This window comes from Candidatus Formimonas warabiya (genome assembly GCF_002777255.1).
GTDB classification, from domain to species: domain Bacteria; phylum Bacillota; class Dehalobacteriia; order Dehalobacteriales; family Dehalobacteriaceae; genus Formimonas; species Formimonas warabiya.
On record NZ_CP017634.1, the window covers coordinates 5,420,695 to 5,536,037 of the forward strand.

Below are 115,343 nucleotides of genomic sequence, written 5' to 3' on the forward strand. Positions count from 1 at the left end.
TGCCGCACATGGTGCATTTCCAGATGAAGGGATCATGGACCACCTCTTCTTTGAGGCCTAAAATAATTTTGCGCAGAAATTTTCTCGGGTCCATGTCCTGATGCACGTCACTGTAAGAGCAGCCGGCCGTACACATCCCGCAGGCAAGACAATGGGAAAAATCAGATTTTTGCCCTAAGCCGGCCAAAACGTCTGCGATCTGGTATTTAAATTCGGGGTCCAAGTTTTTCGCCTGAATAACTGCCATGATTTACCTCCTAATCCTGCTCTGTGTGCCAGAAAGGAATACCCAGCACCTGACTGACAATGCTGTTAATGACAAATAAGGTATGGGGCCAATCGGAAAAAAGGGCAAAAAAATCACCGGACGTACTATTTGTTTGTGCGCAGATTTCCCGGACAGAAGGGGACCGTTGGCGTTCCAGGTAATATTGGCGCAGGAACGCCATGATCTCACGATGCCTGGGTGTTATAGGATCAATTCCTTCTTTTGTCAAAATGCATTCAGTCATTTCCTGCCATATTTTTTCATCTTCCACACATATAGCACCTAAATAAAGATAATGACGTCTGATCTGGGAACCTAAAATATTAAACCTGCTCATGATCCACCGCCTTTCCTAAATACAACCTTTTAATGGGGGCAAGCCGGCGATCACCCAGGCACTGCGGATACCGCCCTCGGGAAAAAGACGGTAAATTCTCAGGCTGTTAAAGCCGGTAAAAATGCAGATTTTGTGCATAGACGGAGGTTGTTGAAAATCTTTGTAATAATCGCGAAGGTAGGAAATAACAAGCCAGTGGTCAGCGTCCAAGTTCTTGATCCCATGCGTGCGGGCAATGGTTTTTGCACTTTCCTCATTCCAACGGGCTTCCCTGCGTTTTCGGGAACTTTCCGTCATGATCCAACCCTCCCTTCCATTGACTTATTTATAAAGCAAGTTCTGTGCCAATAAAAAAACCGGAGACAGATAGGTCTCCGGTTGAGAAAAAAGATCTCATTGAGTAATTTTTACCCCTAAGGGTATAATTTTTACCCAGTGTGCCGTTAGAGATAATATTTTTTAATTTTGTTATAAAGAGTTTTACGTGAGATACCCAGTAATTCAGCTGCTTTATCCCTGTTTCCCCCGCAGGATTTTAAGATCGTTTCGATATGTTGTTTTTCCATATCCACCAATTGGGTAGCTTTATCCGGCAATTTGCGCTCGCCGACCATATTGGGGGGCAGGTCTTTTAACAGAATATATTCGGATTTACTCTTGATAAAAGCATACTCCATGGCATTTTCCAGTTCCCGTATGTTTCCGGGATAATCGTACTGCAACAGAAAGTCTAAGGCTTCCTGGGAAACTCCTTTTTTTGCCTTTTGAAAAAAGGCGTTATACTTTTGAATAAAATAAACTAATAAAAGAGAAATATCATTCCTTTTTTGGCGCAGGGGAGGTATTTTGATGGGAAAGACATTTAAGCGGTAAAAAAGGTCCATACGGAAATTGCCTTTTCGGATTTCCTCTACCAGGTCCTTGTTGGTGGCGGCAATAATCCGGGCATCGGTTTTCATGGTTTTATTTCCCCCCACTCTTTCGAATTCCCCTTCCTGTAGAACTCTTAAGAGTTTAGCCTGGATATTTACGGATATTTCGCCAATTTCATCAAGAAAAATTGTCCCTTGATCCGCCAGCTCAAATTTACCCTGATGCGTGGCCGAAGCACCGGTGAAAGCTCCTTTTTCATGGCCGAACAGCTCAGACTCGACCAGTGTCGAGGTTAAGGTGGCAGAGTTTACTTTGATGAAGGGTTTATAGCGTCGATCGCTTAAAAAATGAATGGCCTTGGCCACTAACTCTTTGCCCGTACCGCTTTCGCCGCAGATCAGCACACTGGACCGGTAAGGAGCTACGGCTTCAATCATTTCATAGATTTCCTGCATTTTCGGGTCTTTGCCGATAATGTTTTGAAAATTGTAGCGGTCATAATTTTTTTCCACCTGGTGGAGTTTTCTTTGATCTGATAAAATTTCTAAGCCGCCGATAATATTGCCCTTGGTATCAAATAAAGGCATCACCGAGATTTCAACAGGAATCAAGCCGCCATTTTTATCCACAATGACCACATCTGTTGAGTACCCCTTCTCCCCATGCTGTACCGCTTTCTGCATTAAGCAATTTCCCCCGCAACAATGAGAGCTTTTAAATAAGGCAAAACATTTTTTCCCGAGAGCTTCTTGTTTCGTATAACCTGTAATATTGGCAGCCCCATTATTAAAGGTAGTGATATTTAAGGCACAGTCTACCGTAAAAACACCCTCTGAAATACTATTAACCACAAATTCAAAGTCAATACTTCCTTGGGTCATTTGTTTCACCCCTTTAATAAAATGAGTTAAATATTTGAACGATGGATCTGAATGAATTCTTGTATACGCATATTATAGAAATAAAGTTAGAACATCACAACTGAAAATGTTTTCAAGAAGAACTAAATTTGGAACCATTTAAATATGAGAGCAGCATAAAAAATGAATTGGGTTCATTTCTGCCCTACACTTAATCAAAAGGGTCAAAAATGAACCCGTTTTTTTTATTTATCATTTCTTTTTGTATGATTAAGACATTAAGCAGTGATGCCAATCCCTTGATATCAAAGGAAAAGATTATAAAAATCGTTTTTTTTAACTGCTTGGCACAACTATTGCATATGAAATAAAAATGAAAGCGATCAATTATCGAAAGGAATGATTCCCTTGCCCAAAATTTCTCAAGAAATTAAAAACACCATGGCGAAGACCAAAATTATACCTGTAGCTACAGCGAGTAAAGATGGCATGCCAAACGTAATTCCTTTTGCCTTTGTCAAATGCTATGATGACGAGACATTGGTGCTGGCGGATAATTTTATGCAAAAAAGTATGAAAAACTTAGAGGAAAATCCTTTTGTATCTATTTGTGTCTGGGATACAGAGGGTAATCAATCATTTCAGATCAAAGGAAAAGCTGCTGTGGAAACAGAAGGAAAGGTTTTTAATGAAACGGTAGCCTGGGTAAAAGAAGCGATGCCCCAGCTGTCCCCTAAATCCGCCATACTTGTAAAAATCAGCAATATTTATATTTGCCAGCCTGGACCTGATTTAGGCAAGGAATTATAACAAAATGGGTTCAGAATGAACCCATTTTTGCCTGTTGCTTTTTGTTGTAAGTATTTGAGTCAGGGAGTGATAAGTTTGAAAAACTTTAGCTACATCAATGCAGGAACAACAAGGGAAGCCTTGGAACTGCTGCAATCGGAGAGAGAAAGGGCATGCCTGATTGCAGGGGGTACCAACGTCCTGCCTTTAATCAGAAGTGAAAAAATCGATCATAAAACCCTGATTAATATCAGAAATTTAAAAGAGCTTTGTTATATTACAGAAACAAAGGGAAAGGTTTTGATTGGTTCATTAACTACGATTGCCGATATAGAGAGATCGGAAACCTTGCGGAAATATGCACCTGCCTTAACGGAAGCCGCCCGGCATTTTGCTGACCCCACCACCCGCAACAGCGCCACCATCGGAGGAAATCTTGCCAACGCTTCTCCTGCCGCGGATACGGCGCCTCCTTTACTGGCTTTGCATGCTGTTGTAGTTGTGGACAGCGCGGAAAAAGGAGAAAGGGAAATCCCTATTGGGGAATTTTTTCTGGGTGTGAATAAGACAGGACTGGAATCTAACGAATTAATGACAAGGATCGAAATTCCCCAAAATGGGGCCAACAGTTCCAGCTGGTTTATTAAGCTGGGCTTAAGAAATGCTATGGCTATTTCTGTGGTCAGTGCGGCTGCCTGCATAGAAATTGCATCCGGGAAGATAAAAGAGGCCGGCATTGCTCTGGGTTCAGTAGCTCCTACTCCTGTGCGGGCGAAAACTGTGGAAAGCAGATTGATGGGAAAAGAACTTTCCGCAGAAGTTATTGAGGAAGCCGCTCAAGCTGTAGTGCAGGATATTTCGCCCATTGACGACGTGCGCGCCGTCAAGGAATACCGTCAAATTGTGGCAGCTGTGATGGTAAAAAGGGTGCTGAAAAAAATCGTCAATATTTAACCTGACTAACTTGGCTTACTCTGTATTCGCAGTTCTAAGGTTTGGTAAAAAGCAACCAAACCAAGAACTTGCTTCAGTCTCCCGCCATCAGCGGTCAGGGGACACACTCATTGGGGACATTCCTCTGTAAGAGGTGTGTCCCCTGACCGCTAACGGAATGTCCCCAAATATGCGGGAGTCAAACGCCAACTAAGTCATGCATTAGCAGTTCTAAAACTTGCTAAGAAAACCACTTAGCAAGTTAAGAACTTGCGTCAATAAGCATGTTTTGTCATGTGAGGGGAGGGGTCCTGAAATGAATGAAGTGAGCATTACGGTTACTGTCAATGGCACCAAAATAAAAGCAAATGTAACACCGGAGATGAGCCTGCTCAAATTTTTGCGCTCCCAGGGGTTTTGGGATGTCAAGTGTGGCTGCGAAATGGGCGACTGCGGCACCTGCACCGTGATTTTTAACGGCCGGTCCGTAAAGTCCTGTATTACTTTGGCCGCTCAAACCGACGGGGGTACCGTATGGACGGATAAAGGACTGGGTGTCTGCGATGAACTAACCAGGAAATTGCAAAAGGCCTTTGTGGAGCACGGGTCTATTCAATGCGGTTTTTGTACGCCGGGCATGATCATCGCCGGAAAGGCCTATATTGAGCAGGGAGGAAAACCTGACCGCAAGGAGATTAAAAAAGCGATTTCCGGCAACTTATGCCGCTGTACCGGATACAAAAAGATTGTGGACGCCATCTATGACGTGGCAAGCCATGAACAAGAGGCCTGATGATACTGGGAGGTGATAGAATGAGTTGTTTCGAAACAGTGGGGACACCTGCTCCCCGGCATGATGCCTGGGCGAAGGCGGAAGGAGAGCAGTTATACTCGGATGATTTTGCCTTGCCGGGGATGTTATACGGGAAAGCTTTGCGCAGCAAATATCCTGCTGCCGTCATTAGGTCTGTCGATACCGGCAAAGCAAAGGCGGTGCCGGGTGTTCACGCAGTGCTGACAGCGCAGGATGTTCCCCGTAACATTGACGTAACCAAATTTGGCCAGATGAAAGATGTGGGGGGCGGTTTTGAAGGATTATATAAGGTGCTGGCCGACGGGAAAGTTCGTTTTAAAGGGGAGGCGGTTGCTTTAGTTGCCGCCGAAACGGAAGAACTGGCCGAGGAAGCTTGCCGTCTCATTGAAGTGGACTATGAAGTGCAGCCCGGGGTATTTGACCCGGAAGAAGCCTTAAAGCCCGGGGCCTATCTGGTGAGCAGCGAAGATAACAGCAATCAAATTATGAAATGCCATATTGAGAAAGGGGATGTGGATCAGGCCTTTGCGGAAGCGGACCTGATTATTGAAAATGAATACCGCACATCCGCCGTCGACCATACTTATCTGGAAACAGAGGGCGGGGTGGCCTGGATCGACGAAAACGGCGTGATTACCATGCGGGTGGGTACCCAGGTCTTGGAGCACTACCGGACGGTGGCTAAAATCATGGGTTTTCCCCATAACAAGGTGCGGAACATGAGCATCCCGATGGGAGGCGGCTTTGGAGGGAAAGAGGATATTACGGTGGAAGCCTTCCTGGCCCTGCTCACCTGGAAGACGAAGAGACCGGTCAAAATGGTTTGGAGCAGAGAAGAATCCATTGAGTCCCATTCCAAAAGACACCCGGAGATTTTGCGCTATAAGAGCGGTTTTACCAAAGCGGGCATCCTTCTCGCCCAGCAGGTGGATATCGTTCTGGACGGGGGCGGTTATACCTATTTGACTCCCTGGGTGCAAATGTATTCCAACATCAATGCGCCGGGCTGCTACCGTGTTCCCCACATCAAAATCGACAGTGTATCGGCGCTGACCAACAATACCTTTACCAGCGCCAACCGGGGCTTCGGGGCCAATCAGGTCAATTTTGCCACGGAGCTGCAAATGGATGAAGCGGCGGCCCGGCTGGGCATCTCTCCTTTAGAAATCAGGCGGAAAAACTGTTTGAAAAACGGGGATGAGCTTTGTACCGGTTTCATTCCCCAAGGGCATATTGCATTAGAGGAAATTGCCCAAAAAGCCTGGAAGGTTTTGGAAGATGCCGGACCTAAGCCGGATGATATGGACGGCAGGAAAATTGGCCGGGGCCTAGCCATCGGTATGATGAGCTATGGAAGATTGTGTTTCCTGCATGATTCTTCCCGGGTCGGCCTGCGCATAGAGCTGGACGGAAGTGTCACCCTGCGGGCGGGAGTGCCTGATTTGGGCGGCGGCCAGGCATCGGTCCTGTGCCAGATTGTGGCGGAAGAATTAGGATTGCCGATGGATAAAATTCATCCCTATATTATGGATACCCACTTAACGCCCCTTTGCGGCACCACCACAGCTACAAGGCAGCTCTATATGTCGGGAAATGCCGCACTGGTGACCGTCCACGTGCTGAAGGAGAGAATTCTCAAAAAAGCAGGCGAGCTGTTAAAGGTGCAGCCGGAAGAAGTGCAGCTGATTCATGAAAGGGCCTGCCTGATCAATGATCCCTCCCGGGGTCTTCCTTTTGGGGGAGTGGTTGCTGCCCTGTCCAATGAGGGTATCTCCCTGTTCCATGAGGGGCAGTTTAACGCTCCTTTTAGTGAAGTGCCCAATCTGATGGACATCAAAGGACGTATTCTTCCCGACATGACCTATACGGCGCACGGGGCAGAAGTGGCGGTAGATGAAGAAACCGGCCGGTTTGAGGTCCTGAGAATTGTCGCCTGTGCCGATGTGGGTAAAGCAATCAATCGGCACAGCTGTGAAGGACAGATGGAAGGGGGGGCTATTTATAACATGGGCTATGTGACTGAGAACATGATTCAGGAGAAGGGCTATACCAGGTCCCATTCCCTAAGCGAATATTTGATCCCCACTGCCGCCGATACGCCGGAAATTGAAACCATCATGGTGGAATCCGGCGGGGGATTGGGACCTTATGGCGCGAAAGGAATTGGAGAGCCAGCAGACAATTCCATTGCTCCGGCCATTGTCAATGCGATTTATGATGCTGTGGGCGTGAGAGTGAAAAGCCTGCCGGTTACTCCGGAGATACTATTGTTTGCGATCAAAAATAAGGCTTAGCTGGTCGCTTTTTAGTTCGTGCCTTTCCAGAGTGTGCCTATCACCTTGGGAAACCATTCTGATCAGGAGGTTAGCCTGATGACACTGGCTATTGCCGTTTTCGATGACAGAGTCTCCGTCACCCTTGATAATTGCACCCAATTACTTTTGGTTGCATTCAAGGACAATCTGGTCTGTCATACGCGCCCCATCCCTATCAATGGGGATTTCCCCCTGGAATTGGTGAGAAGGCTGAAAGAGGAGGCTGTTGAAACGCTGGTCTGCGGAGCGGTGAGCAATTCGCTGCGGCAATTGATTGAGACCAGCGGCATCAAAATTGTCCCCTGGATTAGTGGATCTGTTGAGCAGGTTTTGCAGGCTTTTCGCACGGATACGCTGGAAAATCTCTTAATGCCGGGATGCTGTCGGAGGTGGTAGTGATTACTAAGAAAGAGGTGTTTTCTGATGCCATTATTAAACAGTTCAGGTCCAGCCGGTAAAAATCGGCGCAGATTGGGGAGTCCCAATTCTGATCGCTGCGGGAACAATGCAGGAATGGGCAGGGGTGTGGGGGGAAATTGCATCTGCCCCAACTGTGGAACTACCGTCCCCCATCAAAGACAGATTCCCTGCACTTTGGTCAAATGTCCTACCTGCGGAAGTGCCATGATCCGACAATCATAGCGCCATTGATGAAATCTGAGAGGGAATGAAAAACGTGAAGAATATCAGGGCTACCGTACTCGTAAACAATAGTGTTTATCTTCCGAACCTGGGAGCAGAACATGGCTGGTCTATTCTTATTGAAACAGGAGATGGTTCTATCCTGTTTGACACAGGGCAAAGCGACTTGCTTTTTAGAAACGCCAAAATACTGAATTGTGACTTGGAAAAGGTGGAAAAAGCCGTTCTCAGCCATGGACATTACGATCATACCGGGGGTTTAAGCTCATTCCTGAGCTTAAACCCTGGTACTACTGTTTTTGCCCATCCGGATGTGTTTAAAAGACGGTTTTCTATCAAGCCGGGAAAGCTGCCCCGGGATATTAGCATGCCGGTTTTAGACCAAAAACAACAATCTAATTTTTATATCACATCCCAACCGGCACCTGTTCTTGATCATGTTTTTACGACCGGAGAAATACCGAGACAATTCGATATAGGAGGAATTAACAAGGGCCTATTTTGTGACCCGGAGGGAAAAAATACAGACTCTGTATGGGATGACCAAGCATTAGTTATGCATACGCCAAAAGGGATTGTCGTCCTGATGGGTTGTTGCCATGCCGGGGTGGAAAATACTTTAGAGACGGTGGCAGGCCTGACAGGGGAGAAGAAATTTTATATGGTTTTAGGCGGGATGCATTTGAGTGAAGCACCTGAAGACAGGTTGCAGGAAACAGTGCGATGTTTACACCGGTTTCAGGTTCAAAAAGTGGGTCCGGCCCATTGTACCGGGTGGAGGGGCAGGGAGGTTTTGGCACGTCTTTTTTCCGGAGAGGTTTTTTCATGCGACGTGGGTAATGTGATCCAATTAAATTAATTTTTTTACATTTGCCAGGAAAAGAGTTGGTTAAAGGTGGAAGAAACAATGTATTTTACGCAAAAAGTGATCGATCTCTTTATCAAGCCGGAGAATGCAGGGGAACTTGCGGATGCCGATGGCATTGGAGAAGCCGGCGACCCTCATTGCGGCGATTTTTTGCGCATCTATATCCAAGTAAGAGAGGGAGTGATCAAGGACTGTACCTTTCAAGTTTTTGGCTGCTGTGCCGCCATTGCTTCGAGCAGTATGACCACGATATTGGCAAAAGGACAGGCCTTGGATGATGCGGAAAAGATTACAGCGCAGGATATTGTGCATGCCTTGGGTGGCTTGCCTGAGGAAAAGGTGCACTGTTCTGTTCTGGGGGAGTCTGCCCTGAAGGCCGCCATAGAGAATTATCGCAAGAATGATCAATGAAGTGTTTTTGGCATTTGACAAAAACACTAAAAAGATATATTATTAGCATATGCCAATTACCATGAGGAGGACGACGCTATGGGATGTAATCAGGAAAAAGAAAACCCTTTTGAAAAAGTGGAAGTAAATTCCTTCAGCACTGTGGATAAGGTGTTTGCCATCATGAGCGGAAAAGGAGGAGTGGGTAAATCTTCTGTCACTTCTCTGGTGGCAACAACCCTGTGCAGAAAGGGAAAAAGGGTAGGGATTTTGGATGCGGATTTTACCGGCCCCAGTATACCAAAGGTGTTTGGTTTAAACGAGAATATGGCTCGCACAGGGCCCATGGGAATTGTTCCGGAAGTCACGGCCGGGGGAATTAAAATTATGTCCATCAATTTATTGTTGGAGAAAAAAGACCATCCTGTGATTTGGCGGGGGCCGATCCTGGCGAACACAGTGAAGCAGTTCTTTACCGAAGTAGTATGGGGAGATCTGGATTATCTGCTCATTGACCTGCCTCCGGGAACCGGTGATGTACCTTTGACCATCATGCAGTCCCTTCCCCTGGACGGGATTGTCATCGTTTCTTCTCCCCAGGATTTGGTAAAATTGATTGTGACCAAATCAATTAAAATGGCAGAGATGCTGAAGATACCTATTATAGGGATTGTGGAAAATATGAGTTACCTGGAATGCCCGGATTGTAAAAAGATCATTAAAGTTTTTGGCGAAAGCAAAATTGAACAAGTCGCCCGGGAGACAGGGATCCCGGTCTTAGCCCGCATTCCCATTGACCCGGTATTTACGGAACTTTGTGACCAGGGAAAGGTGGAGAATTATACGAAAGTAAAAATTTCTTTAAATGGGATCCAATAAAAAAGCAAGGGGGGGACCAGTGATGAAGATCTGTGTATCCGGAGAGGGACAGGAACAGAACTCCAAAGTGGATTTTCGTTTTGGCAGATGTGCTTATTTTGTGATTTATGATTCCCTGACAAACCAATATCGGGCAGTGGGAAACCAGGGGCTCAGTTCTCCGCACGGGGCAGGGGTAGCTGCCGCTCAGCAGGTCATTGATGAAAAGGTTGATGCGGTGGTTACGGGAAACATGGGTCCCAATGCGATGGAGCTGATGAAATCCGCCGGGATAAAAATATACGAAATTTCGGGAGGCACGGTAGCGGGGGCTGTTAAACTGTGTCTGGACGGAAAACTGGGGGAGATCACGAAAGCGGCCCCTGCCCACTCCGGCATGGCTTAACCAGGTAACCAGAGGAAGGACTGGTATAATATGCAGATTTCCGTTTTGAGCGGAAAAGGCGGTACCGGGAAAACCACCATTGCCGTTAATTTAGCTGCTACCATGGGCTGGCGCTATGTAGACTGCGACGTGGAAGAACCCAATGGTTTTATCTTTTTAAAACCGCAAATTAGTGCGGCCCAGGAAGTGACCATACCGGTTCCTAAAATTGATCGGGCAACATGCAGCTTATGCCGGAAATGCGTCGATGTCTGCCAATTTCATGCTTTAGGCATGGCCAAGGATCGGGTGCTGGTTTTTGAAAAATTATGCCATGGTTGCGGGGCGTGCGCTTTGGTCTGCCCGGCAGGAGCTGTTTCAGAACAGGCAAGAGGGATAGGAAAAATAGAAAGGGGAACGGGCCAGGGGATTGGATGTGTCCAGGGCGTGTTAAATGTGGGCGAGCCCATGGCCGGGCCTATTATCAGGGATATCAAAAAAGAGATCGGTCCGGGGAATTCCCTGATCGACTGTTCTCCCGGCAGTTCCTGTAATGTGGTGAAGGCCATCGAGGGTTCACAGTATGCCCTCCTGGTGACAGAGCCTACGGAATTCGGCCTCCATGACCTGAAGATTGCCGTGGGGCTGGCGAGAAAGATGGCCATACCCTTTGGCCTAATCATGAACCGGGCTGATAAGTACAATGATTTGATTACCGATTACTGCCGCACAGAAGGAATTTCTCTCCTCGGGGTAATCCCCTTTGAAAAAAAGGCCGCTAAAATGTACGCGGAAGGACGGCTGTTAATCGAGGATCAACGCTACTGGATCCTTTTTCAGGAGATAGCCGGGATTCTGAGGGAGGTGGTCAGGTGCAGTTAATTATTCTTAGCGGGAAAGGAGGAACGGGAAAGACTACGGTTGCCGCCTCTTTTGCCTATTTGCATGAGAAAAGTATCAAAGTTGACTGTGACGTGGAAGCCCCTAATCTTCATATGATTCTCCGGGGGACCCGGGTGGAAGAAAACCCTTTTTTCGGGGCCAAGACAGCCAAAATAGATCCGGAAAGCTGCATGAGGTGTGGCGCATGTGCCCGGGTGTGCAGGTTTGATGCGATTGCCGACTTTCAGGTAGACGGGCTGAAGTGTGAAGGATGTGCCGCCTGTACCGTTGTCTGTCCCTATCAGGCTGTTTCCTTACAGGAAGAAGCAACAGGAAAAACAATCATCACCCGGACGGAGCAAGGGATTCTCTCCCATGCGGAGATGGAAATTGGCGCCGAAGGGTCCGGAAAGCTGGTGACCGAAGTAAGAAAAAATGCCGGCAGATATGGAAACAATCAGGAAATGATTTTGCTGGACGGATCCCCGGGCGTGGGGTGCCCGGTGATGGCATCCATCACCGGATGTGACGCCGCTTTGATTGTCGTGGAACCCACCCAATCCGGACGGGCAGATTTTCTCCGGCTTTTGGAACTGATTCGGTTTTTTAGAGTGAAACCATTTGTCTGTGTGAACAAATATGATCTTAATGAGCCGGTAACAAGAGAAATTGAACGGGTGTGCAGAGCGGAAAAGGTACCGGTAATAGGAGAAATACCTTTTGATCCCCTGGTAAAACAGGCTGTTAACGAATTAAAACCGGTGGTGCTGTTTCCCGAGAGCGTTGCCGGAAAACAGATCATCATGATCTGGAATCGACTAAAAATGAAATTAAAGGAGGAAAATTTACAGTGAAAATCGGCGTAGCAAAAGAAGGTAAGATGGTATCTCAACATTTTGGGCATTGCGAAGGGTTTCAAGTATTTGACGTGGAAGGGGGAAAAGTGATCAAACAGGAATTTGTGCAAAGTCCGGGACACAGACCGGGATTCCTACCTCCCTATCTGGCGGAAAAGGGGGTCAATGTGGTTATTGCCGGGGGAATGGGGGCTACCGCTCAGGAGCTTTTCCAGGAACGGGGGATTTCCGTGATTGTAGGCGCTCAGGGACCGATGGAAGATGTCGTAGATCAATATCTCAAAGGCAATCTGGTTTCTACAGGAAGCATTTGTTCCGAACATGCTCATGAGGGCCACTGTCATGACTAAAAGGGAAGGATGAGCATTTTAAACCATTCTTAAAAACAGGGGGAGGGACAGGCGTGGATAAAAGTTTTGATGTGGTGATTATCGGAGGCTCAGCAGCCGGGTTAAGCACGGCTAATTCAGTCCTAAACTGGTATCCCGGAAAAAAGGTTGCTTTAATCAGAGATGTACCGTATACGGTTGTCCCATGCGGCATCCCATATATTTACGGAATTCTTGGTTCTGTGGCCCAAAACAAAATTCCTGACGAAGGTTTCATCAAGAAAGGGATGCAAATCATAGAAAAAAAAGTGATTCATGTGGACCGCAAAAACAAAACCGTCATTTTTCAGGATGAATCAAAAGTGTCCTATGACAAACTGGTCCTTGCCCTAGGATCCCGTCCTAATATCCCTTCGATGGAAGCGATTACTTTTGCCAATGTTTTTCCTATCAAGAAAGATCCCGTATTTCTTGAGGATTTAAATCAGGCATTGGAGAAGAGCCGGAATGTGGTGATCGTCGGCGGGGGCTTCATTGGCGTGGAGATGGCTGAACAGGTGCGGCTGAAGGAAGATCGCCATGTGACACTGGTGGAATCCTTACCCCACTGTTTGATGCTCTCTTGCGAAGAAGAGGCCGGGATCCTTGTCGAAAAGGAACTTGAAGCAATGGGGATCAACGTGAAAACCAATACAACTGTGGAAGCCCTGGTGGGAAAGGACAGGGTGGAAGAAGTTGTGTTGTCTACGGGAGAAAGATTGAAGGCTGATGTGGTTATCTTTGGCGTCGGATGCAGCCCCAATACGGAATTGGCGGAAAGGATCGGGCTGGATGCAGATCGAACCTGGGGCATCCACGTGGATGAATATATGCGCACCAGTGCGGAAGATATTTTTGCCTGTGGAGACTGCTGCACCAAAATTTCCGCCATTTACGGAGAACCCGTGGCTGTTCGTCTTGCCTCGGTAGCGGCATTAGAGGGAATGATTGCCGGAAGTAATCTTTACCGATTAACCAGGAAAAACAGAGGTGTGGTAGGCTCTTTTGCGACCAAAGTAGGAACCATTTCTGTCGGCTCGGCCGGTTACACGGAAAAAGCATGCCGTGATCAGAGGATCAATTATTATAAAGGAGAAATGACTGCTCCGGACAGGCATCCGGGATCTTTGCCGGGATGCACGCCCCAAACGAAAGTGAAACTTTTGTTTGACGCTTCCACAGATCAGATCATTGGCGGTCACATCATCGGAGGTATCCAGGTAGCGGATATGGTGAATATTCTTGCTTTGGCAATTCAACAGGGCATTACCGCTGATGCGCTGGCCACAGTCCAGTACGCAACCCATCCTTTGCTCACAGGGTCTCCCCTTGTTTACCAGGTGATGTGGGCAGCGGAAAATGCCTTAGTGAGCTAAAAAAACTGTTTAACCTGACTAACTTGGCGTAAGTCTCCCGCCTCTTTAGGCGGGAGTCAAACGCCAACTAAGTCATGCATTTGCAGTTCTAAAATTCAGATGGAGTAAAAGAATCTCCATCTGAATTAAGAGCTTGCTTCAACCTGTAAGCCCAGGTTAATTGATTCATATAAGCAGGAGAATTGCGTTGGGCAATTCTCCTGGCTTATTAAGTTTACTTTGCAACATAAAGAAGATGGGCTTATGATGATAAGTAAAGGGAAGCCTTGAAGAAGATACTAAATTTAAACGGGAAAGGACTGTTTCAATGAGTAAAGCCGAATATGTTTGTGGCACTTGTAAAGTTCATGCCTGTTCAAAGGGAAATAGGGAAAAAATGCCTCTCAGTTGTCCCTCACTTGATGAACTTAAGGATGATATTAAAAATAAGTATTCAAATGAAGATTTATTCTTGGCCCGAAATGCCGCCTTAGTAGAGTCTGAGGGTTACTGCGAAAAAACCAGGGTAGAAGAGATTATGGATTTTGCCCGAAAATGCGGATTTAAAAATTTGGGGCTGGCCTTTTGTCTCGGACTGAGTAAAGAGGCGGCCATATTAGAGAGGGTGCTGAGGGCCAACGGATTTATCGTTAACTCGGTGGTGTGTAAAAACGGCGCCGTGCCCAAAGAAGAAGTGCTGATGATCAGTGAACAAGAAAAAGTAAGGCCCGGTACTTTTGAAGCCATGTGCAACCCCATTGGACAGGCGGTCTATTTAAATAAAGCAGAAACAGAATTAAATGTGGTTCTAGGATTGTGTGTCGGCCATGATACCCTTTTCTTTAAGCATTCTCAGGCACCGGTAACGGTACTGGCTGCGAAAGACAGGGTGCTGGGCCATAATCCGCTCGCCGCTTTATACTTAGCGGACGGTTTTTACAGAAAAAAGCTGTTTCCTGATCTGGAGTAACTCCTTCACATTTCCATCTGCACCTTCTGATAAAAAATAACTGAATAATGGTATAATAGTTGACATACAGGGTGAGATGATGGAGGTGTGATCATGCCCAGACCGATTAAACCCAGGAGGATATCCTTTGTTCCGGAAGATACCTATTTTATCCCCTTGGGCAAACCCCAGTGCCTGCTGGAGGAAGTCCAGATCAAAGTGGAAGAACTGGAAGCCATGCGCTTAAAAGATATCGAAAACCTGTCCCAGGAAGAGTGTGCGGAAAAGATGCAGGTATCCCGGCAGACTTTTCAATTAATTATTGATGCGGCAAGAAGAAAGATGGCGGAAGCACTGACCGGGGGCAAGGCCATCCGGATTCAGGGGGGGAATTATACCTTGAATATCTGTCGGTTTAAATGCCGGGTCTGCGGACAGGAGTTTAATGAGATTTATGAAAAAGAGTTTAATTCCTGCCCCAAATGTCAGGACAGCCGGCTGGACTGTGTAGGCAAGGATGCCTTCTGCCCCAAAAGATGCCGGAAAAAAAACAGTCATGAGGACTGAAACGGAGACAAAGAAACATTTTGCCTGTATGGCTGTGCAAGCGTTTTTTTCAGTGTGGAAAGGAAAATAAGAAAATATGAAATTTTATACGGAACTCAAAGATAAAATGGCTCAATTGGTGGAGAAACATGATCTAAGCCAAAAAGAGATTACGATTAGAACCGCTGCCCTCACCCCGGAAGAAGCCATCGGAGTTACCGGACGAAAGGATTTTCCCTTATTAAAGGGCAAGGAAATCCTAATGAACGCTTATTTTAAAGATTCAGTGGGGCAGGCTTTTACGGACCAGCCCAGTATCTTTACAGGAAGCATTGAGCAACTGATGGAATTGGACCTTAGCTCCAATAATAACAGAGCACTGTTTATTGCTTCTGCCAACGCGATTTTAAAACATTTGGGACTAATTGACAAGACGGTGCACTGTAAAAATGAGGAGCCGGAAATGTGTGCCCGGCAGATCCGAGAATGGCTAAAAGAAAAATATGGAGGAAGGAAAATAGCTTTAGTCGGTTTCCAACCTGCTATTTTGGACCATGTGCGCCAGGATTTTCAACTCCGGATTTTGGATTTGAACAACCAAAATATTGGGCAGGTAAAGTACGGCGTTCTGATCGAAGACGGCGAAAAATCCTTGTCTGATGTGTTAAGCTGGGCGGATGTTGTTTTAGCAACCGGGAGCACGGTAACAAACGGTACCATCTTAAATTTTATGGACCAGGGCAAGGAGGTCTTTTTCTACGGCACTACCATTGCCGGCGCGGCTTATTTAAAGGGCCTGAACAGGCTGTGTTTTTGCGCCTCTTAAGAAACTATTATTGGCATATGTCAATAAAAACTGTTGACAGGAAGGACTTTTTTCGGATATCATGAATATAATAAGGTCATGAAGACCTTGATTGGCCGAGTAAATTTTATTATTCATAAACATATGAAAATATTTGGATGACGTAATAAATCAATCAAACCATGAAGGGATGCTGTATGAAACAGCTCTTGGATTGGTTTTTTATTTTTTAAATGAAGGAGTGAAAGAAAATGAACAAAGAACTGTGGGAAAAATGTGTGGAATTTCATGGACACCAATGCCCGGGACTGGCCATAGGATTCCGGGCGGTGGAAGCGGCCCGGGAAAAAATGGGGATTACTTTTTCTGCGGATGAAGAGGTGGTATGCGTCACGGAAAACGATGCCTGCGGGGTAGATGCGGTGCAGGTGCTGACCGGGTGCAGCATGGGAAAAGGAAATCTGATTTACCGGCAGACGGGCAAACAGGCCTTTAGTTTCTTTAGCCGGAAAACCGGAGACAGCCTGCGCTTGGTGCTGAAGGCTGTTAACGGAGACATGGACCGGGAACACCGCCAGGAATACCTTTTAAACGCCGAACTGGGGGAAATATTTGCCTTTAAAAAGCCTCATTTTTCCTTGCCGGAAACAGCCCGCATCTTTAATACCGTGATTTGTGAAAACTGCGGCGAAGGAGCGCCGGAGCATAAAATCCGCATTCAGGACGGCAAAAAGGTTTGCCTGGATTGCTTCCGTGACTATTCCCGGGGATGGTAAGCACCGGCGCGAGATCCGGACCGGAAGGAACATGAATTTGCAGGGTTTTTAAGCAAAGGAATATGGGGGCAAAGGAGTATCGAAAGGTGAAACAACGAATTATTAATCCCATTTGTTTAGTGGTTTTGGCATGTACTGTTCTATTGGGGTTAACGGGCTGCGGAGACCGTCAGGCGGTGGGTGACAGCACCGGGACGCCAGTCGTGTTGAAGCTGGAAGGGGGAGACTGGGGTTTTCCCGATCCCTGGAAGCACTATTCTCGCGGTCCGGGCGGCTATAAAATGGAATTAATTTTTGACTCCTTGCTGGAGAAAGACGAGAAGGGGCTGATTCCCTGGCTGGCGGAAAAATGGACGGTATCCCCGGACAGCCGGGAGTATACCTTTACCCTGCGGGATAAGGTGACCTGGCATGACGGCCAGAGCTTCAGCGCCGACGATGTAAAATTTTCTTTTGACTATTACCGGGACCATCCTCCTGTTTGGAATGAGTTAACGGTTGACGGCAAGTTCATTGTCGAAAAAGTGGAGGTAATGGACGGACGCACCGTAAAAATCCGGGTGGATTCCCCCAATGCCACTTATTTGGAGAGGCTTGGCAGCATGCGCATCATTCCTAAGCACATTTGGGAGAATGTGACTGATCCGCTCAAGTTTAATGCCCGGGAAGCGGCCGTAGGCTGCGGGCCCTATGTTCTGGAAGATTACAACAGCCAGCTGGGCACATACAGGCTAACGGCTTATCAGGGGTACTGGGGACCGAGACAGAAGGTAGCGGCCATAGAGTGGGTGCCGGTAAGCGATCCGGTGCTGGCTTTTGAACAGGGAGAGATTGACTTGCTTACTGACGACGCGACCCCGGATATCCTGTCCCGCTATGAAAATAAGGAAGAATTTAAGATTATGCCTAACCAGCCTTTTTGGGGCTACCGGCTGATTCTCAATATGGATAAAAGACCGGAATTAAAAGATGTGAATCTGAGGAAGGCGCTGGCTTACGGGATTGACCGGCAAGAAATGGTGGAAAAAATCGCCCGGGGTTCCGGGATCGTAGACAGTATGGGATTTGTACCGCCGGGACATATTTGGTATAACGATCAGGTGGCCCGGTATGCTTTTGATGCGGAAAAGGCCAAAGCCCTGCTGGACGGAAAAACCTATACCTTCGACCTGCTCATCGGCGTTTCTTCTCAAGAGGCGAAAACGGGCAACAATACTTCCCGGGATGTGAAAATAGGGGAATTGATGAAAATCAGCTTGGCGAAAATCGGTATTACGCTAAATGTGAAGACCGTTGATACCAAGACCCGGGACAATGCCGTGAAAAATGGCGATTATGAGCTGGCCGTGACCAATCACGGGGGCTGGGGCAATGACCCGGATTATTTGAGAGATTATTACGGCTCCTCCACCACTAATGACCGGAGCAGCCCTGCTTCCGGAGCCCTGCCCGGGTACTTTAATCAGGAAATCTATGATCTGTGCCAGAAGCAGATGAGGCAGCTGAATCCGGAGGAAAGAAAGAAGACCATTTTCCGGCTGCAGGAACTGATTGCCGCCGATGTCCCCCAAATTCCCTTGTTCAATACGGTGGACAATTTTGTTTTCCGGCCGGCCAAGTATGACGGATGGATGTTCAGATACGATCATAACTATATGGAACACTGCAAATTATCTTATTTGGAAAGAGCGCAGGACGAATGAGGGGTCAGGCAGTGCCGAAAATCTTGGAATATCTGGCGACTATGACGGTCATCTTCACCATTAATTTTTTTCTCCCCAGGCTGATGCCTGGGGACCCTTTCCTTTTTCTTTCCTCCGACCCCGGAAATGTCACTGCGACCTTTTCCCAGGAACAAATCGACAAATACCGGGCTTATTATGGTCTGGACCAGCCTCTGGGCACCCAGTTTATCGCCTATGGGGCCAAATTGGTCCAGGGTGATTTGGGTTACAGCATTTATTTTCATGACCAGGTCATCAATCTCATCCTGGCCCGGCTGCCCTGGACCCTATCTATTGTCATGGCCTCCCTGGTATTGAGCAGTGTTACGGGGGTGGCTCTGGGGTGTATTTCTGCTTATTCCAGAAACCGTTACCTGGATCAGGCCGTCTATTTTGTAATGATTTGTTTTGGCGAAATTCCTTCCTTTTTAGTCGGTATTTTTTTTCTTTTCTTTTTGGCGGCCCAAACCGGGCTCTTTCCCCTGGCGGGAGGGATCAGCCCCTTTGTTTCTTTTGATTCTGCCGGAGCCCAAATTGCCGATCTGGTCCGGCACGCTTTTCTGCCTGTATTGACTCTGTCTTTGGCCAGGATGGGAGAATTTTATCTTTTAGCCCGGAACAGCATGATCACGGTCTTGTCCAAAGAATACATGCGTACGGCCCGGGCTAAAGGCCTGAGCAAGTTGCGGGTGATTTTCCGCCATGCTTTGAAGAATGCCCTGCTGCCGGTGGTAACAAGAATCTTTTTAAGTCTGGGCACTGTTTTGGGAGGAGCCATACTGGTGGAAAATGTTTTCAACTATCCGGGTATCGGCCGTTTAATGCAGATGGCCGTGATGTTCCGGGACTATGTGCTGCTGCAAGGGATCTTTCTTTTTGTGGCTTTTACTGTTCTGATCATGAATCTGCTCGCAGACACTGTCTATAAAAAATTGGACCCGAGGGTGGAATAAATGGAAAATCCAGCCGGACTATGGAAACAGTCTTCTTGTTTGGGAAAAACCTCAGCGGCACTTCTGGTGATGATCGTCTTAATCGCTCTGCTTTCCCCTTATTTATCCCCCTATTCGTTCCAGGCTCCCTCCGGTCCTTCCCTGGAGCCTCCGGGAAGCAGACACTGGCTGGGGACCGACGATTTAGGCATTGATCTCTGGGCCCAGATCTGTTCCGGCGCCCGCATCAGCATCATCGTGGGTTTTGGCACCGCCCTGCTTGCCGGGGTGGGAGGAACCCTGGCAGGCATGCTTTCCGGCTATTACGGGGGATGGACGGACCGGATCCTGATGCGCATGACGGATATGATGCTGGTGCTGCCGGATTTGCCCATGATGATCGTTTTGGGGGCCTTTTTCGGTCCCAGCCTGAAGAATATTATTCTTGTGCTGGCCCTTTTTTCCTGGACCGGTCCCGCCCGTATCGTCCGGTCCAGGGTGCTCTCTTTGCGGCAGGCAGCCTTCATCCGGGCTGCCCGGTGCTACGGGGCGGGATTCTGCTACCTGAGCCTCAAACATTTTTTGCCGGCAATTTTGCCCCTGGTGCTGGTGAGTATGATCAGGCTGGTGAGCAAAGCTGTGGTGGCGGAAGCGGGATTGGCCTTTTTAGGCTTGGGGGACCCTACGTCCAAAAGCTGGGGGTTGATCTTGAATCATGCCATCAATTTTTCCGGGATTTATTTTACGGATTATTGGCAATGGTGGCTGGTGAGCCCCCTGGCCGCGATTACGCTTTTCGTCGTCGCCGTTGCTTTTTTGGCCCGGGAAGTAGAAAAATTGGTCGACACCAAATTATAAGGAGGTTTTTATGGAAGAACCGTTGCTGAAAATAGAAAACCTGTCTATCCGCTATCCGGGGGAGGAAAATCAAGTGCCGGCCCTTGATCAGGTTTCTTTTTCCCTGAACCGGGGCGAAAGCTTAGGCCTGATCGGCGAATCGGGCAGCGGTAAGACCTCGCTGGCCCTGGCCCTGATGGGAGTTTCAAATGCTCAGGCAAAGATCACCGGGGAGATCTTTTTTCAAGGCATCGATCAGCAGGGGCTGTCGGAAAAGGAAAAAAACCGCTGCCGCTGGTCCGGGATGGCCATGGTCTTTCAAAACAGCCTGGATGTATTAAATCCGGTATTGACCATTTATGAACAAATTTATGAGTGCCTGCGCAGTCATACGGTGCTGCCGCCTCAGGAGGCCCATAAAAAAGTGATTAGGCTTGTGGAAATGGTGGGCCTGGACTCCAGGGTGCAAAAGTGCTATCCCCATCAGCTTTCCGGCGGCATGCGGCAGCGCGTGCTGCTGGCCATGGCCCTGTCCTGTGATCCGGCCTTGCTGATTGTGGATGAACCCACGTCCGCCCTGGATGCGGTAGCCAAAAATGAAATTGGGGAACTTCTCGCCCGGCTGCACCGGGAAAAAAAGTTTTCCTTGCTGGTGATTTCCCATGAAATGAATATTGTTTCACTTCTCACCTCGAAGGTGATGGTTCTTTATGCCGGACAGGTCATGGAAGAAGGGATGACCCAGGATGTCATAAAAAATCCCCTGCATAACTATACCAGAGGATTGATTTATTCCTCCCCGGCCTTAAATCCTTTTCGCGACCTTTGGGGAATTCCCGGGGAAAAAGAAGAAGACAGGGGAAGCGGCTGCCCCTTTTTCCCCAGATGCAGTCAAAGGGTTTCAGAATGCCGTATGAGAAGGCCTCCCCTGGCCTATGTGTCCATTGAAAGAAGGGTCGCATGCAACCGGGGCGGTATCGTAACCCTGCTCGAAGGGAAAAATCTGAGCAAGGTTTACCGGCTTAAAGGAAGGGAGGTGGCAGCGTGTCAAAAGTGTGATCTGGACATTCGTGCCGGAGAAGTGGCGGTACTGATCGGGGAATCCGGATCGGGAAAGACCACCCTGGCCGGCATTCTGGCCGGAAGCCTTTGCCCCGATAGCGGAGAAGTGGTTTTTGAAGGCGGGAAGGTTCAGGGGAATCAGGTGACCCGGCAAAAAAGGGGGATCCAAATCATTTTTCAGGACCCTTTTTCTGCTGTTAACGAGCATTTCACCGTGGAACAGGCCGTACAGGAGCCCCTGGTTATTCGGAAGCAGGAGGGGAAACCAGGACGGCGGGAACTGACCCTGAAGGCTTTAACCGATGTGCAATTGCCCTGTGACGATGGGTTCTTAAAAAGAAGAATCCATACATTGAGCGGGGGACAGCGCCAGCGGGTAGCGATTGCCCGCAGTTTGGTGATGGAGCCTAAGCTCCTCATTGCCGATGAGATCAGTTCCATGCTGGATCCTTCCACCCAGGCCAATATTTTGCGGCTCTTGAAGGGCCTGCAAAACCGGCAGGGCTTTGCCATGCTTTACGTGACCCACGATCTGGCTTTGGCCCGAAAAATTGCCGACATGGTTTATGTGATGCACCAGGGAAGAATTATTGAGAAAGGAGCGCCGGCCCAAATTTTTCACCGGCCCTCGGAAGATTATACCCAAAAACTGATAAATGGTTCCCCCATATCTCATTTATTCTGATATAGTGAAAGAAATAGGTGAAAATATAAAGAAAAATTTTATTAAATTGGAGGTTGAAGATGATGCAATGTGAAAAATGCCGGGCGGAAATTCCTGAGGGAGAAGAAATGCGTCTTCATGGCAAAATCGTGTGTGAAGATTGCTATGTGATCGGGGTACAACCCCCTAAGACCTGTGATGTGGCAGCTGTACACAGCGCTAAGATGCACCGGCAAATGTCCGGCCAAACCGGAACGGAGGGCCTTTCCGATGTGCAGAAAAGTATCTATGAATTTGTAAAATTAAAAGAAAAGGTGACCAAGGATCAACTGGCGGAACATTTTAATTTACCCTTGGCGGAAATTGAACGCCAGTTTACCGTCTTGCGCCATTGCGAACTTCTCAAAGGAACAAAAGAAGGCAATGCCGTTTATATTGTGGTCATGAATCAGTAACTTAGCTGATTTAGAAAAATGAATCAAGAAAGGGGTAGGAAGGTGAAAAAGGCGGTCATTCTTTTTTGGTCTCAGACCGGCAACACGGAAAAGGTAGCGAAAAGCATTCAAACAGGTTTGGCGGAAGGCGGGTTTGATACCACCCTCCTGAGGGTACAGGAGGCGGAAGAGATGGATTTTTATGATTCCGACCTGGTATGTATCGGCGCCCCCTCTTACAGCTGGCATCCTCCCAAACCTGTGGATGATTATTTAAAAGCAAAATTTAACAAGTATAAAAAGGAAGGCCGGGTGAAGATCAACGCGCCGAAAATACCCGGGAAAAATGCGCTGGTATTTTGTACTTATTCCGGGCCTCATACCGGGATCAGGGAGGCGGTGCCGGTAGGAAAATATCTGGGCCAATTTTTTGAGCACCTGGGGTTCACGGTGGTGGACGAATGGTATGTGCTCAGCGAATTTCACGGCTCGGAAGAAAACAGCACCCTGGGTAGAATGGGCAATATTAAAGGTTTGCCCAGCGCAGAAGATTTGAAAAGAATCCGGGAGAGTGCCCGGAATCTGGCCTCCCGTCTCTAGAAAGTTGTGATAAAGGTTATTTCAAGACCCCATTTTTGGAAAGTGGGGTTTTTAATTTTATAAATGAAAATAAGATGCATTTGCGATAAAAAAGTACTATAATATGAAAATAGTGGTATAAATGGGTTATTGATCAAGATGAAAAATTCTTTTAAAGGGAGAATGGGAGATGGGCGTAAAAATTGATATTATTTCCGGATTCCTGGGCGCAGGAAAAACCACTTTGATCAAAAAACTGCTCGAAGAAGAACTCTGCCGGGAAAAGCCGGTGATCATTGAAAATGAGTTTGGAGAAATAGGAATTGACGGTACTTTATTGAAAAAGTCCGGCATAGAAATTAAAGAAATCAATTCAGGATGTATTTGTTGTTCTCTGGTGGGAGAATTTGAACGGTCCATCCAAGAGGTGCTTTCCCGGTTTAAACCGTCCCGGATCATTATTGAGCCTTCCGGCGTCGGTAAACTGTCTGAGGTGATCAAGGCTTGTACCTCTCCCCGGATCAAAGGGCTGCTTGTACTGAATATGGTCATCACCGTGGTGGATATCCAAAATTATCAGCTATACTTGGAGAATTTTGGGGAGTTTTTTTCCAACCAGATCCAGCATGCGAAAACTTTGATCTTAAGCCGGACCCAGGATGTTTCCCCGGAAGAGGTGGCAGCAGCAGTCAAGTCTCTGCACCAATGGAATGACAGGGCCCATATTGTCACTACGCCCTGGGCCCAGCTCCGGGCGGAACAGCTGATCGCCCTGGCAGAGGGGAAGGATAGTCTGGTGCCCGGCCCTGACCCGGAATATCACGGGGCCCATCATGCCCATGCTGCTCACGGGGACAAGGCCTTCGAGGTCTGGAGCAAAGAGACGCCAAAAATATTCCCGGAAAAAGAATTGAGAAGGATGTTGGAAAAAATGGATCAAGTTTCATTGGTGGGGCGGGTTTTAAGGGCCAAAGGAATTGTACAGGCGGGTCCGGAGCAGTGGGTCCAGTTTGATTTCGTACCCCGTGAGGTCAATATCCGTCCTGTGGAGCCGGATTATTCGGGACGACTGTGCATTATCGGACAAAATTTAAACAGAAAAGGACTGGCCAATTTATTCCAGGTCATGGATTAGATGTTGAAGCGGGGTTGGGAGGATGAAAGTAAAGATAGATATTTTTACCGGGTTTTTAGGCGCCGGGAAAACTTCACTGATCAATGAAATGCTGGGAAGCCCCTTCCTTCAGCATGAAAAAATACTGGTGATTCAGTGTGAAGCCGGGAGAGAAAGCATTTGTCCGGATCTTTTAAAGGGAGGCAAAGTCCGGGTGGAAAAGCTGGAACAAGGGACCGTGCTCACGGCTGAGATGATCCGGGAAAGATTACTGCAGTTTTTTCCGGACCGGGTGATCATTGAACAGAACGGTATGGCGGGGTTGGACAATTTGTTGTCTCAGTTCAATCAGCCCGGACTGCAAAAACGGTGCCGCATCAACAGTGTTCTCCATGTCGCCGATGCCCGTTCTTGGGAGATGCTGGTACAGAATATGGGGCCCAGGCTCTTGGAACAGATAGCGGGAAGCGAATTGGTCCTGTTGAATTATAGTGCCGGTTTGTCTCCGGAAAGAATCAAGACCCTCAAAAGAAGAATCCGGGGGATGAACCCTACCTGTGAAGTTTTAACCATTGCCACTCCTCGAGAATTTCGCCGGAAATTGGATGAGGGGACCCTTTATCTGGAAGAAAAACCGGTTCCGCCCCTCCGTTGGTCCAACTGGTTTTGGGGAGTTCTCCTTCTGGGCGGATTGGGATATTTTCTTTTCCACATCCTTCAAACAAGCGGAGGGAATTTTTCCGGGCTTGATATGGTGCGGATCCAGGCCTTTAATACGGTATTTATCAGTATTCTAATGCAGGCTTTTCCTTTTTTATTGATTGGCGCCTTCCTCTCATCCCTGATTCAGGTTTTTGTACCCGGTGACGCCATGGCCCGCTTCTTTTCCCGGAACAAAATAACTTCGTTCTTGATGGCCATTTTGGCCGGCGTATTCTTTCCGGTCTGTGACTGTGCCATTATTCCGGTAGTGGTACGGCTGATTAAGAAGGGTGTGCCTCTTCCGGCCGCGCTCACCTTTCTTTTGGCCGCTCCTACCGTAAACCCGATTGTGGTAGCGTCCACTTATTATGCTTTTCCCGATGAGCCTATGGTCGTGGCGGCCCGCCTGATCCTGGGCATTGCCATTGCTGTAACGGTAGGGTGGGCCTTTCTGTTTTATCCCCGGCGGCAGGACCTTGTTTTGGACCGGGCGGATCACTACCGATGCGACTGTATCTATTGCCGGGATGACAGCATAAAAGGAAAAGGTTTCTTTGCAAAGGTGCCGGTGATTTTCCGGCATGCCGGGGCAGAGTTTATTGATGTGGGCCGCTTTTTAATCATGGGGGCTTTTCTTACCGCTTTGGTGCAGACCCTTGTGTCCAGAGAAGCCTTATTTCAGCTGGCAGGGGACCGGGAAGTGTCTCTGGCGGTAATGATGGGGGCAGCTTTTGTGCTTTCTGTGTGTTCCACCTCGGATGCCTTTATCGGCAGGAGTTTTTCCGTGGCCTTTCCCGTTGATGCGGTGATGGGATTCCTGGTGCTGGGTCCCATGCTGGATTTAAAAAATTTACTGGTGCTTTTGGGCAGCTTCCGGAAAGGTTTCGTGCTGAGATTAGTCCTTTTCGTTATGGGGTTATCTTACATTCTGTTATATTTCCTCACGCCCCTTATTTTTTCCCGGTGAGGAAAATGAAAAAGACCTAAAGGAACTTCAGGGCGTATTGGTTCACGTTAACCGGCCATTGGCCGGGGAAAGGAAGAGAGAAAAATGAGGTTTTCATCCCGGAAAGCTATGAATTATGAAGCAGTTTTTAAAATCCTCATTTTTTTAGGGTTTGCCGGGTTTTTTTATACGGTGATCCAGTCCGGAGCAGTCCGGCTCTACGTACATGCCCGGATCTTCCCGTATTTAGAATTTGCCGTGGGGGCCTTTGTTTTAATGGCCTTTTTTACGCTGGGTGAGGTCTTTCAGAGGGCGCCCAGAAAAACTCCTGCCGGTCGCTATACCTTGTTTTTTGTTACCCTGATCTTAGCTGTTTCTTTACCGGCAGCAGTAGCGGTGCCAAATACCATGTATCTGGGGGACGGGGTACAGGGGCAGAATACGGAAAGCAGAGAGAAGGAAAACGGGGCGACAGATCCTTCCCGGGAAGCCGGTAATCAGCAGGAGACCTTAGCCCCAACCGGAGAGGAAGAGAATACCCCGGCCGGGGAACCCGGCAATGAGGAGTGGGGGCTGTCTTTGCAAGACGGCAAAATCATTATGGACGACAATACCTTTGCCGGCTGGTTGAACGAAATTTATGAGCGCTTGGACGTATACGTAGGAGTGGAGATTGAGACTTCCGGTTTCGTGTTCCACAGCGAGGAGTTTCTCCAAGATCAGTTTGTCCCAGCCCGGATGATGATGAATTGTTGTGCCGCAGATGCCGTGCCGGTAGGTTTTTTGTGCGGTTACCCGCAGGCTGCCCATTTGCCCGACGACAGCTGGGTAAAAGTAACAGGGATGATTACCCGTACCACCTATGAAGGGGAGACCATCCCCTTGATTCAGGCAAAAAAGATTGTGCCGGTGGAAAAGCCGGAAACGGAGTATATCTATCCTATGGAATAAAGAGAGATCGAAAGATATTTTTCAAAAGAATTTGTCTAAATAGCATTGACAAAAAAACATAAAAATGGTACTTTATTTATAGAAAAAGTTAGGAATAACTAACAATGATTGTCCTCAAAAAGAAAGAAGAAATATTTTTTTAGATAAATGTTAGGCATTCCTAACTCGTCCTGACAATTAATGGAGGAGGCAATGATGAACCATTTAGAAAAATTAATCGATTTATGGTCAAGGATGGATGATCAGAGCTATTTAACGGCTCTGATTGCCTACCGGATTGCGCCCACCCTGGCGTTGAAAAAACCGGCTTCTTTGCTCTCTTTTTCTCGGAATCGCAGGGATCATTACAGCTTATGGGAAAAGCACAAAGATGGTGTGGAGGGGAGACTGCATCTGAAGTTTACGGAAATCCGCAGGACCGGGGAGAGTGTTTTGGTTTTGTTTTACGATGCGGATGCTTTGAAAAAAACTATTTTTACGCGGCAAAACAGAGACTTCTTAAGGCTATACGGGTATGGGAATGAGATGGATTTAAACCGTCATTTGGAATTCTTGCAGAAACGTTTCCGCAGCGGTTTTCCCCATGAGATCGGCATTTTCCTAGGGATTCCTCTGGAGGATGTGCGGGGATTTATTGAAAACAGGGGTAAAAGGTTTCTGCTCAACAAGTACTGGAAGGTTTACCACAATCAAGAACGGGCCCGGGATATTTTTCACGCCTATGACAGGGCCCGGAGGGAGATGATGGCCTCCCTGAGTGAACCGGATTTGAAATTGTCTGTTTAGGAAGAATATACATAAATTTTATATTAGATGGAGGGATGAGAAAATGAAATATGCAGTGATTATTTACTGGAGCGGGTCCGGCAATACCCAGCAAATGGCTGTAGCAGTGGCTGAAGGAGCAAGGTCCGTGGATGTAGGAGTGAAGCTTTTGCCCGTAAGCAAAGCGACGGTGCAGGATGTCTTGACGGCGGATGCAGTGGCCTTGGGCTGCCCGGCCATGGGGGATGAGGCTTTGGAAGAGGAAGAAATGGAGCCTTTTGTCACCGATTTGGAAAAAGAACAGCTGGCAGGAAAGCCCTTTGTTTTATTTGGGTCCTACGACTGGGGTGACGGCCAGTGGATGCTGGATTGGCAGGAGCGTATGAAACGCAAAGGGGTCCGGCTGGTAGATGAAGGGCTGATCCTTCAAAATACTCCTGACGAAGACGGCTTGGCCGAGTGCCGGGAACTTGGGGTAAGGCTGGCATCTTTGGTGAACCGGCAGTAAAAGTTTGCTCAAGTGTTAGGGATGACTAACAATTCCATGAAAAGGAGGGAGAAATGGTGCCTTTAACAATGCTGCCCGTAGGGCAAGAAGGAGTCGTCAAAGGATGCAGAGCAAAAGAGGTGACGCGGAAATATCTGGAAGGTCTAGGACTGGTACCGGGTACCCCTGTCACGGTGATTCTGGAAAACACGGGAAATCTCATTGTTGCCGTAAAAAACTCCCGTTTGGCTCTAAGTAAAGGAATTGCCCAGCAGTTGCTGGTAGAAGTAGCGCTTTAAGGAGGAAAAGGATATGGAAAAGACGTTAAAAGATTTAAAACCCGGAGAGACATCCGTGATTACGGAGATCTCCGGAGGCGGTGCAGTGAAAAGAAAGCTGATGGATATGGGCCTGACAAAGGGAGCCGAGGTACGTGTACGGAAGGTTGCTCCTTTAGGTGATCCCATTGAAATTAACATCAGGGGATATGAATTAACTTTAAGAAAATCCGAAGCGGAAAATATTATGGTAAAATAAGGCTTCTATCAGAAAGAGAGGTTCAGGATAGGAGGCTTTCAGAGGGAGGGTTATCTATGTCGTATACTTTTGCGCTGGCGGGAAACCCCAACAGCGGAAAAACCACCATGTTCAATGCGATTACGGGAAGCACCCAATATGTGGGCAACTGGCCCGGGGTTACCGTAGAGAAAAAAGAAGGGAAAGCGCGAAGATTTAAGGAAGATATCCGGATTGTGGACTTACCCGGGATCTATTCCCTTTCCCCGTATTCCCTGGAGGAAATCGTTGCCCGGGATTATATTGTGGATGAAAGGCCCAATGTGGTCATTAACATTGTAGACGGGACCAACATTGAACGAAACCTTTATTTGACGACCCAATTGATGGAGCTTGGCGTGCCGGTGGTGGTGGCTCTGAACATGATGGACAGTGTGGAGTCTGCCGGTGATGTGATTGATGTCGAAGCCCTGGAAAAGCATTTGGGCATTCCTGTGGTACCTACATCCGCCAGCAAAGGAAAGGGTGTGCGGGAACTGGTGGAAAAAGCCCTGTCTGTTGCCCAGTCGGCTCCGTCCTGTTCGGAGGCGGTGTCCTGTCGCTTTTTTGAGCAAAAAATAGAGTTTTTCCTCGACGACATGGTCAATACCATGGCCGGGCATCTGCCCAACAAAAACATCAATCCCCGCTGGGCGGCCTTAAAGATTTTAGAGCAGGATGAAAAAGTCACGGCGAAACTGGGTTTATCTGCTGAATTCCTGGGGGAGCTCAATAAATACCGGATCAATATGGAAAAGGAGTTCGGCAGTGACCTGGAATCGATGCTGGCGGACAACCGGTATAAATATATTGGGGAACTTGTGCAAAAAACGGTGAAGAAGAAAGCCGGAAAAGGCGAACTTACTATTTCGGATAAAATTGATCGGCTGGTGACCAACCGGGTACTGGCGATCCCGATTTTTTTGGCTTTGATGTACGGGGTGTTCACGATTACTTTTGGCGCCATTGGCTCCTATACCATCGACTGGGTGGACGGGTTGATCAATGTGACTGTCGCAGAAGCCCTCTCCGGCTGGCTGCAAGGAGCTGGGGCGGCCGATTGGCTCCATGCCCTGATCATTAACGGTATTTTGGGCGGCATGGGCAGCATGCTGGTTTTTGTTCCCCAGATTATGATACTTTTCCTGTTTCTGGCGATTCTTGAGGATAGCGGTTACATGGCCCGGGCGGCTTTTGTGATGGATAAATTTTTAAGGAAACTGGGTCTGAGCGGAAAGTCCTTTATCCCCATGCTCATGGGTTTTGGGTGCAGCGTTCCGGCGGTGATGGCGGCCAGGACCCTGGAGAATGACAAGGACCGGAAATTGACCATTATTTTAACGCCCTTTATGTCCTGCGGAGCCAGGCTTCCCGTATACGCCTTGTTCACAGCCGCCTTCTTTGCTCAAAACCAAAGCGGGGTGATCTTCTCCATTTATTTGCTCGGCATTGTTGTGGCTATCCTCTCCGGTATCATTTTGAAAAAAACATTGTTTAAAGGAGAGATCGCTCCCTTTGTCATGGAGCTTCCTCCCTACCGGATTCCTACCGTTAAGGGCGTGGGGATCCATATGTGGGACCGGGGCAAGGCCTTCGTGAAAAAAGCGGGGACCATCATCTTTGCCGCTGCGGTGATTATCTGGTTCATGCAGACCTTCAACTTCTCCCTGCACATGGTGGAAGACCCGGCTCAAAGTATGTTTGGCATCATTGGTACAGCGATTGCTCCCCTATTTGCTCCTTTGGGCTTCGGGGAATGGCAGGCCTCGGTCGCCCTCTTAACCGGTCTGGTGGCCAAAGAGGTGGTCGTGGCAACGATGGGGATCCTCTATGGCATTGGAGATGTGGGTGATGATACCGTAAAGCTGGCAGCCGCTTTGCACACCTATTTTACTCCTTTGACGGCATATGCCTTTATGGCCTTTACCCTCCTTTATATGCCGTGCATTGCCGCCTTCGGCGCGATCAAACGGGAGCTTAATTCCTGGAAGTGGACCCTTTTTGCCCTTGCTTTTCAAACAGGGATCGCGTGGATCATGGCATTTGTCATCTATCAGGGCGGCCGGCTTCTCGGTTTTGAGTAAAATAAAGGAGCAGAGAAGAAATATTTTATTGCGGAAAGAGAAAGTCCCTAGGGGGCTTTCTCCTCCCCGCGAAAGTTAGGATTAACTAATAAAAATGAGAGAAATGACCAAGAAAGGGTGAGAACATGATTAACTGGATTATCGGCGGTTTAATTGCCGCAGTAACAATATGGATTGTCATTAGGACCATTATCCGCTTAAAAAAAGGTGAATGTTCCTGTAGCTGCGGAGATTGCGAAAGCAGTTGTTCCTGCCACAAAAAGCCATAAGAGGCCACCTGTGGATTCTCCGGCAGCAGTCGGCGGGCTGGAGTATGAAAGTATCATAAAGTATTATAAAAGAAAGGAGAACTTTTGATGAGTATCGTACTAATCGGAGGCCATGACAGAATGCATAACGAGTACAAGGAAATGTGCACCAGGTTTGGTCATGATATTAAAGTTTATACCCAGATGCCCAAGAGATTTGAAAAACTGATCGGCAATCCGGACGGCATTGTGCTCTTTACTTCCACCGTATCCCACCAGATGGTGAAAACCGCTGTGAAGGAAGCAAAAAGAAGAAATATCCCCGTCATCAGAAGCCACTCCAGCAGCGCCAGCTCCTTGCGGTTATCCATCGAGCAGTTGGAAAAAATAGCCGTTGTGTTTTAGCCTTCTTGTTTGTAATTACCATCCGAACCGATGGATGGAATTGGATGCGCAGGTTAACCTGAATTCCCCGCATTCAAGAACCGCTTTCATAACCGGATTGCGCATTTGAGGTTTTGTTCAAATATGAATAGTATTGTATTTATCTTAATTCTACAGGAAAATAGCAAATGATGTCGAATGAAGAAATAAATAGCAATTTAGATGGACGTAGGTTAGGTGGTTTAAATGAACAAAAAAACTCTTCTTCGACTTTATGTACTTTTATTTTTTTTAATCTGTTTGCTCTTTCCTTCCCAGGTCTTCGGTGCCGAAGGACTTTACATAACAGTAGACGGCAGACTGATTAATGCCGATGTTGCTCCTTATATTGACAGCCAGAATCGCACCATTGTGCCCATCCGTTTTATTGGAGAGGAACTGGGGTACAGTTTTAACTGGGATGTCACTTCAAAAGAGGTAACCGTTAACGGCAACGGAGCTATGATCCGGCTGTGGATAGGACAGAAGGCTGCCGAAGTAAACGGCATGATTGCTGAAATGGATACTACTGCCGTGATTTCCCAGGGCAGGGCCATGGTACCCTTGCGGTTTATTCTGGAAAGCATGGGCGTCCAAGTCAGCTATGATGAGAAAAATAGTGCCGTCAATATCCTCAGGGCCTCCACGGATGAGAATAATCAGGAAAGTAGCTTTGAGGATAAGATTCTGGTGATCAACTCCCCCAAGGTCAATGTGCGCAGCGGCCCGGGGACAAATTACAGTGTGCTCTTTCAGGCTGTATTGGGTGATAAGTTTATCATCAGCGGCATCAATCAGGATTGGTATCAGGTGGCCTTAGGAGACGGGAACAGCGGCTGGTTGTACGAAAGCACCGTAGATTTGGTAGATGCCGGTCAGCTCGTGAATGAAGGCGCTCAGGAAACCGCACGGGAAACGACGCTGGTGATTTCCGAGGATGTAGTGAATATCCGCACCGGTCCGGGAGTAAATTACGCCAAATTAGATACAACCAAGAAGGGGGATTCTTTTCAAATATTGTCGCAAAAGGATGATTGGTATGAAATAGCCTTGACCGGGAATCGTTCCGGCTGGGTTGCCGGGTGGCTGGTGTCTCTCCATAGCGATAGCAGTGTCGCCTCCCGCACAGAGGAACCCGGGGAACACAGAGAATCCCCAGAAACCAATGAGCCTATGTGGACAGAGCCGGTACAGATTAGCGAAATCAAAGTTGATACGGCAAACGGCGGTGTCTTATTAGACATTGCAGGCAGCCAAAAAATCATCTATGCCATATCAAATCTGGACCAGCCAAAAAGAATTGTCCTTGATCTCTATAACTGTATTCTGAATACCGGTGATCAAGGGGACGGCACGATTGTTGTTGATCATGATTTGGTTAAGAGCATGCGGTTTGCCCAATATGATGCCCGCCAGGTGAGAATAGTGCTGGATTTAAATGCTTCTGCCGGTTTGAATCTGGTCTCTTCCGCAGAAGGGGACAGCAAGCTTGCTTTTGCCGTGGCAGAACCCAGCCTGGCCGGTAAAACGATTGTCATTGATGCCGGACATGGCGGGCAAGATCCGGGGGCAATCGGACCCTCCGGCCTCTACGAGAAAGACGTGACGCTGAAAATAGCATTAAAATTGGCGGAAAAGCTGCAAAACAAAGGAGTCAACGCTGTTTTAACCAGGTCTGACGATACCTATGTTTCCCTTGAAGGAAGGGCTGCCGTAGCGAACAATATCAATGCCGATCTTTTTGTCAGCATCCATATGAATGCCAGTACATCCAGTACCCCAAACGGGACCGCCGTTTATTATTACGGGGTAAACGGACAAGGAGATGTGAGAAAAAAATTGGCTTCATCTGTACTGGAAGAGCTGGTGCAGAGGATTCAACGTAAAAGCAATGGGGTCCTGGAAGAAAATTTTGCCGTGCTGCGTTTGACCTTGGTCCCCTCCATCCTGGTGGAAACGGCATTCATCAGCAACAATGAGGAGGAAAAATTACTGGCCCAAGACTACTTTCAAGAGGAAGCGGCGGAAGGAATCTTAAAGGGTCTGGAAGGATATTTTTTGCATTAGTTATTTTAAAAAAAATAGATACTCTCTTGAGCCCTTTGTGAGGGCTTTTTCTGTGCTCACGAGAGGGTATGGCAACATTTAACAGTAGGATCCAAGCCCATATTCCACTATAATCAAAATGATAGCGGCTGAGACAGGGGCACAGCCCATACTAATTAGAATGGATGGTGGAATGGGTGAGAGAGGGCAAAAAATATGCGCAGAAGGTAAAACTGTTGCTTCTTAGTCTGGTTTTAGGTATCGCCGTACTGGGAATATTCTTTACATATCAAAGTCAAGGGATAAAGAACCCGGGCCCGGGGGACAAGCCTGTGCAAACGATCAAGCCTGGGGAAATTATCAAGACTGCCGTACAGCCTACCGTAAAAGCGGAAGCGAAAGAAAACCCGGAAAAAGCGACGGAGCAGAAAAATGCCGTTGATACAGGGACAGAGGAAAAGTCAGTTCCCAGAAAAACAACGGATCTAGCTTCCCGGGCCACACCTGTGAAACAGGAGCATACGGCGGGAACGGAAAGTAATGAGAAAACATCTGCCAGTCAGGAGAAAGTGGAGACGAAACCGGAGCAAAGTCAGTCGCTGCCAACTGCGGAGAAAGCTGCGACTGATCCGGAGCAAAATCAGCCGGCCCCGGCATCGCAAGCTACCCCATCTCAAGCCCCGGCACCGCAAACCTCAAACGATGACACCACTTTAAACAGTTATGTTCTGGATGTGATCGATACCTATGCCGGAGGGTATTATCCTTATTTGCTCAATGATGATTATGCAAATTATAACGGTGTGACAGAAAATCTTTACTATCAGGGGAAAGTGCTTTTAAAGGCTGATCCCGGCGGAAGCAAGGCTTCCTTTTGTTCCGGCATTACCTTTGAAGTGTTTTTTAAAGCCATGCAGAATCGCAATATAGAGCTGGGTTTGAGCCCGGATGATTTTAACGGCATGTCTTTTGACCAACTGTTTGATTTTGCCCTCACCTGGTATGCCGCCACTGGCAATAAAGAAACAAGCAATGTGAGCATTGCGGTAGAAAAATACGGCATAGGCAAACGGATTACCGATTTGGAAGATGCCAGGGCCGGGGATTTTATCGACGTTTCACGGGAAAATTATACGGGGCATACTGCTGTTTTTCTCAACTGGCTGAGAGATCAAAATGGCCGCATTATCGGCTTTAAATACTGGTCCAGTCAAGAATCAACGAAAGGGATCAGTTATAAAGAAGAATACTTTAATGTCACGGACAGCAATGGGCGAAAGTACGGCACCGTCATGAGGGATACGGTTAATATCGCCCGTGTTTCTGCGGTAGGAGATTATCAGTAAGCCAAACCGGCAAAAGTAGTTGTATTTTGTAATTGATTGATATAAAATAAAATAACAAATGAATATCAGATTTTAGGTGCCTATCAAGGGAGAATAGGGAAACCGGTGCAATTCCGGTGCGGATCCGCCGCTGTAATCGGAGACGAATCCCCGTAATGCCACTGCCTGGTGATTGCCAGGCGGGAAGGTGTGGGAGGAGGATGACACGAGAGCCAGAAGACCTGCCTTAAATATAAGTTATCACCAAAGGAGATTGGTGAGACTTATTTATGAAAGGATGTTTTGGATTCCCCTTGGCTGGAAGGCGAGGGGAATTTTTTATTTGGCTAAGAATAACTTGGCGCAGATCGGAGGTGAACATATCGACCAGGATTCATAGGCTGTGAGATGGGGTGCAAAAAACGAACGCAAAGGCGAGGGAAAGATCATGTTTTATGTGGATCAATTTGTTTATTCAAATAAAATGCGAACGGCTCATCCCGCAGAGAAGTTTGCCTTTGCCATGGTTACTTTGGGGATTTGTTTGATGGTGAAAAAGCCGCTGATAAACTTTATCATTATCGCCATGATGCTGGGTTTGCTGATATTTAGGGCCCGGATCCCCGGGAAGGTTGTTCTAAAATTGATGCTGATGCCTTTGAGCTTTTTGCTGATTGGCGTGCTTACTGTGGCGGTTGTAATCAGTTCAAATCATACCGGTATGTTAGCTAGTCTGACAGTAGGGCATTTTTATTTGGGCGTAACGGAGAACAGTCTCAACCTGGCTTGGTCTATTTTGCTGCGGGCATTGAGTTCTGTGACGTGTTTATACTTTCTTGCTCTAACCGTGCCGATGATAGAATTGATTTATGTGCTGCAAAGACTTAAAGTACCGGCGATCTGTATCGAGTTGATGATGCTGATGTACCGGTTCATTTTTGTTTTTGTGGAAACGGCATTCAACATTTATACCGCTCAGTCCTCCCGCTGGGGTTATTGTAATTTTAAACGGTCGATCCATTCATTTGGGGTTCTTTTTGGAAACCTGTGTCAGAAAGTTTTTTTTAAAACAAAATCCTTATATGATTGCTTATTATCCAGAGGCTATGAAAATGAGCTCAAGGTGATAAATCCCCAGTATCGGTTTTCCCTGGTGAATATTGCTGTCTTTAGTTTCATAGACCTGGGATTGATTATTTTTGCGTTAATTTAGGAGGCCGGATCATGCCTGAATATATTTTAGAAGCAGAAAACCTGGAATTTTCTTATATGGATGGCACAACTGCGATCAGAAACTTATCCTTAAAATTAGAGAAAGGGAAAAAATATGCGGTGGTAGGGAATAACGGGGCCGGAAAATCAACACTTTTTTTACACTTTAACGGTGTGCACCGGCCGGCGAAGGGGAACATCAAATATAAAGGTGAAGTTGTCAATTACAGCCACAAAAGATTGAAAGAGCTGCGCAAAAATGTAGGTGTGGTATTTCAGGATCCGGACAACCAGCTTTTTTCGGCCAGTGTCTACCAGGACATTTCATTTGGTCCGGTGAATCTGGGCTGGCCGGAAGAAAAAATCCGGGCTAAGGTGGAACAAGCCTTGAAAAGAACGGGCACCTGGGATTTTAAAGACAAGCCCACCCATTTTCTCAGTCACGGACAGAAAAAAAGGGTGGCCATTGCCGGTATCTTAGCGATGGAACCGGAGGTTATTTTTTTGGACGAACCCACAGCCGGTTTGGATCCCTTTTATTGTACCGAAATGATGCAACTACTGGATGATTTTAACCAAATGGGTGCTACTTTGATTTTGTCCAGCCATGATTTGAACGAAGTATATGCCTGGGCAGACTATATTTTTGTGATGAACAGCGGTGAAATCATTGCCGAAGGATTACCGGAGGAAATATTTCGCAATGCCCAGGTATTAAAAACAGCAAATCTGGGAAAACCATGGGTTCTGGAGGTCTTTGACGAATTGGTAAAAAACAAGGCGCTTAAAGAACAAACTTCCGTTCCCAGAAAAAAGGACCAGTTGTTGGATTTATTCTCCCAATTTCAGGTGATCTAGGGGATGATTTTTTATTGTACTATTAATATCCCCTCCGGGGGGAAGGGAGGTGAATGATGTCCGCCCATAAAAAAACCAAAGAAGTAATCGACCGGCTCTCGAGAATTGAGGGTCATGTCCACGGCATCAAAAATATGGTGGAAACAGGTAAGGAATGTGAAGATGTGCTGATTCAAATTGCAGCTGTGCAAGCTGCTTTAAGAAAAGCAGCCAATATCATTTTTACCGACCATTTAGAGCACTGCATTTATGATGCTCTGAAAGAAGATAAAGAAGAAGTACTGGAAAAACTGAAGAAAGCTTTGGAAACAATCTATTAAGAAAGGGGAGGCATTGAGATGCACGAGGGGAATCACGGTATGTTTGATGAGGGAACCCACTTTAATTCTCTTAAAATTATTGCCGGGGTCGTTGTAGTGATCTTGATCGGCGTTTTTGTCGCCTGGAAATTTTTTTAACTGATGAAAAACCAGCTTTAAACATGGTTGACGAGAAGGTAAATGAAAAAAGGGGTAGATTCTCTTGTATGAAGGTAACCAAGAAATGAGAGCACAACCGCATGATGTTGTCCTTGTCCATGGGAAAGCAGCCTACACCCTTGGTAGGTGGAGCCGGTATAAAAAACTTATTTTTCCCGTCCTGCTGTTCGTGGCAATTATTGTAAGCGCCTTGTGGGGCAAGAAAAATAGCGCGGGTTTTGATTTCGCCTTATTCCCGATGCTGGTAGGAGGCGGGTATATTATCTGGTCTACCCTGGTCGCCGTATTAGAAACAAGAAAGATTACTGCAGGTGTCATGGTTGTGCTGGCTTTAGTGGGAACAGCCTATGTCGGGGAGTATCTAGCCGGAGCGATTGTGGCTTTTATGATGATTGCCGGTGAATTATTGGAAGATATCACCCTGGACAGAACGAGGCATGCGCTGCGAGAAATTGTTAAATTAGTGCCCAGCCTGGCTCAAGTAAAAAAAGAGGATGGCTTTAAAGCGATTCCTGTGGAACATGTTCAGATCGGAGATATTGTTCTGGTAAAGTCTGGAGAGCGTATTCCCATTGATGGAGAAATTGTCAAGGGTCAGGCCGCGATCAATGAATCCTCTCTGACCGGTGAATCCTTACCTGTTGACAAATCGGTTGGGGATAAAGCCTTTGTAGGTACTTTGAACGAAAACGGTGTGCTGGAAATTAAAACGGAAAAGATTGGCCAAAATACCACTCTGGGACGGATTATCACGATTATCCGGGAGGCTCAGGAAAAAAAAGGAGCTATTCAAAAAACGGCGGATAAATTTGCCCGGTATTTTACGCCTGTTATTTTGGGGATTTGTGTTCTGGTCTGGGGTTTCACCCATGATTTGTTCCGGGTAATGTCCGTATTGGTCATTGCCTGCCCCTGTGCCTTAGTCCTGGCTACTCCTACCGCAGTTGTGGCCAGTGTGGGGAACGCCGCCCGCCGGGGAGGCGTGATTAAGGGGGGAGTTACTTTAGAAGGTGCCGGAAAAGTTACTGCTGTGTGCCTAGACAAAACAGGGACTGTCACAGAAGGCAATATAAAAGTGGTGGAAGTGGTATCCTTTTCTTCCCTGACAAAGGAGGACATATTGCAAAAAGCTGCGGTTGGGGAAAAATTTTCCCAACATCCCATTGGGAGAGCGATTAGGGAATATGCCATGGCTTCGGGCTTGACGGACATTCCTGATGCAGAGGATTTCAGGATGCTGTATGGCCGGGGCGTACAAGCGACCTACCAGGATTCCCTGATTGAGGTCTCTAACAGCAAAGCATTAGAACACCAAAAAAAACAGAGTGATCCTGCGATCCATACTTTTATTAAAGATCAAGAGCAAAAAGGACGTACTGCCCTGCTTGTCATTGTCAATCAGGAAATTGTGGGCGGAATCTCTGTAGCAGATACCATTCGCCAGGATGCCAAAGTGATGGTAGCACAACTGGGGCAGATCGGCATCAAGAAAATTTTCCTGTTGACGGGTGATAATGAGGAAACCGCCCGTACCATCGCCGGTGAAGCCGGTATTACCCATTTTAGGGCGAATCTGCTGCCGGAAGATAAGCTGCATGTAATTCAGGAGTTACAAGCGCAAGGCGAAGTGGTGGCGATGGTAGGCGATGGGGTTAATGACGCGCCGGCTTTAATGCTGTCCGATGTCGGTATTGCCATGGGGGTTATCGGCACGGATGTAGCTATTGAAGCATCGGACATTGCTCTCCTCTCGGAAAACCTTTTAATGGTTCCGGAAATTTTGAGTTTAAGCCGCAGGACGCTAAGGTTGATTAAACAGAATATTGCCGTTTTTGCCGTGGGCGTAAACTTAATCGGTGTTGCTCTGGCAAGTTCCGGGATGCTTACCCCCATCGTAGGGGCGGTGATTCACAATTTGGCCTCATTTATGGTCGTAAGCAATTCCGCCAGGCTGTTGACATATAGATATGAACATCGATGACGCATTTTCAAAAAACGAGAACTTCATCAGACAAGAGCTTCTCTTTCATCTCCCAAACTTGATTCGGATGGATACCAGAACAAGCGTGAAGAGAGAAATCGTCGCTGCGGAATATCTAAAAAAGCAGCTTGCAGAGGTAGGTATTGAGGCAGGAATTGTCGAGCCCCTGGCCGGGAAGGGAAGTATGATTGCTTTCCTTCCCGGAACCGGTTCTTTACCTCCCTTACTTCTGCTGTCTCATTTAGATACCGCTGATTGGCAAGAAGCCGATTGGTCTTATCCTCCCCTGAGCGGACAATTTTGTGCTGATTCTATTTGGGGCCGCGGTGCCATAGACTGCAAGGGACTTACATCTGTCTGGCTAACGATATTTAAATTAATTAAAATATTAGGGTTAATTCCCCAAAGAACAATTATCTTTGCCGCTACAGCCGACGAAGAGTCCGGGGGTTACTGGGGAACACAATGGATTTTGGAACACACAACCTTGTTGAAAAATATCGGTTATGTCCTAAGTGAAGGAGGAGGCTATGCCGTCAAGTTCGGGAAGCGTAAATTTTTTACTTGCCAAACCGGTGAGAAGGGTTTAATCCAAGTAAAAGCAAGTCAGGCGGCTGGAATAAAAAAAACACTGCGTCAAGAATTACGGTATCCTCATTCGCCTTCTAGGGAAATGTTTGTGAAAAATGTGCTATCGGGTCAAAATGTTATTTATCGTTTATTGTCTTTACACCCTTTATGGAGAGAAAAAATACTATCCTGGTTGCAGGATAGAAATGTGAGTAAAATGGATATCCATGCGTTCTTAAGTCCGATCATAAATTGTGCCGGCGATTCTCCTTCTACAAGGTGGCTGCGTATTTCGCCGAGGGTAAACGAGCAGCATTTGCGGGACTTATGCTTGGAATGGGAGAGTTGTTGCATTTTTGAGCCGCCGACTGAATCCTCTCTCGATACAGAACTATTTCAGTTGATCCAAACTGTGACCAAAGAGGATCATCCTTCGTCTGACATTTTACCTTATATCACACCGGGGTATAGCGATAACAGGTTTTTTAGGAAGCGAGGGATTCCTACCTATGGTTTTTTCCCTTTGGATGATTTATCCCCGATCACTACGATGCATCAAGCCAATGAAAGAATCTGTGTCCCCTCTTTGGTAAAATCAGTCCGAATATTATTATCTTTAATCCAGCGGTTTGCTCTATAAATATTATGGGAAAATGATATTTTGGGGTTGCTTTCTGTTCTATAGTATGCTAGACTAACCGTAACAACTGAATATCAAAAATGCTTAGGTGCTTTTTGATCGAGATTGATCAAAGGAGAATAGGGAACCAGGTGAGAGTCCTGGACGGTCGCGCCACTGTATGCGGGGAGCTGTTTTCATAAATCCACCGGATATGCCGGGAAGGAGAAAACAAACACTGATCCGTAAGTCAGGAGACCTGCCTAATGCATGGGTTGGGTGAATACCTTTCGCAGGAAAAGGGGTGCCTGGTTTATATTTTGGAAATTACCTCATTTTCTTTTGTAGAAAGTGGGGTTTTTTTAATTGCTTCAATTTTGTCCATTCATTAGATACCTCCTTTCTTGGTAGTTCGGCCGGTTGCCTACCGGCCGAGGTACACTTTTTTTGACACCCGGCTATTTTGAGAATGATCATTTAAATTTGCCATAAAACACAACTCCTTTATTTTACGATGCCCGGCCTAAATCGGGCCGGGCAGCACCATTTTTTGTGTCCATCGGATAAATACGGCAAGATTTTTAACCTGACTAACTTGGCGTAAGTCTCCTGCCTCTTTAGGCGGGAGTCCAACGCCAACTAAGTCATGCATTTGCAGTTCTAAAATTCAGATGGAGTAAAAGAATCTCCATTTGAATTAAGAACTTGCTTCAATTTTACCTTTTGCGGTCCCCTTTCTTTGTGGTAGCTCGGCCGGTGTCATGCCGGCCGGGATACATTCTTCCGGGGTCATGGCAGAAGGGAAAGTTCCTTTGGGGATATAAATGGTTTTTAAGCTTTGCCCTTCCAAAGAATACCTCCTTTACTTTTTAGTAGTTCGGCCGGGCAATACCCGGCCGGGGTACATTTTTTCTGTCCGGGTCAATGCCAACCGTGCCGGCAGGACAGGGAAGGAAGTATGGAAAAGCAGGACCAGACAGTATTTTGGAAATAAGGAGGCCGGACAGATAATGGGGGAAAACGGTTTGACACAAGGATATATCCATGTTTACACAGGAAATTGCAAGGGAAAGACCACAGCAGCCCTGGGCTTGGCCTTCCGGGCTGCGGGACACGGCATGAAAACCTTTATCGGCCAGTTCATGAAAGGCCAGGAATACGGGGAGTTAAAGTCCGCCCGCATGTTGGATCCTTTCATTACCATTGCCCAGTACGGGAAAGAAAGCCTGATTCATGTGACGAATCCCCCGGATCCGGAAGATGTCAGGATGGCGGAAGCGGGCCTGGAAAACTGTACAAGAGCCATGCTGTCCGGACAATATGATATTGTGGTTTTTGATGAAATTTGTACGGCTTATTTTTTCGGTTTGATCAGTTTGGAGGAAATGATCCAGGTGATGAACGACAAACCCTTTGGTGTGGAACTGGTTTTTACCGGCCGCTATGCGCCTCAAGAGGTCGTGGACCGGGCGGATTTGGTAACGGAAATGAAAGAAATTAAGCATTATTACCACAGCGGGGTACCGGCCCGGGAGGGCATCGAACGATAGCAGATGGTACTTAAGCCATTAACAAATTTTTTATGTTTCAGTTTATGTCCCTCTTCCTTTTTTAGTATTTCGGCCGGCACAAGCCGGCCGAGGTATATTTTTCCTTTTCTGTAGTCGGCTCACACCAGAGCATCGGCTCGCATCTTTTTTTGAAAGACTCAGATCACAAGTGCATATACATGCTTAGGTGCCTTTGTTTGACATAAAACAGAGGAGAATAGGGAACCAGGTGCAAATCCTGGACGGTCGCGCCACTGTGAACAGGGAGCAGCCTTCAAAATTCCCCGGATTTACCGGAGGAAGGTGAAGGCAGGCGGAGATCTGCGAGTCAGGAGACCTGCCTGAGGGATGAAACTATTACCTTTCGCGGAAAAGGGTATATGGCTTAGGCTTTATTACCCTGCTTTGCTTAAAAGCAGGGTTTATTATTTTGGAACAGGAGAAAAAAATGAACGAGCGAATGGGATTGGTGAAAAGATTTTTGCTATTTATTAGAGGAATGGCAGCCGGCATGACCAAGAGGATATGGCTGTGAAAAATGAATTGTATGAATGAAAGTAAGTGCTACTGAAGTGGTAAAGGGGAAAATAGGGTGGGAAACCTGCCTGAATAATTAGGAGAGGCGATATGGATATGAAACAGGTTGCGATTTACGGAAAAGGAGGCATCGGCAAATCCACGATTTCGTCTCATCTCTCTGCGGCCCTGGCTGTCCAGGGGAAAAGAGTTGTGCAGGTAGGCTGTGATCCCAAGCATGATTCTACCAGACTGCTCACCGGAGGAGATAAGATTATCACCGTCCTTGATTATCTTAAAATTACCCCTCCCGACCAGTGTGATCTCAAAGACATTATGGTATGGGGATTCGCAGGAGTAGGTTGTATTGAGGCCGGGGGGCCTGAACCAGGGGTAGGATGTGCCGGCCGGGGTATTCTGACGACTTTTGAGTTGCTGGAGAGGCTGGGGCTCAGGCAATTAGGCTTTGATTTAGCTGTTTATGATGTATTGGGAGATGTGGTTTGCGGTGGGTTTGCCGTCCCCTTGCGGCATGAGTATGCCGATCAGGTGTATATTGTTACTTCCGGGGAATTTATGTCTCTCTATGCGGCCAACAATATTTTGCGGGGGCTGAAAAATTATGACGGGGATGGAAAACGAGCAGCCGGCCTGATTCCGAACCTGCGGGGGGGCGAGGAGGAAATGGATCGGATCAAGCGTTTTTCCTGGGCGGTCCAGCTTCCTTTATGCGGCATCTTTCCCCGGAGCAATGAATTTGCCTGGGCAGAACAGCAAGGATGTACCCTGGTAGAAGGCTATCCCGCATCCGACCTGACCTGGCAGTTTTTCTCTTTGGCCCGCCAGGTGGCGGAGAATGTCTCTTTGTTTCCGGCTTGTCCTTTAAGTGACGGTCAGTTGGAAGAAATTGTCTTGGGACGGGAAAAAAGAGTTCATGGGTTACCTCTCAAAGAGCCGGCACAAGAGAAGGCTTTGTGTGCAGAGGAGATATTGCCGGTTCAATCAAACAGCGGCCTGCCCAAGTTTTTTTCCAAAAATGTGCTGCTCCGGGAACCTTTGCATGGGTGCGCCTTTAACGGGGCGGTGAATATTCTGATCCAGATCCGGGATGGCGTCACCGTGGCCCATGGTCCCAAAAGCTGTGCCCACATTTCATATCAGACGATCACTTCTGTGGGGAGAAGGGCCCTTTTTGAAAAGGGGATGGTTCTGCCGGTGCAAATTTCCCCGCCCTTGATCAGCTCCGACATGGATGAAGGTGTCATGGTCTTCGGGGGCCTGGAGGAACTGAAAACCAAAATCGCAGAATTAAGGCAAGATAAACCGGCCGCCATCTTTGTGGTAACCACCTGCCCGGCCGGCATCATCGGGGAAGATGTGGACCGCCTGGCCGACCCGGGGGGAGAAGGAAAATCGCCGGTGATCCCTTTAAAGGCCGATGGCAACATTACCGGGGACTATCTGCAGGGAGTGATCATGGCTTACGTGCAGACAGCAAAATCCCTGGTTAACAGGGATCTGACCCCGGAAGAGGATTTGGTCAACATCATCGGGGAGAAGACCATTGCCCGGAATACGGAAAAAAATTTTACGGTGGTCCGGGGCATGTTGGATTCTTTAGGACTTGCCGTCAACTGCCGTTTTCTCTGCCGGACATCGCGAGAAGAAGTAGGCCGGCTCTTGCGGGGTAAAATCAACCTGTTGTCCCATGGGGATTTTATGGGTCGCACCTTAAAGAGATTCTTGGAAACGGAATTTAAGATGAAATTTCTCGACCGGCCTTTTCCCGTAGGATTCAGAGAAACGGAGGAATGGCTGGGAGAGCTGGCCGGTTTCTTTCACAAAGAAGAGAAGGTGGAGGCTATTGTACAGAAGCACCGGGCCATTTACCGGGCTAGACTGGCGGATTTAAAACCAATCCTGGAACATAAAAGATTGTTGGTCATTACTTTTAATCATGATATTGACTGGATTTTGGAACCGATACTGGATTTGGGCATGGAAATTGTGAAGATTGGCATCCTCAATTATTCCCAGGATTTTCTTTTTCGCACCCGTTTTGCCGGGACCCTGCCTGTAGAGGAAAGCTACAGTGAGCGAAAGAGAAAGCGGGATCTGAAAATTTTGGAGCCGGATTTGGTGCTGTCCAATTATACCTCATCGGAAATGGAAAGCGCATGTTTTTCCGATACCATTCCTCTTTGCCCTGATGTGGGATTCTTGAGCGGTCTGGAACTGGCCGAGAGATGGGCCGGACTTTTTAAACTGAAACTATCCGAGGGGTGGAAGAAAGATGGCAGATGGTTCAAAAAATATCAGTCCTGACGGCTTTAGCGGCGCCCTTTTTGCTCTGGAAGGGATCAAAGATGCGCTGGTGATTCTGAATGGTCCCGCGGGATGCAAATTTTATCACGGGGCTCTTTCCGATGCCCAGTTTCCCCGGGACACCTCATTGGATCCTTTGAATTATGGGGAAGAATTTTTCTTTGGCCAGCCCAGAATCCCTTGTACTTATCTGGATGCTTATGATTACGTTTATGGTTCCGGAGAGAAACTGAAAAAGGCCCTGCAGACAGTGGTGACTAGTAAGCATAAACTGGTGGCTGTGGTGAATTCTCCGGGTGCTGCTTTGATCGGAGATGACCTGGCCCATTACTTAAAAGACCGGGTGCCGGATTGTCCCTGCATTTCCCTGGAGAGCACAGGATTTTCCGGCGCTTATGCCGAGGGTTTCCAAAAGGCAGTGATTCATGTTTTGGAAAAGCTGAATGTAGGCGATGCCCGGGATGTGATACCCCGCAGCGTAAATCTCATCGGCCTTTCCCTGCATCAGAAATACTACCGGGGCAGTATCGGGGAGTTAAAACGGCTCCTGAGTGCCTGCGGTATTGAGGTTCTTTCTGTTTTGTGTGCAGGAGACAGTGTACGGGAAATATCCCGTTTTCCCAGGGCGGCTTACAATGTAGTGGTTTTTCCCGAATTTGGCGGAGAAATTGCCCGGTGGATGGAGGAAAAATATTGGATTCCTTATATTGTATCTCCGGAAGGAGCCCCGGTGGGGTTTGACGCCACGGAATGTTTGATCCGGACTGTTGCCGGCTGGCTGAAAGTAGATCCCAGGCCGGCTCTGCATGAGTTGGAAAAGGCCAGAGGCCGATGCTTTTTGTCCCTTTCCCGGTTTCATTCCATGACGGGGCTGCCCGGCGGGGCCAGGTTTTCATTAAAGGCCAACCCGGCTACCGCCTATGCTTTGACCAAATGGCTTTGCCTCTACCTGGGGATGATCCCTGCTGCCATAGAAGTGGACGATCCGGAAAATTCAATGTTTACGAAAAAACTTTATGCCTTTCTCATGGAAACCGGCTTTGCCGCGGCGGCAAAAAATCCGATTCATACCACGGAGACGGAGATTGTTTTTGCCGACGGAAATACCATTGCCCAGGTACGGTTGAATAAAGTGGCCTGTACCGGCATTGAGATTGCCCTTCCCTCCTTTGGCTATCTGGATGTGGTAGAAAAGACCCATTTAGGCGCGGAGGGAGCCCTGCTCCTGGTGGAGCAGGTAATCAACGGTCTCCAGCTTTTGCTTTAACCTGACTAACTTGGCTTACTCTGTATTCGCAGTTCTAAGGTTTGGTAAAAAGCAACCAAACCAAGAACTTGCTTCAGTCTCCCGCCGTCAGAGGTCAGGGGACACACCTCTCTTAGGAATGTCCCCAAATATGCGGGAGTCCAACGCCAACTAAGTCATGCATTTGCAGTTCTCACGCTGTATTAGCAGTTCTAAAACTTGCTAAGAAAACCACTTAGCAAGTTAAGAACTTGCGTCAAAATTCAGATGGAGTAAAAGAATCTCCATCTGAATTAAGAACTTGCTCCAAAGCAGTAAAAAGGATCGTTTTTTTTTGTTAATTTCTTGTTGACAACATTTGGGTTGTCAGATTACCATTTATTTGTGAGATTTGTTAAACAGGTTTGACCATGAAACATGTTTTGTGGTTGATGAAAAGGGAAGTCGGGTGTAAGTCCCGCGCGGTCCCGCCGCTGTAAAAGGGGAGTCCTGCCGCAGTTGCCACTGGGAAACCGGGAAGGTGGACAGGACGAGGAGCCTTGAGCCAGAAGACCTGCCTGTTTAATACACCAAATACTCTACGGGTAATAGGGGGTGTGGGTATGACTGTTTTTTGTCTGCGTACGGGGGCTCTTCCTGAACCCAGGGATGCGGACTCCCAAGGTGTCCCCAGGTATCAATTTTCCAAAGAGGGGACGGCAGGGGAAAGAATTGATTGTGGGCATTTGTCGAAAAAAGAGGTTAATCTGATTGCTCTGATCCGGGGAACGGGATACGGTGAGATTAAAATCGTCGTCTTGGACCGGCAGCCCATCAGGGCGGTAGAAATCAAAAGATCAATTAAATTATGATGCTGACCGGAAAACCGGGGCACTTTCTTAAAAAGAGGGTGCTCTCCGTAAAGAAGAAACCAAATGATCTAACAAAAAGCAGTTCAACATGGGCTGCTTTTTGCCATTTTTACCGATAAATTTTGGTAATAAAGGTATTGTTTTTTTTAAAACGATCAAGTAGAATTTAAATGAAGCAATAAACACCAGTTACAATAAGGGATCCAACACGATCAATATCAGTAAAACGCTAAATAACGATAAGCGAATTGGATATGCTGACCGGAAAACCGGGGCACTTTCTTTAAAAAGAGGGTGCCCTTTTTATTTTTCTCCGGGGTAAGCAAAATTGATCCTGCCGAAAAGGTGGTGAAGGGGAGAAATCAGATACCTGGGCTTTTTGAAAGACAGATTTTAAAAAAAGGAGCGACATATTGTGGAAAGTAAAGAACGCCTTGGAGAAATAACGGAAAAGGAACGTAAATTAATTGAACTGTTGCGGAGCACCGGATTCGGAGAGGTGCGGGTTACCATTCAGGATGGGCAGCTCGTTCAGGTGGAGGAAATACATAAATCCATCAAGCTTTAAAACTTCTGGATTTTCTACATAAAGTGTAGACAAAGAAAACCAACAATATCAGGAGGAGGAAAAGACCATGAAACATAGGATACAAACAGGCATATTGCTGCTGCTGGCGGCTGTTCTGATCCTTAATCTCTCTGTCACAGCCTTCGCGGCGACGGCCCCGGAGGTGGACGCCGCGGTTACGGATACGGCGCAGTACCTTGTAAAAACAGTCAAAGCACCCCAGGTAGGCAGTATCGGCGGCGAGTGGGCGGTCATCGGTTTGGCACGCTCCGGCTGTGCCGTACCGGAAAACTATTACAGCGACTATTATCAGACCGTGGTGAAGTACGTCAAAGCCTGTGACGGCGTGCTGCACGAGAAGAAGTATACCGAGTATTCCCGCCTTATACTGGGACTGACTGCAGCGGGATATGATGCCCGGGATGTGGGCGGCTACAACCTGACTACGGCCTTGGGCGACTTTGACAAAACCATCTGGCAGGGGATCAACGGCCCCATCTTTGCGCTGATTGCGCTGGATTCCGCCAACTATCCCATCCCCCAGAACCCAAAGGCGGCGACCCAGGCTACCCGGGATATGTATGTGAATGAAATACTGCGCCGCCAGCTCTCTGACGGCGGGTTTTCCCTGTTTGGCGGGAGCGAGTCCGCTGAGGCGGATGAAAAGGCCGATCCGGACATCACCGGTATGGCCTTGCAGGCCCTGGCCAAGTATCAGGACAGGCCGGAGGTGAAACAGGCTACGGAGAAAGCTCTTGCCTGTCTGTCCGCATTGCAGGACAGCAAAGGCGGCTATTCCAGCTGGGACGCCGCCAATTCTGAGAGCTGCGTACAGGTGATCGTGGCCCTCTGTGAGCTGGGAATTTCTTTAGACGATCCCCGCTTTGTCAAAAACGGGCACACGCTGGTCGACAATCTTTTGACCTTCTATCAGAAGGGCAAGGGCTTTCTGCATACCGCCGACGGCGGCGGCAGCAATCAGATGGCTACGGAGCAGGGGTTTTATGCGCTTGCTGCCGTCCAGCGCGCCTTGAACGGCAAAAACAGCCTGTACCGCATGGATGACGCCGTAAAGGCGGCAGACAGCGGCACACCGGTGCCCACTGCGGGTTTAGCAGGGAAAGATCCACATGTGCAGGTCATGCCCATTATCTTGCCCGGCATCACCTTCCCCGACATCTCCGCCCATGACAATCGGCTGGCTATCGAAGCATTGGCAGCGCGAGGCATCATCAATGGCAAGACAGAAACTGACTTTGACCCGGATGCTACTATGACCCGGGCGGAGTTTGCTGCTATCGTGGTGCGGGGACTTGGCTTGACGCCGCAGGCCAACAAAACCTTTACCGATGTATCTTCAAATGCGTGGTACGCAGGCTACATCGGCACGGCAAATACCTTCGGCATCGTCATGGGCACCTCCCCGGCCATCTTTGACCCCATGGGCACCATCACCCGTCAGGAAGCTGCCACGATGGTGGCGCGGGCTGCCACGTTCTGCGGCATGGATACCGCGGTGGACACCGGTGAGGTCCGTGACGTACTGGCCCAGTTCGGCGATTATGTCCAGAGTGCGGATTGGGCAAGGGCGCCCCTGGCTTTCTGCTACCGGGAGGGTATTTTATCTCAGGAGGACCTGGAGATTCTGCCGCTGGCAAGCATTAAACGCTGCGAAATCGCCCAGATGCTGTATAACCTGTTAGCGGCGTCAGAGCTGTTGTAAGGGAGCGATTCTCAGGATGAAAATCACGAAAAACAAAGTCGGCGCGGCACTGATCATGATTGCCGTGCTTGCTGCGGCATATATCTGGGGCGGCGGGTATGCACGGCGTGTCGAGCCGGCTCCTCAAACCGCCTCGGTAGCAGAGCAGGGCCCGGTTCCGCCGGCGGATGTGTCCCCGGCGGAGCCGGCAGGGGAACAGGCGACGCCTGGGCCTACGGATGCGTCCGTGCCAAATCAGGCAGAGACACCTGTTACCCCGCAAGAAACCGGATCTACCCAGCCGAAGCTTAATCCTCCCGCCGACGGCAAGCAGCTGACCGGGGAGGAAAAGCTCGCTTTGGCCGCCGCCGCGGGCGGAGATAAATCTTCTCCGGGCGTGCAGAAGGGATCGGAGGAATACTCGGAAAAGCAGGGCATGGCCATCGATCCCGGTACCGGCAAAGACAAATACCAGACCGCCCCGGTACCCGAGGGTAAGCCGGTTCCCGTGGAGCCGAAGAACGCAGTCGTTGGCGAGACGGCCTATACCTGTACGCTGTCCGTGGAATGCAGCACCATCCTGGACAATATCAAGAACCTGGATAAAGACAAAAAAGAATTGGTGCCGGAGGACGGCATCATCTTTCCCCCCACGAAGGTCACCTTTTACGAGGGAGAGAGTGTGTTCAATGTTTTGCAGCGGGAGATGAAAAGAAACAAGATTCACATGGAATTCGTGGATGTGCCCATCTACAACAGCGCCTACATTGAGGGTATCAACAACCTTTACGAGTTTGACTGCGGTGAGCTTTCCGGCTGGATGTATACCGTCAACGACTGGTTCCCCAATTACGGGTGCAGCCGTTATCAACTGAAGGACGGCGATGTAGTCAAATGGCTTTACACCTGCGATCTGGGGCGGGACGTGGGCGGATACTACGCCGTAGGTGAGCCGTGATGTGCGATACCTTTTCTTCTTACCATCCGGCCGTCAATTTTCTTTATTTTACCCTGGTGCTGTTGTTTTCCATGTTTTTTACCCATCCCGTATGCTTAGGGATATCCCTGGTGTGCGCTTTTGTTTATTCCATTTATCTAAACGGGAAAAAAGCGATCCGTTTCAATTTTCTTTATCTGCTGCCCATGCTGCTGGTCACCGCCCTGATCAACCCGGCCTTTAACCATGAAGGGGCCACCATTTTGTCTTATTTGTGGAACGGTAATCCGCTGACTCTGGAATCCATTGCCTACGGCATTGCCGCAGCAACCATGCTGATCACAGTGATCTGCTGGTTTTCCTGCTACAACGCGGTTATGACCTCCGACAAATTCGTGTACCTGTTCGGGCGGGTGATTCCCGCCCTATCCCTGATTTTAGCCATGGCGCTGCGTTTTGTGCCAAAGTTCAAGGCCCAGCTGAAAGTGGTGTCCGGGGCCCAGAAGTGCATCGGGCGGGACAGTTCCCAGGGGGGAATTTTGCCCAGGGCGCGGCAGGGGGTGAAAATACTGTCAGTCATGGTGACCTGGTGTTTAGAAAACGCCATTGAAACAGCGGACAGTATGAAATCCCGGGGCTACGGCCTGCCGGGGCGCACGGCCTTTTCCATTTACCCTTTTGACAGGCGGGACAGGCGGGCGCTGATGGTGATCGGCGGCCTGGGCGCGTTTATTTTTGCGGGAGCCTGCGCCGGCGGCATTTCCTTCCGCTATTTTCCCAACATGAAAGGAGCGGGCGGGTCTCCTCTGTCCGTCGCCCTTTACGCCGCTTATATGGCGTTTTGCTTAACGCCGGTGATCATCAATGTATGGGAGGACAGGAAGTGGAAACATTTACAATTCGACATCTGACATTTTCCTATCCTGAGCAGACAAGAGACGCCCTCTACGACGTCACTCTTTCCATTGGGCAGGGACAATTTGTCACCCTCTGCGGACCTTCCGGATGTGGAAAAACCACGCTGCTCAGACAGCTGAAAACCGTCCTTGCGCCCCATGGAAGGCGGGAAGGGGAAATCCTTTTTGAGGGTACGGCGCTGGAAGAAATTGACCAGCGCACCCAGGCATCCCGGGTTGGCTTTGTGATGCAAAGCCCGGACAACCAGATTGTCACCGACAAGGTGTGGCATGAGCTGGCCTTTGGCCTGGAAAGCTTGGGCTGCGACACGCCGACGATCCGGCTCAGGGTGGCGGAGATGGCATCCTTCTTCGGCATCCAGACCTGGTTTTACAAAAACGTCACCGAGCTTTCCGGCGGCCAGAAGCAGCTTTTGAACCTGGCCGCGGTGATGGCGATGCAGCCCGCGGTGCTTATTTTAGACGAACCTACCTCCCAACTGGATCCCATCGCGGCGGGGGATTTTCTCGCCGCCGTGAGCAAGGTGAACCGGGAATTGGGCATCACGGTGATCATGACCGAGCACAGACTGGAACAAGCCCTGCCCCTCTCCGACCGGGTGGTGGTGTTGGACGGCGGACGCATTTTGGCCGACGGCGCGCCCAAGGAGGCGGCTACCCTGCTGAAGGAGCGTCATCACGGCATGTTCCTCGCCATGCCCGCCCCCATGCGTATTTACGCCGGCGTGGAAAATAATTTGGCATGTCCCGTCACCGTCCGGGAAGGCCGGGCGTGGCTGAACAAGCTGGCGGAAACGAGGGAAATCCACCCCATAGACACTGTGCAGAAAGAGCCGGCATCTGAGGGACTTACGCCGGCCCTAGAGCTTTCGGAGGTCTGGTTCCGCTATGAGAAAAACGCGCCGGATGTGGTAAAGGGCCTGTCCATGCAGGCATACCCCGGTGAACTTTATGCCATCGTGGGTGGTAACGGCACCGGCAAAACCACAGCCCTTTCCCTGGTGAGCGGCGTGAACCGGCCCCACCGGGGCAAGGTTTTTCTGCAGGGCCGGGAGCTTTCCCGGATTTCCGACGGGGAGAAGTTCAACGGACTGCTGGGTGTGCTCCCCCAAAATCCTCAGGCCCTTTTTGTGAAGAAGACGGTGGAAATGGATTTATACGAGATGTTCTCCGGCAGGCGGATTTCCAAGGACGAGCAGGGGAAAAGGGTCGCGGAGGTGTCCCGGCTCTGCCAACTGGACGACCTGCTGAAAATGCATCCTTATGATCTGTCGGGAGGGGAGCAGCAGCGGGCGGCCCTTGCCAAGGTGCTGCTTTTAGAGCCCCAAATTCTCTTGCTGGATGAGCCCACCAAGGGCATGGACGGCTATTTCAAACAGAAATTTGCCGGTATTCTTAAGAATTTGCAGGGGCGGGGCGTGGCCATCGTCATGGTCAGCCACGACACGGAGTTCTGTGCCGAATACGCAGACCGCTGCGCCATGTTTTTCGACGGCAATATTGTTACTGCAGGTGCGCCCCGGGCCTTTTTCTCCGGTAACAGCTTTTATACCACATCGGCCAACCGCATGGCGCGGCACCTGGTGCCCGGCGCCGTGACGGTGGCGGACGTGATCACCGCCTGCGCAGGCAGGACGGAAAAACCACAGGTGGAAGAGCTGAAAGAGCCCATGTGGCAGCAAAAGAAAGAGCCGCCCGTTCAGGAAAAAACCGTGGAGGCACCAGCACCGGCAAAGCACCCCTTGTGGCGCAAGCTCCTTGCCCTGGCGACGTTGATTGCCTTGGCGGCAACGGCCGTCTACACCGTAAAACAGTCTGTGGCGTTACTGAAAAGTATGGTGGATGTGGACGTTCTGGCGTCTCTGCCGGCCCCGGCAGACAGCGGGGCAAATATCTGGCGCTATGCATTGCTGCTGCTTTTGCTCGCGGCGGAGGTTGTGCTGCTCTTTACCATGCTGTCTGCACGCAAGAGAAGTCCCTACCATGAGCCTGTGGAGGAGCAAGTGCGCCCGGAAAATCGTTATTTGAGCCGGCGCACTCTGGCCGCCATGGCCATGATCCTGGTGGCCATTCCTCTGACCGTTTTTATCGGTTTTTACTATCTGGGCGACCGGAAGTATTACTTTATCTCCCTGCTCATCATTCTGGAAACCATGCTGCCCTTCGTGATGGTCTTTGAAAGCCGCAAACCCCAGGCGCGGGAGCTCATTATCATTGCAGTGCTTTGCGCCATCGGCGTGGCAGGGCGGGCAGCCTTCTTCATGTTGCCCCAGTTCAAGCCGGTCGTGGCCATCGTCATCATCGCCGGCGTGGCCTTCGGCGGTGAGGCAGGTTTTTTGGTCGGTGCGGTCACCGGCTTTGCGTCCAATATGTTTTTTGGCCAGGGACCGTGGACCCCCTGGCAGATGTTCGCCTTCGGCATCATCGGCTTTTTGGCGGGCGTGTTGTTCCGCAAGGGACTGTTGCGCCGGGGCAGGGGGGCGCTGTGCATTTTCGGCGGTTTTGCCACCTTTCTCATTTACGGCGGCATCATGAATTCGGCAGCGGTGTTCATGTTCCAGGCAAAGCCCACAACGGAGATGTTCTATCTCACCTATCTCCAAGGCATTCCCTTCGATTTGGTCCATGCCACCGCCACCGTGTTTTTTTTATGGCTTATCTCACAGCCCATGCTGGAGAAGCTGGACCGCATTAAAGTAAAATATGGACTCATCGAATCAGGAGAGGTTGATACAACCGCCGGAAATCTATCAGTGAATTCGTGACCAAAACGGAATTTTAAAAAAACACAGGTCTCTTGCAGTGACAATGCTGCGGAATATCAAGGAAGGAACATGAAAAACATGCATCAAAAAAAATTTAACCGCCCACTTTCCATACTACTAGTACTGGTGATGCTGCTTTCCTTATTCGTTAACAGCGCCATGGTTGTATCTGTGGATGCTGTAACTTCCGCCCTTTCCATCACCGGTATTACCGTACCGGATAGTGTGGAGAAGGGCGAGAAAATAACCGTTACCGCATCGGTATACAACCAGGGAGAAGACTCATCAGGACAGCTTCAGCTGAAGCTCTATGCAGCTCCGTACGCTGAAACCGACCCTGCCTTTGCAGAGGTCGACGCCACTGAAGCAGCTTCCTTGGCGGCAAAAGAAACGAAAGAGTTTGAGATGAACTGGACTCCCGAAGAAGCGGGCAGTTATCTTGTGAAGGCTGAGGCAATAGGGGGAGAATCCGCTGTTTCGTCGGAGATAGCCAGGGTTGAGGTGAAAGCAGCACCGGAACCTGTGCTGATGCCGATACAGACCCAGGAACTGGGGACAGTAAAAGTCAGGGTGGCTGATGAAGTCCAAAGGCTGTCATCGGAAATGCCTAATTTAGGTGCCGACTACCGTCAGCCTTTCGGTGAAATTCTGCCCTTTACGGAAGTGCCGATAACCGAAGGCATGACCATACGTGAGGCCTTGGAGGTAGCGCTGGCCACCAAAGAGATAAGAGTAATAGGTGAAGAAGACTATGTAGAGGGAATAGGCCCCGTTACATCAGAGGCTGTGGGCAGAACCGTCACCAGCTTGTCGGAGTTTGACTCCGGAAATCAGAGCGGCTGGATGGTGAATTTGAATGACTGGTTTATTGATAAAGGTGCCCACCAGTTCACGGTAAAAGACGGGGATGTGGTGGAATGGCTCTACACCTGCAATCTGGGCGCAGACCTGGGCGCAACGGGAAATGATAAAACCCTGAAGTCCATATCGGTAAGCCATGGGATACTAAGCCCGGTATTTTCGTCAGCAAGCAAGGAGTATACCCTTACTCTGTCAGGAGAAGGAAAGGTTATCGTTGCACTGACCGCAGCAAACCGCAGCAATAAGGTCACCATCGAGTCCGGAGGTGAATCATACCGCAGGACCGACGAAATAGCCGTCACAGACGGGCAGGTGATCAGCATTTATTGTGCCGGGAATACCTATACAATCACGGTCAAGGTACAAGAAAGCGACCAGTCGGTGGCTGATACGGTCATTGCTATGATCAGCGCGCTGCCGGCTACGGAAAGCATTACGCTGGCAGACAAAGATGAGATCCAATCCGTACGCACCAATTATGAGATGCTTACCGATGCACAAAAAGCATTGGTCACGAATTATAGTGTGCTTCAGGCTGCCGAAGCTAAAATAGCACAGATGGAAGCGGACAATAAAGCTGCGGCAGATCATGTGGCAGGCCTGATAGCAGCGATACCGGCGCTTGACATGCTCACTCTGAATGATCAGACGCAGGTGGAAGCTGCCCGGACCGCCTATGCCAGCCTTACGGATGACCAGAAGGCGCTGGTAACCAACTTAAGCGTGCTGGCTGCGGCGGAAATCAGAATAACCGAACTTTTAAATCCGGACGATACCGTAGCGAAAAACTATTCAAATGATTTTCTCTTAAGTGTCACAGCGATCAATATCAAGGAAGGCGGGAGCAGGGAAATAAACGTCTTCGATACTCCCAGGGTGGGAGGGGACGACCTGAACTACAGCCGCAACGATCTGAGATTTGACATTTTAAGCGGCAGCGGCGTGGCCTCTGTGGAAAAGGTCAACGACGCAGGTCTGGAAAGCACGGCAAAATATTATGTAAAGGGATTAGCTCCGGGAAAAGCCCTTATCAAAGTGAGCTATACGGGGTATGCAGGCCAGGATACGGTCATCGCGGTTTACGTAAGAGGCCGGGATGAGGATGAGCCGGATTTCACAACCGGTCTGGACAATCTAACCAAATACGACACGATCTATTTTACCGGAAAAGGCCTGGACTATTCCTTTGACGCTGGAGAAGGCGCTTCCGCAGAGCTTGACGGTAAAATGTACCCGGCGGAAGACGGGGAAATCACCGTTCATCTAAAGGACGGGTACAATGCCATTTTTGTTACTGAAGCCGGAGAAACAAAAGCATACAACGTCCGGGCCAAAAAAGTTTCCTATGTGCTGGAAAACCTCACAAGAAAGGGTTCTTCCAATTACTATGTGGGCGACACCATCAAGATCACCTTTACCGGCCTGGTAACTCCGGCGCCGAAGGTATCAAGGATCTATAACCCGGCGGACACCCATTTTACATACATGAGCAGCATGCCAAGGCAGTCGTATCTGATGGGCGAGCGGACCCAGTACGGCCTCCCCACCAGCAGCATGGAGGTACTCCTCACAGGCACAGGGGAACAGAAATTATCGGGCGGATATATTGCGGAAAACTGGTTTGGAGGGAGCCTATACGCCGAACTGCCCGACAGTGATCCTGTTCCGGGCGCAGGCGGGGGCGGAAACGCAGCCCAGAACGAAAAAGCCTTTTCCTATCTGCCGGATATTGCATTTACTGTAAAGGCTAATTCCTCCTATACGCCGGAGCTTTTTGAACCGGAAATAAAAAATACGCTGGAGATCTGGCCGGGGGATACCGTCAAAATAGAGATTCCCGGCCTGGACACGGAGACAATTGCCGAAGAGCATCAGCCCGGCCAATCCTGGGTGGTAGACCTGCTGGATTCCTATACGGTATTCAGCACCGATATACCGGGTGTGAATTTTGTAAAATCCGAAAACGTAACCAAGCTGGAAGACCTGGAAAAATTAAAGAATTTAGAATTTCAAGTGCCTGAAAGTACGACGCCCGGAACCTATGTCCTGAAGGGCGGCTATGTCTGGGTCAAATACGGGCCTACCTGGTGGACAAGGGAAATGACTTACTTCCAGTCCCGGATTCAGGATATAGCCATTGAGGTCAAAACGCCTGATCCCGATTCCAGTCACGGCGGCGTGGACATCCAAAGCCAGAAGCTCTATGAAAGACTGAAGACGGTCCTGGAAAAGCCTGAAGGCTATTCGAAAAAAATAACTGAGGATGAATTGGGCAGCATAACAGGGGAACTGGATTTATCCGGTACGGAAATGACCAATGGGGACATGGCCATCCTGAAATTCCTCAAAAAAGTAAGTTCGTTAAATTTAGCAAACAATACAGCCATTACATCGGTCTCTGTGGTAAAGGAAACTTTTGACTGGACCACGCTTAAAACCATAAATTTCAGCGGGTGCACAGGAATTACTTCCATTGGAAGCGCTGCCTTCAGCGGGTGCAGTAATTTGTCGGGCATAACCCTGCCTGTAAGCGTTAAGAGCATTGGGGATGAGGCATTCAAGCAGTGCACGGGGCTTACTGCATTTGAACTGCCCGAAGGATTGGAAAGCATCGGTAACGCAGCTTTTTATTATTGCTTGGGGCTTAAAGAAATAACTTTAAGCAGCACTGTCAAAACGATCGGAACCCAATGTTTTTATAATGATTATGCCTTAAAAACAGTCCATTTGTCCCAAGTACTGGAATCCATTCCGGCAGAATGCTTCAGGAATTGTTCCGTCCTTGAGGGCATCACCATTCCTGATTCGGTAAAATCAATCGGGACAAATGCTTTTTATAATTGTGCCGCGCTTTCAACGGTAAGCTTTGCCGACGGCCTGGAAAGTATTGGGGAGGGAGCTTTCTACAACTGCCCGCTTATCAAGGAGGCTGTACTTCCGGAAAGTGTTGTCAGCATAGGAAAGAACGCCTTTTATTCCTGCAAAAGCCTTAAAAAGGTACAGCTTTCCTCTAAAATCACAGCTATACCGGAAACCTGTTTCGCATACTGCAGCAGCATGGACTACCTGGTTGTGCCAAAGGACGTAAGTGCCATTGGCAACTATGCTTTTACAGGGTGCACCGCTCTTGTGCTTCTTGACATGCGGGGAACCGCTTTTACCGCGCCAAACTCCCTTTGGGGAATTCCGGCGACCACTGCGGTGCTGATGGGGACAGATGCACAGCTATCCTACAGCGGAAGTATCCATGTGGCGGAAGCTCCGGTGGCTATGAGCCATATCATTCCGGCGGGAAAAACATTGAAATGGGGCACCCTGAATCCTTTAATAGCGACTGTGGATAACGGTCAGGTCACCGGAGTTGAAACAGGAAAGACACTGGTTTATGTGACCACAGGCGATTATTCGTTTGGCGGCGCTTGCGAGGTGACGGTAACAGATGAGGGGAGTGCCACGCTCTCAGCATTAAGCCTGTCCGGGATTACGCTGAATCAAACATTTTCTCCTGTCAAATACAATTATACTGCCGATATTACGGGAGAAAACCGGAGCACACAGGTAACCCTGTCGGCAACCAATGGGGCTTTAAAGCTGAAGGTAAATGACACGGAGGTCCAGAACAATACGCCTTCGGCAGATATTCCTCTTCACGTAGGCTCAAACATAATTACCATCCAGGTCACAGATGAAACCCAGGGCATTACAAAAACTTATAAAATTACCATGACCATGCCGGTGCTTTATGTGGGGGCGGATTATTTGGTCATAGGCAATCCCGGACTTCAGGCCAAGGCTGCGGCTGCTGCCGGAAAAGACAGCGCCTATACCGGAAGACTGACCTTTTCTGAATTGTCCGCCGTAAAGAATGCGGAACTCTCCGGTGCAGGCATGACAGATGCAGATATGGGCCTCATGAAATATTTTACGGGAGCCGAATCTATAAATTTGTCCGACAACCCGGCCCTTACAAGTGCGGTGGCAAAGTCCAGCTATTTTGACTGGACTATAGCAAAAAGCCTTGACTTTACGGGCTGCTCGGGGATAACCTCCATAGCTGCCAGCGCTTTCGCAAATTGTACAAATCTGAAGGGAATAAAGCTGCCGGCAGCGGCGGCATCCATTGGGAAATCAGCCTTCAGCGGCTGCACCGGAATGCAGGAGGTCCTCATTCCGGAAGGAGTAAAGACAATTGGTGACACCGCTTTTATGAACTGCGGCAGATTAACCTCCGTAGCTTTCCCAAGCACGGTCACAAGCCTGGGAAACCAGGTTTTCAGCGGCTGCGCAGGTTTAAAAAACGCCGACTTTTCAAAAATAGGCAGCACCAAATTTGGCACTGAGTTTCTTATCGGCTGCAGCGGCTTTACCAATACCAATCAAATTAAATTTTCAGCTACAATCGCTGAGCTGCCAAATGGATTTTTTAAAGATTGCAAAGGCATAACCCAGGCTTCTCTGCCTGCTAACATCACAAAGCTTGGACAATATACGTTCAGAGGCTGCAGCAGTCTTATTGAGGCGGATATTTCCCATGCAACAGCACTTGACACCGGCACCTTTTACGAGTGCACCGCTTTACAGGACATGACAAAAATAACCTGGTCGGCAAATGTTTCTGTTTTACCGACATATTGCTTCAGAAACTGTACAGGCTTGACCAAGGTGGTCCTTCCCTCTACGATAACCGAAATAAAAGACTTTGCCTTTTCAGGCTGCGCAGGCATTACTGAAGCGGACCTGACCCATATCATAAAACTCGGAAATACGGTCCTGGAAAATTGCACCGGAATAACGGATATGAAAAGCGTAAAATTAAACGCAAGCATCACAACTCTTCCTAATGGGCTTTTCAAGGGGACCAGCATTTCCAAGATAGAACTTCCGGAACAGATAACCGCCCTGGGGGCAAACGCTTTCTATAGCTGCACGAAACTTAAAGTGGTTGACCTTAAAAATATCACCGATCTGGGTACATACACCCTGAGAAATTGTACGGGAATTACAGATATGGACGATGTAATGTTGAACGACAGCATCACTGCACTGCCTGCGGGCTTCTTCCAAGGTTGCACGGGAATTGCCGAAATAAAGCTGCCCGACAGGATCAAGAGCCTGGGCGACTACTCCCTTGCGTATATGAACGTTGAAAAGGTAGACCTGTCCAAGATGGAATCCGTTGGAAAAGGTCTGCTGGAATACTGCCCCAATCTGAAAAAGGTGGTTTTCCCTTCAGGGATGACGGCACTTCCCAATGAATTCTTCTTATACAGTACCATTTCTTCACTAAAACTGCCTGAAGAATTTACATCAGTCGGGAGCAATGCGTTCTATAATGCAAAAGCCGGATACCTTAAAATCCCTGCCAAAGTTACCAGTATGGGAAATAATTGCTTGTATTCGGCAAACATAGCCATTCTCGATATGAGGGATACAGGCTTTGAAAGCTTGGATTCAACCTGGGGAAATCCCGCTTCAGCTTTTGTGTTATTTAAGGCGGTTAACGACGCACAGCTCACGTCCGACAAAATCTCTGTTAATTTTGGGGGAAAGGTTAACTTAAGCCATGCAATACCTTCGGACAAACAGATTCTGTGGGCAGTGAGCAATCCCTCTCTGGGTTCCATAAACAACGGTGTGTTTACAGCAGCCTATACCAGCGGGACCGTATATATTGCCGTAAAATCAAGTGATGATACTTACAGCGGCGTCATTGAATTAGAAATCGTCGATTCTGCGGAAACCGTTGCCGGCATGATTGAAAGCATTCCTGAGATTGAAGCTATCACACTGGGGGACAAGGAGGACATTCTAAAGGCCCGGGAGGCCTACGATTCCCTCGAGGACGACCAGAAAGAAGCCTTAGGCCAGGAACTCACCGCTAAGCTGATGACGGCCGTGGACAAAATCGCGGCACTGGAAGTAGACGCTTTCATAGAAGCTTTGCCGTCGGCCGGGGAAATTACTTTAAGTGATAAGGACAGCGTGGAGGCAGCCCGTGCTGCATACGAAGCTCTTACCGATGGACAGAAGGCCCTTGTCACCGGTCTGCCAAGACTGGCTGCTGCGGAAGAGAAGCTAAGGGAATTGACAGAAGGGCAGCCGGCAACCGATATAGAAAAGGTCAGGGCAGCCATCTCCGGGGTGGAAGGATACCTGGATACCAGCGGCTATCTGTCGGACTGGGTGATTGTAGGGTACGGAAACTCGGGAGTAAACATTCCGGCAAATTATCTTTCAAGCCTTGCGGACGATATCGCCGCATATTTTGAGAACAGCGTCAATACCTCGTCGGAAAGGGTTACCGACCATGAGCGGAGAAGCATCGCCCTGGCGGCGGCGGGAAAAGATCCTACCAACATCGGCGGGCACAATTTAATTGAGAGAATATATAACTTCTATGTACCGGCCAAAAACAGGGATATCACCTTCCAGGGGCTGAACGGCGTCATCTTCGGCCTCATCGCCCTGGACGCCGGAGAATTCCCGGTACCGGAGGACGCGCGCTACAGCAGGGACTGGCTGATTTCCTACCTGCTGAATAATCAGAACGAAGACGGAGGCTGGGACCTTGCCGCCACAGGCACCAGTGACGTGGATATCACAGGCATGACCCTGCAGGCCCTGGCGCCCTATTACACCAGAGCAGAGGTGAAGACGTCGGTGGATCGGGCTGTGAACTGGCTCTCCACAGTACAGCGTCCTGACGGCGGCTTTGCATCTACCGAAACGGTGAACAGCGAAGCCATTTCCCAGGCTGTGATCGCTCTCTGCGCCAATGGAATTTCCCCGGCCTCGGAGGCCTTCACCAAAAACGGCAAAAATCTTCTGGACGCGCTGCTTACTTTCCGGCAGGACGACGGTTCCTTCGGCCACATCCTGACGGATGAGGGCGACAATATGGCCACCGAACAGGCCTACCTGGCCCTGCTTGCCTATGACCGGTTTGTGCAGGCAGGAGAAGTGTCCAACGGGGGCAAGACCTCCATATACTATTTCGGCCCTGTGCAGGGCGACGATACGACAGCCCCGGTGATCACCACCGACCTGACGGACAGGACTGTCACCGCGTCGAAGCTCGCTTTTACGGCCAGTGCCAGCGATGCGGTAGACGGGATCCTTGTGCCGGTTGTGAAAGTGGGGAGCAAAACGATAAGCGGGACCAACGGCGCCTTTAAAGCGGAGCTGAGTGAGGGGGCCAATACCATCACCGTCACCGCAACGGATTATTCAGGCAACAAAGCCGAAAAGAGCTTCACTGTCACGTATACCCCCAACAGCCAGGAGCTGCCGGCCGGAGACCAGCAGCCAACAATTGAAATCCCGAAAGAAAACGGAGACTATAAGATCCCCATCACCGCAGGGGATAACGACAAAGAGATTACTATTCAAATCCCCGGCAATAAAGAGTCAAAAGTGCTTGTGGAGCTGCCCTCCAACACCGCGCTGCCCCAAATTGAGGCGGTCAAGGGCAATGTATCTGCCCTGATTCCCAAAGGTGCGCAGGTGGTAAGCGGAGATGCCTCCGCACTTGAATTGATTACTTCGGGAGATACGACCGATCCCGAATTAGCGGCAAAAGTAGAGCAAGCCCTGCCTGCGGGGAAAAATCTGGATGAAATCGCCCTGGTGTTCTCCATGGGAGGGAGCCAGAGCGTCCAATTCAGCGAGTTCGTAACGCTGACCTTCACAGGCATGAGCGGAAAGGATGCCGCATATATCCAGGACGGCAATCTCCACCTCATCCAAAAATATGCCGGCGATTCAGAGGGCTTAAGCAGCGGCAAAAATGAGTATGCTTATGACAGCGGGAATGATTTGATCGTAAAGACAAAGCATTTTACTGATTTCATCGCCTATACGTCGGATACGGAGACAAGTACTCCCGGCGGCGGAGGAGGTTCCGGCGGTAAAGAATATGTGACCCCCTCTGTCGACAAGCTCACCATCGAGGTAGAAGCAACCCGGGACGCAAACGGTAAGGCAACCGCCACTGTAACAGGAGCTGCCTTAAGCGACCTGCTCAAAAAAGCACAGGAAGAGGCAGGAAGCGGCAGCGCCCTGGCTACCCTGACGGTCAAAGGCCTCGACGGGGCTAAAGTGCTGGATGTGGTCCTGCCTAAGGAAGCTGTCAGTGCCCTTGTTAAGGCAAAAAACATCACACTGAAAATATCCTCGGGACTTTCCGAACTTACCTTTGACCAAATTGCGGCAGCTACAGTGGCCAATGCAGCCACCTCAGCAAGCGCGGAAATCACCATTACGGTTGCGGCAGTCCCTGTTGACACCTTATCTGATGAGGCAAAGGCGGCCGTAGGAAACAGGCCGGTCTATGATTTCAGTGTAAGTGTCGGCAATACCGCCGTTTCCACTTTCGGCGGAGGCAGTGTCCGGGTAGGGATCCCCTATACGCCTGCAGCCAATGAAGACAAAAACGCGATTGTTATCTACCGCATCAATGACAAGGGTGAACTTGAGGTAGTGAAAAACGGGCGCTATGACGCAGAAACAGGGCTTGTATCCTTCTCTGCCAAGCATTTCAGCCGGTATGCCGTGGGCTGCAATCAAAAGAGCTTTACGGACACCACCGGAAAGTGGATGCAGCAGGCCGTGGAATACATGGCGGCAAGGGGTATCATCGAAGGTGTGGACAAAAACAAATTTGCCCCGGACCAAAAAACGACCCGGGCCCAGTTTGTAGCCCTCCTGATGCGTGCGTTGGAACCGGCCGCCGACACCTCGAAGGTAAAACAGTTCAGCGATGCGGCAGCCGGAAAGTACTATGCCGATCCAGTGCTGCAGGCAAGAGCCCTGGGGCTTGTGGACGGAGCGGGGGACAACCGCTTCAATCCCGACGAGACCATCACGAGGGAGCAGATGTTCACCATCACCTATCGCGCTCTTGAAAAACTGGGACTCCTGGATGGATACGAAAAAATGGACAATAAGCCGAGCTTTAGCGACAAAGCGGCGATTGCCGGTTATGCTGCAGAGGCGGTAGATGCACTGGCAAGCTACGGTTTGGTTACTGGCTCGGATGGGAAGCTCAACCCCGAAGGCCTTACCAGCCGCGCCGAGTGCGCCCAATTCCTCTACAATGTCCTGACAGGTATGAAATAGAAAGGCCCTTCTTGAGGATTGGCATGGGCCCTCTTTTGCCGGGGAAATAAACCCCCGGCAAGAGGGGGCCTTCTTGCATATTTTTCTGCAAATGTCGTCTGGAGCACTCAGCAAGGGAACCGGGCGGCCTGAAAGGATATTGCATGGGTGAAGAAAAAGGATAAAAAGAACCAGAACTCAATTCCTGCAAGAACAAAAGGGGCGGATTTTGTCAGAATTGAGGGGAATTTGTCTGAAAAATCTGGTAGTAATCGTATTGATTTTTCATTTATTATCAAGTAAAATGCAATTAACAACAATAAATGATAAATCACAATAAGTGATACCGTACAAGTAAATAGTAACAAGCAATTGCAATTGCAATTAAGAAAAAAACGATGTTTGTTTGCTGACCGGAAAACCGGGGCACTTTCTCAAAAAAGAGGGTGTCCCTTTTATTTTTCTCAGGGAAAGTGTAAAATGATGTTCTTCTAAAATTAAAAATACTTTGTAAAGGTGTCTGAGTTTCGGCTCAGCAAGGGGAACCGGGTGTGAATCCCGGGCGGTCCGGCCACTGTAAGCGGGGAGGCTTTTTCCAAGGTCCCACTGGAGCAAGATCCGGGGAAGGGGGAAAAAAGATGATCCGCAAGTCAGGAGACCTGCCTTTGCAGTGTGGTTCAAACCTTCCGAGGAAAGGTGGTGGACTGGGAAAGGGTTATTCATGTCAGACCTTTTACCTGCCCGGCTTTCGGAAGCCGGGCTTTTTATTTTTGGAGAAGAAAGGGGGACCTGTTTTTGACACAAAAGGATCATCCCATGGTAGTGACGGAAAAAGAACGCAGATTAATTGAACTGCTGCGGAGCACCGGATTCGGAGAGGTGCACGTTACCGTCCAGAACGGGCAGCCCGTTCTGGTGGAGGAGGTGCATAAGTCCATCAAATTGTAGAGCAAGAGGAGGACAAACCTAGCTCATGATGCCTCCAAGAGGCGCTAGATCCCGGCGCTTACGCCGGAATTTAAGCATAGCCTGCCTCCGGGCAGGCGGGGAAGGCTCCGGAGGGCCAAACCAAAATTTTTAAAAAAAACGAGAAGGAGTGAATTTTGATGAAGAAAAAACTGTTGACCGTGCTTTTTACGGCAGCCCTGTTCTGCCTCAGCGCCACGGCGGCCTTGGCGGATGATCCGAGAGACTTTATCTACATTTATCCGGACGAAAGCGCCAACTATAACTTTGTCTTCGATGTGAGCGATGGCTCGGTGGATACGCCAGAGATCCACCTGATCGGGATGCTTTCCGATTATACGGAAGATGAGCTGACGGCGGAAGAAGCAGCGCGCTTGACCTGGAGTGTTCCGGGCACCGATGCGGCCACATTGAGCGCCGCCTCAGGCAACGATGTGGTCATCACCGTGACGGGCCGGGACGAAGACATTACCGTCACCGCCACCTATGACAATCCCACCACTGCAGATATCTCCGTACCCATCTTCCTGGTGGGGGAAGATGAAGATGACACCGCCTCCACTGTGAGCAGCATCAACGTGACCGTCGACGGATATACGGTGCCGGATGTGAACCTCCCTAATTATACTATCCCCCTCTTTGATGTAGGTACGGTGACCGGGGATAATGATAACGACGTGCTGAATTACAATCCCAGCGTGATCCATGCCGCGTTGTATGCCCTGGAAGTGGCCAACGACAACGATGCTTATGTCTGGGGAGATCCTAACTGGGACTGGGACTATGTGACCCCCGCCAATGTGACTCTGATTTCCGAGGGGGCCTATTTGTCCGCCGTGTACAGTGACAACAGCACCAACGGCTACTGGATGTTTACCGTGAACAGCGCGGACCCGGGCCATGCCGCTTCCGCGCACCAGCTGCACGCCAATGACAGCATCGCCTGGACCTATTATCACTATTAACCCTTAGCAGAAGCTAGCCCGGGTAAAACCGGGAAAAGACCACGCCTTCCGGAAAAGCCTTCCCGGCAGGGGCAGGAAACTGCCCCTGCCCCTTATGTTTTTCCGGGAATATCAATTAATGGTATTATATCCTCATTTTACCTGCCGCTTTGGGGCAGGGGAAAATATGATCTGCGGAGGAGGAGAGGATAAGGAAGATGAGCGGAAAAAGAAATTTTGGAATCATGGGGTGCAAAAGAGGCGCTTTCCTGCTTCTCGTACTGGTCCTGGCGGGCGTTTTGGCGCTGACGGCAGGCCTGAGCGGGGCGGAAGGAGAGAAGCCGGACCTGGAGATTGAGCAAATTTCCGCCCCGTCCAGCCTGATGGCGGGACAGGCGGCCACGGTGACGGCCCAGGTCTATAACACCGGCGGAGGGAAGGCGGAACCCTTTGCCGTCACCCTCTATGCCGGGGACACGGAAGTCGGCACCCGGACCGTGGCCGCCTCCGTCTACGGGGGCGAGAGGGAAACGGTCAGCTTCTCCTGGACCCCGGCAGCGGCGGGGACGGTGGTCCTGAAAGCCGTGGCGGACAGCGGCCAGGCGGTAGACGAGTCCGAAGAGGGCAACAATGAGCGGACGAAGGAGGTGACGGTGGCGGCGGCGGCGGCTCTGGCCCTGGTGAGCACCAGCCCCGACTATACCCTGGCCGCTCCGGGGGAGACCATTTCCCCGGGCAGCGAGGTGAGTCTGCTGTTCAACAAGCCGGTGGAAATTGTGCCCAGTGTTACCACAGAGGTGACTCTTTACTGCAACAAATCTGATGCCACCAGTTTGGCGAAAAGTGCCGCCTCCAATAATAAAATCGGCGATTATGACGGGGTGCTTCAGGTGGATGAGGAGAACCCCTGCAAGGTGATCGTCAATTTGACGGATGAAAACAATAACCCCATTCTCAAGAGCAACCGGATTTATGTGATCAAATTGGGCACCAATGTGATCAAGGCCCGGGGCAGCGGGGAATACTGCACCTCCTTCAAGTCCACCCTGGTTTCCAGCCTCTGGAAGTTTAACACGGGGGCTGTGCCCTACCAGGTGCTGCTGGAAGGGCCGGAAAGGCTGGTGGCGGGCCGGACCAGCCGGCCGGCAGCCAGCGTCGCCGATATTGACGGGAATGCCGTCGAGGGGGTGAATCTTGTCTGGAGCACCGGCAATGAGGAGGTGGCCTCCGTCAGCAGTACGGGGCTGGTGACCGGGGTCAAGAAGGGCAAGGTGACCATTACCGCCCTTTACCAGGATGAGAGCGGGTATTATGCCGATAAAAGCGCCACCTGGTCGCTGGAGGTGCGGGCGGATTACGCCCACCAGCTGTCTTCCTCCTGGCTCTATGAAATACCCACGGGGAACGATATGAGATATCTGGGGGTCCCGGTGGCCGGTGCCGACGGTTCCGTCTATTATGTGTGCCAAAAAACCGCTACCGGCCCATATACCCTCCGCGCCCTGGACGAGGAGGGAAACCCCAAGGACGGCTTTAAGAACCCGGTGGTTACCGTGGAGCCGGTGCCGGCCACCATCGGAGGAAGGGAATATCTCCTCACGGCCCGGGAGGAGCTGTTCCTGGCCCTGGATCCCCAGAGCGGGGACACCCTCTGGTCCGTGGCGCTGCCGGCCGACATCGTCCTTCCTCCCCGCCTGACCGCCGGGGGGCTGGTGCTTGTGGGCTGCGAGACCAATATGCTTTATGCCCTCCAGCCCGAAACCCATGAGATCCAATGGAAGTTTAATGCCGCCAAGGATTTGCAGGCCATGTGTGCTGGAGGAAATGTAGGAGACCATTTTCAAATGGTGCCTGGGGTGGACGAAGCCGGCCGGGTCTACCTGGTGGCGGGGGATACCCTGTCCGTACTGGACGGCGCCGGCGGCACCCTTCAATGGCAGTTTACCGCTCCCTACCCTATCCTGAATCAGGCCGGGATTGCCCCGGACGGTACGGTGATCCTGCTGGCCGGGGATAGTGCGGACAGCACCGTCCGCTATCTCTATGGACTGACCCCTCCGGTAGCCGCGGGAAGCAGCCCGGCGGTGCGCTGGTCCCGGACGGACCTGTACCAATTAAGTGGTTTAGGCAAGCAGCCGGTACTGGATCCGGAGGGGAATGTTTATTTTCTGGTCCGGGAGACTGCCGGCTCGGACCTGCTCATTGCCGCCTTTGATCCCCGTGACGGCGCCATTGCCCGGAGGCTTTCCGGCACTCCCGGCTTTGGGCTGTGGGGGGCCGACAACCGGCTCTATACAAATAGTGAAATCTACGACCCAGAGGGAGAGCCTATAGCCTATTACGACGATTATCCCAATAATCTGAGCTTCTTCCACTATGGGTATTTTTCTCTGGGAGAAGACGGGACCCTGTACCGCTTCTGGCTGATTGGAAGTGTTTTGGCGGGGGTGGAAAAGGCGGTTTTTTACGACTTGTCCGGTTCTCAGCCCGCCTCCCTGGAGGTGGATCAGGACAACGTGACCCTTTATAACAGGGGCACCAAGCGGATTGTGCCCCGGGTGCGGGACCAGAACGGGATGACCCTGTCCGGTGCGGAACTGGTCTGGGCCAGCAGCGACGAAAGCCTGGTCACGGTGGCGGACGGCCTGCTCACCGCCTCCGCCCAGAACACGGGCCAGGCGGAGATTACCGTCAGCGTCAAGGACGACCCGGAGATCAGCGCCGCGATTTCCGTCACGGTGCGCAGCACCCCGGTCCCCGCGGGGCTCTACTTGATTGAGGAAAGGGCCGGCTACGGCAGCCTGGACACGGAAGAGGCGGCCCGGGCCTACCGGGTGGAAAAGATCAGGGGCCAGGTGGGAGAAGGCCTGCCCTCGGTATCCCTCTTTGTCTACGACCAGCACGGGGACATCATCACCACGGAGCCTTTGACCTGGAACCTGGCGGACGGCAATGTGGCCAGCATGTTGAATTATGCGGGACTGAGCAGTAACGATAATTACCGTTATGATGCCAGCCTGCGGGGAAAAGAGGCGGGAAGCACCACCCTTACCGCCACCCTGGACCATTACCCGGCCCTGTCCTGCACCCTTGCCGTGGAGGTGGTGCCTCCCTCCTACAATATTCTTTGGTCCGCAGCCCTGGACGGGGCCTATTGGCAGAAATGGGCCCAGCATGTGATGGGCCGGAATGGAGAGATCTTTTACATCAACAATAATGAACTGAAGGCGGTGGAAAAAAACGGGGGTTCCCTCCTCTGGACCGCCGATTTGGGGGACCAGTACGGCATTTCCCTGGGCCTGAGGCCCCGGGTGGGGCCCGAGGGCACCGTCTATGCCTTTAGCACCACCAGCACCCTGGTGCTGGCGGTGGATCCGGGGACAGGCACTGTGAAATGGAAGTACAGGGCCGGCACCGACGGGGTGGCGGACGTGCAGGCCGGGGAGGACAGGGTCTATGCCCTGACTGCGGGCGGAAAGCTTTACGCCCTGGACCTGGCCGGCCAATCCCTCTGGGCCCAGCCCCTGGACCTGGGCAGGGAGAACGGGGGATTCCTCCTCTCAGAGGAGGGCCTGCTCTATACCGCCGGGGCCCGGGGGATTGGCCGGGTGGACGGGGCGCAGCAGGAGACCCTTCTTTACACTCCGGAGGCGGGCGCTTCCCTGTCCCTGAAAACCCTGACCCCGGAGGGGGATCTGCTGTTTGAGGAAGAAACGGAAGAGGGCCATACCCTGGTTTCCCTCAGCCCGGCGGGGACCAAAAACTGGACCTACGCCCTGGACCGGTCCGTCCAGGCGGCCTGTTCCGAGGAGGGGGTGATTTACCTGGTCTATTCCAAGAACAGCGCTACGGGGGAAAAAACCTCCTTTGTCTTCCTGAACGGCGACGGGGAAGAACGGTGCGCCGGAGTGCTGGATCCGGGCGGGGTGTGCATCCATGTGGGCGCCGCCTACACGGCGGACTTTACCCCGGTGCCGGGCGGCAACGGGGTGGTCTACCTGGTGGGGGACTGGATTTATGCCCTGGACGACAGCACGGGGGAGATCCTGCGCACCATCCAGACGGGGGACCAGTATGCCCTGATGCCCCCCCAGAGCCTGACCGTGGATGAAGCCGGGATCCTCTACGCCGCCTGCGGGGAAATGGGACTGATCGCCGTCCAGGAAACCGCCACCTACGGGGAAGGGGTGGAGATCAGCCTGGGGAACCTGGCGGGCTGGCAGGCCGGGGCCCTGGGGGAACTGAACCTGACCGTGAAAAATACCCTCGGGGAAGAGAAAAATCTGGTAATCCTGGCGGACCTGGTAGGCAGCGATGGGACAGTGCCCGCCCGGACCCGGCTGGGGGTGGCCCTGGCCGCGGGCCGGGAAGAAGTCTTGCCCCTGGGACTGCGCCTGCCGGCTTCCAGAGATTACCGGCTGCTGATTACGGTGCGGGATGGGGAGACGGAGACCACCTACGCTACCGTCCGGAAAGACCTGAGTGAATGAGGGGAGGAGCGATGAAGATGAAAAGGAAAAGCACGGGGATTTTGATCTGGCTCTGCACGGCACTTCTCTGGGCCGGGATCTGGTTTGCTCCTCCGGTCCAGGCCGGAACCGCGGAAGCGGGCCCGGCGCTGGACTGGGTGCGGGACACGGCGGGGAAACAGGCCTGGATGAGCGGGGGGCAGTTAGCCCTTCCCAGCAATACCTGGCTAAGATACGACGAGAGCCCCACGGTGGATGAAGAAGGCAACGCCTATCTCACCCCGACAAACGGCTATCTCTACTCCATTGATCCGGAGGGGGAAATGAACTGGAAGGCGGACCTGGACCAGGCGGGGGATTGTTACAATACCGGAGGCAAGGGGCCGGTCCTGGACGAGGAGGGAAACTGCTACATCGCCTCCGGCGACGGCCGCCTCTATGCCGTGGATGGAGAGGGGAACGTGCTCTGGACCTGCGACCTGGAAAAGGTGTGCACCGGCACCTCCCCCGCCCTCTCCCCGGACGGGGACACGGTATATGTGTCCGCCGAGGATCACTATCTCTATGCCGTGGACCGGGCCACCGGGACGGAGGAGTGGCGCTATTACCTGGGAGGCACTACCATCAGCAATACTCCGGTGGTAGCTCCCGACGGCACCATTTACGTAGGCTCCGGCAGCGTGATTTCCGCCGTCTACCCGGACGGGTCCAGGCGGAAATGGCTAAAATCTTTTTCCTCTTACAAGGTCCATGTGATGCGCGCGCAAGGAGATGCCTGGAGCGGGGAACAGCGCATGGCCGTGGATGAAGAGGGGGACCTGTACCTGGCCATGAGCAACCGTGAGGCGGCCAATAAAGCAGAGCGAAACGTCCTGGTGGCCCTGAAGGCCGGCGACGGCAGCGAGAAGTGGCATATCGACGTGAACCAGCGGCTCTCCGCCCCGGCGGTGGACGGGGACATCCTCTACTATAAGACTGCCGACAATGTGCTCCATGCCCTGGACCGGGAAACCGGGGCGGAGCAATGGACCTACCAGGCGGAGGACCAGCTGTATGGTCTTGATAGCTTAACATACTATTGCTTTCCGCCCCGGGTGGATGCCGACGGCACGGTGGTGGTGGCTTTCGGCACCGCCCTCTATGCCGTCAACCCCGACGGCACCCTGAAGTGGACCACCGGGGATACGGGCTACGCTTTAAACGCCCCCTCGGTTTACGGGCCCCGGGGGGAGCTCTATGTAGTAGGTATTGGGGAGGACGGGAAGGCTGATGTTCCTTCCCTTCTGAAATTCACCGATGAGAGCTATGCCCCGGAGCCGGCGGAACTGGCCCTGCCTGAGGGGGATTTCGGCATGCTGGCCGGGGCCGGCTACACCTGCCGGCCGGAGATTAGCGACAGCTACGGCCGGCAGGTCTACCAGGCGGATCTGGTCTGGGAAAGCAGCGACCCCGCTGTGGCCACGGTGGATGACACCCGCCTGGTTACGGCTCTGAAGGCGGGCCGGACCCGGATCAGCGTCCGGGGAGCGGAAAATCCGGAGGTAAGGGCTGAAGTCACCGTCACCGTGTTTTCCGGTACGGCAGGGGTGAGCCTGGAGCTAAGCTCCGCCGTAGCTCAGGTGGAGATCAGCAAGGTGACCACCCTCCAGGCGAACCTGGCGGGACCGGAAAATCTTACTCTGCTGGGCGAGACTTTGGAGTGGGTGAGCATGTCTCCGTCTATTGCCTCCGTGAATCAGGCGGGCACCGTTACCGGGGTAGCGGGAGGCCAGGCCGTGATCCGGGCCCGGGTTCAGCGTTACCCGGCTTTGGAAGGAAAAATTACCGTCACGGTGCAGCCGGCGGTGGTGAAAACGTTGACCCTGGAGGAAATCAAGGAGGCCATGGAACTGACCCTGGACTGGTACCGTAAGAATCAGGGGGCCCCGGAAGACTGGGCCGCCTTTGGGCTCAACGCCGCCGGCGAGGACATCACCGGGACGCCTTACCTGAACGAGGAGGGCAAGACTTATCTGGAAAACCAGGAAAAAGACATCCTTGAATCCGGTGTAGGCGGCCTGATGACGGATTACGAGCGGACGGTGATGGGGGTGGTCTCCGCCGGAGGGGATCCCACCAATATCGGCGGGATGGATCTGATCGATACCATTGTCCGCTGGCCCGGCATGGGACAGGGGATCAATGCCGCTGTCTGGGGGCTGATCGCCCTGGATGGGGCTCATGTCCCGGATCCTACGGAAACGGGTCTCCATGACCGGGAGGATTTTATCGACTATATTCTGGACAACCGGGCCGGGGAGGGCTGGGCTTACGGCAGCACCAGCCCGGACCCGGATATGACGGGCATGGCCCTGTACGCCCTGGCCCCCTACCGGGAGCGGCCCGATGTGAAGGCGGCGGGGGAAAAGGCCATCGCCTGGCTGAGCAGGAATCAGAACTATAACGGGAAATTCGGTTCCTGGGGTACGGAGAATTCCGAATCCTGCGCCCAGGCAATCATGGGGCTGACGGCCTGGGGCATTGATCCCCAGGGAGGCGAATTTACCAAATTGGGGGGCAACGGGGTGACGGGGTTCCTCGACTACCAGATCATCAGCGGCTCCGACAGGGGCGTTTTCAAGCATGCGGATACGGCAGATACGGCCTTGGCCACGGACCAGGCCCTGGAGGCCCTGGCTGCCCTGGTCCAGTTCTATGAAGAAGGGACTTCCCATATTTTCTACCGGATTGAAGCGGCAGGCAGCCCGGCGGCAGGGGAAATTACCTCCCTGGACGTCTATCCGGCAGGGCTGGTGCTAAAGCCGGAACAGAGCATCCCCCTCCGGGCCAAGAACCAGAAGGGGCTTTATGTGGATAACAGCCTTCTGGCCTGGCAGGTGAGCGACGGAACGAAGGCGGAGATCCGGGAGGAAAGCGATGGGGAAGGAAATGTTTCCTACCGGGTGCAAGCCCTGGCCCCCGGTCCGGTTACACTCACCGTAGCCCTCAAGGATGACGGGGCTATCCGCGGTACCGCTATCCTGACCGTTGCCGGAAAGGATTTTACCGCGGAGCGGCTGGAGCATGAGCAGGAAAATGATGGGGATTACCTGGAGCTGGGTGCGGCGGTGACCAATATTTCCTCTTCGGCCCAGACGGCGCTGATTCAGATCAATGTTTACCGGGAAGACACCGGGGAACTGGTGCACCAGAGCTTTGCCGGCAAAGATTTTGCCCCCGGGGAAACGTATCAGGTGACCGGGTTTTACCAGGTGCCGGCCGCAGACCGGGATCAGTACCAGATGAAGGTGTTGGTCTGGGACAAGTGGCTGCGGGCCCGGCCCCTGGCGGACGTGATTGTGGAGTAAAGGAGGGAATACCTTGGCAGAAAAAAACAAGATCAAAAGATATTGTCACTGGTGCCTGATGGTCTTTCTTACCCTGGTTCTGGTCCTGGGGGCGCTGCCCCCGGGGGCCCGGGCCGCAGACTACCTGACGGCAACGGTAGAGGTGGAGGGAAGCCAGGTGAGCGCCAGCGGCGCCACCACCCCGGAGACGGATGTGACTCTGCTGGTGCTCCGCACCGGTGATGAAAATAAGAGCTATACGGACCAGACCCGGTCCGACAAAACGGGAGCTTTCTCTTTTTCCTTTCCCATGGGGGAAGGAAACTATCAGGCTACTTTTACCAGCAACGGGCTGACGGTGCAGCGGACATTTACCGTGAAGAATTCGGCGGCGGGCACTGTCACCGTCCGGGTAGAGGGAGCATCTGCCACCCTCCTGGACCAGGTGGAGGTGGATATTCTCTCCGGGGAAACCACCATTCTGGAAGCTATTATCACCGCGTTAACCCAGTCGCGCCTAGAATATGAAATGGCAAACGGCCTGATTCACAAAATTCACGGCGAAGAAGGCTGGCAGTGGATCGTGAACGGAGTAGGGCGTATGAGCTTGCCCGGTGATGTGCTGAAGAACGGAGACGGCATCGTTGTCGTGGACGATGCCCTGTGGGATCCTACCCTGACCCGGCTGGAATTATCGGCCGATCAGGTGGATGTGGGTAAAAGCTTTACCGCCACCCTGACCCAGGGGGCGGGCGCCACTCCGGCCGCCGGGCAGACCGTGATCTTCAACAATGAGGAGAAAGTGACGGACCAGAACGGGCAGGTCTCCTTCACCGGATCCAAAGCAGGGAACTACTATGTCACGGCGGAAACCACGGGCGGCCTGATCCGTCCCGTGCCGGCAGCGATCACGGTGGGCAAACCTTCCGGGGGTCCTGTTACGGATAACCGGATCAGTGTGCAAATGCGTATCGAAGGCTACAAAGGCACTCTCTTCGACGGTACGGTAGTCTTTGATCCCAACGACTACAAAAAGGGAAGCGCATATTTCATCAAAGACCCGGACGGGACGGAGCATGAATGCAGCAAGCCCAACGTGCTTCTGGCCACCATTGTGGCCTGGAACAAAGGGAAAATCAAGGACAATTCCGTGACCCACGACGACAACTATGTGGCCCGCATGGGGGGAGAAGAGGAATTCGACTTTGAGAAAGAACATATTACCTGCGGCTGGATGGTGCGGGTGAACGACTACATGATCAATAAAGGGGTAGGGGCCTGGCCCATCGAAGATGGGGATGAAGTAGTCTGGTATTATGGGGACCTGGAGTCTTATTACGGCTACATTGATGTCTCCCCCACCAGCCTGGATCCCGGCGAAAGCATCACGGTAAAGGTGACCGGGAAAGGGAATAATGTGGGGACCACGGGCAAGTCCGTGAAGATTGCCGATGCCACTGTTTATGTAGGCAAAAACGAATATCCCACGGATAAAAACGGGGAAGTAACCATCCCCATGCCCAATTCCGGCACCTATAAAGTCTATGCGGAAAAAGTAGACAAAAACTCCAAGAACGGCAAATATTACTTTCCCCTCCTGTCCCGGACGGAAAAGGTGGAAGTCAACGTCGAGGGGAGCGGCAGCGGTAGTTCCGGCACTACTCTCCCCGCCGCCTCTGTGGTGGAAGCCGCGGGACAACGGGTGATGGCAGCGGGGGAAATTACCTTAAGTGCGGACCAAATCACCGTGGACCAGGACAAGACCAGCGCTCTGGTCAAAGCCCAAGACCTGAGCCGGGCCTTAAGCAGCATTGAAGCAGAAATTGCCGCCCTCAAAGCCGGAGGCACTCTCTCGGCGGAAGAAATCGCCGCCTTGAAAAAACAGGTGACCCTAACGGTACCGGAAAACGGGACCGGTACGGTGGAAGTGGTGCTGGAAGCTAACGCCACCAGCTTGCTGAAACAGGCAAACAGCCTGAAAATTATCAGTGAAGTGGCTAATCTGGAAATTAGTGCTGCCTCCTTGGGAATAGCACTGGGCAAAGAAATCACTTTCACAGCCCGCAAAGTAGCGTACGACACTCTGGAGGGAAAGGCCCAAAGCCAGGTTCCTGCGGGCAGTGTCATCGTTGATTTGACTCTCCGGGCAGGGAGCAGCACTGTGAAAAACTTTGCCGAACCGGTGCGGGTTGAGATCCCCTATGAAGGCAGTGTCCAAAACAGCGACCGCATCACCGTCTTCCTGCTCAAAGAAGACGGCACGGTGGAACCGATAGGAGGGATTTATGACGCCGCCAGCGGACGGGTCAGATTCCTCACCGACCACTTCAGCAAATATTTTGCCAAAGAAAGCGTGAAACAGTTCACCGACCTGGCCAAATATCCCTGGGCGAAAGACGCCGTGGAAATCATGGCGGGGAAAGGGATCGTCGGGGGTAAGGGAGAAGGTATCTTCGATCCGGGAGCGCCCATCACCCGGGCGGAATTTGCCGCCCTCATCACCCGGATGCTGCACTATCGAAGCGAGGCCAAAGTACCCTTCAGCGACGTCAAGGCCGGCCAGTGGTATTATGCTGATGTGGCGGCGGCCTACGCCAAAGGCCTGATTAGCGGCAAATCCGCCCAAAGCTTTGATCCGGCGGGCCAGATCACCCGGCAGGAAATGGCGGCGATCATCGCCAAAGTGCTGCAAAAGAATGGGTTTAGGGGAGGAAAAGATACGACCCTGGATAACTTCAAAGACCAGGAGAAGATTTCTTCCTGGGCTCGCACGGCGGTAGCCGTGACGGCAGAGCAAGGAATTGTCACCGGTCTGGGCGACGGCAGCTTCGCGCCGGAGCAAAAAGCCACCCGGGCCCAGGCGGCGGTAATGTTGTATCGCCTCTATAAATTGATTCTGAAAGGAGACAGTGGTGCTGTATAATAATTAGCCGGCAATGCGGGAACAGTTAGGCAGCAGGTGGGATAAACAGGGAAAAACATCCCGGGAAAACAGCTTCCCGGGGTGTTTTGCATAGGTGGGAATAAGGGAAATATTATTTTACAAATCCGGCCTAAATGATATTGCTTTTCCCTAAATTATTAGATAAAATTTAAAATAGCAATAAGCGTTAAATCCTAGTAAGCAATGTTCAATACGATAAAGCAATCGTTAAAAAACAAGTAGTACCAGAAAATTGAATTTTGTTCGCTGACCGGAAAACCGGGGCACTTTCTTAAAAAAGAGGGTGCCCCTTTTGTTTTATCCGACAAAGTAAAAATGTTTGTTCTTTTACAGTCTGTGTTTTTTCTGTAAAGGTCGTCTGAGTACGTCTCAGCAAGGGAACCGGGTGTAAATCCCGGGCGGTCCGGCCACTGTAAGCGGGGAGATTTTTCCAAGGAACCACTGGAGCAATTCCGGGAAGGGGGAAAAAGGGATGATCCGCAAGTCAGGAGACCTGCCTTTACTATGTGGTTGTGCTAACTTTCCGAGAAAAGGTGGTGATGGGGCATAGCAAATATCCCGGCTTCTTGGAAGCCGGATTTTCTATTTTTAAATAAAGAGGGGATGAATGATGGAACGCAAGGAAGATTCTAAGGAAGTAACGGTAAAAGAACGCAAACTAATTGAATTGCTGCGGAGCACCGACTCTAAAGAGGTGCGGGTCACCGTCCAGCATGGGCAGCCCGTTCTGGTGGAGGAGGTGAAAAAATCCATCCGGCTTTAAAAAGAGAGAAGAAAAAATGAGGAATAGGGGAGGAGAAAAGAGAAAGAATGACCAGATTATTAAACAGACAGTCCGGGAGGAGCATCCAAAAAGGCATATCCCTGCTTCTCGTGCTGATGATGATGCTATCTCTGCTGCCGCCTGTGCAGGTCTTTGCCCTAGAAGGGGAACCGGATCTCACGGTTAAGGACATCCATGTGCCTGAAGGGGTGAAGGCGGGAGAGCAGAGCAGTGTAACCGCAGCGGTCTACAATGACGGGAGCATAGCGGCGGGCGCGTTTACGGCGGCTCTTTATCTGGAGGATGAGACGACACCCTGTGACGAGCAGACCGTAACATCGCTGGCCCCCGGAGAAACCCAAAATGTAGATTTCGCCTGGACACCGGCGGCGGAAGGTGCTTATACCCTGCGGGTGGTGGCGGACAGTAAAAATGAAATAAGCGAGACGGATAAAAACAACAACGAAAAGAGTATATCCGTCAATGTCTTGGCAGCAACATCCGGTACAAACCACATCCCAGTCCGTAAAGCCGGCGTAGCGGCATCCATAACGGCGCAGATCCCGGTGGGGAGAGCCTACACCCTTGATCTGGCAACCATATTCGAGGACGCCGATGCAGGCGATACCCTGATGTACAAAGTAAAAATCAACGATGCGGCGGCAGTTGCAGCCGAGGTCGACTATACATATACGCCGGCCCAGGCAGGCGAGGATACGCTTATATTTACCGCCAATGACGGTACGGCGGACTCGGAAGATACTTACACGGTCGCGCTCACGGCGACAGCAACTGCCCCCGCTTTAACGGTGCGGTTAGACGGCCAGGAACTGAGCGGGGACAGCCTGGAATCGATTATCACGGGTTCGGGAAAAGACCGTTTTCAGATAGAAATATTTGAATTTACGGCCGGCAAATTCACCCCCGCCGACTGGACATATCTGCAAGGGTCTTATAATAACAGAAGCAATCGTACAGAACCGGCTTCCATTGTTTTTACAGCGAATGTGGATACAATCGGTCCCGGCTGCGCTTTCGCCAACGGTTTTTCCACCTCGAACAATTCCAGTAGGAACGTCATCCGTTTTGAATGCAACGGAATTGAAACACTGGGCGGATCTCTTCCGGCGAGCAATGCCAAAGGGTTGCCTGTAGCCTTTTGGTTCCCGGATCTAAAGAATTTGTATAATGGGCGCGTGTTTAATGACGCGGCAGTGGATGCCCTATATCTGCCCAAATTAGAAACAATTGGCACCAGCTCCTTTTATAACTGCAAAGCCAAATACCTGATTCTCACCGGGGATGCGCCGACAGTGACAACTGTTGATATGACGGGCGCGGCCTTTACGACCTGGGTCCCGGAAGATAAATTAAGCAGCTATACCACGACGTTGGATCCCAATAGCGGTGGAAAGCTGTGGCTGGGGCGTCCGATCAAAACCTTTCCCTCGGAATTGACGGATCTGCATAAACTGGTCTCTTATGTAATAAATCAAATTCCGGAGCATAGTGAAGCATTTACCCTGGAGGATCTGGACAGAATCCTGTTTGCCCAATATCTCGCCTATATCCTGCCTTTGGGAAACGGCTTAACGGCACAAGACGCCACGGCGCTGTCTGCGGCGCAAAGCAAACTGATTGACGCCCTTGCCGATAAAATAGGGGAGTTGCCCGCTCAGGGTGATCTTACCGCAGCCGATGGGGACAATATTTTAAAAATATTATCCATCTATGGTAATTTCAATCCACAGCAAAAGCAGCTCTTTGATCAGAGCTATGCAACAATTTTTGATGAATTGCTCAGAAAATATGCTGCTGTAATCGCGTTGGCTCATCCTACGGCTCAGATGGTACTCTATGCGCCGGAAAAAGGCGTCGGCTGGGGTTCTTCCCTCGCGGAGGTCATCCAGAGTATGGGAGTAACCACCACAACCGCCAGAAACGAAGTTAAAACGATGTATGTTTTGAAAGGCAGTTTTCCGGGTACGAGCTTGTTGGACCTCAAAGGAACCAACACCTTCAGTAACCTCACCTCGCTCATCACTACCGGGGAAGTCGATATTAACGGCGGCATGATCACGCCGCGCATGTTCGGGACAACAGCGAAAACATTCACGCTATTGGCACTCCCTTCCGTCACCGAGATCCAATCCCAGGGATTGTATAAAATTAACGCTGCTTTTCAAGCACCCACTGTAGAACGGATCGGAGAAAGCATCTTTCAGGACGCTGGCACCGCCAAGCTCGATCCCTTCCTGCCCAGGCTGGTCAGCGGTGAAAGCAAGCTGCCGGCCGACTCTCCGTTGATCATGCCCAGACTGCAAAGCGGTAAAAACGTCTATGACAGTTCCGGCGAAAGGTATATCTTTCTGCCGGCGCTGGAAAACGCGGGCGTGAATTTCTTTAAAAATACGACGGCACTGCAAGCGGCTTGGCTGCCGAAATTAAAAACAATCAACGGCGCAACCTTTGCCGGTTCGGCCATCCAAGAACTGTACCTGCAGGCCGACCCGCCCGAGGTGACAGGGGCGGCTCCTTTCAGCGGGCTAAGCAGTAATCGTGTGGTGTATGTACCCGCCGATTTGCTGGAAGCCTATGCCACGGTGGCCGACGACGATGCCCAGGACGGCAAGTGGTATGGCTGGGAGGTAAGATCCATCAGTGCATCGACTACGGCTGCCGCCCTGCTTAATGCTTATATTGAGCTGTTGCCGGAAAATGTGGCGATCAACATTGACCATAGCGAATGGCTGCGCAGCATTGAGAGTGCCCGCAACAGCCTTTCTGATGAGGAAAAAAGCAAGGTCGATTCCAGGCTGGACAGGGCCATCTCGGCGGTAGAGCCCTATGAGAAAAACAACGCCCAAAATGTGATCGACTTAATCGAAGCTCTGAAACCCGTGGCGGAACTTACCCTGGAAGACCGCGCCGTCGTTTGCGGGGCAAGAGCGGCCTATGTCAGGCTGACAGCGGGAGCAAAGAATGCCGTAACCAACTACTCGGAGTTGATTGCAGCAGAAGAACATATCAATGGTCTGGCGCTGGCGGATGTTAAAGAAAAAATAGCAAATCTTCCCACCCCGGTCACCATTGAAAATAAAGGGGTGGTCCGCACGGCCTATAGCGCTTATCTGGAACTGCCGGAGAGCGTCAAGGGGCAGATAACCCAGCCGGAAAAACAAAAACTGCAAACTGCGGTGGAGGAAGTTGTAGCTCTGGAAACGACCGGGCTGAGCGCTAAAATCGTGGACGATAAAATCGCCGCCCTGCCTGCGCCGGCGGATATCACGCTGAGCGACGAGAGCGCGGTCAAGAGCGCCCGGGCGGCTTATAACAGTCTAAGCGCAGCGGCCCAGGCCGGCGTGACCAAGCTGGACATCCTGATCGCGGCGGAGGCAAAGATCGCCGAGCTGAAAAATATTAAGCCGGAAGGCGTAAAGACCATTTATCTCTCGGTGGAGAAGTTTACGCTGGGACAGGGATATGTGAAGACGCCTGTCGCCGTAACGGCGCAAGCGGGCGATAATGCCGCCACCCTGCTTACCCGGGTCTTGGGCAGCGGCAATTACACCAACAGCGGCGCGCCGGACAGCGGTTTTTACCTGCAGTCCGTCAAGGACAACGATTCCACGCCGGCCAACATCCCGGCCTATATCCTCCAAAGGATCGCCATGGCGGGCAGTGAGGTCGGGGCAAGGCAGGCGAACAACTGGCTGGGTGAGTTTGATTATACCAACATGTCCGGCTGGATGTTTACGGTGAACAATGGGCTGCCCTCGGCACCTGAAGGCGGATTGCTGGGTGCGTCCGATTTCACTTATGAAATGATGGCGGACGGCGACGTCATCCGCTGGCAGTTCACGGTATACGGATACGGCGCAGATCTGGGCCTCGAAAGCATGTTCGGGGATGCTTATATCGACACGGCCGACAAGGGAGCTTTGACCGCAAAAATTGCCGATATCGACGCCAGCGCGGATAAGGCGGCCTGGATGGCGCATACGGATTATGCGGAGGCCTACCGGGAGGCGCTGCGGGTGCTGCAGGATATGGAAAGCAGCCAGGCGGCGGTGGACGCTTCTCTGGCGGCGATTTCCCATACGCCTACCACCGACGCCCCCATCGGAACCGTTACGGTAACGGTCCGCGACACCGCGCCCCGGCGGCAGGTGACGACAACGACAATCGGCCTTCCCGTCGCCTTCCGATCTCTCTCAGGCCTGGGCAGCTATCAGAAGCCCTTCGGCGTTTTGCTGGACAAGGTGGAAGTGCCGCTGACCGTGGGCATGACGGCGCAGCAGGCCGTTAAGGCTGCACTGGCCGGCAGGGGGTACGCCACCTTTGATTCGAACGGGGCGATCACCGGGGTCGGCCCTGTAACGACTCCAGACAAAAGCGCCACGGTAGAGCATTTATCCAACGGCGACGCCGGTGACAGGAGCAAGTGGGTCTTAAGCAGGAACCAGGTAGCCATCTTCGACAGCGCCCAGCCGGTTTACCCTAAGGACGGCGACGACCTGTTCCTGGACTACTCCGTAGACGGCGGATATGATGTGCAGTGTTACAGCTATGCCCATACCTACTTTGACGTATCTTTCAGCACCGCTACGCGGGTGTCCGGAACGAACAATGCCTTTACTTTTATTGTGCCGGAGAGTACGCAAACACTGGCGATTAGGTATGGGGTTAAAGGCTCCGACGACCAGCCGAACGCCTACAACCGCTATAAAACACTGACGATTTCGTCAAAAAGCATTGTTTATGACCAGGGAGAGGAAATCCCGATCGTCGACGGACAGCTCATCGAGGTCAAAGTCGGTTTGGACGGGGGAGGCGCCACCCACAATCCTTTCTCTCCCACATCAACCATAACGACGATCAATCCTGGTGCGGCTATTATGAGATGCACCGTTGTCATATATCCGGTTCTTGCGGATTTGATCGGCGATATCCAGGCGCTGCCCGCATTTGAAGACCTGAATTACGATGTTGATTACAGCCAGGTGATGGACCTGATGCGGCGTTACAACCTGCTGACCGCAGCGGACAAGGCTCTGATCCCCGCTGCAGAGACAGCGAAGCTGAATGCGGCCTATGCGGAAATGACGCGCATCTACAATGAGGATTACGCGGCCTGGCTGGCGGTATATACCCCTTTAAGCTCGCTTTCAAGCACCTTGAATCAGGAAAATTACCTCCTATTACAATCCCAGGTGGAAGAACTGCGGCAGGCGTTTAACAATCTGACGCCCAGGCAGCAAGCAATGAATAACGGCGTCCTCAGTACTTTTTTTACTGAGATTGACAATAAAATTACCGAATATACAGAAATGGCCAATTTCCAGGCGCCGCTGGGGACAGCCACCAATTACAGGAATGATTTCATGCTCACGGGCTACGGTTTCAATATTGACGTATGCAGCAATTTCGAGCAGGACCTGGCCGCCAAAAAACTCACAGAGGTCGTATTTTTCGATACGCCGCGCATCAGCCAGGACAACAGCGCTACCAATAATCCGCTCCTCGTCATCGACGTCAAAGATCCGGAGATCCTGGAAGTGCGAAAAGTTTCCTCCCCCAATCCCAACAGCCCGAGCCAAATGCTGGATCATTACTATCTCGTAGGCAAACAGGCGGGCACGACGACTTTTACCGTACGCTATCCGGGATTTATGGGGCAGACGCCGGAGACCATCGTGCATGTCAACGGCCCGGAGGAAAGCGGCGATCCGGATCTGGCCAATGCACTGACCAATATCAACGAGATTGCCCGGAAGTATGATACCTGGCATTACCTGGAAGGAACGCCGGGCGCGGAGTTTACCTTCAAGGTCACTGGAAGCAATGCCCAGGTAAAGGTACTGGATTATCTGCACGATACGTATAAAACCTACTCGCCCGATCATGAAGGCAATGTGACCGTACTGCTTACGGACGGCTACAACCCCATCCTGGTGACGGCGGATCTGGACGGCAAAACAGTTACGCAGGCTTACGGGGTCCGGGGCAAGGCGGTAAAATACACGCTGACCAACGCCACGAATCCGGGATCGAGCACCTTTAAAGCGGGAGACACGGCCCGGCTGGAAATTCTGGGCTTGAACACACCTATCTACAAGATTTCCAGAATCTACAACCCGGCCACCACCAACTACGTATTTGACACCGATATGCCCCGTTATACCTTTCTGCAATCGGGCGGCGGACAGTATGCCGCGACTACGCTGGAGTTCGAATTAACGGCCGCAGGGGAATTTAACTTAACTAACGGCAGGGTGACCCAGTCCTGGTTTGGCAGCGGCCTGTATGCGGAATTGCCGGTGGGCACCGCTCCGCCCGTGTTGAATGCCGGCCAACCCAACGGCGTGTTTTCCAGTCTGCCGGATCTCCAAATTACAGCGGAAGAAAACCCGGCGTATCAACCGGAACTGTTCCATCCGGAGATCGAAGGCGGCACTACGGTGCAGCCCGGCGCTACGGTCAAGCTCAAGATACCGGATCTGGATGTTGATTATATCAATGACAAACATACGACCACAGGATCGACAATTGTGGATATTCTTGAAGCCTATACCATCTTCAAGACAGACATACCGGGACTGAAATCGGTTAAATCGGCCAAAGCCTCAACAGCCAACTACAATATTACCAATCTAAAAGAGGTGACATTCACCGTGCCGGAAGACACCGCGCCGGGCCAGTACCATATCGGCGGCGGCTACGTGGATGTGACTTCCGGACCAACTTGGTGGATGATCTACACCGTCTATTATGCAGGCAGAATAGCAGATTTGACCATTCAGGTGGGAGAGGACAGCCAAGCCCCCCAATTTGCTGCCGGTTATCCGCAAACGGCTAATGTAGGGCCCACCGGTTTTGACTTAAAGGTCAAACTCAACGAGGCAGGCACAGCCTACTATAAGGTCGTGGCGGACAGCAGCGATCCGGGAAGCGACTACCAGGCCTGGACGGCCGTAAGCGTTGCCGGTGGGGACGAAGTTGCTGCCGCAACGGTCAGCGGGCTTGCTCCGGAAGAAGCTTATGATGTTTATGTTATTGCCAAGGATACGGCCGGCAATTGGCAGAGCCAGCCCGTCAAGCTGGATATCATGCTGCCCGCGGAAGATAAACCGGCAACCATGCTGGCCCAGGCCAAAGCCTATTATGACATTACCAAAAATAAAGCATTGAACAGCTGGTGGGATCTGGGCGCGGTTTTAGGCGGCTACGGCAGCCTGAACGGCTATACGCTGCCGGATTACTCCGGGGAATACAGCGGCCGGCAGCCTACGGACTATGCCGGACGGATTCTGGGCGAATTGGCCGTAGGCGGCAATCCCTACCGGACCCAAAGCGGGCAAAACCTGGTGGCGGCCCTTACTGCTTTTGACAATGACGGCGACGGCCGGTTCAGCACCCTTACCAACCAGCAGACCTGGGCCATCATCGCCCTGAATGCGGCCAAAGCGGAAGCGGCGGACGGCTATTACAAGGAAGAAGCCCTTCAGGTCTTGCTGAACATGCAGCGCAGCGATGGCAGCTTCGACCAGAGCCTGCCTGATTATACCGGCATGGCGCTGCTGGCGCTGTCCTCCTCCCAAGAAATTCCGGGGGTGAATGACGCCATAACCAAAGCCGTAGCCCAGCTCCAAACCATTCAAAACAAAACGGGAGATTATGCGGGAGGCTGGTTGAACAATTCCAATACCATCGCCACGGTCATTTCCGGACTGGCGGCGGTGGGTGAAGACGTAAGGGCCGCTGAGTGGACGGTTTCCGGCAGGAATCCTTTGGATGCCTTAAGCCTGTTCCAGACCGAAAGCGGATTCAAATATTTAACAAACCAAACATCCGTCAATGACATGGCTTCTTACCAGTCCATTATTGCCTTGGGTGACGCCCTGGCGAGAGACAGTGTTTGGAACCGCTTACCCTTTGGGCGTGAAGCCGTCGTTAACAGCGCCACCACCACCTCCTCAGGCAAAAAAATATTCATTACCTTTAATAAAGCCCTGGCGGACCCTGCCGGCCAGGAAGCGCAATTTACCCTGAAGGTTGACGGGGTCGCCGGCCCGGACAATGGTGTTATGGGAGTAGCGCTTCACAAAGAAAACAGGAATGTTATTGAACTGACCCTGACAAAATTAATTAAATACGGACAAAGCGTAAGCGTGGAATATACCAAAGGGTCGCTAACCGCGGCTGACGGAGGGGTTGTGGAAACATTTGCCCAGCCTGTCGTGAATACGGTGCCGGAACCGCTGCAGGGCACAACGGCGGACATTAACAGCGGCAGTGCGAATAAAAACGTCAATATCACCGCGGATACCGTCACCCAGGCCGGCGGCAGTCCCATTCATGTGACAGTGGCCGGCGGGGTTGAGGAAGCGGCCATCATCGTCGCCGAATTATTGGCTCCGGCCCAAGGCGATACGGTAAGCGTTCCCAGTATGCCTGCCGTCAATATCAGCGCAGCCACGGAAATCAGTCAAGATCCGGTTGAGGTGGCCATCCCTGCAGGAACCGTCATCACGGCTTCAGCCGACTGGGATGGCACCATTCATGTGCCGGAAGCTCGGGCCAAAGATTCGGTCACAGTGCCCGCTGAAGAGGGAAAAACCACTCAAGTTGAAGCAGTCATTGAGATTGGCTATGGAGATATCCCCTTGACCTTTAACAAAGCGGTCAGGATTCTCCTGCCCGGACAGGCCGGCAAGAAAGCCGGTTATACAAGAGGTGGGGTATTTACACCGATCACCACTGTCCTGGCCGCCGACAACCAGGCTGCGGCCGACGCTTTGCCGGATGGCGGCGACGGCTATGTGAACGTCGGTTCGGATTTGGTCATCTGGACCAAGCACTTTACCCGGTTTGTCAGCTATACGCAAAAGGATGCGTCTAATCCCGGCGGCGGGGGCGAAACGGATCCTGCCGATAGCATCACCGTTCATATGCGCATCGAAGGCTATAAGGGTACCCATGCAGATGGCGAAATCCGTTTTAATCCCCAAGATTATTACAAGCAAAGTTCCGGCAAGTATGAAATTACCGACCCGGACGGCAAAAGCCATTCCTGGTCGGAGCCCACAGTGATGCTGGCCACGGTAGTCGCCTGGAATAAAAAGAATATCAAAGATAATATTATCCGCGACAGCGACAATTATATCGCCCGGATGGCAGGGGAGGAAGAATTTGACTTCGCGGCCATCTCCCACGGCGGAGAGGATACCAAGGATGAGGATCACAACTCCTGCGGCTGGATGGTGCGGGTGAACGACTACATGATCAACCAGGGGGCCGGGGTATGGCCCATCGAAAACGGGGATGAAGTAGTCTGGTATTACGGAGACCTGGAGTCCCATTACGGCTACATCGATGTCTCCCCCACCAGCCTGGATCCCGGAGAAAGCATCACGGTAAAGGTGACCGGGAAAGAGAACAATATCGGCACCGCAGGCAAGGCTCAGAAAATCACCGACGCCACTGTTTACGTAGGCAGCAAGGAATATCTCACGGACAAAAACGGGGAAGTGGAAATTACCCTGGACAATCCCGGCACCTATAAAGTCTATGCGGAAAAAGTAGACAAAAACGCCAAGAACGGCAAATATTACTTTCCTCTCCTGTCCCGGACGGAAAAAGTAGAAGTCACCGTGGAGGGGAGCGGTGGTGCCGGCGGTGGCGGCACCACTGGCGGCAATAAAGTGGAGGAAGCCAAAAGCAGCCTGGCCCAAGCCGGCGCGATCACCCTGGGCAAAGACCAGATCACCGTGGACCAGGACAAGACCAGCGCCCTGGTCAAAGCCCAGGACCTGAGCCAGGCTTTAAGGGGCATTGAAGCAGAAATCGCCGCCCTAAAAGCCGGAGGCACTCTCACGGCAGAAGAAATCGCCGCCTTGAAAAAACAGGTGACCCTAACGGTGCCGGAAAACGGGACCGGTACGGTGGAAGTGGTGCTGGAAGCTAACGCCACCAGCTTGCTGAAACAGGCAAACAGCTTGAAAATTATCAGCGAAGTGGCTAATCTGGAAATTCCAGCCGCTTCCCTGGGAACAGCCTTGGGCAAAGAAATCACCTTCACGGCCCGCAAAATAGCGTATGACTCTTTGGAGGAAAAGGCCCAAAGCCAGGTGCCTGCGGGCAGTGTCGTCGTTGATTTGACTCTCCGGGCGGGGAGCAGCACCGTGAAAAACTTTGCTGAACCGGTGCGGGTGGAGATCCCCTATGAAGGGAGCGGCCAAAACGGCGACCGCATCACCGTCTTCCTGCTCAAAGAAGACGGCACCATAGAACCGGTAGGAGGGATTTATGAGGCCGCCAGCGGACGGGTCAAATTTTTCACCGACCACTTCAGCACATATTTTGCCCAAGAAAGCGTGAAACAGTTCACTGACCTGGCCAAATATCCCTGGGCGAAAGACGCCGTGGAAATCATGGCCGGGAAAGGGATCATCGGGGGCAAAGGAGAAGGTATCTTCGATCCGGGAGCGCCCATCACCCGGGCGGAATTTGCCGCCCTTATCACCCGGATGCTGCACTATCGAAGCGAGGCCAAAGTACCCTTCAGCGACGTCAAAACCGGCCAGTGGTATTACGCCGACGTGGCGGCGGCCTACGGCAAAGGCCTGATCAGCGGCAAATCCGCTCAGACTTTCGATCCGGCAGGCCAGATCACCCGGCAGGAAATGGCGGCGATCATTGCCAAAGTGCTGCAAAAGAATGGTTCCGTTTCAGGAAAGGCTTCCGTCCTGGACAGCTTCAAAGATCAGGAAAAGATTGCCTCCTGGGCCGGAACAGCCGTAGCCATCACGGTGGAGGAGGGAATCATCACCGGCATGGGCGACGGCAGCTTCGCTCCAGAGCAAAAAGCCACCCGGGCCCAGGCGGCGGTAATGCTCTACCGCCTTTACAAGGCGGTCCTGGAGTAAGGGCCCAACAATTAAATTAACAGTGGGAAAAAGCACCCCGGGAAAACAACTTCCCGGGGTGTTTTGCATAAGTGGGAATAAGGGAAATATTATTTCACAAATCCGGCCTAAATGATATTGCTTTTCCCTAAATTATTAGATAGAATTTAAATAGTAATGATCGTTAAATCCCAGTAAGTTCAATATGATAAAAAATAATCGTTAACAAACAAGGAATACCAAAAAATTGAATTTTGTTTGCTGACCGGAAAACCGGGGCACTTTCTTAAAAAAAGAGGGTGCCCCTTTTGTTTTTTTCGGATTAAGAAAAATTGCCTGTTCTTTTCAAATTAAGTGATCCGTAAAGGGTGTCTGAGAGAACTTTCAGCAAGGGAACCGGGTGCGAATCCCGGGCGGTCCGGCCACTGTAAGCGGGGAGAAATCTTCCTATCTGCCACTGGAAAATTTCCGGGAAGGCGGAAGGCTTTATTGATCCGCAAGTCAGGAGACCTGCCTTTACGCTACTGTTCAAGCCTTCCGGAAAAAGGTGGCGAATGGGAAGAAACCCTATGCCCGGCCTTTTCTGAAGCCGGTTTTTTCATTTTAGTTTAGGAAAAGAAAGGGGGACTCATTTTGGAGCGAAAGGAACGACCTTTGGAAATCACGGAAAAAGAGCGCAGGCTAATTGAACTGCTGCGAAGCACCGGCTTCGGAGAGGTGCGCATCACCGTCCAGAACGGGCAGCCTATTCTGGTGGAGGAGGTGCATAAGTCCATCAAATTATAGGGAGGAGAATTATCCAAGGGGGATAGAGAGAGGCGACAGAAAGAGAATCAAACTAAAAATTGAGTTTCAGAAAGGAAAGAATCTTATGAAAACAAAATTCATGTCATGCGTAATGTCAATAGTTATGGCAATAGCTATGATGAGTACGCTTTTCATGGGATTTTACGCGTCGGCGGCAGGGGACGCGCGTCTGCAAAGCATAGAGTTTGCCAGTGCCAGCGCCTCCGGAGTACCTTATGAGCTCCGGCCGGAACTTGACGAAAACGCCTTCGAGTACAATGTTATTGTACCGGACACGCTGTCTAATTTTTATGTGAAGCCTGTGCTGAGCGATGAGGCCGTGGCAGCAGGACAGACCATTAAAGTGACAACGCCGACAGGCGTCAGCGGTACACAAATGAGCTTTGCCACAAATAATGCGTGGAAATCACTATCCCTATCCCTCGGACAGGGTGCAACGAGCAAAACCTTCTGGATTCATGTGGGAAATGGGGTAACAGGAAGTCCTACGGGTGAAAATTATTATGGAACGGTAGATACAAGATACACCTTCAATGTGATCCGCAAGCTGTCGCTTAGCGGATTGACGGTCAATGACACGCTTTCGCCCACCTTTAACAATGACACGCTTTCGTATACCGCATACATTCCCGTAAACGATGACACCGTAAGTATTACCGTCACCACTCCGGTTACCGGATACAACTTGACAATAGGCGGTAAAGATGCGGCAAGCAGCGTGGCATCTGAGCTTACACTGGATTGGGACATAAACGGACAAATGACTGTGCCCATCGTTGTCAGCAACAATGGTAGCGGTGCAATCTCAACAACCTACACCCTTACGCTGATTAAGGAAACACCAAGCGATGTGCCCCAGTTTAGCCTGCAGCCCAAAGATGCGACATATTTTGATACAGCCACAGCTACACCGTTGGCAATTAAGGCATTTTCAAACGGCGAAATGACATATCAATGGTATTCCAATGGCAATAACAGCAATACGGGAGGAACGCCAATTGGCGGCGCAACGTCTGCTAACTTCACGCCGCCGATTACCAATGCGGGAACGCAAACCTTTACAACCTATTACTATTGCGTTGTATCTAATTCAATCGGGAACAGTGCGGCAAGCAATCCTGCCGCAATTACCATTCGCCCTGACCCCACTCCATACAATCTTTCCATCACATTGGAAAACGGCGACCCATACCCGGCAGAGGGGTATATGTTCCCCATCGGAACTAACGCCGAATCATTGCCTAAGCTGAAAATTAACGCGCAAACGCGCTACGATGGCAACGACGGTGCATTTGCTTATCAATGGTGGCGCAGAACAGCGGGTTCAACGGGTAGCTCCGGTTGTGGAACGACCGAGGTAATAACTCCCGCCGTTACCACGGACGGAGAATATTACTATTACTGCACTGTCACCTATAACATAGGCAGTAAAAAATTTCCCGCAAACGGTGTTAAAAGCGATGAAGTCGGTCCTTTTAAGGTATACGCAACCTCAGCGCCCGCGCCGACTATATCCAAGCAGGCTGCGCCTGACTTAGGGACGCATCTTGTGGGAACAAACAACCTGTATTTCCTGCAAATCACAGCGTCTAATGTGAAAAGCTATCAATGGTATAAAAGCACCGACAATGAGAACTTTGAACCTGTAAACGGCGCAACAGACTATAAATATACACCCGGCAAGACCGAGGCGGGAACATTTTACTACTTTTGTCGTGTGACAAACACGATAAGCAGCGTTACCGGCGAGACCTATTCGAGCTATACCGATTCCGACGTATCTCAAGTGGCCTTTGTCACGCTTGCACATGTGACGGGCAGCACAGGATGGAGCGGCAACGGCACAGAGAGCAGCCCGTATCTGCTTGAGGACGTAGACGACCTTGCGGCACTGCGCACTTTGGTACACGCGGGCTACACCTTTTACGACGCGCATTTCAAACTGGCAGATAACGTGACATTGCCCGCGGATTGGGTTCCTATCGGCATATATAGAAACGATGGCGTCACAAACGGCTTTTCTTCAAAGACTCCAACGGCTCAAGAACCTTTGAATAACGGAACCGCCTATGAGAACAAACCTTTTTCCGGGACCTTTGATGGTGACGGTAATACTGTAACCGTATCTGAAAACGGATTGCCTCTGTTTGGTTTTGTCCGCGAGGCAACGGTTAAAAACATAAACCTTTACGGAACGAAGATTGCCGGATATGGTCTTATTAACGCGTATGCTATTGACTATGGCCGTGACGGAAGTGCGTACACCGAGGACGATCTGGCCTTTACCGCCGAGATAGAAAATATTACGATTAAGGCAGGAACTCAGACACTGAAGGCGGGCCTGATCGGTGGAAGCGCATCAGGTATTGACTATGTTTATATTAAAAGCTGTGTTGCCGAATCAGGCGTAACAATCGGATATGACAAGGCTCAACGCGCAATCGGGTCTTTTGCCGGCAGCATCAACGGTACGCTTGAAAACTGCGTGAGCTATGCCGACGTTTACGGCACCACTGTCGTAGGCGGATTGGCGGGCGGCAAGAACCAGTCTATGGGTCCTATGATGGTTTGGGACAGCGCCTTCCACGGTACAGTGACAGCTACGGGGAACTATGTCGGTGGTATTATCGGAATGGGTTATTCTTCCGCCTCTGCACCAAATAGTCCCTGCGTCAGCGTTCAAAACTGCTATGTAACAGGTGACGTCGCCGGCAGCAACTACGTCGGCGGTATTTTCGGCGGCGAGCCGGCCATTTATCAAAACTGGGCGAACGGCATAGGATATATCACCAACAACGTGTTCTACGGCACGGTGCGCGCAACTGAGGAAAATGCATATGTCGGCGGTATTGTCGGCTATATGAAATCCCTGGACCGTTACAATTATATCGCAAACAACTATTATCTCGACTCTTGCGGTGCTGAACAAGGCATAGGCGGAGTGGATAGCAATTATGTATACGTCTCTGTGGATGGCGTTTACTCATTTGCCACGCTTCCTTCAAATGACCCCGGCAGAGACCCGGATATGCGCTATAAGCGGGACGACGACCCCTTTGGGGCAGATGCGGGTAAACTGGTGAAATCCGTGAGCGAGACACAATTAAAGGGCGCCACTATTATTAATGCGCTCAATAACGGTCCGAACTCTCGTTGTGACTGGGAACAAGGGGCAGACGGCCCTGTGTTTGGCAGTGGGAAACACCCTGTGAGTCTGAGCATAAGCGGATATAAAGCGGCATCCACAGGCTATCCGGGCGGCGAAAGTCTGAATTTAGGAGAAATGAGCGCACTGGTTACTTACAGCGATGGGACAAAGGAAACCGTTCCAATTAGCGATGTAACCTTCTTAGGTTTTAACAGCGATGTGAAAGGGTATATTACTGTTACGGCAAAATACGGGAAACTGATAGAACTGTTCGAAACACGTATTACATCCGATAACAGCAATCCCGGTAGTGGTGGCGAAGGTGACGAAATTACCGTTACCCTCAAAGTTTATGGCGACACAGTGCATGATGACGAAACGGTTCACACATTAAAAGACGGGAACCTGGTCGAGTGGTTGCCGCAAACGGAATATACGCTTACTAAGCCCGCGACTGTACTTGATTTGCTTGACGCGGCTGAGGTGAACTATCACCAGAAGTATTGGAATTACATTGACAGCGTTACTTGGAACGGCATAACCCTTGCCGAGTTTACCAACGGCCCGAATTCCGGCTGGATGTACACTTTAAACGGCGTTCATCCCGATCTTGGAGTATGCGAACAGTTTTTAGAAGACGGCGACAGTATCGTATTACATTACACTGACGATTACACCGTCGAAACTGATGCTGGCAATGAGCCCGAACCCGAGCCGATCAACGTTAATATAAGCGTCCAGAAGGATGAATACGGATTTGCGATTTCTCGGCGGGAATTTGCCGTCAGGCCGGGGCTGGCGGAGGAATACGGCTATGATAACCATGCCAGTGTCGGCGCAAACGAGGTTACCGCCCTTGACGCCCTTGTAGCGGCGCATATTGCGGCGTTTGGCGAGGACAGGGCGGCCGTCAACAACGCGCTGGCAGTGAATAACGGCTTTGTCACAAAGGTCATGGGCGAGGACACTTCCGCGTTCACCTTCTTCGTAAACGGGGGAATGCCCAATGACGGCGTTCTCGTGAATTATCCGGGGTATGGCGAACAATACACCGGCTACTCGGTCGCCCAAGCAAAACTAAACGAAAACGATACCGTCGAGTTCTTCCTCATTCAAGATACTGATTATTATACGGACACCTACGCCTGGTTTGAATCCGGCGGGCAAAAAGCCCAGGCGCTGACGGTAACCCAGGGCGAAAGCTTTAATCTTACGGTCAAGGGCTACATCGGCATGTTCTATGGGCTGAGCGATCCCGCCACATTGGCGGCACACACCGGGCCGATTGAAAACGCGGCGGTTGTATCCGTAAATATCAATGAAAACGGTGCGGGACTTTTCAATGGACCGCTTGCAGTGACCGATGAAGACGGCGTGGCGGTGCTTACATTCGATGAACCCGGCACCTATGTCATTTCAGCCGTCGACAATTCCAACCCAGCCCCGCTTCTGTCCCCGTGGTGCGTGGTGACCGTCGTAGCGTCCGGTCAGGATAGCGCGGTAACGGCGGTGATCGAGATGATCAACGATCTGCCGGACGTGGTGCAGCTAGGCGACAAGAACGAGGTTCAGGCGGTGCGGGAGGCATATGAGGATCTGACCGAAGAGCAGCAAGAGCTTGTGCCGCAGGATACGCTGAATAAGCTGATTGCTGCGGAAGAGAGGATCGAACAGCTCGAAAGCGGTTCGGGAGGCCCTGCGGTCAATGAGATCCTGAACGGTGTGCTGGCATATATCCATGAGCAGGTCGAAAGTCCTGGGGTCGGCAGCACCTCCGGCGAGTGGGCGGTACTGGCGCTGGCCCGGGCGGGTATTGAGGATGACGCGTGGTATGACACCTACCGGGACAACCTGAAACAATCTGTGACAGAGGAAGTTTACTCCCTGGATCCGGACACGGGAAAAGTGGTGATGCACCGGAACAAATATACCGAAAACGAGCGCGTGATCCTGGCGCTGGCGGCTCTCGGCGAGGATGCGGAGGACTTTGACGGCTATGACTTTGTGTCCGCGCTGACGGACAGGCAAGCCAGTCCCAATGAAGATAAGTATCAGGCGGTCTGGCAGGGGATGAACGGCGCGATCTATGCGCTGATCGCCCTCGATACCAACAACTACCTGTCCGATATGCCGGAAGGGCGTGCATACTTCCTGAATTATCTGACGGTGCACGAAAAAACAAACGGGGGCTGGAGCCTAAACGGAAGCACGGACGGCAGCGCGGACCCCGACATTACAGGCATGGCGCTGCAGGCCCTGGCCCCGTACTACAAGATGTCGGAAACGAAATACAGCACCCTTAGAGATGCCGGAGCGCCCACGCTCAGCGCTATTGCGGCTTCGGTGGAAAAAGCGGTTGAAAGTCTGGCCGATCTGCAGGACGGATCCGGCGGCTTCACGAGCAGCACGAGCAGCGAAGCAAGCTCCGAAAGCGCCGCTCAGGTGCTGACAGCCCTCGCCTCTCTCGGTTCCGACGGCACGGAGGACGGCAGCTTCATGGAAAGCGTGCTGGAAAACCTCCTGACATACCGGGACACGGCAACGGGCGGCTTCAAGCATGTATCGTCGGCAGGCGTCAACCAGATGGCGACGGAGCAGGCGGCCTACGCACTGGTCGCGTATGCCCGCTATGTGGACGGGGCGAACACGCTCTACGACATGAGCAGCGCTTTTGACTGGAGCCTGTCCGATGCACCGCCGGCTGTCGATAAAACCGCGCTGAACGCGGAGATCGAAAGAGCAAATGAGCTGGATGAATCGGATTATACAGCCGAAAGCTGGGCGGCTTTCCAAACCGCCCTCGCAGCGGCAGAGTCGGCTGCGGATAGTTCTACAGCCACGCAGACAGAGGTTGACAACGCAAAAGCCGCACTCACCGCGGCAATCGATGCACTTGTTGAAGCTGAGGGTGGCGGATCTGACCAGACCATTACCGTCAAATTCCGTCTCATCGGCGCGACACGCTCCGACGGAGACATCGACCTGAGCGACGGCGACTACAAGGGCAGCGAGTATGTGACATGGATCAAAACAAAGTCCTATACCCTCGATAAAGGCAGCATGGTATACGATCTGTTTACAGAGGCGCTCGACGACGCAGAGCTGCGCAGCGTCGGTGCGGAAGACAACTACGTGGAAACCATCTATGCTCCTTCGGCTCTGGGCGGCTACAAGCTGAGCGAATTTACGAACGGCACACGCAGTGGCTGGATGTATACGGTAAACGGCAGACATGTAAGGCTCGGGCTTAAGGAACAAACACTTCACGACGGTGATAAGGTCATCTGGCACTATGTGAATGACTATAGTTACGAGGTAGCGGACTGGTTCGACGATGATCCCGATTATCCGCCGCTGGGCGACGGGGAGTATTACAACGAGTGGCTGAAGGCGCCGGATGTAGCGCCTACGGCAAACAGCGGTACTTCCTCCGGCGGCGGTACGTCCACCCCATCTTCGGATTCCTCCACTCTTGCTCCGAAGGTTACGGCGTCAAACGGCGTCGCATCCGCATCGGTCTCGGCGTCCAACATGACCTCAGCCATAGCCGACGCGAAAGATAAAGATAGTAAGGCCATCGTTATCGCCCCGGAGATCACCGGTACGGCGAAAAAGGTAAGCGTCGATATTCCGAAGGCATCCATCTCCTCTGTCGCATCGGAGACGGATGCCGACCTGAAGATCGAAACGCCTGTGGGCAATATTACGATTCCCAATAACCTGCTGTCCTCCATCGCCTCCCAGGCAGCGGGCGGCAGCGTCACGGTCAGCCTGGAATCGGTCAACACGGCGACGGCGCTTAGCGCGACGCAGAAGGAAGCGGTGGGCGGCAACCCCGTCTACGATATTTCCGTCGTGAGCGGCGGCAACCATATCTCGGACTTCAACGGCGGCAGCGTCACAATCTCCCTGCCCTATACCCTAAAGGCCGATGAGAACCCGGCCGGCGTCATGGTCTGGTACTTAAACGACGCGGGCGAACTTGAGCAAATAACCTGCACCTATAACAAGACGACAGGCATGGCGACTTTCACTACCCCGCATCTTTCCTACTATGTCGTAGGCTATTCCGAGGCCTGGCAGAACCCCTTCACCGACGTAAAGGCCACCAACTGGTTCTACGGCGCCGTGGAGTTTGCCGTGAAAAACGGCCTGTTTAACGGCACCACCGCCACGGTCTTTAGCCCGAACACCCCCATGACAAGGACGATGCTGGTGACCGCCCTATACCGACTCGAAGGCTCGCCCGCCATCACGGGAACGAGCGGATTCAACGACGTAAAGGACGGCGAGTGGTATGCGAACGCCGTCGTCTGGGCAAGCGCTAACGGTATTGTCACGGGCCTGGGCGACGGCCTGTTCGGGGTAAGCGACAACGTGACCCGGGAGCAGCTGGCCACGATCCTATACAATTACGCGAAGTACAAAGGCTGTGACGTGACGAAGGCGGCCGATCTCAAAGCCTTCACCGACGCATCCGGTATCAGCAGTTGGGCAGAGACGGCCACGAAATGGGCAAACGCCGAGGGACTCGTCACCGGCGTGACGACAAAAACGCTTGTTCCCGGCGGCAGCGCCACAAGAGCACAGGTGGCGACCATCCTGATGAGGATCGCCGAAAGTATTGTAAAATAACCAATCAAAAAAATTTAGGGAGAGCGGCCCGCTGATTGCGACTGCTCTCTTCTTTTTTTATTAAAACATCAGCCTTTTAATGGCCTGCTTCGTAAGCATCAAATCTCTCTGGCCGCTCGGATAGGTTTTGCATTATGAATGAGGGGAATAAATCGGCAAAGCATATTGTTTTTTAGTACTGAATTTGATACACTAAGCATAGAGATTTACAAATGAATATGTTTTTCAGGTGCCTTTGTTCTGTGGAGAATAAAGGAGAATAGGGAACCAGGTGCAAATCCTGGACGGTCGCGCCACTGTAAACGGGGAGCAGCCTTCGAAATCCACCGGATTTTCCGGGAAGGAGAAGGCGGGCAACGATCCGTAAGTCAGGAGACCTGCCTGAGAAAGGATGATATATGACCTTTCGCGGAAAAAGGGTGTATTTAGTGTTGAAAGAAACCCCGTTTTTTCGAAAGCGGGGTTTTTTTATATATTCTCATCCATTCAATATCCCTTTCTTTTTTGGTATTTCGGCCGGCAGAAGCCGGCCGGGGTATATTTTTTCTTACCCTGGTATTTGTTTCTGTACTTTAAGAAAAGGGCGGTGTGGATCATGAACTTAGGGGATACTGTTTTGGAAATAGCCTTTGAGATAGAGGGATTTCCTCAAAAAGTTAAATATGATGTAGTACAGTATGTGATGCACCATGAATGGAGCGTTGCCCTTGAAACGGTGTGCCGGGTGATCAAAAGAGAAAAGCTTGCCGTCCCCTGGGAAACATACAAAAAAGTGATTACTGTAGGCACAAAAATGGGACTGAATCCTGATGTCTGGGAGGATGTTTTGTTTTTCGTGAAAAAATATTTAAACATGAGACCAAGCACAAACAAAGCTGAGCCTGTGGGGAAAAGGACAATTTGAGGTGAGGAGGTGATTCCGGATGAAGGATCATGGGGAAAAAAGAGGCTATGTTCAGGTTTATACCGGAGAATGCAAAGGAAAGACCACGGCAGCCTTAGGATTGGCCTTCCGGGCGGCGGGACACGGCTTAAAGACCTATATCGGCCAGTTCATGAAGGGACAGGAATATGGGGAGTTGAAATCCGCTCAAATGATGGAGCCTTTGATTACCATTGAGCAATACGGAAAAGAGAGTATGGTGGACCCCGGGGTTCTTCCGGAAACAGCCAATGTGATCATGGCCAAAGCGGGCCTGGACCTGTGCAAAAAAGCCATGCTTTCCGGTTCCTATGACATTGTGGTTTTTGATGAAATTTGTTATGCCTGCTTTTTCCGCTTAATTAACCTGAAAGAAATTATTGAGGTGATCAAAGCAAAACCTCCGGCCGTAGAAGTAATCTTAACCGGCCGCTATGCCCCCAAAGAGCTGATTGCCCTGGCAGACCTGGTCACGGAAATGAAAGAGGTAAAACATTATTTCCGGGACGGGGTGATGGCCAGAGAGGGAATCGAGAATTAATCCGTTCTGTATGAAAAATTTGCTTCAGTTGTGTCATAAGACATCCCGGCACGGGAATAGGGTGAAGTGAGATTAAATGAAAAAAGGAGGTAAAAAAATGACGAAAGAGCGGCTTTTTGAGTTTTTAATCCTGTTAGGTTCTTTGGAATATCAATTGGAATCCTTTGCGGCGGAAATGGATCGCGCCCTGTTATCACGAAAATTGGATGAGCAGATAAACCTGAACTAAATAACGGCGTGCACAGGAACATGATGATGTTAAGAGAAGTAGTCGGCAGGACTAAAATTACAAATGCGAAATTTATACGTTGCTTTTTTGAGCAGTTTATGTTATAAGTGATAATAGCAAATTAAATAAGAGCATGTGAAGAGGTGCCTCTGATGATGCATCAGAGGGTAATAGGGAACCGGGTGAGAATCCCGGGCGGTCGCGCCACTGTAAACGGGGAGCTCCATTTTCGTAAGCCACTGGATTGGGTATCCGGGAAGGAGAAAATGGGCACTGATCCGTAAGTCAGGAAACCTGCCTCAGGACAGTGTGTTTAGCCTTTCGCAGAAAAAGGGAGCGCCTAATCTAGGTTCTGATTAAAACCTCTCTTTTGGACGTAAAGTGGGGTTTTATTTATTTTACAAGTGCATATGGTTCTTTAAGGTGCCTGTTAGGGAGAATAGGGAAACCGGTATCAAGTCCGGTGCGGATCCGCCGCTGTAATCGGAGACGAATCCCCAAAATGTCACTGTCTGCACGGATGCAGATGGGAAGGCGTGGGAGGAGGATGACCCGAGAGCCAGAAGACCTGCCTTTTAGAAAGCCGTAGCCAAAGGAGACCGGTGGGGCTGACTAAAGATGTAAAGCAAGTTTTTCCCCCGTTGAGCACCGGGGGACTTTTTATTTATGAGGACTTTTCTCAGGTTGGGAGGTGGAAAGCAGGGTAAACACGGGTTGTTTTGACACTCTCGTCGGTTAGTGCTTTTTTCATGGAAAACGGAATCATTTATTTTACAACAAAAGGAGGAGAAGTTCGTGAAAAAACAATTGGTGGCAGCCTTTGTCCTGATGCTGGCGATTTTTTCTTTTGCACCGCAGCCAACTTATGCCATGCATATTATGGAGGGTTTTCTGCCTGCGAAATGGTGTATCTTTTGGTATGTTTTAAGTACGCCTTTTGTGATCCTCGGCATTATTTCCATTTCTAAAAGGGTATCCAAGAACCCGGAATTAAAATTGCTTTTAGGGGTATCCGGTGCCTTCGCCTTTGTCCTCTCTGCCCTGAAAATCCCCTCGGTTACTGGCAGCAGTTCCCATCCTACCGGGGTAGGTCTGGGCGCGGTGCTGTTCGGACCTTTTGCCATGAGTGTCCTGGGTTGTATTGTCCTTCTTTTCCAGGCAATTCTCTTAGCCCATGGGGGCCTTACCACCCTGGGCGCAAACACTTTTTCCATGGCGGTAGTGGGACCTCTCGCCGCTTACGGTATCTTTGTTTTTTCCAGAAAAGTGGGCTTGTCCACCGGGATTGCCGTATTTCTGGCTGCTGCCCTGGGCGATCTCCTTACTTATGTCACCACGTCAATTCAGCTGGCTTTGGCTTTTCCCGCCGTTACAGGAGGAGTGGCCGCATCTGCGGTTAAATTTTTAACCATTTTTGCCGTGACCCAAATTCCCCTGGCCATCAGTGAAGGATTATTGACGGTAGTGGTGTTTAATTTCCTTTCATCCTACAGTAAGAATGAATTGGCCTTATTAAATCTAATTTCCCCCAAAGGGAAGGAGGCTTAATCAGATGAAATATTCCTGGATTCTCATCGTCCTCGTGGTCATTTTAGCGGCTGTCCCCTTGTTCATGGTTCAAGGTTCGGAATTCGGCGGGTCGGACGGGGCTGCCGAAGAAGCGATTACCGAAATCAACCCGTCCTACCAGCCCTGGTTCGCTCCTTTCTGGGAACCGCCCGGGGGAGAAACGGAAAGCTTGCTCTTTGCCCTTCAGGCTGCCTTAGGAGCAGGATTCCTGGGTTATTACTTTGGATATAAAAGAGGTCAAGCGAAAGCGGCGGCCTCTAAATAGAGATACCTATAGGGCATAAAAAACAAGGCAAGGATGGTAAGGGAAGTGTCTGAATTCAGTTTGCCTGTTCCAGGTGTGCGTTTATTTGAAAAGAATGAAGTACTGGTCCTGCACGCGGACAAAAGGCTTTTTACCTTAAATTCGTCTGTGTGGGGCGGCGGCTTTCACAGCCCCTATTTTGTGATCAACCAGCAGGTCCATAAGAATTATTGCGGGGAAGATCCGGCCGGGGATTTGGCCGGGACAATAGAAGCCATGGGGCTGATCCCTGAGCAATGTGTAGGGATGATGACGGCAGCCCATGTAAAAGATGCTGCCCTTGAATATGAAATAAGCAGTCCGCTATCGGTAGTGGCAATTGCCACCGCAGGTACCAGCAATGCCATGGCAGCGGGAGGAACCCCTCCTCCCTTCGCCTTTGGCGTGGTGGGCACCATTAATATTATTGTTTTGATTGATGGGGACCTGACGGCGGGAGGTATGGTCAATGCTGTGATTACGGCTACGGAAGCGAAAACGATGGCGCTGCAGGATTTAGAGATCAAAGATGTCTTTACGGGGGAACCGGCTTCCGGGACCTCTACGGATGCGGTGGTGGTGGCGGTGACCGGAAAAGGAGAAAAACTTCCGTATGCGGGAACAGCCACTCAGATAGGAGGGATGATTGGGCGTACCGTGCGCAAAGCAGTTACAGAGGCTATTGGGCGATATTTGCGGTATAGAGAGCTGAACGGTTAGAATAAAACACGGGAGGGGGAACGGTGAAAGAGGCTACGATTAAAATGACGGTAACGGATAAAGAGCGGAAAATTATCGAATTAATACGCAGTACGGGATTTGGCGAATTGAAGATTGTGATTCAGGATCAGGAGCCGGTGCGCATCGAGGAGATTACCAAATCCATCAAATTATAAGTAAATAGACTCGCCTAAATTGATAGGTACTTGGATATGGCGCTGACCGAACAACGGAGGCATCATCTTTTTGATGATGTCTTTTTTTATTTGTCCGGCCCAAATGACATCTTTCGATGTGGCCCAGATTATAGGAGGGGGAGAGGGTTAAATGCAGAGAAAATTAGGAATCAGCCTTTTTTTGATCTTTTTAATGGTGTTGGTTTTTGCCCCACCCGTTTTGGGGGCGGAAACAACGTCCCTTGAGGAGGCACTGGAAAATACGGTTTCCTATTATGTGTACCATGATACGACCTTAACCAATTGGGAAGAAGTAGTCGGGTTAAGCAGGGCAGGGGAGGATGTATCCGCAGAGACCTGGCAGGTGGAAGTCTGGGATGTGGATTCCCTGGACCAATCGTCCGATTCCGGCACCTATGCCACCTATATTATGAGCATGCTGGCAGCAGGAGAAGATCCTGCTGATTTCCAGGGGAGGAATCTGGTCGAAGAACTGGCAGACAGGCAGACGGAAGAAGGGGATTTTGGGGGCTGGTTGACCAGCACCATTTGGTCCATTGTGGCGTTAGACCAGGCCGATGCTGACTATCATATTTCCGGAGCCATGGCCTTTCTTTTGGACCAACGAACCAGCGACGGCGGATTTGCTTTATCAGGGGATACCGCTGATCCGGACGTAACCGGTTTTGCATTAATGGCCCTGGCGCCACATACCAATATAACCGAAGTCAGCGCGGCGATCGATGAAGCCCAAAATTGCCTGAAGGAGCTTCAGACCGAGAACGGCGGCTTCGGCACGACGGAAAACGCTTCATCCATCAGTGCCGTGATCAGGGGGTTGATAGCCTGCGGGGAAGATGTGACCTCTTCGGCCTGGGTGAAAAATAATCACACCATGATTGATGCCTTATTTGAATTTCAGCTGGATGATTATTCATTTTGCTGGAAGAAGGACACGCCTACTACCAATAGCTTAAGTACCCGGCAAGCTCTGGTTGCCATTGCCGATTTGGTTGCCGCCGGTTATGGAAGCTATGAGATCGGGGGAAACGGCACTGGGGGCGGCGGAGAAGAACCGTCTGATGAGATTCATGTCACTATCCGCGTGGAAGGGTTGGAGGAAACGGGAACCATACTGGAAAAGACGGCATTAGATTTGGCCGGGGGCAGCAAATTATTTGACGCCTTGAAGAAAGCCTTGGATGAGGCAGGGATTGAAAATCACATCAATCCCTCGGTGGACTGGCTGAATACAGGGGATATTACCATTAATACGGAAAGGGATCTGAGCCACGATTTTTACTGGATGTACTCGGTGAACGACCAACTGGATACGGATACAAATCCGGAATTAAATGAGGGCGACAGCATTACCGTGTATTTAAGTTATTATAGTACGGATTTGGCCACAGCCTATGCCAAGCTCAACTTAAATACCGAAGAAGCTAAAAAAGGGGATACCGTAGTCGCCACTGTTTACCAATCGGACGGGGGATGGCCGGCAAGTTATATACCTGCCCCAGGGGTGACGGTCCATTTTGGAAATAACGTCTATACCACGGATGAAAATGGACAAGTGGCGGTGACGATTCAAGAAGCCGGCACTTATCAGGTATATGGGGAAAAATATAGTGATGACGGCATACCGGTAATCGTAAAGACCGATCAGAAAACGGTAACAGTGGAAGAGATCAACGTGACCGTGCGCGTGGAAGGCCTAAAGGAGACCGGAACCATACTGGAAAAGACGGCATTAAAGGTGGCCCGGGGCAGCAAATTGTTTGACGCCTTGAAGAAGGCTTTGGATGACGGAGGAATCGGCAATAGCATCAATCCCGCGGCAGACTGGCTGAATACAGGAGATATTACTATTGATACGACAAGGGATCTGAGCCACGATTTTTACTGGATGTACATGGTAAATGATGCCCTGGATACAGATGTCAATCCGGAATTAAATGAGGGCGACAGCATCGCCGTATATTTAAGCTATTATAGTACGGATTTGGCCACAGCCTATGCCAAGTTGACCGTGGACAAAACAGAACTAAAAGCGGGGGCAACCCTCCTCATTTCCGTATTTAAGTCGGACGGGGGATGGCCGGCCAGCTATATTCCCGCCCCAGGAGCGACGGTCCATTTTGGAAACCAGGTCTATACTGCCAATGAAAATGGCCAAGTGACAATTACCCCTAAAACAGCAGGTACTTTCGATGTCTACGGAGAGAAGTATCAAGAGGACGGCATTCCGGAGCTTGTTCAAACCGATAAGGTCCAGGTAGTGGTAAAAAGCGGGGGAAGCTCCGGTGGTTCGGAGGAGGGAATTACGGTCAAAGTGGCTGTGGTAGGAAAAGATGAAGAACTGTTATTTGGCCCTGATTCCGTAGAGTTATCCGAAGATGACACATACGGGGTGACAGCTTTAGGCGCCTTGGACGCCACCGGCCTAGACTGGGAGTTCTCCAAGGATGAAGAAGGTTTTGTGGTCGAGATCGACGGTCAGCGGAACAAAGGGCAAGATGGCTGGATGTATAAGGTGAACAATAACGTACCGGATAATTCTGCCCAAGAAACGAGGGTGAAAAAGGGCGATAAGATTATTTGGTGGTACAGTACCGATGCCATGGACACCGAGGGCCCGGATTGGGATGACCTGGAAGACTTAGAAGAGGGGAGCTCTGCCGGGGGAACATCCGTGACCACAAAAGAGATCACAAAATCAGCCCTCACAAGCCACAAGGATGATTTAACGGGGTTAAAGCAAAATACCTTGTTGAACCAGGATCAGAAAATGTCCGCCCAGGCGGCGGAGAATCTGAAGGATATCCTGGCTAAAAACACAGTGTCGTTAAGCCTGGATGCAGGACAGTCGGAGTCTTTTGTGGCGGATCAGGAAGTATCCTTATTGATTCCGGCCCAAGGGCTGACTCAGACGATCAAGATTACGGTGGCCGAGGTTCCTTCTGCCGAACAGCCTAAACAGTTTGCCGTTAAATTGGGCTCTTCCGTTTACGAATTCGGTCCCGGCGGCACAAAATTCCAGGAGCCGGCGACCATCGCCATTAAGGTTCCTTTGACGGCAGACCTGGATATCGATAAACTGGCTCCTGCCTGGTACAACGAGGAAACCGGGGCATGGGTGACGGTGCCGGCCCTCATTGATCTAAAAACTGGCCTGGTAGTTTTCCAGGCGGATCATTTCACCAAGTTTGCCGTGGTCCAGCTGCCGGCGCGCAAGAGCTTTCCGGATGTGGGGGATAACATGGCCTGGGCCAAAGAGGCTGTGGAGATCTTGGCCGGACAGGGATTTGTCAACGGCACCGGCGCCGGTTTTGAACCGAAAAGGACCATTTCCCGGGCAGAATTCGTGAAAATGGTGGTCACTGCTTTAGGGATGGGAGAGAAAACATACGAATCCGGTTTATTCAGTGATGTGAAAGAGGGGGACTGGTATGCCGGCTATGTGCAGTCCGGCTATGAAAACCAGATCATTACCGGCGCAGCGGAGGGAAAATTCCGGCCCCAGGACAGCATCAGTAGGAATGAGGTAGCGGCGATTCTCTACCGGCTTCAGGAAGCCACGCCGGTAAGCAGCCAGAATAACCCCTTGCCATTCAAGGATGGGGTAAAAATACCGGCCTGGGCGGTTTCAGGGATCCAATATGTGCACCGGCAGGAGTTGATGACCGGATATGAGGACGGTACTTTTAAAGGAAGCAACTCCTTGACCCGGGCCGAGGCGGCGGTTACTCTTTACCGCTACCTGGAGTTAGAAGAAAAATAAGTGGGTATTTTGTTAAGGTAGGGTGAGAGAGATGAAAAAGAAGTCTAGATGGGGAGTGCTTCTGATCTTTTTGCTGGTACTGACCGCCGCCGCAGGATGCGGCGGTACGGCCGGAGAGAATCCGGCCCAGGACACCACCTTGAGCGGAGCACCCCCGACAGATCAAGAGCCAGCGGGATCGGTGGAAAAAACGGCTCCTGAGGGGACGAAGCAGGGGGGCGAAGACGCCGCTGAAGCCCCTGACGCCCCCGCTAAGAAGGAAGTGTCGCCCCAGGCTAAAGAGGATCCGGTACAGGCCGGAGAGTCCGGACAAAAAGAGGCCCCGGCGCCGAAAAAAGAGGAAGAGAAAAATCTCGTTACCCTGAAAGTAACCAGGGATTTTGGCGTTCAGCCCATCTTTGAGAAAAAAATAACATTTCAAAAGGAGGACACTATTCTAGATCTTCTCCAAGACAACCTGGACATCGAAACAGACTGGGACGGCGGTTTTATCAAAGGAATCAACGGCCTGGTGTCGGACAAGGGCGGTCTTTCCGGCAAAAGAACAGACTGGTTTTATTATGTGAACGGCGTCTGTGCCGATGTAGGGGCAGACGGTTACCGCCTGCATCCGGGAGAAACGGTCTGGTGGGATTATCATCTCTGGGCCAGCATGGGATCGGCTATTTCCGCGGTGATCGGCAGCTACCCCGAGCCCTTTCTCCATGGTTACGGAGGCAAAGCAGGAGGAACCACGGTGTTGTGTGCGCCGGAAAAAGAGGAGCTGGGGGAAAAGGTGAAAAAGGCCCTCGAGGCGCAAGGGGTCAAGACAGTAAAGGTATCCGGGCTGGAGGAGGAAAAAATCAAAAAAAGAACGGGTCCCCTGGTGGTGCTGGGAGAATGGCAGGAATTAAATGGGGTAAAGTGGCTGGAGGACTTTAATAAAGCTTACCGTAAAACCGGGACAGGCGTACATTTTACAGATCAGGGACTGGAATTGGTCAAATATAACGGGGCGGCGGACCGGACCCTTTCCGGCAGCGGGGGCGTTATTGTGGCTACCGGATCCGGCTTGGGTGATGAAATGCCTCTTTGGCTGATTGGGGGAACAGATGAGAAGGGTCTGGAGCAAGCAGTCAATGTGCTGGTCGAGAGCCCGGAAAAAATCAGCGGCCTGTATGGTGCTGCCGTCACAGGGGATGAAATCATCCGCCTGCCCGTGCAATGAAAAAGGAAGGGGCACAAAATGCTGGCATATCGGGAAAAAAACAATTTAATTCATAAGATCCATCCCTTTACCGCCCTTTCTTTTATTTTGACAGTGTTCCTATTGTCCTTGCTCTTTTCCCATCCGGTGTACCTCCTGGCTCTTTTTTGTGCGGTGGGGCTGGTGATTGGGGCTGCGGGCATCGTCCCGCAATGGAAGGGGTACCTGAAATTTACCCTGTCCATGATGGTGATTCTGATGATGGTCAATGCCCTTTTTGTCCATAATGGTGCTACGGTGCTGCTTCGAGGCCCCAGGCTGCCGGTTCTGGGGCAAACCCAAATCACCCTGGAGGCTTTGGCTTACGGGGCCGGCATGGGGATCCGGCTGCTGGTGATCATCAGTGTTTTCTGCTTCTATACCTATGCCGTGCATCCGGATAAGGTATTAAAGCTGTTCAGCAGGTGGGGCCGGCAATCTGTTCTGGCCATCACTCTGGCCACCCGGCTGTTTCCCCTCATTACACAGGATTTTAAGCGCATCACCGAGATCCAGCGCTGCCGGGGGGTGAAATTGACCAGCGGAAGCTGGTGGGAAAAAATCAAAAACTTCGTGCCCATCATGAGTGTCCTGCTCCTGTCCTGTTTGGAGCGTTCCTGGCAGATGGCGGAATCCATGCAGGCCCGGGGTTACGGCAGCGGCCCTAGGACCAGTTACCACCGGGATCTCTGGCGCCCGAGGGACTGGCTCATCCTGGCCGGCCTAGGGCTTGGCCTGGGCACAGGGCTCTGGGCGGTCCTGGCCGGCTGGTCCGCTTATGCCTATTATCCTAGATTGGGAAAAATTGATTTAGCGTCGATTAAGTTAGCAGGTGTTTTAATGATCACACTGGCCCTGCCGGCGCTTCTTAGTTGGGGGTGGAAAAAATGGCCGTTATTCAGATCGAAAATTTAACCTACCGTTACCCCGATACCCCGGAGCCGGCCCTGCACCGGATTAACCTGGACATTCCGGAAGGCCAGTTTGTCCTGGTGGTAGGAGGGTCCGGGTGCGGAAAATCTTCTTTGATCCGGGCGATGGCGGGGCTGATTCCGGAATTTTATGGCGGGGAGATTTCCGGCCGCGTGCTGCTGGACGGGACGGATATCCGAAAAATGGGCCGGAGAGATTTGAGCGGGAAAGTAGGGGTGGTTTTTCAGGATCCGGAAAGCCAGCTGGTGATGACCACGGTGGAACAGGAAATTGCTTTTGGCCTGGAAAATTTAGGCCTGCCCAACAGCCTGATGAAAAGGCGGGTGATGGAGGTTTCCGGGGCCTTGGCTTTGAGCGGCCACCTGCACGGCTTTTCCCCGGAGCTATCCGGGGGACAGAAACAAAAAGTGGCTCTGGCCGCGATTCTGGCCATGCAGCCGGATATTCTCCTGCTGGATGAGCCCACCTCCCAGCTGGATCCCATTTCCGGTGAAGAAATACTGACCATGATCAGACGCTTGAATGAAGACAACGGCATTACCGTTGTCCTCATTGAACAGCGTCTGGAGCGTTGTTTCCATCTGGCAGACCGGGTTCTGGTGATGGAGGAAGGGAAGATTATTTCCGACCACCATGCGCCCGATACCCTGGCCCGCTGGGCGGTGGACCATGGAATTCCTTTTATTCCCCCCCTGGCCAAATTATTTGCCGGGGCAGGTTTTTCCCAGATTCCCGTTACCGTCAAAGAAGGCAGGGAGATTCTCAAGTCTCATTGGTCCCGGATGAAAAAAAATGTCCCCAGTATGGAGACAGGCCCCAAAACTGCCCCGGAAAATTCCCCGGCGACGCACCCGGTGGTGGCCCAAATGGAAAATGTTTGGTTTTCTTACCCCAATGGAGAAGAGTCCTTGAAGAACGTCAGTCTGGAGATCGGACCGGGGACTTTTACCGTTCTGATGGGAGAAAACGGGGCAGGGAAAACCACCCTCTTGAAAATCCTCAATGGTCTCTTGAAACCAAGCCGGGGTCAGGTGAAAATCCTGGGCAGGAATACGGGCAAATTGTCGGTAGAAGAGATTGCTCCCCTAGTGGGTTACCTGTCCCAGGATCCCAATGATTATTTGTTTTTGCCTACGGTAGGCGAGGAATTGACCTTTTCCCTGAAAAATTTTAACATGCCGGATCCTGGTGTGGCCCGGGCGATCAGCGACCAGTTGGGACTGACCCAATATCTGGACAGCAATCCCCGGGATTTAAGTTCGGGCGAGCGGCAGCGGGTGGCCCTGGCCTCCGTGCTGGTGAACCGGCCCCGGCTCCTTTTGCTGGATGAACCCACCCGGGGGCTGGATTATTCCCTGAAGGAAAAACTGGGCGCCTTGCTTTTAGATCTACAGAAACAAGGGCTGGCCATTTTCCTGATCACCCATGATGTAGAGTTTGCCGCGGAGTATGCGGGGGATATTCTGCTCATGGCGGAGGGTACCATTGTGGGACAGGGAGATAAATATGAAATGCTGGCGGATTCCACTTTTTATGCCTCTCAGGTGAGCAAGCTTTTTAAAGACATGGCGCACCGGGTGGTGACCCTGGCCCAGGCGTCGGCCATTCTCCGCACCAGTGAGGAAACCGGTGCCAAAGCCGCTTCTCTTTGAGCGGAAGGAACCGGGGGTAAAACTAAAAATAGGAGGGAAAAAATGATGAGAAAACAGATCACCGGTTTAGTGGGGATCATTTTACTATTCCTGCTTTTGATGCAGGGAAGCGCTCTTGGTGCCGCCGGTTTCAGCGGCAAGCAGGGGGAGGACAGCATCCAAAAAGGAGTGGACTACCTGCACAGGATGCAGAACCCGGACGGCGGCTTTTGCGCCCAAAAAGGCGGCGCCAGCAGCAAAGCCCTGACCAGCTGGGTAGTGATGGCCCTGGCGGCGGCAGGGGAAGATCCGGCCGGCAGTGCCTGGACACCGGCGGGGAAAGGCCCCCTTGATTTTCTGAACGCCAGTGCCCAGCCTCTGGAAGAAACCTGTGACTATGCCCGCTTGCTCCTGGCCTATACGGCGGCCGGAAAGGGCTCCTCCCCTGAAGCCCAAGAACTGGCGCAGACCCTCCTTTCCTTTCAACAGCCGGAGGGCCAGTTTTGGCAGCCGGATCAAGGGGAAACCGGCATGATCAATGCCCATATGTGGTCCCAGCTGGCCCTTGCTTCCCTGGGCGAAGACATTCCCCAGGGGGAAAAAGCGAAAAGCTGGCTGCTCGGTCAGCAGAATGAGGACGGCGGTTTTGGCTGGCTGGAAGGGATGGAAAGCGATGCCGACGACACGGCGGTAGCCGTGCAAATCCTTCTTTTGCTGGGAGAAGGCCCTGAATCGGCCTCTGTGCAACAGGCGCTAACCTTTTTGAAAGGCTTTCAGCAGGAAAACGGCGGCTTCAGCGCCGGGGAATGGATGGGGAAAGAGGCCAATGCCGCTTCCGATGCCTGGGTGGCCCAAGCCATTCTGGCGGCAGGGGAGAATCCTCTGGAAGAAAAATGGGCTGTGGGAGAGAAGAATCTGGTCACCCACCTGCTCAGCCTGCAAACCCAAGACGGGTCTTTTAACTGGAAAGAAGGGGTAAGCTCTTCTCCGGTCACCACCACGGCTTATGCGATCATGGCCCTGGCGGGGAAGCCCTTCCCCGTGAATCTTTCCCATGGCGATCAAAACAGCGGGACCACCGGGTCAGAGGGTCTGTTTACCGACTTGTCTCCCGGGTACTGGGCTTATAACAGCATCGAGTTATTGGTAAACGCAGGCGTGCTGGGTGGTTATCCGGACGGCACCTTTGGGCCGGAAAAGCCCGTCACCCGGGCGGAATTTACCAAATTTCTGGTCAGCGGGCTGGGCCTGGAAAGCCAAAAGAGTGAGGCGGCCGCCCGGTTTCAGGATGTGCCTGCCGGCCATTGGGCCCGGCAATTTGTCTCGGTTGCTCTGGACCAGGGTTTTATTACGGGGCGGTCGGAGACCTCCTTTGACCTTAATGGCAAGATTACCGGAGCCGAACTGGCGGCGATGCTGGTGCGGGCTCTGCCGGAGGAGAAAAGGGTAGATGTGGGGACCGGCCCCTACTGGTACTCCGGATATGTAGAAACGGCAAAAAAAGAAGGCCTGCTTGCTCCCGATTTTCAGGAAAATACGGGGGCGACGAGAGCCCAATGCGCTTTCAGCATCAGCCAATTAATCGGGCTGGAAGCGGAAAAGTAGATTAAACTCTATATCAAATACATTCCTGGGAGATTAAAGGCAATGAAAAAAAATCAAATTGGGGTTATGGTCCTGATTGCCCTGTTGCTGGCCGCCAGCATGGTGCCGGAAAACCCCCTCAACAATATCAACTGGGCCCTTTTTTCCGTGATCATTGTCGGCTTGGCCTTATTCACCTTTTTCCGGAGATTTGAGCATCAGGACATTTCCGCCAAAGAAGTGGTCCTGACGGCGGCCCTGGCTTCTTTAGCAGCCATTGCCCGGGTTCCTTTCGCGGTGATTATGAGCTTGCAGCCCACCACTTTCCTGGTTATGATCAGCGGCTACGTTTTCGGCCCCCAAACCGGTTTTATGGTAGGGGCGCTGGCGGCCTTGGTATCCAACTTTTTTTTAGGCCAGGGTCCCTGGACCCCCTGGCAAATGTTCTGCTGGGGCATGTGCGGAGTAGGCGCCGCTTTACTGGGAAGCCATGCCAAAGGGTATCAGCCGGTGGCCTTTGCCATCCTGGGCGGGGCAAGCGGCTATCTTTTCGGCTGGGTGATGAATATCTGGCATTGGGTCAGCTTTATTTATCCTTTAAACTGGGAGACCTTTTTGGCTACCTATGCCCTGAGCTTTCCTTTTGATACCGTCCATGCCGCGGGCAATGTGGCTTTTTCCCTGGTCTTCGGCCGGTCCTTTTACCAGATTCTACTCAGGTTTAAAAAGAAGCTGACGGTTTCTTTTCGGCAGGCTTAGGCGAACCGGAGAGGAGGGATAACAATGCTGGTTTTTCATAACCTGACCAAAAAATACGGGGATATTACGGCGGTGGATCAATTAAATCTGACCATTGCCAAAGGGGAATTTTTCGGCCTCTTGGGACCAAACGGAGCCGGAAAGACCACCACCATCCGGATGCTGAGCACTTTGACGGTGCCTACGGAGGGGGCCGTATATATTGACGGAGAAAAAACCGGGCGCAACCGGACGGATGTGAAAGCTAAAATCGGTTCCGTTTCCCAGCATTTGAACCTGGAGAACGAGCTCACGGCCTGGCAAAGCCTGGAGTTTCACGGCTGTCTGTACGGAATGAAAACAGAGCTGCGCCGCAAGCGGATTCAAGAGCTGTTGGAATTTACCGGTTTAGCGGACCGGGCTGGGGACCTGGTACGGAAATTTTCCGGAGGAATGAAAAGAAAGCTGATGATTGCCCGGGCCTTAATGCATGGGCCTCAAATCCTCCTTCTTGACGAGCCCACGGTAGGTCTTGATGCGGCCGTACGGCGGAAAATATGGGACCTCATGAAAGAGTTAAACAAAAACGGTTTAACGGTGCTTTTGACCACCCATTACATGGAGGAAGCGGAAAATCTGTGTACCCGGATAGGCTTGATGGATGGGGGGAAGCTGATTGAGCTGGATACCCCCCAAAGGCTGATCGAAAAAACAGGGAAAATTGTTTTGGAGTATTTTCACCAGGGAACGACCAAACGCAGGTTTTTTCTTTCCGAAGAGGAGGCGGTCCGGTGGGCGGCAGGAATCCAGGGCAGAGTGAAGATCCGTCCGGCTAATCTGGAAGATATCTTTGTTTGCTTAACCAATTGAAAGGGACAGGGTGAAGATGGAGCAATTCAAGGCTGTTTTGTGGCAGGACTATATTTTTTTTAAAAGAAAATTTTGGAGCAATACGGTCGGGACCTTGATCGGCCCCCTCTTATATCTCCTTGTTTTCGGCTGGGGCCTGGGCAGTGAAATCCAGGTGGGGGGAAGCAGCTATGTTCATTTTGTGATTCCCGGCATCATCGCCTTAACCACCATGGGGCTGAGCTTCGGCAATGTGGCCAATGATATCAACATTGCCCGCATCTACAGCAAATCCTTCGAAGAGTTGATGGTTGCCCCGCTGCCTATTCCCCTTTATGCCGCGGCGAAGGTTACGGCCGGAGCATTGCGGGGCTTCTATGCCGCCCTGATGATCATAGCCTTATCCCTCATTCTTCGGGTAGGCCTGGGTTTTGACGCTTATTTTATCCTGGTCACCCTCTTAAATTGCTATGTTTTTGCCGCTTTGGGTTTTGCGGTCGGGCTGATCATTGAATCCCATAGGGATATTGCCAAATTTAGCAATTTTATCATCACCCCTATGTCTTTTCTGTGCGGTACCTTTTTTCCTTTGGATAAAATGCCCTGGGGCATTAAGGAATTTATCTGGCTGTTACCCCTGACCCAAACCAGCCTGGCCTTAAGAGGAGAAGGAGGAGATATTTTCAGGATGTTTTTGCACCCGGCAATTTTGCTCGGGTATTTTGCCCTTTTTTTTGTTATCGGTATCAAGGTATGGGCAAAAGCGGAATAATCCATCTATAAGAAGAGGAGTGAAATGGGCCATGAAAGCGGCATTATTACATTTAAATCTAAGCGGTGGTCCGGAGGAGGCCAATATACAGGTGCTGGAGCGGGCCATCGGTTTGGCGGCGGAACAGGGAGCAGACTGGGTGATCACACCGGAAACGGCCGTTCAGGGTTATTTTTTTGCCCGAAAAGGATATGCCAACCAGATTCCGGTCCAGCCTGCCCCCGCTCTGGAGGGAATCCGCCGCTTGGTGGTCCGGCACCGGCTCACCCTTTTTTTAGGGTGTGCGGAGCAGGATGAAGCAACGGGAAAATACTATAACAGCTGTCTGGTTATCGGTCCGGAAGGCCGGATGCTGGGCAGTCATCGCAAAATACGGTCCCATGGCGGAGACACGGAAGCCTGGGCTGCCAAAGGAGAGAGCCTGGCGCCTGTTCCCTGTGCGGAGATGACGGCGGGCATCCTGATTTGTGCCGACTCCTGGTTTGTGGACCATGCCCGGATGCTCAAGGACCGGGGCGCGGATGTGATTATCGTGCCGGCAGCCTGGGCACCGGGGGAACACGGGCCGGAAGACTGCTGGGAAAGATGTTCCCGGGTTTCCGGCCTGCCCGTCTGGGTGTGCAACCAAACCGGCAACCAGGAAATGCTGGATTTTAGCGCAGCCCAAAGCGTGGTGGTTGCCGATGGAGCAACCCGGCTCACCTACAGCGGGTTGGAGCAGGGGGTGCTGCTGTTTGACTGGGATACGGGCAGCCGGTCTTTGGTATCCACGGCCTTTACCTTTGTACCAGTATAGTCTGGCCGTATTCTTTGTTAGGAGGAAACAGAATGAAGCTGCTCGAATTATCAACAGGTGATTACGTGTACCGGTATCCCCATACCCTAGCTGTCTTGTTTAATCAGCCCCGGAAAGTTCTCAGTACTTCTTTGTTCCACGGGGGATACAGGGAAGCTCTGACGGCTATTTTTAACTATCAGATCGACTGTACTGCCGCTATGCCCCGGCTTTCCGACTATCAGGAACAGATGCGCCAGGCGGCAAGGGAAGCCGGCCTTGATCCGGACCGGGTTTCCGGCATGGGCACCGCCGCAGCCATGGAAAACGTGGCCATCCTTTCGGAAAGCTTTCAGCAGCTCACTGTTACCGCCCTGGCCACCGGGGGCGTGGAAGCGAACGGGGGACGGGTAGGGGACCCGGCGGATTATTTTTCCCCCGGGGAAAAAAGGGCTTCTCCCCCGCCGGGAACGATTAATATTATCCTGGTGATTGATGCCGACCTACCTCCCGGGATTCTGGCCCGGGCCCTGGTCACCTGCACGGAGGCCAAAACGGCGGCCCTCCAGGAGCTGATGGTAGGCAGCAATTATTCCACCGGTTTGGCGACCGGGTCCGGAACAGACCAAACCATGGTCGTGGCCAACCCGGCTTCCCCTTTATACCTGGAGAGTGCGGGCAAACATTCCAAGCTGGGCGAACTGATCGGCCGCACGGTAAAGCAGGCGGTCAAAGAAGCCCTATGGCGCCAGACCAGGCTGTCTCCCCAGCGTCAGCATAGTATCTTGCGACGCATGAAACGGTTCGGCATCACAGAAGAAACCCTGTGGCAGGACTACCGGCAGGAAAGGGAAGGTGCCATGACCAGGGCCGAGTTTTTATCCTGTTTGCACCGGATGGACCAGGACCCTTGGCTGGTAACTTTTACCTCTCTCTATCTGCATGTGCTGGATCAATTTTTGTGGAATTTGTTCTGCGGAGAAGAAGCCCTGGAGGCGGGCAACCAACTGGCGGCCCTGACCGCCGTGAAGTTTTGCATTCCCGTGGTGCCGGTAACGGCACCGGAACCGGAGTATTTTATTTCCCTGTGGGAGAAACTGCTGCTTTCCATTTTACACAGTAAATTCAGGGACGGTTCTTGAATTGAATTAAAGAATGAAATAGAGGTGGGTATGGTGTATTTAACGAATATTGCGTCATCGTCACGTTATTTGAATTGGTTTGAGCAGAGCTGGCATCAAATAGCTGATTTTACCAAAAAAAACAGGCTGGACGGGGTGGAGTTGATTGTTCATCACGATGCCCCGGATCTGACGGCGATTCCCCCCAATTTGGTGCAGGGGCTGCATTTGACCTATTGGCCGGTATGTTTGGATTTTTTGCGTCAGGACAAGGAAGCCCTTTTACGTCAATTCGGCAATGAAGAAAATATTCGCATGTATTACGAAGGGCTGACACCCCAATGTATGATTAACCATTATAAAAATGAATTAAGGATTGCCAAACAATTAAAAGTGAAGTATGTGGTTTTTCATGTGAGCCATGTGGAGCTGGCCCATATTTATACTTGGAAATTTTCTTATCATGACCGGGAAGTGTTGGATGCTGCGGCAGATCTGATTAACGAAGTGTTCCGGGAAGAAGAGGGGGAAATTACCCTATTATGTGAGAATTTATGGTGGCCGGGCTTAAACTTCCTGGACCCGGATGAAACAGAACGGTTTATCAAAAGGATTCAATACCCCAATAAAGGGTTTATGCTGGACATCGGACATTTGATGATTACCAATCCCAGGTTGACAAACGGGCAAGAAGCGGTGAACTATATTCTGGATACATTGAAAAATTTAGGCGCCGTGAAGGAGTGGATTAAAGGGATTCATTTAAATATGGCTTTATGCG

General features: G+C 51.1%; 83 protein-coding genes and 10 riboswitches (2 of these 93 only partly in view). Of the genes, 78 read left to right on the forward strand and 5 right to left on the reverse strand.

Annotated elements, in window-relative coordinates; all coding sequences use genetic code 11:
- The 4 genes from DCMF_RS24635 to DCMF_RS24650 all read right to left on the reverse strand — a co-directional run.
- A protein-coding gene (locus DCMF_RS24635; protein WP_148136888.1) for a (Fe-S)-binding protein crosses the window boundary here: on the reverse strand, positions 1 to 247 show its start. Its footprint begins 1,004 nt before the window's first position; only the first 247 of its 1,251 coding nucleotides appear in the window; it begins with the start codon at positions 245 to 247; its stop codon lies beyond the left edge, outside the window.
- A 10-nt stretch (positions 248 to 257) separates the two neighbouring features.
- Positions 258 to 605, reverse strand: coding sequence for a TusE/DsrC/DsvC family sulfur relay protein (locus DCMF_RS24640; protein WP_148136889.1), 348 nt, complete (start codon positions 603 to 605; stop codon positions 258 to 260).
- 15 nt (positions 606 to 620) lie between these two features.
- Positions 621 to 902, reverse strand: a complete 282-nt coding sequence (locus DCMF_RS24645; RefSeq protein WP_148136890.1) for a TusE/DsrC/DsvC family sulfur relay protein — start codon at positions 900 to 902, stop codon at positions 621 to 623.
- A gap of 146 nt (positions 903 to 1,048) precedes the next feature.
- Positions 1,049 to 2,359 (reverse strand): sigma-54 interaction domain-containing protein, encoded by a 1,311-nt coding sequence (locus DCMF_RS24650; RefSeq protein WP_148136891.1) that lies wholly within the window; start codon positions 2,357 to 2,359, stop codon positions 1,049 to 1,051.
- Between the two features lie 387 nt (positions 2,360 to 2,746).
- On the opposite strand from DCMF_RS24650, the gene DCMF_RS24655 reads away from it, so the two are divergent.
- The 40 genes from DCMF_RS24655 to DCMF_RS24850 all read left to right on the forward strand — a co-directional run bounded on the left by DCMF_RS24655 (position 2,747) and on the right by DCMF_RS24850 (position 40,488).
- The gene (locus tag DCMF_RS24655) at positions 2,747 to 3,148 is read left to right on the forward strand and encodes a pyridoxamine 5'-phosphate oxidase family protein (protein WP_148136892.1); all 402 of its coding nucleotides are present in this window, start codon (positions 2,747 to 2,749) and stop codon (positions 3,146 to 3,148) included.
- Between the two features lie 75 nt (positions 3,149 to 3,223).
- Positions 3,224 to 4,081 (forward strand): FAD binding domain-containing protein, encoded by an 858-nt coding sequence (locus tag DCMF_RS24660; RefSeq protein ID WP_214658877.1) that lies wholly within the window; start codon positions 3,224 to 3,226, stop codon positions 4,079 to 4,081.
- A gap of 295 nt (positions 4,082 to 4,376) precedes the next feature.
- Complete coding sequence (locus DCMF_RS24665; protein ID WP_148136894.1) at positions 4,377 to 4,853, forward strand: (2Fe-2S)-binding protein; 477 nt, start codon at positions 4,377 to 4,379, stop codon at positions 4,851 to 4,853.
- Positions 4,854 to 4,873: 20 nt separating this feature from the next.
- Positions 4,874 to 7,168 carry a xanthine dehydrogenase family protein molybdopterin-binding subunit gene (locus DCMF_RS24670; protein WP_214658878.1) on the forward strand — a complete coding sequence of 765 codons (2,295 nt, stop codon included), beginning with the start codon at positions 4,874 to 4,876 and terminating at the stop codon, positions 7,166 to 7,168.
- 78 nt (positions 7,169 to 7,246) lie between these two features.
- A complete protein-coding gene (locus DCMF_RS24675) occupies positions 7,247 to 7,585 on the forward strand; it encodes a NifB/NifX family molybdenum-iron cluster-binding protein (protein ID WP_148136896.1) in 339 nt (112 codons plus the stop codon).
- Between the two features lie 280 nt (positions 7,586 to 7,865).
- Entirely contained in the window at positions 7,866 to 8,690 is an 825-nt protein-coding gene (locus tag DCMF_RS24680; protein WP_214658879.1) for an MBL fold metallo-hydrolase, read from the forward strand.
- A 48-nt stretch (positions 8,691 to 8,738) separates the two neighbouring features.
- Complete coding sequence (locus DCMF_RS24685; RefSeq protein WP_148136898.1) at positions 8,739 to 9,110, forward strand: iron-sulfur cluster assembly scaffold protein; 372 nt, start codon at positions 8,739 to 8,741, stop codon at positions 9,108 to 9,110.
- Positions 9,111 to 9,188: 78 nt separating this feature from the next.
- On the forward strand, positions 9,189 to 9,968 hold the full coding sequence (locus tag DCMF_RS24690; protein ID WP_148136899.1) for an Mrp/NBP35 family ATP-binding protein: 780 nt from the start codon (positions 9,189 to 9,191) through the stop codon (positions 9,966 to 9,968).
- A 22-nt stretch (positions 9,969 to 9,990) separates the two neighbouring features.
- Positions 9,991 to 10,353, forward strand: coding sequence for a NifB/NifX family molybdenum-iron cluster-binding protein (locus DCMF_RS24695; RefSeq protein WP_148136900.1), 363 nt, complete (start codon positions 9,991 to 9,993; stop codon positions 10,351 to 10,353).
- 30 nt (positions 10,354 to 10,383) lie between these two features.
- Complete coding sequence (locus tag DCMF_RS24700) at positions 10,384 to 11,214, forward strand: nucleotide-binding protein (protein WP_148136901.1); 831 nt, start codon at positions 10,384 to 10,386, stop codon at positions 11,212 to 11,214.
- Positions 11,205 to 12,068, forward strand: a complete 864-nt coding sequence (locus tag DCMF_RS24705) for a nucleotide-binding protein (RefSeq protein ID WP_148136902.1) — start codon at positions 11,205 to 11,207, stop codon at positions 12,066 to 12,068. The genes DCMF_RS24700 and DCMF_RS24705 overlap by 10 nt, the downstream gene beginning before the upstream one ends.
- Positions 12,065 to 12,421 carry a NifB/NifX family molybdenum-iron cluster-binding protein gene (locus tag DCMF_RS24710; protein ID WP_148136903.1) on the forward strand — a complete coding sequence of 119 codons (357 nt, stop codon included), beginning with the start codon at positions 12,065 to 12,067 and terminating at the stop codon, positions 12,419 to 12,421. The genes DCMF_RS24705 and DCMF_RS24710 overlap by 4 nt, the downstream gene beginning before the upstream one ends.
- A gap of 53 nt (positions 12,422 to 12,474) precedes the next feature.
- The gene (locus DCMF_RS24715; RefSeq protein WP_148136904.1) at positions 12,475 to 13,815 is read left to right on the forward strand and encodes an FAD-dependent oxidoreductase; all 1,341 of its coding nucleotides are present in this window, start codon (positions 12,475 to 12,477) and stop codon (positions 13,813 to 13,815) included.
- 307 nt (positions 13,816 to 14,122) lie between these two features.
- The gene (locus DCMF_RS24720) at positions 14,123 to 14,764 is read left to right on the forward strand and encodes a DUF1847 domain-containing protein (RefSeq protein ID WP_148136905.1); all 642 of its coding nucleotides are present in this window, start codon (positions 14,123 to 14,125) and stop codon (positions 14,762 to 14,764) included.
- Positions 14,765 to 14,857: 93 nt separating this feature from the next.
- On the forward strand, positions 14,858 to 15,310 hold the full coding sequence (locus DCMF_RS24725) for a DUF134 domain-containing protein (protein ID WP_148136906.1): 453 nt from the start codon (positions 14,858 to 14,860) through the stop codon (positions 15,308 to 15,310).
- A 76-nt stretch (positions 15,311 to 15,386) separates the two neighbouring features.
- Positions 15,387 to 16,115: a Rossmann-like domain-containing protein gene (locus DCMF_RS24730; protein WP_148136907.1), complete on the forward strand. Its 729-nt coding sequence runs from the start codon at positions 15,387 to 15,389 to the stop codon at positions 16,113 to 16,115.
- Between the two features lie 230 nt (positions 16,116 to 16,345).
- Positions 16,346 to 16,870: an FmdE family protein gene (locus DCMF_RS24735; RefSeq protein ID WP_148136908.1), complete on the forward strand. Its 525-nt coding sequence runs from the start codon at positions 16,346 to 16,348 to the stop codon at positions 16,868 to 16,870.
- An 86-nt stretch (positions 16,871 to 16,956) separates the two neighbouring features.
- A complete protein-coding gene (locus DCMF_RS24740; RefSeq protein ID WP_236860116.1) occupies positions 16,957 to 18,573 on the forward strand; it encodes an ABC transporter substrate-binding protein in 1,617 nt (538 codons plus the stop codon).
- The gene (locus DCMF_RS24745) at positions 18,570 to 19,547 is read left to right on the forward strand and encodes an ABC transporter permease (RefSeq protein WP_148136910.1); all 978 of its coding nucleotides are present in this window, start codon (positions 18,570 to 18,572) and stop codon (positions 19,545 to 19,547) included. Before DCMF_RS24740 ends, DCMF_RS24745 begins: the two co-directional genes overlap by 4 nt.
- Positions 19,548 to 20,384 (forward strand): ABC transporter permease, encoded by an 837-nt coding sequence (locus tag DCMF_RS24750; protein ID WP_148136911.1) that lies wholly within the window; start codon positions 19,548 to 19,550, stop codon positions 20,382 to 20,384.
- 10 nt (positions 20,385 to 20,394) lie between these two features.
- Entirely contained in the window at positions 20,395 to 22,110 is a 1,716-nt protein-coding gene (locus tag DCMF_RS24755; protein ID WP_148136912.1) for an ABC transporter ATP-binding protein, read from the forward strand.
- Positions 22,111 to 22,169: 59 nt separating this feature from the next.
- Positions 22,170 to 22,544: a hypothetical protein gene (locus DCMF_RS24760; protein ID WP_335582366.1), complete on the forward strand. Its 375-nt coding sequence runs from the start codon at positions 22,170 to 22,172 to the stop codon at positions 22,542 to 22,544.
- A 42-nt stretch (positions 22,545 to 22,586) separates the two neighbouring features.
- Positions 22,587 to 23,123, forward strand: a complete 537-nt coding sequence (locus DCMF_RS24765; RefSeq protein ID WP_214658880.1) for a flavodoxin family protein — start codon at positions 22,587 to 22,589, stop codon at positions 23,121 to 23,123.
- A 169-nt stretch (positions 23,124 to 23,292) separates the two neighbouring features.
- On the forward strand, positions 23,293 to 24,237 hold the full coding sequence (locus tag DCMF_RS24770) for a CobW family GTP-binding protein (RefSeq protein ID WP_148136914.1): 945 nt from the start codon (positions 23,293 to 23,295) through the stop codon (positions 24,235 to 24,237).
- Positions 24,238 to 24,259: 22 nt separating this feature from the next.
- Positions 24,260 to 25,885 carry a permease gene (locus tag DCMF_RS24775; protein WP_148136915.1) on the forward strand — a complete coding sequence of 542 codons (1,626 nt, stop codon included), beginning with the start codon at positions 24,260 to 24,262 and terminating at the stop codon, positions 25,883 to 25,885.
- Positions 25,886 to 25,969: 84 nt separating this feature from the next.
- Positions 25,970 to 26,815 carry a TIGR03943 family putative permease subunit gene (locus DCMF_RS24780; protein ID WP_148136916.1) on the forward strand — a complete coding sequence of 282 codons (846 nt, stop codon included), beginning with the start codon at positions 25,970 to 25,972 and terminating at the stop codon, positions 26,813 to 26,815.
- 192 nt (positions 26,816 to 27,007) lie between these two features.
- Complete coding sequence (locus DCMF_RS24785) at positions 27,008 to 27,601, forward strand: DUF3793 family protein (protein WP_236860117.1); 594 nt, start codon at positions 27,008 to 27,010, stop codon at positions 27,599 to 27,601.
- Between the two features lie 43 nt (positions 27,602 to 27,644).
- On the forward strand, positions 27,645 to 28,088 hold the full coding sequence (locus tag DCMF_RS24790) for a flavodoxin (RefSeq protein ID WP_148136917.1): 444 nt from the start codon (positions 27,645 to 27,647) through the stop codon (positions 28,086 to 28,088).
- A 53-nt stretch (positions 28,089 to 28,141) separates the two neighbouring features.
- Entirely contained in the window at positions 28,142 to 28,366 is a 225-nt protein-coding gene (locus DCMF_RS24795; protein ID WP_335582367.1) for a FeoA family protein, read from the forward strand.
- A 13-nt stretch (positions 28,367 to 28,379) separates the two neighbouring features.
- Entirely contained in the window at positions 28,380 to 28,604 is a 225-nt protein-coding gene (locus DCMF_RS24800) for a FeoA family protein (RefSeq protein ID WP_148136918.1), read from the forward strand.
- A gap of 56 nt (positions 28,605 to 28,660) precedes the next feature.
- Positions 28,661 to 30,706, forward strand: coding sequence for a ferrous iron transport protein B (gene feoB, locus DCMF_RS24805; RefSeq protein WP_148136919.1), 2,046 nt, complete (start codon positions 28,661 to 28,663; stop codon positions 30,704 to 30,706).
- Between the two features lie 125 nt (positions 30,707 to 30,831).
- The gene (locus DCMF_RS30570) at positions 30,832 to 30,975 is read left to right on the forward strand and encodes a FeoB-associated Cys-rich membrane protein (RefSeq protein ID WP_148136920.1); all 144 of its coding nucleotides are present in this window, start codon (positions 30,832 to 30,834) and stop codon (positions 30,973 to 30,975) included.
- 87 nt (positions 30,976 to 31,062) lie between these two features.
- Positions 31,063 to 31,359 carry a DUF2325 domain-containing protein gene (locus DCMF_RS24815; RefSeq protein ID WP_148136921.1) on the forward strand — a complete coding sequence of 99 codons (297 nt, stop codon included), beginning with the start codon at positions 31,063 to 31,065 and terminating at the stop codon, positions 31,357 to 31,359.
- Between the two features lie 225 nt (positions 31,360 to 31,584).
- Positions 31,585 to 33,444: an N-acetylmuramoyl-L-alanine amidase gene (locus DCMF_RS24820; protein WP_148136922.1), complete on the forward strand. Its 1,860-nt coding sequence runs from the start codon at positions 31,585 to 31,587 to the stop codon at positions 33,442 to 33,444.
- A gap of 176 nt (positions 33,445 to 33,620) precedes the next feature.
- Positions 33,621 to 34,769: a hypothetical protein gene (locus tag DCMF_RS24825; RefSeq protein ID WP_214658881.1), complete on the forward strand. Its 1,149-nt coding sequence runs from the start codon at positions 33,621 to 33,623 to the stop codon at positions 34,767 to 34,769.
- 57 nt (positions 34,770 to 34,826) lie between these two features.
- A riboswitch (cobalamin riboswitch) is annotated at positions 34,827 to 35,012 on the forward strand.
- Positions 35,013 to 35,151: 139 nt separating this feature from the next.
- A complete protein-coding gene (gene cbiQ / locus DCMF_RS24830) occupies positions 35,152 to 35,961 on the forward strand; it encodes a cobalt ECF transporter T component CbiQ (protein WP_148136924.1) in 810 nt (269 codons plus the stop codon).
- An 11-nt stretch (positions 35,962 to 35,972) separates the two neighbouring features.
- Positions 35,973 to 36,818, forward strand: a complete 846-nt coding sequence (locus DCMF_RS24835; protein ID WP_148136925.1) for an energy-coupling factor ABC transporter ATP-binding protein — start codon at positions 35,973 to 35,975, stop codon at positions 36,816 to 36,818.
- A gap of 53 nt (positions 36,819 to 36,871) precedes the next feature.
- Complete coding sequence (locus DCMF_RS24840) at positions 36,872 to 37,138, forward strand: metal-sensing transcriptional repressor (RefSeq protein WP_148136926.1); 267 nt, start codon at positions 36,872 to 36,874, stop codon at positions 37,136 to 37,138.
- Positions 37,139 to 37,361: 223 nt separating this feature from the next.
- A complete protein-coding gene (locus tag DCMF_RS24845; protein WP_148136927.1) occupies positions 37,362 to 39,278 on the forward strand; it encodes a heavy metal translocating P-type ATPase in 1,917 nt (638 codons plus the stop codon).
- 85 nt (positions 39,279 to 39,363) lie between these two features.
- Complete coding sequence (locus tag DCMF_RS24850) at positions 39,364 to 40,488, forward strand: M20/M25/M40 family metallo-hydrolase (RefSeq protein WP_214658882.1); 1,125 nt, start codon at positions 39,364 to 39,366, stop codon at positions 40,486 to 40,488.
- 69 nt (positions 40,489 to 40,557) lie between these two features.
- Positions 40,558 to 40,748: riboswitch (cobalamin riboswitch) on the forward strand.
- A 416-nt stretch (positions 40,749 to 41,164) separates the two neighbouring features.
- On the opposite strand, the gene DCMF_RS29400 is transcribed toward DCMF_RS24850, so the two are convergent.
- Complete coding sequence (locus DCMF_RS29400; protein WP_214658883.1) at positions 41,165 to 41,317, reverse strand: hypothetical protein; 153 nt, start codon at positions 41,315 to 41,317, stop codon at positions 41,165 to 41,167.
- A gap of 160 nt (positions 41,318 to 41,477) precedes the next feature.
- Here DCMF_RS29400 and DCMF_RS24855 point away from each other — a divergent pair, with 160 nt between their 5' ends.
- From DCMF_RS24855 to DCMF_RS25030, 38 genes are all read left to right on the forward strand, one after another.
- Positions 41,478 to 42,017, forward strand: coding sequence for a cob(I)yrinic acid a,c-diamide adenosyltransferase (locus DCMF_RS24855; RefSeq protein WP_148138066.1), 540 nt, complete (start codon positions 41,478 to 41,480; stop codon positions 42,015 to 42,017).
- 169 nt (positions 42,018 to 42,186) lie between these two features.
- Positions 42,187 to 42,376: riboswitch (cobalamin riboswitch) on the forward strand.
- A 268-nt stretch (positions 42,377 to 42,644) separates the two neighbouring features.
- Positions 42,645 to 44,858 carry a nitrogenase component 1 gene (locus DCMF_RS24860; protein WP_236860118.1) on the forward strand — a complete coding sequence of 738 codons (2,214 nt, stop codon included), beginning with the start codon at positions 42,645 to 42,647 and terminating at the stop codon, positions 44,856 to 44,858.
- The gene (locus tag DCMF_RS24865) at positions 44,827 to 46,125 is read left to right on the forward strand and encodes a nitrogenase component 1 (RefSeq protein WP_148136929.1); all 1,299 of its coding nucleotides are present in this window, start codon (positions 44,827 to 44,829) and stop codon (positions 46,123 to 46,125) included. The genes DCMF_RS24860 and DCMF_RS24865 overlap by 32 nt, the downstream gene beginning before the upstream one ends.
- A 362-nt stretch (positions 46,126 to 46,487) precedes the next feature.
- Positions 46,488 to 46,679, forward strand: a riboswitch (cobalamin riboswitch).
- A gap of 27 nt (positions 46,680 to 46,706) precedes the next feature.
- On the forward strand, positions 46,707 to 46,955 hold the full coding sequence (locus DCMF_RS29885) for a hypothetical protein (RefSeq protein ID WP_236860119.1): 249 nt from the start codon (positions 46,707 to 46,709) through the stop codon (positions 46,953 to 46,955).
- 415 nt (positions 46,956 to 47,370) lie between these two features.
- Entirely contained in the window at positions 47,371 to 47,523 is a 153-nt protein-coding gene (locus DCMF_RS24875; protein ID WP_148136930.1) for a DUF2292 domain-containing protein, read from the forward strand.
- Between the two features lie 67 nt (positions 47,524 to 47,590).
- The gene (locus DCMF_RS24880; protein ID WP_148136931.1) at positions 47,591 to 49,246 is read left to right on the forward strand and encodes an S-layer homology domain-containing protein; all 1,656 of its coding nucleotides are present in this window, start codon (positions 47,591 to 47,593) and stop codon (positions 49,244 to 49,246) included.
- A 16-nt stretch (positions 49,247 to 49,262) separates the two neighbouring features.
- Positions 49,263 to 50,183, forward strand: coding sequence for a DUF4430 domain-containing protein (locus DCMF_RS24885; RefSeq protein WP_148136932.1), 921 nt, complete (start codon positions 49,263 to 49,265; stop codon positions 50,181 to 50,183).
- Positions 50,183 to 51,073: an energy-coupling factor transporter transmembrane component T gene (locus tag DCMF_RS24890; RefSeq protein WP_148136933.1), complete on the forward strand. Its 891-nt coding sequence runs from the start codon at positions 50,183 to 50,185 to the stop codon at positions 51,071 to 51,073. The genes DCMF_RS24885 and DCMF_RS24890 overlap by 1 nt, the downstream gene beginning before the upstream one ends.
- Positions 51,031 to 53,844, forward strand: a complete 2,814-nt coding sequence (locus DCMF_RS24895) for an ATP-binding cassette domain-containing protein (RefSeq protein ID WP_148136934.1) — start codon at positions 51,031 to 51,033, stop codon at positions 53,842 to 53,844. The genes DCMF_RS24890 and DCMF_RS24895 overlap by 43 nt, the downstream gene beginning before the upstream one ends.
- Before the next feature lie 78 nt (positions 53,845 to 53,922).
- Complete coding sequence (locus DCMF_RS24900; RefSeq protein WP_214658884.1) at positions 53,923 to 63,822, forward strand: leucine-rich repeat protein; 9,900 nt, start codon at positions 53,923 to 53,925, stop codon at positions 63,820 to 63,822.
- Positions 63,823 to 63,969: 147 nt separating this feature from the next.
- Positions 63,970 to 64,104 carry a hypothetical protein gene (locus DCMF_RS30165; RefSeq protein ID WP_257790933.1) on the forward strand — a complete coding sequence of 45 codons (135 nt, stop codon included), beginning with the start codon at positions 63,970 to 63,972 and terminating at the stop codon, positions 64,102 to 64,104.
- Positions 64,105 to 64,298: 194 nt separating this feature from the next.
- A riboswitch (cobalamin riboswitch) is annotated at positions 64,299 to 64,482 on the forward strand.
- A gap of 114 nt (positions 64,483 to 64,596) precedes the next feature.
- The gene (locus DCMF_RS24905) at positions 64,597 to 64,749 is read left to right on the forward strand and encodes a DUF2292 domain-containing protein (RefSeq protein ID WP_214658885.1); all 153 of its coding nucleotides are present in this window, start codon (positions 64,597 to 64,599) and stop codon (positions 64,747 to 64,749) included.
- Positions 64,750 to 64,928: 179 nt separating this feature from the next.
- Complete coding sequence (locus DCMF_RS24910; protein ID WP_236860368.1) at positions 64,929 to 65,732, forward strand: DUF4430 domain-containing protein; 804 nt, start codon at positions 64,929 to 64,931, stop codon at positions 65,730 to 65,732.
- A 197-nt stretch (positions 65,733 to 65,929) separates the two neighbouring features.
- A complete protein-coding gene (locus DCMF_RS24915; protein WP_148136937.1) occupies positions 65,930 to 70,201 on the forward strand; it encodes a CARDB domain-containing protein in 4,272 nt (1,423 codons plus the stop codon).
- 17 nt (positions 70,202 to 70,218) lie between these two features.
- The gene (locus DCMF_RS24920) at positions 70,219 to 73,527 is read left to right on the forward strand and encodes an outer membrane protein assembly factor BamB family protein (protein WP_214658887.1); all 3,309 of its coding nucleotides are present in this window, start codon (positions 70,219 to 70,221) and stop codon (positions 73,525 to 73,527) included.
- Between the two features lie 13 nt (positions 73,528 to 73,540).
- Positions 73,541 to 76,429: an S-layer homology domain-containing protein gene (locus DCMF_RS24925; RefSeq protein ID WP_148136939.1), complete on the forward strand. Its 2,889-nt coding sequence runs from the start codon at positions 73,541 to 73,543 to the stop codon at positions 76,427 to 76,429.
- 355 nt (positions 76,430 to 76,784) lie between these two features.
- Positions 76,785 to 76,965, forward strand: a riboswitch (cobalamin riboswitch).
- 92 nt (positions 76,966 to 77,057) lie between these two features.
- On the forward strand, positions 77,058 to 77,213 hold the full coding sequence (locus DCMF_RS24930) for a DUF2292 domain-containing protein (RefSeq protein WP_148136940.1): 156 nt from the start codon (positions 77,058 to 77,060) through the stop codon (positions 77,211 to 77,213).
- Positions 77,214 to 77,260: 47 nt separating this feature from the next.
- The gene (locus DCMF_RS24935; RefSeq protein WP_148136941.1) at positions 77,261 to 88,141 is read left to right on the forward strand and encodes an S-layer homology domain-containing protein; all 10,881 of its coding nucleotides are present in this window, start codon (positions 77,261 to 77,263) and stop codon (positions 88,139 to 88,141) included.
- A 327-nt stretch (positions 88,142 to 88,468) separates the two neighbouring features.
- Positions 88,469 to 88,652, forward strand: a riboswitch (cobalamin riboswitch).
- 101 nt (positions 88,653 to 88,753) lie between these two features.
- Positions 88,754 to 88,906: a DUF2292 domain-containing protein gene (locus tag DCMF_RS24940; RefSeq protein ID WP_236860121.1), complete on the forward strand. Its 153-nt coding sequence runs from the start codon at positions 88,754 to 88,756 to the stop codon at positions 88,904 to 88,906.
- Positions 88,907 to 89,060: 154 nt separating this feature from the next.
- On the forward strand, positions 89,061 to 96,710 hold the full coding sequence (locus DCMF_RS24945; RefSeq protein WP_214658888.1) for an S-layer homology domain-containing protein: 7,650 nt from the start codon (positions 89,061 to 89,063) through the stop codon (positions 96,708 to 96,710).
- 210 nt (positions 96,711 to 96,920) lie between these two features.
- Positions 96,921 to 97,109, forward strand: a riboswitch (cobalamin riboswitch).
- A 196-nt stretch (positions 97,110 to 97,305) separates the two neighbouring features.
- On the forward strand, positions 97,306 to 97,614 hold the full coding sequence (locus DCMF_RS24950) for a hypothetical protein (protein ID WP_148136943.1): 309 nt from the start codon (positions 97,306 to 97,308) through the stop codon (positions 97,612 to 97,614).
- A gap of 19 nt (positions 97,615 to 97,633) precedes the next feature.
- Positions 97,634 to 98,173, forward strand: a complete 540-nt coding sequence (locus DCMF_RS24955; protein WP_148136944.1) for a cob(I)yrinic acid a,c-diamide adenosyltransferase — start codon at positions 97,634 to 97,636, stop codon at positions 98,171 to 98,173.
- 97 nt (positions 98,174 to 98,270) lie between these two features.
- Complete coding sequence (locus DCMF_RS30170; RefSeq protein ID WP_257790934.1) at positions 98,271 to 98,402, forward strand: hypothetical protein; 132 nt, start codon at positions 98,271 to 98,273, stop codon at positions 98,400 to 98,402.
- A 124-nt stretch (positions 98,403 to 98,526) separates the two neighbouring features.
- Positions 98,527 to 98,718: riboswitch (cobalamin riboswitch) on the forward strand.
- A 78-nt stretch (positions 98,719 to 98,796) separates the two neighbouring features.
- A riboswitch (cobalamin riboswitch) is annotated at positions 98,797 to 98,992 on the forward strand.
- Between the two features lie 238 nt (positions 98,993 to 99,230).
- The gene (locus DCMF_RS24960) at positions 99,231 to 99,950 is read left to right on the forward strand and encodes an energy-coupling factor ABC transporter permease (protein WP_148138071.1); all 720 of its coding nucleotides are present in this window, start codon (positions 99,231 to 99,233) and stop codon (positions 99,948 to 99,950) included.
- A 4-nt stretch (positions 99,951 to 99,954) separates the two neighbouring features.
- The gene (locus tag DCMF_RS24965) at positions 99,955 to 100,236 is read left to right on the forward strand and encodes an energy-coupling factor ABC transporter substrate-binding protein (protein WP_148136945.1); all 282 of its coding nucleotides are present in this window, start codon (positions 99,955 to 99,957) and stop codon (positions 100,234 to 100,236) included.
- 45 nt (positions 100,237 to 100,281) lie between these two features.
- Positions 100,282 to 100,974 carry an adenosylcobinamide amidohydrolase gene (locus DCMF_RS24970; RefSeq protein ID WP_214658889.1) on the forward strand — a complete coding sequence of 231 codons (693 nt, stop codon included), beginning with the start codon at positions 100,282 to 100,284 and terminating at the stop codon, positions 100,972 to 100,974.
- 23 nt (positions 100,975 to 100,997) lie between these two features.
- Positions 100,998 to 101,150 (forward strand): DUF2292 domain-containing protein, encoded by a 153-nt coding sequence (locus tag DCMF_RS24975; RefSeq protein WP_236860122.1) that lies wholly within the window; start codon positions 100,998 to 101,000, stop codon positions 101,148 to 101,150.
- A gap of 151 nt (positions 101,151 to 101,301) precedes the next feature.
- A complete protein-coding gene (locus DCMF_RS24980; RefSeq protein WP_148136947.1) occupies positions 101,302 to 104,934 on the forward strand; it encodes an S-layer homology domain-containing protein in 3,633 nt (1,210 codons plus the stop codon).
- Positions 104,935 to 104,965: 31 nt separating this feature from the next.
- Positions 104,966 to 106,141 (forward strand): DUF4430 domain-containing protein, encoded by a 1,176-nt coding sequence (locus DCMF_RS24985; protein WP_148136948.1) that lies wholly within the window; start codon positions 104,966 to 104,968, stop codon positions 106,139 to 106,141.
- 18 nt (positions 106,142 to 106,159) lie between these two features.
- On the forward strand, positions 106,160 to 107,074 hold the full coding sequence (locus DCMF_RS24990; protein WP_148136949.1) for an energy-coupling factor transporter transmembrane component T family protein: 915 nt from the start codon (positions 106,160 to 106,162) through the stop codon (positions 107,072 to 107,074).
- Positions 107,047 to 108,744 (forward strand): ABC transporter ATP-binding protein, encoded by a 1,698-nt coding sequence (locus DCMF_RS24995; RefSeq protein ID WP_148136950.1) that lies wholly within the window; start codon positions 107,047 to 107,049, stop codon positions 108,742 to 108,744. Before DCMF_RS24990 ends, DCMF_RS24995 begins: the two co-directional genes overlap by 28 nt.
- Positions 108,745 to 108,786: 42 nt before the next feature.
- Positions 108,787 to 110,328 carry an S-layer homology domain-containing protein gene (locus tag DCMF_RS25000; RefSeq protein WP_148136951.1) on the forward strand — a complete coding sequence of 514 codons (1,542 nt, stop codon included), beginning with the start codon at positions 108,787 to 108,789 and terminating at the stop codon, positions 110,326 to 110,328.
- A 42-nt stretch (positions 110,329 to 110,370) separates the two neighbouring features.
- Positions 110,371 to 111,066, forward strand: a complete 696-nt coding sequence (locus tag DCMF_RS25005) for an ECF transporter S component (protein ID WP_148136952.1) — start codon at positions 110,371 to 110,373, stop codon at positions 111,064 to 111,066.
- Between the two features lie 24 nt (positions 111,067 to 111,090).
- Positions 111,091 to 111,915 carry an ABC transporter ATP-binding protein gene (locus DCMF_RS25010; RefSeq protein ID WP_148136953.1) on the forward strand — a complete coding sequence of 275 codons (825 nt, stop codon included), beginning with the start codon at positions 111,091 to 111,093 and terminating at the stop codon, positions 111,913 to 111,915.
- Between the two features lie 16 nt (positions 111,916 to 111,931).
- Positions 111,932 to 112,666: an ABC transporter permease gene (locus tag DCMF_RS25015; protein WP_148138073.1), complete on the forward strand. Its 735-nt coding sequence runs from the start codon at positions 111,932 to 111,934 to the stop codon at positions 112,664 to 112,666.
- A 31-nt stretch (positions 112,667 to 112,697) separates the two neighbouring features.
- A complete protein-coding gene (locus tag DCMF_RS25020) occupies positions 112,698 to 113,462 on the forward strand; it encodes a carbon-nitrogen hydrolase family protein (protein WP_148136954.1) in 765 nt (254 codons plus the stop codon).
- A 32-nt stretch (positions 113,463 to 113,494) separates the two neighbouring features.
- A complete protein-coding gene (locus tag DCMF_RS25025; protein WP_148136955.1) occupies positions 113,495 to 114,583 on the forward strand; it encodes an adenosylcobinamide amidohydrolase in 1,089 nt (362 codons plus the stop codon).
- 30 nt (positions 114,584 to 114,613) lie between these two features.
- Positions 114,614 to 115,343, forward strand: partial view of a TIM barrel protein gene (locus DCMF_RS25030; RefSeq protein ID WP_214658890.1) — the 5' portion only. The gene runs 257 nt beyond the window's last position; the window shows 730 of its 987 coding nt (coding positions 1-730); it begins with the start codon at positions 114,614 to 114,616; the stop codon falls past the right edge of the window.

Bases quoted from the DNA above. Each gene is read 5' to 3' on its own strand.
- DCMF_RS24640 (WP_148136889.1), bottom strand. From the start codon at position 605: ATGAGCAGGTTTAATATTTTAGGTTCCCAGATCAGACGTCATTATCTT.
- DCMF_RS24645 (WP_148136890.1), bottom strand. From the start codon at position 902: ATGACGGAAAGTTCCCGAAAACGCAGGGAAGCCCGTTGGAATGAGGAA.
- DCMF_RS24650 (WP_148136891.1), bottom strand. From the start codon at position 2,359: ATGACCCAAGGAAGTATTGACTTTGAATTTGTGGTTAATAGTATTTCA.
- DCMF_RS24665 (WP_148136894.1), top strand. From the start codon at position 4,377: ATGAATGAAGTGAGCATTACGGTTACTGTCAATGGCACCAAAATAAAA.
- DCMF_RS24670 (WP_214658878.1), top strand. From the start codon at position 4,874: ATGAGTTGTTTCGAAACAGTGGGGACACCTGCTCCCCGGCATGATGCC.
- DCMF_RS24675 (WP_148136896.1), top strand. From the start codon at position 7,247: ATGACACTGGCTATTGCCGTTTTCGATGACAGAGTCTCCGTCACCCTT.
- DCMF_RS24685 (WP_148136898.1), top strand. From the start codon at position 8,739: ATGTATTTTACGCAAAAAGTGATCGATCTCTTTATCAAGCCGGAGAAT.
- DCMF_RS24690 (WP_148136899.1), top strand. From the start codon at position 9,189: ATGGGATGTAATCAGGAAAAAGAAAACCCTTTTGAAAAAGTGGAAGTA.
- DCMF_RS24695 (WP_148136900.1), top strand. From the start codon at position 9,991: ATGAAGATCTGTGTATCCGGAGAGGGACAGGAACAGAACTCCAAAGTG.
- DCMF_RS24700 (WP_148136901.1), top strand. From the start codon at position 10,384: ATGCAGATTTCCGTTTTGAGCGGAAAAGGCGGTACCGGGAAAACCACC.
- DCMF_RS24720 (WP_148136905.1), top strand. From the start codon at position 14,123: ATGAGTAAAGCCGAATATGTTTGTGGCACTTGTAAAGTTCATGCCTGT.
- DCMF_RS24725 (WP_148136906.1), top strand. From the start codon at position 14,858: ATGCCCAGACCGATTAAACCCAGGAGGATATCCTTTGTTCCGGAAGAT.
- DCMF_RS24730 (WP_148136907.1), top strand. From the start codon at position 15,387: ATGAAATTTTATACGGAACTCAAAGATAAAATGGCTCAATTGGTGGAG.
- DCMF_RS24735 (WP_148136908.1), top strand. From the start codon at position 16,346: ATGAACAAAGAACTGTGGGAAAAATGTGTGGAATTTCATGGACACCAA.
- DCMF_RS24745 (WP_148136910.1), top strand. From the start codon at position 18,570: ATGAGGGGTCAGGCAGTGCCGAAAATCTTGGAATATCTGGCGACTATG.
- DCMF_RS24750 (WP_148136911.1), top strand. From the start codon at position 19,548: ATGGAAAATCCAGCCGGACTATGGAAACAGTCTTCTTGTTTGGGAAAA.
- DCMF_RS24755 (WP_148136912.1), top strand. From the start codon at position 20,395: ATGGAAGAACCGTTGCTGAAAATAGAAAACCTGTCTATCCGCTATCCG.
- DCMF_RS24760 (WP_335582366.1), top strand. From the start codon at position 22,170: ATGATGCAATGTGAAAAATGCCGGGCGGAAATTCCTGAGGGAGAAGAA.
- DCMF_RS24770 (WP_148136914.1), top strand. From the start codon at position 23,293: ATGGGCGTAAAAATTGATATTATTTCCGGATTCCTGGGCGCAGGAAAA.
- DCMF_RS24775 (WP_148136915.1), top strand. From the start codon at position 24,260: ATGAAAGTAAAGATAGATATTTTTACCGGGTTTTTAGGCGCCGGGAAA.
- DCMF_RS24780 (WP_148136916.1), top strand. From the start codon at position 25,970: ATGAGGTTTTCATCCCGGAAAGCTATGAATTATGAAGCAGTTTTTAAA.
- DCMF_RS24785 (WP_236860117.1), top strand. From the start codon at position 27,008: ATGATGAACCATTTAGAAAAATTAATCGATTTATGGTCAAGGATGGAT.
- DCMF_RS24790 (WP_148136917.1), top strand. From the start codon at position 27,645: ATGAAATATGCAGTGATTATTTACTGGAGCGGGTCCGGCAATACCCAG.
- DCMF_RS24795 (WP_335582367.1), top strand. From the start codon at position 28,142: ATGGTGCCTTTAACAATGCTGCCCGTAGGGCAAGAAGGAGTCGTCAAA.
- DCMF_RS24800 (WP_148136918.1), top strand. From the start codon at position 28,380: ATGGAAAAGACGTTAAAAGATTTAAAACCCGGAGAGACATCCGTGATT.
- feoB (WP_148136919.1), top strand. From the start codon at position 28,661: ATGTCGTATACTTTTGCGCTGGCGGGAAACCCCAACAGCGGAAAAACC.
- DCMF_RS30570 (WP_148136920.1), top strand. From the start codon at position 30,832: ATGATTAACTGGATTATCGGCGGTTTAATTGCCGCAGTAACAATATGG.
- DCMF_RS24815 (WP_148136921.1), top strand. From the start codon at position 31,063: ATGAGTATCGTACTAATCGGAGGCCATGACAGAATGCATAACGAGTAC.
- DCMF_RS24820 (WP_148136922.1), top strand. From the start codon at position 31,585: ATGAACAAAAAAACTCTTCTTCGACTTTATGTACTTTTATTTTTTTTA.
- DCMF_RS24835 (WP_148136925.1), top strand. From the start codon at position 35,973: ATGCCTGAATATATTTTAGAAGCAGAAAACCTGGAATTTTCTTATATG.
- DCMF_RS24840 (WP_148136926.1), top strand. From the start codon at position 36,872: ATGATGTCCGCCCATAAAAAAACCAAAGAAGTAATCGACCGGCTCTCG.
- DCMF_RS24845 (WP_148136927.1), top strand. From the start codon at position 37,362: ATGAGAGCACAACCGCATGATGTTGTCCTTGTCCATGGGAAAGCAGCC.
- DCMF_RS24855 (WP_148138066.1), top strand. From the start codon at position 41,478: ATGGGGGAAAACGGTTTGACACAAGGATATATCCATGTTTACACAGGA.
- DCMF_RS24860 (WP_236860118.1), top strand. From the start codon at position 42,645: ATGGATATGAAACAGGTTGCGATTTACGGAAAAGGAGGCATCGGCAAA.
- DCMF_RS24865 (WP_148136929.1), top strand. From the start codon at position 44,827: ATGGCAGATGGTTCAAAAAATATCAGTCCTGACGGCTTTAGCGGCGCC.
- DCMF_RS29885 (WP_236860119.1), top strand. From the start codon at position 46,707: ATGACTGTTTTTTGTCTGCGTACGGGGGCTCTTCCTGAACCCAGGGAT.
- DCMF_RS24880 (WP_148136931.1), top strand. From the start codon at position 47,591: ATGAAACATAGGATACAAACAGGCATATTGCTGCTGCTGGCGGCTGTT.
- DCMF_RS24885 (WP_148136932.1), top strand. From the start codon at position 49,263: ATGAAAATCACGAAAAACAAAGTCGGCGCGGCACTGATCATGATTGCC.
- DCMF_RS24890 (WP_148136933.1), top strand. From the start codon at position 50,183: ATGTGCGATACCTTTTCTTCTTACCATCCGGCCGTCAATTTTCTTTAT.
- DCMF_RS24895 (WP_148136934.1), top strand. From the start codon at position 51,031: ATGGGAGGACAGGAAGTGGAAACATTTACAATTCGACATCTGACATTT.
- DCMF_RS24900 (WP_214658884.1), top strand. From the start codon at position 53,923: ATGCATCAAAAAAAATTTAACCGCCCACTTTCCATACTACTAGTACTG.
- DCMF_RS24915 (WP_148136937.1), top strand. From the start codon at position 65,930: ATGAGCGGAAAAAGAAATTTTGGAATCATGGGGTGCAAAAGAGGCGCT.
- DCMF_RS24920 (WP_214658887.1), top strand. From the start codon at position 70,219: ATGAAAAGGAAAAGCACGGGGATTTTGATCTGGCTCTGCACGGCACTT.
- DCMF_RS24930 (WP_148136940.1), top strand. From the start codon at position 77,058: ATGATGGAACGCAAGGAAGATTCTAAGGAAGTAACGGTAAAAGAACGC.
- DCMF_RS24935 (WP_148136941.1), top strand. From the start codon at position 77,261: ATGACCAGATTATTAAACAGACAGTCCGGGAGGAGCATCCAAAAAGGC.
- DCMF_RS24945 (WP_214658888.1), top strand. From the start codon at position 89,061: ATGGGATTTTACGCGTCGGCGGCAGGGGACGCGCGTCTGCAAAGCATA.
- DCMF_RS24950 (WP_148136943.1), top strand. From the start codon at position 97,306: ATGAACTTAGGGGATACTGTTTTGGAAATAGCCTTTGAGATAGAGGGA.
- DCMF_RS24955 (WP_148136944.1), top strand. From the start codon at position 97,634: ATGAAGGATCATGGGGAAAAAAGAGGCTATGTTCAGGTTTATACCGGA.
- DCMF_RS30170 (WP_257790934.1), top strand. From the start codon at position 98,271: ATGACGAAAGAGCGGCTTTTTGAGTTTTTAATCCTGTTAGGTTCTTTG.
- DCMF_RS24960 (WP_148138071.1), top strand. From the start codon at position 99,231: ATGCTGGCGATTTTTTCTTTTGCACCGCAGCCAACTTATGCCATGCAT.
- DCMF_RS24965 (WP_148136945.1), top strand. From the start codon at position 99,955: ATGAAATATTCCTGGATTCTCATCGTCCTCGTGGTCATTTTAGCGGCT.
- DCMF_RS24980 (WP_148136947.1), top strand. From the start codon at position 101,302: ATGCAGAGAAAATTAGGAATCAGCCTTTTTTTGATCTTTTTAATGGTG.
- DCMF_RS24985 (WP_148136948.1), top strand. From the start codon at position 104,966: ATGAAAAAGAAGTCTAGATGGGGAGTGCTTCTGATCTTTTTGCTGGTA.
- DCMF_RS24990 (WP_148136949.1), top strand. From the start codon at position 106,160: ATGCTGGCATATCGGGAAAAAAACAATTTAATTCATAAGATCCATCCC.
- DCMF_RS24995 (WP_148136950.1), top strand. From the start codon at position 107,047: ATGGCCGTTATTCAGATCGAAAATTTAACCTACCGTTACCCCGATACC.
- DCMF_RS25000 (WP_148136951.1), top strand. From the start codon at position 108,787: ATGATGAGAAAACAGATCACCGGTTTAGTGGGGATCATTTTACTATTC.
- DCMF_RS25005 (WP_148136952.1), top strand. From the start codon at position 110,371: ATGAAAAAAAATCAAATTGGGGTTATGGTCCTGATTGCCCTGTTGCTG.
- DCMF_RS25010 (WP_148136953.1), top strand. From the start codon at position 111,091: ATGCTGGTTTTTCATAACCTGACCAAAAAATACGGGGATATTACGGCG.
- DCMF_RS25015 (WP_148138073.1), top strand. From the start codon at position 111,932: ATGGAGCAATTCAAGGCTGTTTTGTGGCAGGACTATATTTTTTTTAAA.
- DCMF_RS25020 (WP_148136954.1), top strand. From the start codon at position 112,698: ATGAAAGCGGCATTATTACATTTAAATCTAAGCGGTGGTCCGGAGGAG.
- DCMF_RS25025 (WP_148136955.1), top strand. From the start codon at position 113,495: ATGAAGCTGCTCGAATTATCAACAGGTGATTACGTGTACCGGTATCCC.